Annotated in this window: 113 protein-coding genes (1 of these 113 running past the window's edge); 54 read left to right on the top strand and 59 right to left on the bottom strand. The window is 61.5% G+C overall.

Annotation, left to right across the window (positions count from 1 at the left end):
* The 4 genes from ABR989_RS08090 to ABR989_RS08075 form a co-directional block, all read left to right on the top strand.
* Positions 1 to 542: the end of a BatA domain-containing protein gene (locus ABR989_RS08090; RefSeq protein ID WP_428127404.1), read on the top strand. 1354 nt of this gene lie to the left of the window's left edge; the window shows 542 of its 1896 coding nt (coding positions 1355–1896); its start codon lies off the left edge, out of view; its stop codon occupies positions 540 to 542.
* Positions 535 to 3120 carry a VWA domain-containing protein gene (locus ABR989_RS08085; RefSeq protein WP_428127402.1) on the top strand — a complete coding sequence of 862 codons (2586 nt, stop codon included), beginning with the start codon at positions 535 to 537 and terminating at the stop codon, positions 3118 to 3120. Before ABR989_RS08090 ends, ABR989_RS08085 begins: the two co-directional genes overlap by 8 nt.
* Before the next feature lie 14 nt (positions 3121 to 3134).
* On the top strand, positions 3135 to 3662 hold the full coding sequence (locus tag ABR989_RS08080; RefSeq protein WP_428127400.1) for a pyridoxamine 5'-phosphate oxidase family protein: 528 nt from the start codon (positions 3135 to 3137) through the stop codon (positions 3660 to 3662).
* Between the two features lie 73 nt (positions 3663 to 3735).
* The gene (locus ABR989_RS08075) at positions 3736 to 4134 is read left to right on the top strand and encodes a hypothetical protein (protein ID WP_428127399.1); all 399 of its coding nucleotides are present in this window, start codon (positions 3736 to 3738) and stop codon (positions 4132 to 4134) included.
* Between the two features lie 30 nt (positions 4135 to 4164).
* Here the strand turns inward: ABR989_RS08075 and ABR989_RS08070 are convergent, their stop codons facing one another.
* The 3 genes from ABR989_RS08070 to ABR989_RS08060 form a co-directional block, all read right to left on the bottom strand.
* Positions 4165 to 5358 (bottom strand): pyridoxal phosphate-dependent aminotransferase, encoded by a 1194-nt coding sequence (locus ABR989_RS08070; RefSeq protein ID WP_428127397.1) that lies wholly within the window; start codon positions 5356 to 5358, stop codon positions 4165 to 4167.
* A 250-nt stretch (positions 5359 to 5608) separates the two neighbouring features.
* Complete coding sequence (locus ABR989_RS08065) at positions 5609 to 5797, bottom strand: helix-turn-helix domain-containing protein (protein ID WP_428127396.1); 189 nt, start codon at positions 5795 to 5797, stop codon at positions 5609 to 5611.
* A gap of 186 nt (positions 5798 to 5983) precedes the next feature.
* Complete coding sequence (locus tag ABR989_RS08060; protein WP_428127395.1) at positions 5984 to 7444, bottom strand: acetyl-CoA hydrolase/transferase family protein; 1461 nt, start codon at positions 7442 to 7444, stop codon at positions 5984 to 5986.
* Between the two features lie 128 nt (positions 7445 to 7572).
* Between ABR989_RS08060 and ABR989_RS08055 the strand changes: the two genes are divergently transcribed.
* Positions 7573 to 8172, top strand: coding sequence for a hypothetical protein (locus tag ABR989_RS08055; protein WP_428127393.1), 600 nt, complete (start codon positions 7573 to 7575; stop codon positions 8170 to 8172).
* A gap of 2 nt (positions 8173 to 8174) precedes the next feature.
* Here ABR989_RS08055 and ABR989_RS08050 read toward each other — a convergent pair whose 3' ends face one another.
* Entirely contained in the window at positions 8175 to 8522 is a 348-nt protein-coding gene (locus tag ABR989_RS08050; protein ID WP_428127392.1) for a bactofilin family protein, read from the bottom strand.
* A gap of 173 nt (positions 8523 to 8695) precedes the next feature.
* Here ABR989_RS08050 and ABR989_RS08045 point away from each other — a divergent pair, with 173 nt between their 5' ends.
* Both ABR989_RS08045 and ABR989_RS08040 read left to right on the top strand, forming a co-directional pair.
* Positions 8696 to 10636 carry an alkaline phosphatase family protein gene (locus ABR989_RS08045; RefSeq protein WP_428127390.1) on the top strand — a complete coding sequence of 647 codons (1941 nt, stop codon included), beginning with the start codon at positions 8696 to 8698 and terminating at the stop codon, positions 10634 to 10636.
* A 13-nt stretch (positions 10637 to 10649) separates the two neighbouring features.
* Positions 10650 to 11429, top strand: a complete 780-nt coding sequence (locus tag ABR989_RS08040; RefSeq protein WP_428127389.1) for an SDR family NAD(P)-dependent oxidoreductase — start codon at positions 10650 to 10652, stop codon at positions 11427 to 11429.
* Between the two features lie 96 nt (positions 11430 to 11525).
* Here the strand turns inward: ABR989_RS08040 and ABR989_RS08035 are convergent, their stop codons facing one another.
* A complete protein-coding gene (locus tag ABR989_RS08035) occupies positions 11526 to 12347 on the bottom strand; it encodes a hypothetical protein (protein WP_428127387.1) in 822 nt (273 codons plus the stop codon).
* Between the two features lie 648 nt (positions 12348 to 12995).
* On the opposite strand from ABR989_RS08035, the gene ABR989_RS08030 reads away from it, so the two are divergent.
* Positions 12996 to 13430: a cupin domain-containing protein gene (locus ABR989_RS08030; protein ID WP_428127385.1), complete on the top strand. Its 435-nt coding sequence runs from the start codon at positions 12996 to 12998 to the stop codon at positions 13428 to 13430.
* A gap of 27 nt (positions 13431 to 13457) precedes the next feature.
* On the opposite strand, the gene ABR989_RS08025 is transcribed toward ABR989_RS08030, so the two are convergent.
* Both ABR989_RS08025 and ABR989_RS08020 read right to left on the bottom strand, forming a co-directional pair.
* Positions 13458 to 14243: an SDR family NAD(P)-dependent oxidoreductase gene (locus ABR989_RS08025; RefSeq protein WP_428127383.1), complete on the bottom strand. Its 786-nt coding sequence runs from the start codon at positions 14241 to 14243 to the stop codon at positions 13458 to 13460.
* A gap of 28 nt (positions 14244 to 14271) precedes the next feature.
* On the bottom strand, positions 14272 to 15084 hold the full coding sequence (locus ABR989_RS08020) for an SDR family NAD(P)-dependent oxidoreductase (protein ID WP_428127381.1): 813 nt from the start codon (positions 15082 to 15084) through the stop codon (positions 14272 to 14274).
* 148 nt (positions 15085 to 15232) lie between these two features.
* Here ABR989_RS08020 and ABR989_RS08015 point away from each other — a divergent pair, with 148 nt between their 5' ends.
* From ABR989_RS08015 to ABR989_RS08000, 4 genes are all read left to right on the top strand, one after another.
* The gene (locus ABR989_RS08015; RefSeq protein WP_428127379.1) at positions 15233 to 15850 is read left to right on the top strand and encodes a DsbA family oxidoreductase; all 618 of its coding nucleotides are present in this window, start codon (positions 15233 to 15235) and stop codon (positions 15848 to 15850) included.
* Positions 15851 to 15926: 76 nt separating this feature from the next.
* On the top strand, positions 15927 to 16166 hold the full coding sequence (locus ABR989_RS08010) for a sulfurtransferase TusA family protein (RefSeq protein WP_428127377.1): 240 nt from the start codon (positions 15927 to 15929) through the stop codon (positions 16164 to 16166).
* Between the two features lie 51 nt (positions 16167 to 16217).
* Positions 16218 to 17060: an alpha/beta fold hydrolase gene (locus tag ABR989_RS08005; protein WP_428127375.1), complete on the top strand. Its 843-nt coding sequence runs from the start codon at positions 16218 to 16220 to the stop codon at positions 17058 to 17060.
* 10 nt (positions 17061 to 17070) lie between these two features.
* Positions 17071 to 17757 (top strand): DUF2461 domain-containing protein, encoded by a 687-nt coding sequence (locus ABR989_RS08000; RefSeq protein WP_428127373.1) that lies wholly within the window; start codon positions 17071 to 17073, stop codon positions 17755 to 17757.
* Between the two features lie 20 nt (positions 17758 to 17777).
* On the opposite strand, the gene ABR989_RS07995 is transcribed toward ABR989_RS08000, so the two are convergent.
* On the bottom strand, positions 17778 to 19040 hold the full coding sequence (locus ABR989_RS07995; protein WP_428127371.1) for a D-alanyl-D-alanine carboxypeptidase family protein: 1263 nt from the start codon (positions 19038 to 19040) through the stop codon (positions 17778 to 17780).
* A gap of 145 nt (positions 19041 to 19185) precedes the next feature.
* Here ABR989_RS07995 and ABR989_RS07990 point away from each other — a divergent pair, with 145 nt between their 5' ends.
* From ABR989_RS07990 to ABR989_RS07980, 3 genes are all read left to right on the top strand, one after another.
* Positions 19186 to 20496, top strand: coding sequence for a glycosyltransferase (locus tag ABR989_RS07990; RefSeq protein WP_428127369.1), 1311 nt, complete (start codon positions 19186 to 19188; stop codon positions 20494 to 20496).
* A gap of 21 nt (positions 20497 to 20517) precedes the next feature.
* Positions 20518 to 20955, top strand: coding sequence for a hypothetical protein (locus tag ABR989_RS07985; protein WP_428127367.1), 438 nt, complete (start codon positions 20518 to 20520; stop codon positions 20953 to 20955).
* An 86-nt stretch (positions 20956 to 21041) separates the two neighbouring features.
* Complete coding sequence (locus ABR989_RS07980) at positions 21042 to 21677, top strand: hypothetical protein (protein WP_428127365.1); 636 nt, start codon at positions 21042 to 21044, stop codon at positions 21675 to 21677.
* A 112-nt stretch (positions 21678 to 21789) separates the two neighbouring features.
* Here ABR989_RS07980 and ABR989_RS07975 read toward each other — a convergent pair whose 3' ends face one another.
* The 7 genes from ABR989_RS07975 to ruvX form a co-directional block, all read right to left on the bottom strand.
* Complete coding sequence (locus ABR989_RS07975) at positions 21790 to 24378, bottom strand: VWA domain-containing protein (protein ID WP_428127363.1); 2589 nt, start codon at positions 24376 to 24378, stop codon at positions 21790 to 21792.
* Entirely contained in the window at positions 24375 to 26186 is a 1812-nt protein-coding gene (locus ABR989_RS07970) for a vWA domain-containing protein (protein ID WP_428127361.1), read from the bottom strand. Before ABR989_RS07970 ends, ABR989_RS07975 begins: the two co-directional genes overlap by 4 nt.
* Positions 26187 to 26197: 11 nt before the next feature.
* Positions 26198 to 27097: a DUF58 domain-containing protein gene (locus ABR989_RS07965; RefSeq protein WP_428127359.1), complete on the bottom strand. Its 900-nt coding sequence runs from the start codon at positions 27095 to 27097 to the stop codon at positions 26198 to 26200.
* Positions 27098 to 27100: 3 nt separating this feature from the next.
* On the bottom strand, positions 27101 to 28120 hold the full coding sequence (locus ABR989_RS07960; RefSeq protein ID WP_428127357.1) for an AAA family ATPase: 1020 nt from the start codon (positions 28118 to 28120) through the stop codon (positions 27101 to 27103).
* A 24-nt stretch (positions 28121 to 28144) separates the two neighbouring features.
* Complete coding sequence (locus ABR989_RS07955) at positions 28145 to 29683, bottom strand: dermokine domain-containing protein (protein ID WP_428127355.1); 1539 nt, start codon at positions 29681 to 29683, stop codon at positions 28145 to 28147.
* Between the two features lie 61 nt (positions 29684 to 29744).
* Positions 29745 to 30761 (bottom strand): endolytic transglycosylase MltG, encoded by a 1017-nt coding sequence (mltG, locus tag ABR989_RS07950; protein ID WP_428127353.1) that lies wholly within the window; start codon positions 30759 to 30761, stop codon positions 29745 to 29747.
* Between the two features lie 36 nt (positions 30762 to 30797).
* Entirely contained in the window at positions 30798 to 31274 is a 477-nt protein-coding gene (gene ruvX / locus ABR989_RS07945) for a Holliday junction resolvase RuvX (RefSeq protein WP_428127351.1), read from the bottom strand.
* Positions 31275 to 31378: 104 nt separating this feature from the next.
* Here ruvX and ABR989_RS07940 point away from each other — a divergent pair, with 104 nt between their 5' ends.
* The 7 genes from ABR989_RS07940 (at position 31379) to ABR989_RS07910 (ending at position 38381) form a co-directional block, all read left to right on the top strand.
* A complete protein-coding gene (locus tag ABR989_RS07940; protein ID WP_428127349.1) occupies positions 31379 to 32518 on the top strand; it encodes a S1/P1 nuclease in 1140 nt (379 codons plus the stop codon).
* A gap of 245 nt (positions 32519 to 32763) precedes the next feature.
* A complete protein-coding gene (locus tag ABR989_RS07935; protein WP_428127347.1) occupies positions 32764 to 34218 on the top strand; it encodes a M23 family metallopeptidase in 1455 nt (484 codons plus the stop codon).
* A 96-nt stretch (positions 34219 to 34314) separates the two neighbouring features.
* On the top strand, positions 34315 to 35127 hold the full coding sequence (locus tag ABR989_RS07930; RefSeq protein WP_428127345.1) for a glycerophosphodiester phosphodiesterase family protein: 813 nt from the start codon (positions 34315 to 34317) through the stop codon (positions 35125 to 35127).
* A 79-nt stretch (positions 35128 to 35206) separates the two neighbouring features.
* Positions 35207 to 36226: a TIGR03617 family F420-dependent LLM class oxidoreductase gene (locus ABR989_RS07925; protein WP_428127343.1), complete on the top strand. Its 1020-nt coding sequence runs from the start codon at positions 35207 to 35209 to the stop codon at positions 36224 to 36226.
* A gap of 56 nt (positions 36227 to 36282) precedes the next feature.
* On the top strand, positions 36283 to 36726 hold the full coding sequence (locus ABR989_RS07920; protein WP_428127341.1) for a cupredoxin domain-containing protein: 444 nt from the start codon (positions 36283 to 36285) through the stop codon (positions 36724 to 36726).
* Positions 36727 to 36834: 108 nt separating this feature from the next.
* A complete protein-coding gene (locus ABR989_RS07915; RefSeq protein ID WP_428127339.1) occupies positions 36835 to 37659 on the top strand; it encodes a lipopolysaccharide kinase InaA family protein in 825 nt (274 codons plus the stop codon).
* Positions 37659 to 38381, top strand: coding sequence for a VIT1/CCC1 transporter family protein (locus tag ABR989_RS07910; RefSeq protein ID WP_428127337.1), 723 nt, complete (start codon positions 37659 to 37661; stop codon positions 38379 to 38381). Before ABR989_RS07915 ends, ABR989_RS07910 begins: the two co-directional genes overlap by 1 nt.
* A 26-nt stretch (positions 38382 to 38407) precedes the next feature.
* Here ABR989_RS07910 and argJ read toward each other — a convergent pair whose 3' ends face one another.
* The 14 genes from argJ to ABR989_RS07840 all read right to left on the bottom strand — a co-directional run bounded on the left by argJ (position 38408) and on the right by ABR989_RS07840 (position 50908).
* Complete coding sequence (gene argJ / locus ABR989_RS07905; RefSeq protein ID WP_428127335.1) at positions 38408 to 39604, bottom strand: bifunctional glutamate N-acetyltransferase/amino-acid acetyltransferase ArgJ; 1197 nt, start codon at positions 39602 to 39604, stop codon at positions 38408 to 38410.
* Positions 39605 to 39737: 133 nt separating this feature from the next.
* Positions 39738 to 42416, bottom strand: a complete 2679-nt coding sequence (gene secA / locus ABR989_RS07900) for a preprotein translocase subunit SecA (RefSeq protein WP_428127333.1) — start codon at positions 42414 to 42416, stop codon at positions 39738 to 39740.
* A gap of 190 nt (positions 42417 to 42606) precedes the next feature.
* The gene (murI, locus tag ABR989_RS07895; RefSeq protein WP_428127331.1) at positions 42607 to 43479 is read right to left on the bottom strand and encodes a glutamate racemase; all 873 of its coding nucleotides are present in this window, start codon (positions 43477 to 43479) and stop codon (positions 42607 to 42609) included.
* A 32-nt stretch (positions 43480 to 43511) separates the two neighbouring features.
* Entirely contained in the window at positions 43512 to 44612 is a 1101-nt protein-coding gene (locus ABR989_RS07890) for an SPL family radical SAM protein (RefSeq protein WP_428127328.1), read from the bottom strand.
* A 10-nt stretch (positions 44613 to 44622) separates the two neighbouring features.
* Positions 44623 to 45159, bottom strand: coding sequence for a hypothetical protein (locus tag ABR989_RS07885; RefSeq protein WP_428127325.1), 537 nt, complete (start codon positions 45157 to 45159; stop codon positions 44623 to 44625).
* Positions 45149 to 46063, bottom strand: coding sequence for a glycosyltransferase family 2 protein (locus ABR989_RS07880; RefSeq protein WP_428127321.1), 915 nt, complete (start codon positions 46061 to 46063; stop codon positions 45149 to 45151). The genes ABR989_RS07885 and ABR989_RS07880 overlap by 11 nt, the downstream gene beginning before the upstream one ends.
* A 43-nt stretch (positions 46064 to 46106) precedes the next feature.
* Positions 46107 to 47402 (bottom strand): ribosome biogenesis GTP-binding protein YihA/YsxC, encoded by a 1296-nt coding sequence (gene yihA / locus ABR989_RS07875; protein WP_428127318.1) that lies wholly within the window; start codon positions 47400 to 47402, stop codon positions 46107 to 46109.
* Positions 47403 to 47525: 123 nt separating this feature from the next.
* Positions 47526 to 47657 (bottom strand): DUF1156 domain-containing protein, encoded by a 132-nt coding sequence (locus tag ABR989_RS07870; RefSeq protein WP_428127492.1) that lies wholly within the window; start codon positions 47655 to 47657, stop codon positions 47526 to 47528.
* 65 nt (positions 47658 to 47722) lie between these two features.
* The gene (locus ABR989_RS07865) at positions 47723 to 48733 is read right to left on the bottom strand and encodes a hypothetical protein (protein ID WP_428127315.1); all 1011 of its coding nucleotides are present in this window, start codon (positions 48731 to 48733) and stop codon (positions 47723 to 47725) included.
* Complete coding sequence (locus ABR989_RS07860) at positions 48734 to 48871, bottom strand: hypothetical protein (RefSeq protein ID WP_428127312.1); 138 nt, start codon at positions 48869 to 48871, stop codon at positions 48734 to 48736. It lies immediately after the preceding gene.
* A gap of 153 nt (positions 48872 to 49024) precedes the next feature.
* Complete coding sequence (locus ABR989_RS07855) at positions 49025 to 49654, bottom strand: hypothetical protein (protein WP_428127310.1); 630 nt, start codon at positions 49652 to 49654, stop codon at positions 49025 to 49027.
* Positions 49655 to 49661: 7 nt separating this feature from the next.
* Positions 49662 to 49796: a hypothetical protein gene (locus tag ABR989_RS07850; RefSeq protein ID WP_428127307.1), complete on the bottom strand. Its 135-nt coding sequence runs from the start codon at positions 49794 to 49796 to the stop codon at positions 49662 to 49664.
* Between the two features lie 31 nt (positions 49797 to 49827).
* On the bottom strand, positions 49828 to 50427 hold the full coding sequence (locus ABR989_RS07845) for an SRPBCC family protein (protein ID WP_428127304.1): 600 nt from the start codon (positions 50425 to 50427) through the stop codon (positions 49828 to 49830).
* A gap of 19 nt (positions 50428 to 50446) precedes the next feature.
* Positions 50447 to 50908 (bottom strand): YbhB/YbcL family Raf kinase inhibitor-like protein, encoded by a 462-nt coding sequence (locus tag ABR989_RS07840; protein ID WP_428127301.1) that lies wholly within the window; start codon positions 50906 to 50908, stop codon positions 50447 to 50449.
* Between the two features lie 363 nt (positions 50909 to 51271).
* On the opposite strand from ABR989_RS07840, the gene ABR989_RS07835 reads away from it, so the two are divergent.
* Positions 51272 to 51496, top strand: coding sequence for a helix-turn-helix domain-containing protein (locus ABR989_RS07835; RefSeq protein ID WP_428127297.1), 225 nt, complete (start codon positions 51272 to 51274; stop codon positions 51494 to 51496).
* A 144-nt stretch (positions 51497 to 51640) separates the two neighbouring features.
* Here the strand turns inward: ABR989_RS07835 and ABR989_RS07830 are convergent, their stop codons facing one another.
* The 4 genes from ABR989_RS07830 to ABR989_RS07815 form a co-directional block, all read right to left on the bottom strand.
* On the bottom strand, positions 51641 to 52420 hold the full coding sequence (locus ABR989_RS07830) for an SDR family NAD(P)-dependent oxidoreductase (protein ID WP_428127294.1): 780 nt from the start codon (positions 52418 to 52420) through the stop codon (positions 51641 to 51643).
* Between the two features lie 33 nt (positions 52421 to 52453).
* Positions 52454 to 52843 carry a DUF1634 domain-containing protein gene (locus tag ABR989_RS07825; protein ID WP_428127291.1) on the bottom strand — a complete coding sequence of 130 codons (390 nt, stop codon included), beginning with the start codon at positions 52841 to 52843 and terminating at the stop codon, positions 52454 to 52456.
* A 3-nt stretch (positions 52844 to 52846) separates the two neighbouring features.
* Positions 52847 to 53674, bottom strand: a complete 828-nt coding sequence (locus ABR989_RS07820; RefSeq protein WP_428127288.1) for a sulfite exporter TauE/SafE family protein — start codon at positions 53672 to 53674, stop codon at positions 52847 to 52849.
* Positions 53675 to 53785: 111 nt separating this feature from the next.
* Positions 53786 to 53965, bottom strand: coding sequence for a hypothetical protein (locus ABR989_RS07815; protein WP_428127285.1), 180 nt, complete (start codon positions 53963 to 53965; stop codon positions 53786 to 53788).
* A gap of 277 nt (positions 53966 to 54242) precedes the next feature.
* Between ABR989_RS07815 and ABR989_RS07810 the strand changes: the two genes are divergently transcribed.
* The 4 genes from ABR989_RS07810 to ABR989_RS07795 are packed head-to-tail and all read left to right on the top strand — an operon-like array spanning position 54243 to position 58445.
* On the top strand, positions 54243 to 55682 hold the full coding sequence (locus tag ABR989_RS07810) for an ATP-binding protein (protein WP_428127282.1): 1440 nt from the start codon (positions 54243 to 54245) through the stop codon (positions 55680 to 55682).
* Positions 55679 to 57133: a sigma-54-dependent transcriptional regulator gene (locus tag ABR989_RS07805; protein WP_428127279.1), complete on the top strand. Its 1455-nt coding sequence runs from the start codon at positions 55679 to 55681 to the stop codon at positions 57131 to 57133. Before ABR989_RS07810 ends, ABR989_RS07805 begins: the two co-directional genes overlap by 4 nt.
* 28 nt (positions 57134 to 57161) lie before the next feature.
* Positions 57162 to 57644, top strand: coding sequence for a methyltransferase family protein (locus ABR989_RS07800; RefSeq protein WP_428127276.1), 483 nt, complete (start codon positions 57162 to 57164; stop codon positions 57642 to 57644).
* Positions 57645 to 57704: 60 nt separating this feature from the next.
* The gene (locus tag ABR989_RS07795; RefSeq protein ID WP_428127273.1) at positions 57705 to 58445 is read left to right on the top strand and encodes a PspA/IM30 family protein; all 741 of its coding nucleotides are present in this window, start codon (positions 57705 to 57707) and stop codon (positions 58443 to 58445) included.
* Between the two features lie 36 nt (positions 58446 to 58481).
* On the opposite strand, the gene ABR989_RS07790 is transcribed toward ABR989_RS07795, so the two are convergent.
* The 3 genes from ABR989_RS07790 to ABR989_RS07780 form a co-directional block, all read right to left on the bottom strand.
* On the bottom strand, positions 58482 to 59765 hold the full coding sequence (locus ABR989_RS07790; protein WP_428127271.1) for a competence/damage-inducible protein A: 1284 nt from the start codon (positions 59763 to 59765) through the stop codon (positions 58482 to 58484).
* Between the two features lie 26 nt (positions 59766 to 59791).
* The gene (locus tag ABR989_RS07785) at positions 59792 to 60283 is read right to left on the bottom strand and encodes a phosphatidylglycerophosphatase A family protein (RefSeq protein WP_428127268.1); all 492 of its coding nucleotides are present in this window, start codon (positions 60281 to 60283) and stop codon (positions 59792 to 59794) included.
* A 70-nt stretch (positions 60284 to 60353) separates the two neighbouring features.
* A complete protein-coding gene (locus tag ABR989_RS07780) occupies positions 60354 to 61172 on the bottom strand; it encodes a cytidylate kinase-like family protein (RefSeq protein WP_428127265.1) in 819 nt (272 codons plus the stop codon).
* A gap of 193 nt (positions 61173 to 61365) precedes the next feature.
* Between ABR989_RS07780 and ABR989_RS07775 the strand changes: the two genes are divergently transcribed.
* Entirely contained in the window at positions 61366 to 62220 is an 855-nt protein-coding gene (locus ABR989_RS07775; protein ID WP_428127263.1) for a 3'(2'),5'-bisphosphate nucleotidase CysQ, read from the top strand.
* Positions 62221 to 62273: 53 nt separating this feature from the next.
* Here ABR989_RS07775 and ABR989_RS07770 read toward each other — a convergent pair whose 3' ends face one another.
* The 4 genes from ABR989_RS07770 to ABR989_RS07755 all read right to left on the bottom strand — a co-directional run bounded on the left by ABR989_RS07770 (position 62274) and on the right by ABR989_RS07755 (position 66139).
* On the bottom strand, positions 62274 to 63548 hold the full coding sequence (locus ABR989_RS07770) for an MFS transporter (RefSeq protein ID WP_428127260.1): 1275 nt from the start codon (positions 63546 to 63548) through the stop codon (positions 62274 to 62276).
* A 90-nt stretch (positions 63549 to 63638) separates the two neighbouring features.
* Entirely contained in the window at positions 63639 to 64931 is a 1293-nt protein-coding gene (locus ABR989_RS07765) for an ACS family MFS transporter (RefSeq protein WP_428127258.1), read from the bottom strand.
* 145 nt (positions 64932 to 65076) lie between these two features.
* Entirely contained in the window at positions 65077 to 65505 is a 429-nt protein-coding gene (locus ABR989_RS07760; protein ID WP_428127256.1) for a helix-turn-helix domain-containing protein, read from the bottom strand.
* A 280-nt stretch (positions 65506 to 65785) separates the two neighbouring features.
* Positions 65786 to 66139, bottom strand: coding sequence for an FxLYD domain-containing protein (locus ABR989_RS07755; protein WP_428127253.1), 354 nt, complete (start codon positions 66137 to 66139; stop codon positions 65786 to 65788).
* Positions 66140 to 66557: 418 nt separating this feature from the next.
* Between ABR989_RS07755 and ABR989_RS07750 the strand changes: the two genes are divergently transcribed.
* The 4 genes from ABR989_RS07750 to ABR989_RS07735 all read left to right on the top strand — a co-directional run bounded on the left by ABR989_RS07750 (position 66558) and on the right by ABR989_RS07735 (position 71407).
* On the top strand, positions 66558 to 68060 hold the full coding sequence (locus ABR989_RS07750) for an outer membrane beta-barrel protein (protein ID WP_428127250.1): 1503 nt from the start codon (positions 66558 to 66560) through the stop codon (positions 68058 to 68060).
* Positions 68061 to 68181: 121 nt separating this feature from the next.
* The gene (locus ABR989_RS07745) at positions 68182 to 69195 is read left to right on the top strand and encodes a DUF1646 family protein (RefSeq protein WP_428127248.1); all 1014 of its coding nucleotides are present in this window, start codon (positions 68182 to 68184) and stop codon (positions 69193 to 69195) included.
* 308 nt (positions 69196 to 69503) lie between these two features.
* Positions 69504 to 70931, top strand: coding sequence for a type I glutamate--ammonia ligase (gene glnA / locus ABR989_RS07740; RefSeq protein WP_428127245.1), 1428 nt, complete (start codon positions 69504 to 69506; stop codon positions 70929 to 70931).
* A 95-nt stretch (positions 70932 to 71026) separates the two neighbouring features.
* On the top strand, positions 71027 to 71407 hold the full coding sequence (locus tag ABR989_RS07735; RefSeq protein ID WP_428127242.1) for a helix-turn-helix domain-containing protein: 381 nt from the start codon (positions 71027 to 71029) through the stop codon (positions 71405 to 71407).
* Between the two features lie 34 nt (positions 71408 to 71441).
* Here the strand turns inward: ABR989_RS07735 and ABR989_RS07730 are convergent, their stop codons facing one another.
* The 5 genes from ABR989_RS07730 to ABR989_RS07710 form a co-directional block, all read right to left on the bottom strand.
* Positions 71442 to 71963 carry a GNAT family N-acetyltransferase gene (locus ABR989_RS07730; protein ID WP_428127239.1) on the bottom strand — a complete coding sequence of 174 codons (522 nt, stop codon included), beginning with the start codon at positions 71961 to 71963 and terminating at the stop codon, positions 71442 to 71444.
* A 93-nt stretch (positions 71964 to 72056) separates the two neighbouring features.
* The gene (locus ABR989_RS07725; RefSeq protein WP_428127491.1) at positions 72057 to 72518 is read right to left on the bottom strand and encodes a GNAT family N-acetyltransferase; all 462 of its coding nucleotides are present in this window, start codon (positions 72516 to 72518) and stop codon (positions 72057 to 72059) included.
* Positions 72519 to 72693: 175 nt separating this feature from the next.
* On the bottom strand, positions 72694 to 74292 hold the full coding sequence (locus tag ABR989_RS07720; protein ID WP_428127237.1) for an alpha-amylase family glycosyl hydrolase: 1599 nt from the start codon (positions 74290 to 74292) through the stop codon (positions 72694 to 72696).
* On the bottom strand, positions 74289 to 74534 hold the full coding sequence (locus ABR989_RS07715) for a putative signal transducing protein (protein WP_428127235.1): 246 nt from the start codon (positions 74532 to 74534) through the stop codon (positions 74289 to 74291). The genes ABR989_RS07720 and ABR989_RS07715 overlap by 4 nt, the downstream gene beginning before the upstream one ends.
* A gap of 27 nt (positions 74535 to 74561) precedes the next feature.
* Positions 74562 to 75197: a DedA family protein gene (locus ABR989_RS07710; protein WP_428127234.1), complete on the bottom strand. Its 636-nt coding sequence runs from the start codon at positions 75195 to 75197 to the stop codon at positions 74562 to 74564.
* A gap of 215 nt (positions 75198 to 75412) precedes the next feature.
* On the opposite strand from ABR989_RS07710, the gene ABR989_RS07705 reads away from it, so the two are divergent.
* The 10 genes from ABR989_RS07705 (at position 75413) to ABR989_RS07660 (ending at position 83833) form a co-directional block, all read left to right on the top strand.
* A complete protein-coding gene (locus tag ABR989_RS07705) occupies positions 75413 to 76744 on the top strand; it encodes a citrate synthase (RefSeq protein WP_428127233.1) in 1332 nt (443 codons plus the stop codon).
* Positions 76745 to 77149: 405 nt separating this feature from the next.
* The gene (locus tag ABR989_RS07700; protein ID WP_428127231.1) at positions 77150 to 77383 is read left to right on the top strand and encodes a helix-turn-helix domain-containing protein; all 234 of its coding nucleotides are present in this window, start codon (positions 77150 to 77152) and stop codon (positions 77381 to 77383) included.
* 101 nt (positions 77384 to 77484) lie between these two features.
* Complete coding sequence (locus ABR989_RS07695) at positions 77485 to 78300, top strand: class I SAM-dependent methyltransferase (protein WP_428127230.1); 816 nt, start codon at positions 77485 to 77487, stop codon at positions 78298 to 78300.
* 77 nt (positions 78301 to 78377) lie between these two features.
* The gene (locus ABR989_RS07690; RefSeq protein ID WP_428127229.1) at positions 78378 to 79196 is read left to right on the top strand and encodes an alpha/beta fold hydrolase; all 819 of its coding nucleotides are present in this window, start codon (positions 78378 to 78380) and stop codon (positions 79194 to 79196) included.
* 15 nt (positions 79197 to 79211) lie between these two features.
* Positions 79212 to 80375: an acetyl-CoA acetyltransferase gene (locus ABR989_RS07685; RefSeq protein ID WP_428127226.1), complete on the top strand. Its 1164-nt coding sequence runs from the start codon at positions 79212 to 79214 to the stop codon at positions 80373 to 80375.
* A 24-nt stretch (positions 80376 to 80399) separates the two neighbouring features.
* A complete protein-coding gene (locus ABR989_RS07680; protein ID WP_428127223.1) occupies positions 80400 to 80825 on the top strand; it encodes a Zn-ribbon domain-containing OB-fold protein in 426 nt (141 codons plus the stop codon).
* 13 nt (positions 80826 to 80838) lie between these two features.
* Positions 80839 to 81522 carry a PHP-associated domain-containing protein gene (locus ABR989_RS07675; protein ID WP_428127221.1) on the top strand — a complete coding sequence of 228 codons (684 nt, stop codon included), beginning with the start codon at positions 80839 to 80841 and terminating at the stop codon, positions 81520 to 81522.
* Between the two features lie 38 nt (positions 81523 to 81560).
* The gene (locus tag ABR989_RS07670; RefSeq protein WP_428127218.1) at positions 81561 to 82007 is read left to right on the top strand and encodes an FAS1-like dehydratase domain-containing protein; all 447 of its coding nucleotides are present in this window, start codon (positions 81561 to 81563) and stop codon (positions 82005 to 82007) included.
* A 28-nt stretch (positions 82008 to 82035) separates the two neighbouring features.
* Entirely contained in the window at positions 82036 to 82455 is a 420-nt protein-coding gene (locus tag ABR989_RS07665; protein WP_428127216.1) for a MaoC/PaaZ C-terminal domain-containing protein, read from the top strand.
* Positions 82456 to 82558: 103 nt separating this feature from the next.
* Positions 82559 to 83833, top strand: a complete 1275-nt coding sequence (locus ABR989_RS07660) for an anaerobic sulfatase maturase (protein ID WP_428127214.1) — start codon at positions 82559 to 82561, stop codon at positions 83831 to 83833.
* A 31-nt stretch (positions 83834 to 83864) separates the two neighbouring features.
* Here ABR989_RS07660 and ABR989_RS07655 read toward each other — a convergent pair whose 3' ends face one another.
* The 5 genes from ABR989_RS07655 to ABR989_RS07635 form a co-directional block, all read right to left on the bottom strand.
* Positions 83865 to 85010 (bottom strand): ABC transporter permease, encoded by a 1146-nt coding sequence (locus tag ABR989_RS07655; protein WP_428127211.1) that lies wholly within the window; start codon positions 85008 to 85010, stop codon positions 83865 to 83867.
* Between the two features lie 62 nt (positions 85011 to 85072).
* Entirely contained in the window at positions 85073 to 85624 is a 552-nt protein-coding gene (locus ABR989_RS07650) for a hypothetical protein (RefSeq protein WP_428127208.1), read from the bottom strand.
* Positions 85624 to 86154 (bottom strand): hypothetical protein, encoded by a 531-nt coding sequence (locus ABR989_RS07645; RefSeq protein WP_428127206.1) that lies wholly within the window; start codon positions 86152 to 86154, stop codon positions 85624 to 85626. The genes ABR989_RS07650 and ABR989_RS07645 overlap by 1 nt, the downstream gene beginning before the upstream one ends.
* A 163-nt stretch (positions 86155 to 86317) precedes the next feature.
* Complete coding sequence (locus tag ABR989_RS07640; protein WP_428127205.1) at positions 86318 to 87529, bottom strand: CaiB/BaiF CoA transferase family protein; 1212 nt, start codon at positions 87527 to 87529, stop codon at positions 86318 to 86320.
* A gap of 137 nt (positions 87530 to 87666) precedes the next feature.
* Positions 87667 to 88113, bottom strand: coding sequence for a hypothetical protein (locus ABR989_RS07635; RefSeq protein WP_428127202.1), 447 nt, complete (start codon positions 88111 to 88113; stop codon positions 87667 to 87669).
* Between the two features lie 314 nt (positions 88114 to 88427).
* On the opposite strand from ABR989_RS07635, the gene ispG reads away from it, so the two are divergent.
* Entirely contained in the window at positions 88428 to 89579 is a 1152-nt protein-coding gene (gene ispG / locus ABR989_RS07630) for a (E)-4-hydroxy-3-methylbut-2-enyl-diphosphate synthase (RefSeq protein ID WP_428127200.1), read from the top strand.
* 38 nt (positions 89580 to 89617) lie between these two features.
* On the opposite strand, the gene ABR989_RS07625 is transcribed toward ispG, so the two are convergent.
* From ABR989_RS07625 to ABR989_RS07610, 4 genes are all read right to left on the bottom strand, one after another.
* A complete protein-coding gene (locus ABR989_RS07625; protein ID WP_428127198.1) occupies positions 89618 to 92671 on the bottom strand; it encodes a protease pro-enzyme activation domain-containing protein in 3054 nt (1017 codons plus the stop codon).
* A 192-nt stretch (positions 92672 to 92863) separates the two neighbouring features.
* A complete protein-coding gene (gene fsa / locus ABR989_RS07620; protein WP_428127197.1) occupies positions 92864 to 93514 on the bottom strand; it encodes a fructose-6-phosphate aldolase in 651 nt (216 codons plus the stop codon).
* A complete protein-coding gene (folK, locus tag ABR989_RS07615; RefSeq protein ID WP_428127194.1) occupies positions 93511 to 94065 on the bottom strand; it encodes a 2-amino-4-hydroxy-6-hydroxymethyldihydropteridine diphosphokinase in 555 nt (184 codons plus the stop codon). Before folK ends, fsa begins: the two co-directional genes overlap by 4 nt.
* 8 nt (positions 94066 to 94073) lie before the next feature.
* Complete coding sequence (locus ABR989_RS07610; protein ID WP_428127191.1) at positions 94074 to 95243, bottom strand: LL-diaminopimelate aminotransferase; 1170 nt, start codon at positions 95241 to 95243, stop codon at positions 94074 to 94076.
* Positions 95244 to 95497: 254 nt separating this feature from the next.
* On the opposite strand from ABR989_RS07610, the gene ABR989_RS07605 reads away from it, so the two are divergent.
* From ABR989_RS07605 to ABR989_RS07565, 9 genes are all read left to right on the top strand, one after another.
* Positions 95498 to 96013, top strand: coding sequence for a cytochrome c3 family protein (locus ABR989_RS07605; RefSeq protein ID WP_428127189.1), 516 nt, complete (start codon positions 95498 to 95500; stop codon positions 96011 to 96013).
* Positions 96014 to 96025: 12 nt separating this feature from the next.
* Positions 96026 to 98944 (top strand): molybdopterin-dependent oxidoreductase, encoded by a 2919-nt coding sequence (locus ABR989_RS07600; protein WP_428127186.1) that lies wholly within the window; start codon positions 96026 to 96028, stop codon positions 98942 to 98944.
* A complete protein-coding gene (gene nrfD, locus ABR989_RS07595) occupies positions 98945 to 100303 on the top strand; it encodes an NrfD/PsrC family molybdoenzyme membrane anchor subunit (RefSeq protein WP_428127183.1) in 1359 nt (452 codons plus the stop codon).
* On the top strand, positions 100300 to 100821 hold the full coding sequence (locus ABR989_RS07590) for a DUF3341 domain-containing protein (protein WP_428127182.1): 522 nt from the start codon (positions 100300 to 100302) through the stop codon (positions 100819 to 100821). The genes nrfD and ABR989_RS07590 overlap by 4 nt, the downstream gene beginning before the upstream one ends.
* Complete coding sequence (locus tag ABR989_RS07585) at positions 100818 to 102038, top strand: hypothetical protein (RefSeq protein WP_428127180.1); 1221 nt, start codon at positions 100818 to 100820, stop codon at positions 102036 to 102038. The genes ABR989_RS07590 and ABR989_RS07585 overlap by 4 nt, the downstream gene beginning before the upstream one ends.
* Positions 102039 to 102133: 95 nt before the next feature.
* On the top strand, positions 102134 to 103063 hold the full coding sequence (coxB, locus tag ABR989_RS07580) for a cytochrome c oxidase subunit II (RefSeq protein ID WP_428127179.1): 930 nt from the start codon (positions 102134 to 102136) through the stop codon (positions 103061 to 103063).
* A 10-nt stretch (positions 103064 to 103073) separates the two neighbouring features.
* On the top strand, positions 103074 to 105548 hold the full coding sequence (gene ctaD / locus ABR989_RS07575; RefSeq protein WP_428127176.1) for a cytochrome c oxidase subunit I: 2475 nt from the start codon (positions 103074 to 103076) through the stop codon (positions 105546 to 105548).
* Positions 105545 to 105874 carry a cytochrome C oxidase subunit IV family protein gene (locus ABR989_RS07570; protein ID WP_428127175.1) on the top strand — a complete coding sequence of 110 codons (330 nt, stop codon included), beginning with the start codon at positions 105545 to 105547 and terminating at the stop codon, positions 105872 to 105874. Before ctaD ends, ABR989_RS07570 begins: the two co-directional genes overlap by 4 nt.
* 23 nt (positions 105875 to 105897) lie before the next feature.
* The gene (locus ABR989_RS07565) at positions 105898 to 106716 is read left to right on the top strand and encodes a cytochrome c oxidase assembly protein (RefSeq protein ID WP_428127172.1); all 819 of its coding nucleotides are present in this window, start codon (positions 105898 to 105900) and stop codon (positions 106714 to 106716) included.
* An 8-nt stretch (positions 106717 to 106724) separates the two neighbouring features.
* Here the strand turns inward: ABR989_RS07565 and ABR989_RS07560 are convergent, their stop codons facing one another.
* A complete protein-coding gene (locus ABR989_RS07560; RefSeq protein WP_428127170.1) occupies positions 106725 to 108116 on the bottom strand; it encodes a hypothetical protein in 1392 nt (463 codons plus the stop codon).
* 175 nt (positions 108117 to 108291) lie between these two features.
* Between ABR989_RS07560 and ABR989_RS07555 the strand changes: the two genes are divergently transcribed.
* Positions 108292 to 109332 (top strand): hypothetical protein, encoded by a 1041-nt coding sequence (locus ABR989_RS07555; RefSeq protein WP_428127167.1) that lies wholly within the window; start codon positions 108292 to 108294, stop codon positions 109330 to 109332.
* Between the two features lie 6 nt (positions 109333 to 109338).
* Here ABR989_RS07555 and dapB read toward each other — a convergent pair whose 3' ends face one another.
* The 4 genes from dapB to ABR989_RS07535 all read right to left on the bottom strand — a co-directional run bounded on the left by dapB (position 109339) and on the right by ABR989_RS07535 (position 112350).
* Complete coding sequence (gene dapB, locus ABR989_RS07550; RefSeq protein ID WP_428127165.1) at positions 109339 to 110136, bottom strand: 4-hydroxy-tetrahydrodipicolinate reductase; 798 nt, start codon at positions 110134 to 110136, stop codon at positions 109339 to 109341.
* 53 nt (positions 110137 to 110189) lie between these two features.
* Positions 110190 to 110450 carry a hypothetical protein gene (locus ABR989_RS07545; protein ID WP_428127162.1) on the bottom strand — a complete coding sequence of 87 codons (261 nt, stop codon included), beginning with the start codon at positions 110448 to 110450 and terminating at the stop codon, positions 110190 to 110192.
* Positions 110451 to 110538: 88 nt separating this feature from the next.
* Positions 110539 to 111720 (bottom strand): MFS transporter, encoded by a 1182-nt coding sequence (locus ABR989_RS07540; RefSeq protein WP_428127160.1) that lies wholly within the window; start codon positions 111718 to 111720, stop codon positions 110539 to 110541.
* 6 nt (positions 111721 to 111726) lie between these two features.
* Positions 111727 to 112350 carry a DUF1054 family protein gene (locus tag ABR989_RS07535; RefSeq protein ID WP_428127158.1) on the bottom strand — a complete coding sequence of 208 codons (624 nt, stop codon included), beginning with the start codon at positions 112348 to 112350 and terminating at the stop codon, positions 111727 to 111729.
* 151 nt (positions 112351 to 112501) lie between these two features.
* Here ABR989_RS07535 and ABR989_RS07530 point away from each other — a divergent pair, with 151 nt between their 5' ends.
* Positions 112502 to 112804 carry a hypothetical protein gene (locus ABR989_RS07530; RefSeq protein WP_428127156.1) on the top strand — a complete coding sequence of 101 codons (303 nt, stop codon included), beginning with the start codon at positions 112502 to 112504 and terminating at the stop codon, positions 112802 to 112804.
* Positions 112805 to 113144: the final 340 nt, after the last annotated feature.

Raw genomic sequence — 113144 nt, 5'->3', positions numbered from 1 at the left:
TGGCCGCGATCGGGCGTGCGGCGGGCGGTCCCGTCGGCGTACTCGCATTCGACGTCCGCGATCATCTTCTGCTCGCTCCCGATCATCTCGACGCGCTGGTGCTGACGGTCGATCTGATCAAACAACTGACCGCAGCGCGCGATATTTTGATCGTGGCGACCGGGGCTGATGTGAGCGTACCCGCAACCGGAACCGCGCGCGTCACCCAGCCCGACGAGAGCGTGCGGACCGTCACGGCCGACAAATGGGGCCGCGTGCGAATCCGTCCGCTGCAGGCCGGGCGCTACATCGTCGAGTCGGGGGGAGAGACGACGCAGGTGTTCGCCAACTATTACGACGCGGCCGAGTCCGACCTCGGCGCCAAACCGCAGGCCGAAGCGAAGGCGCCGGCGGAAAAGGCCGCCGCCGCATCGAATGCGCAATCCGCCAGGGAAGTGCAGCCGCTGGTTTTCATTTTGATCGCGCTGGCGCTGCTCGCCCTGACGATTGAATCCGCGATGCTGATTGGCCACGCCGGCCGCTGGGGGATGCGCCATGTTTGATCGGCCGCATCTGCTCTGGCTGCTGGTGCTCGTGCCTGTGGCCGTGGCGCCGGGAATTCTCGCGATGCGCGGCGGGATGCGGCTGGCGGGCGCTGCGGCTGCGACGCTTCGCGCGCTGTGCGTTGTAGCTCTGGTCGCGACGCTCGCGGGGCTGCGCATTCCGGGGCGTATCGCCGCGCAAAGCGTCGCGGTGGTCGTGGCGCTGGATGAGTCGCGGTCGGTCTCGCCCGATCAGCAGGATTGGATGCGGGGCCAGGTCGAACAGTTGAAGTCCGCGATGGCTCCGGCCGACCAGCTGGGGATTGTCGCTTTTGGCCGTGACGCGCGGCTGCTTGCGCCTCTGACGGATCCCCGGCTGCTGGGGCATTTCGGCGATGGCGCCGACGGAGGGGCCACCAATATAGCCGGCGCGCTGACCGTGGCTGAAAGCCTGTTTGCGGCGGAAGCGGACAAGCGAATCGTGCTGCTGAGCGACGGCAACGAAACCGAGGATTCCGCGATGACGGAGGTTCCCGCGATGCTCGAGGACGGTGTGCGAATTTTCGCCGCCGCGCCGCCGCCGTCGGCGACCGAGAGAATTGCGGTCACCAATTTCTATTCCCCGGACACGGTCCGCGCCGATCAGCGCTTTGCATTCAGAATCGACGTTGACAGCGAATCGCAGTCTCCGGTCGCAGCCACGCTCAAGCTCTACCGCGACGGCATCGCAGTCGGCGGGGAAGCGACTGCCCTGAAGCCGGGGCTGAACCGCTTCGAGCTGCCCTATCGGCTGGAGCGCGCGGGCGCATACTTGATGAGTGCGGAAGTCTCGATTGCTGCTCCGCGGGTGGCGTTGAATCCGCGGGTCGAGGCCGCGATTTCGGTGACCGGCGCGCCGCGGATTTTGATCGTCTCGACCACGCCGCCGGAAAGCCTCGTGACCGCGCTCAAGATGCGCAACTACGCGATTGATTTCGTGTCGCCACGCAGCCTGAGCGAACACCCGGTGGACTACCTGCCCTATCAACTGGTTATCCTCGACGATGTGCCCGAGGGTTCGCTGACGGGGGCGGCGCAGCACGCGCTCAATCGCTACGTCGCCGATTACGGCGGCGGACTGGTCGCGACGGGCGACACATTGCGCGAGGAGAAACTGGCCGGCGGCGAGCTGGAAAAGGCGTTGCCGGTAAAGTTTGCACCGCAACCGCCGCCGCCGTCGCGCGAGCCGATCGCCGTTTACCTCTGCATCGATCGCTCGAACTCGATGAGTTACGACTCGCGCTATCCGGCGGTGCGCGACGGCGAGCGAATTCGCTACGCCAAGCAAGCCGCGATCGCGCTGCTGCGCCAGCTCGACGATACTGATTTCGCCGGCGTGATCGCGTTCGATTCGCAGCCGTACGTGCTCGCGCATCTGCAGCCGCTCGGCGAGGATCGCGGCGATCTCGAAAACCGCATCGACCGCCTGCAACCCGGCGGCGGCACCGACTTCAAGGAGGCGCTCGAAATCGCGGAACGCGAGATTCTGCGGAGCGCCATCCCGGTGCGCCAGGTGATTCTGCTCACCGACGGCGACACCAACCGCCAGTATCAGGACCACGACGATCTGATCGCCGAATTCGCGCGCCGGCATATTCCGGTCTCGACCATCCGCATCGGCCCCGACCTCGCCAATCTGCGCTTGCTGCAGGACTTCGCGCAGGCGACCGGCGGCGTCTTCTATCGCGTGCAGGATATCGAGAAGCTGCCGCTGCTGCTGGTCGGATTGACGCGCCAGGCGATGAACCGGCGCAAGCCGGATCGCACCACCGTCGAAGCCGGGGCGGCAACCGCGATGCTCTCCGGCATCAGCATCAAGGAGATTCCGCCGATAGATTTTTTTGCCGCGACCGAGCCCAAGGACGGCGCGCAAGTCATGCTCAAGGTCACGCGCGCCGACAAATCTGCGCCGCTGCTTGCGTCGTGGCAATATGGACTCGGTCGCACCGCGATTTTCGCCGCCGAACCCGACTCACTCGCCACACTGAGCTGGATTCGATGGAACCGCTACGCGGAATTCTGGTCGCAGCTGGCGGGTTGGACGATGCGCCAGGGCGACTCCGGGATGTTCACGATGCGCGTCCACGGCGCGCCTGACGGGTCGATCACGGTCGAGGCTGAAAGGGCCGATCCCAATCCCGTCAGTAACCTGGTGTGCCGAATCACCGGGCCGGGACGCGCCATCGACGTTGCGATGACCGAGGCCGCCGCCTCGATCTATCGGGGCGAAGTCGGGCCGCTGCCGCGCGGCAAGTACGTCGCGACGCTGATGTTCAAAGCGGGCGATTCCGAAAAAATCCTCGAGCAGCGCGAATTCGCCGCCGCCGGATCGATTCCGGCCGACAGCGCCGAGTTGCGCATCAAGCCACCCAATCTCGAACTGCTGCGCCGGCTATCAACCGCGACCCACGGCGCGTTCGAAGCTCCCGCAGCGACAATTGCCCGCCATCGCGGTCAGACCGTGGCATTTCGCCGCAGCGCGGATCCGTGGCTGATTCCCCTTGTGATCATGCTGTTCCTGGGAGAAGTGTTTGTGCGTCGCCGCTATCTCGGCGATTGACGATGGAGCGCTTCATGAAAATTTCCGCCGCCAATCTTCCTCATCTCCTGGCCGCAGCCGTTCTCCTGGCCGCCTTCGCCGCTCCCGCCGCGACCGCGACCGCTGCAACGTCACCTCGCGACGCCGGCGCGCTTGCCAAGTCCACCTACATCTACATTGCAACGGTTCGCAAAGACGGCAACCAGAGCAGAGCTGTGCCGGTCTGGTTCATTACAACCGGCGACAACCAGGTTCTGATCGAAACCTCGCCGACCAGCTGGAAGGCCAAAAGAATCAAGCGCGGCAGCCCGGCGCTCATATGGATCGGCTCGCCAACCGGGCCGGCGTTCATCGGCAAGGCGGAAATCGTCGAGGACAAGGCGCTGCAGGACGAGGTGATCGCGGGTTACCCCAAGAAATATCTGCTCGCGCGAATCGGCTATGCGCGTCCCACTCGCGCCAAGCTGGATTCAGGCCAGATAGTCGTGATTCGAATTTCGCCGACGCGGGATTTGCCCGACGGGTTTCAGTCTGCGCCCGGAACTCCGGCGCCCCATCCTTGACGAGAAGCCAAAGCCCGCTCCTCGCGTGACATAATCGCTGGCCTCACGCGCGTCGCGCAGTTATATCAGGATCGTGGCGAACGATTCCCCATCCGCGCTGATCAAGTGCGTGCTCAATTGCCGATGCCCGGTATGCCGAAACGGCGCAATTTTCCGATCGCACTTCAGGATGAATCGTGAGTGCCCGCGATGCCACGTCGTGTTCTGGAAGGATCCGGGAGAGACGTTGGGCGCGATGTATCTCGACTTCGCGGTGGCCGCCGGCTCGTTCCTTATCTGCTGGGCGATTCTCGCCTTCGCCGCACGCCTCTCTGATGCTGCCAGGATATTTTTCCTGAGCGCGATCGCCGCCGGCAGCGTGCTGCTCTGCTATCCGCTCACGCGCAGCGCGTGGACCGTGCTGGTTTATCTTTCGGGCGGAATCGAGCGCCCGCGCCTGCGCGCCATCCAGGGCGGCAAGAAAGCTTCTTGACCCGATTTCTCGGGCCTAGATCTGACGTATTCATCCGGTCTTGAATTTTGACCGCGCCGCCAGCTTCTCCTGCAGATGGCTCAGCCGCTCGGCGGCTGCCGCGATCGTCTCGTCACTTTTCGAAAACGTGAATCGAATCTTCCGATGCCCCAACTCCGGCCGATGGTAAAAGCTTGAACCGGGCACCGCGGCGACGCCGACTTCATCGAGGATGAAATCCGCCGCCGTGAAGTCGTCTTTGAATCCGAGCCCGCCAATCTCCGCCAGCATGTAATACGCGCCGTCGGGTTTGCGGCATTCCAGGCCGGCCCTCGCGAGCGCCGCGTACAATGCGCCGCGCTTGCGCTCGTACATCGCGGTCAGCTCCGCATAAAACGATTCCGGCAGCCTCAGTGCGAAGGCCCCGGCTTCCTGCAGCGGATGCGGCGCGCCCACCGTCAGAAAGTCATGCACCTTGCGAATCGCCGCGGTGATTCTTTCGCTGGCGATCGCGTACGCCAGCCGCCATCCCGTTATCGAGTAGGTCTTCGACAGCCCGCTAATCGTCACCGTCCGTTCGGCCATCCCCTGAAGGCTCGCGATCGATACGTGGCGCGCGCCGCCGTAAATGATGTGCTCGTAAATCTCATCGGTGATCGCCAGCGTGTCATGATGCCGGCATAGCGAGGCGATCGCTTCGAGCTCGGGACGGGTGAAGACCTTGCCGCTCGGATTGTGCGGAGTGTTGATCACGATTGCCTTGGTGCGCGGACCGAATGCCGCTTCGAGCTCCGCGCGATCGAGCGAAAAATCCGGATCGCGCAGCGCCACGTAGCGCGGCGTCGCACCGGCCAGGATCACGTCGGGCCCGTAGTTCTCGTAGAACGGCTCGAAGATGATCACCTCGTCGCCGGGGTTGATCACCGCCAGCATCGTCGCGATCATCGCCTCGGTCGCGCCGCAGGTCACCGTGATGTTGCGGTCGGGATCGCACGCGATGGCGTTGTAGCTGCGCACCTTGTCCGCGATTGCGCGGCGGAAATTCGGCGAGCCGTGGGTGATCGCGTACTGATTGTATTCCTCGTCGATGGCGCGCTTGGCGGCTTGCTTGATTTCGGCCGGGGCGGGGAAGTCGGGAAATCCCTGCGCCAGGTTTACCGCCCCGCACTTGAGCGCTCGCCGCGTCATCTCGCGGATTACGGATTCGGTGAACAGTCGTGTCTTGGCGGAAATGTCGGTCGGCATGACTCTGCGCGCTCACCGCGCGCGGAAATTCGATGCGCGCGGCAACTCGGCTGCTCGCAGTCTAGCCGCGTGCGCATGCGCGCGACAACTTGCCCGATTTCAATGCCTGCTTAAATTGAAAATCGACTACGAATTGCGGGTGGATCAGAGTGACTTCAGCGACAGATCGGGTCAGACGAAACTGGGGATGCTTTGAATTCAGCGAAAGCGGATTGCGGAGCTTCGAGGCCGTCTGCTAATCGGCCCCTTCCTATTCCAGCACGCTGGACCCCTGGCTCAGCCGCCATTCATCGATTACCTCAACGTTGAAGCGCCAGTCGCTTCCGATCTTGAAACCCGGCAACCGTCCTTTCTTGAGCAGGCGGTAGATCGTCGAGCGATGGACACGCAGATACTCGGCGACCTCGTTGACTGTGAGCACCTTAGTCGAGGATGGCATCGCTTCACTTCCTCTTTAATGCGCCTATCCGTTCTTAGGTTGGCAAATAGGCTACCATAAAAGTTGAACTGCGCTAGACCATCTTATTGGACTATTTCCCGACTAAGGTCAAGCCTTAGGGGATATGCCGCGCCTGATTGTGTTATTCAGCACTGAATCGGCTCTGTTTTCGTGTTTTTTAACGATCTAGCCGAACAGTCGGTTGGCGGCTTCCCTCAGCTCCGCGCGATGGTCCGGGTGAGCAATCGCGATCAATTCGGCAGCGCGCTCGCGATGGTTCTTGCCCAGCAGCCGCGCGATTCCGAATTCGGTCACTATAGTATCGGCGAAATAACGCGGCACCGTTACCAATGCGCCGGCTTCGAGTTGCGGCACGATGCGCGAAATCGCGCCGCCCACCGCGGTTGATTGCAGCAGCGTAATTGCGCGTCCGCCCGGGCATAGAAACGCACCGATATGAGATTCTGGCTGTCCTCCCGTCCCGTTCATCATCCGCGCCCCGAGCACGGTCTCCGAGTTAATCTGACCGGTCAGATCGATGCTGAGAGCATTGTTGATTGCCGTCTGCCGGTAGTTCGAGGAAACTGTCGCGAGCTTGAGCACGTATTCGGGATCGTAAAGCTCGAATGCCGGGTTGTCGTCGATTATCCGCAAATCGTCCGGATCCGAACCCGTCCACGCGATCGCCACCGCCTTGCCGCGATGTATCGTCTTGCGCCGGCCGTTGATGATCCCGGCGTCAACCAGCCGCGCTATTCCCGGCGCGACCATCTCGGTATGCAGCCCCAGGTCGTGCTTGCCGTCGAATGCGCCCAGCCGCGCCATCTGCGAACTGGGTTCTCCGACTCCGATCTGAATCGTCACGCCGTCTTCGACGAGTTCGCTCAGGTATCCCGCTACCGCCTTTAACTCTTCGGACGGTTGCGCAAGGCCGAGCAACACGCGCAAATCCGCCAGCGGCGTGCGTTGCAGATACTGAACGATCGGCCAGATACGTTCGACTCCCGCTGCCGCAATGATCGCGCGGATGCCATCGCGCTTTTCGCTGTCCATCGCAGCAAGCGCCTGCTCGATCATAGCCAGATTGGGCGGCGGCGGAGTTCCATCGACGAAATAATCGAACTCCGAGACATGCATGTAAACGTCGCCGTAAGTGCGCGTCATGCTCGCGTCAACCTCGGCGATTGCGTGACGCGCGCGCCGCGCATACATCCGCTTGTTCCACTGATGCGGCCCGAAACTGACGAATCCCTTTGCGTTGGGCGTGGTGACGTTGACGAAGGTGAAATCTATCGGCTTGTCTTCGGCCGGCCGTTCGTCGTGCGGCTTGAAGCCGGTCGAAAATAAATTGGGCAGGTAGGTGGCCGCACGGCTGTCATGCGACGGACGTCCCATGTTGCCGATGAACAGCTCGAACTCCAGCTTGAAATGCTGCGCGGCTTCTCCGCTCAGCCATCCCGGGTCGATCAGCGGCGACGACATCCTGAGATCGACCACGCCGCCGATCTGCTTGCCTCGCGCCGCCAACGCGCCCTGCATCACGGTTCCCGCCGCCAGCGGGAAATTCACCCGCATCCCCGCCTTTACCATTGCGGCCGCTTCGTCAGCCGAAATCGTGCGCGATCGGTAATACTCCTGCCAGTTCATTTGAGCGCTTCCTCTTGGATTTGGAGCCCCGGCGACCAACGAACAGGGACTTTGAACCCAAACAATGCCCCATTGACCGCGTATGCGGCAAACTTGTTCGCCCCCATCCGAGCGGTTAACTTTCGAGCATGCTCATTGCCGACGGCGAGTTGCGCTACGATATCCGCCGCGCCGGCGAGTTGCTCGCTGTCGAGGATGAAACCCTGGCCGCAGGCAGGATCCACGGCATTCGGCGTCCCGCGAGCGGATCCAACGTGTACGAAGTCGAAGCCGAACTCGACGACGCCGGGATCATCCGGCGCGTAGTCGCGAGCTACAGCCGCGGCCCCTTCACTCGCAATGCCACCTACGAATCAGCCGACAGTTTTCTGCGCGGCAACGTCGGCGCGATGGGTGGGCGCAACAACTTGACCGTCAAGCTCGGGCGCTACGGCGAAGTGGATGCCGACCTGATCATCTTTCGCGCTCTGACTATCGCCCACATTCGCGAACGAGGGCAGACGCGATGGACCGGACGGGTGGCGGCAATCGATCCGAATACACTCGTCGCTGCCACCGGCAAACAGTCATGCCGCCAGCGTGGCGACGATCCGCACGTGTGGATTTACGAGCCGCGGATGGGCGACTCCGAGGAAATTGAGATTGACGACTCGGGACTGGTGCTGCGCCGGCGCGATTCACGCGGTATCGAAACCGTCCTGGTCACGCCGCCTCTCCGCCAAGCTTAAGCTTACGCAGCGAGCTTCTTGGCCGGCATCTTGCAGTCGCCGTCGAACTGCGCGCCCTCGTTGAGCACCAGGCTCGGCGTGCTGATCGTGCACTGTGCTCGCGCCGTCGCCATCAACTCGACGCGTTCGCGCGCCGTCACTTCGCCGCTGAACGCGCCCGCGATCGTCACCTTGCCTGCGGAAATCCGTGCGCTCACCACCGCGCCGGTCGCGATTACAACTTCATCTCCGATGATCTCGCCTTCCGCTTCGCCTTCGATTTTTACCGGGCCGCGAAAGTTGAGTTTCCCCGAAGCCTTGGTGCCTTTTCCGATCCGTGATTCGAATGCCGATTCTTCGTTGAGCGCCATATACTGATTGCCTTTCCCGGTTTGGGGTCTCACTATTGCTGGAATCCGCGAGCACACGCAATCTCGCCGGCCGGATCGCGAATGTGAATGAAACGTTAAGCGGTGCGCCGTGAGTGGCTTGCACGCGTCACGCCGCGCGGCGCAATGTTCTTAACAAGGAGATTCGGCATCAAATGAATCGCAAATCCGACCAGCTGCGGGAACATGGACCTGAACGCCACGGTGGCCAGGGACTCGATCCGCATCAGTATGATTCCGGCGACGCGACCATCCTCGCGCTGCTCGCCGAGACTCCAGCGGCCGATCACGTCGATCTCGTGATGACCTGGCGCGCCGACGCGTACGAAGTGTGGTCGCGGCGCGGGATGATTCGATTCAAACGCTTCGCCGATGAACGCGGCGCGCTGTCATTCGAAGTCGTCGAGCAAATCGGCGAGAACCCGATCGCAAATCAGGATCCATTCATCGTTTCCACGATCGACGAGGAACTCGACGCCGCCGGCCGCAGCGGCAATCGCACCGACGATCCGAATCGCGCCTGGTTCGAACCCCACGTGCTCAGCCATCCCTACGCGTATGAGCGAATCGCCCAGCTCTTCGACAGTCCGCGCGCTCCCGATCTGGTCCTCAGCCCCAAGGCCTACGCCTACGGAATCCAGCCGGGGCAGCATGGCGCACTCGACGTGGTGCAATCCCGCGCGCCGCTGGTGTTCAGCGGTCCGGGCGTCCGCCGCGGTCTCTTCAAGCTGGGCGCCCGCCAGGTCGATGTCGCGCCGACGATCGCGCGCCTGATGGGACTCCCGAAAATCGCCGGCCTCGATGCGTCGGGCTCACCCGCCGAGGTTTACCTGAAGCGCCAGGACGGCACTCCGCTCGATGAAATAATCGACAACGACGCCGGGCGCCCAACCAGTGCTTATATGTTCCTGCTCGACGGCCTGTCGCATTCGGAACTGCGCCATCAGCTCGATAACAATCCTGGCGCGATTCCTAATCTCGCCGGCCTCGTCGAGCGCGGCGCGATGCTCTCGCACGGGTCGATCGTCAATTTCCCGAGCATCACGTGGCCCAGCCATTCGACGATTCTGACCGGCGCATGGTGCGGGCATCACGACGTCGTCAATCCCACTTTTCACCTGCGCGAGCATCGCGAGACTGTGCCGATTCAGGGCAACATCTTCGAGACCGAACGTTTTCTGAATCCCGGCGTCGAGACGCTCTACGAAGCCTTTAGACGCGCCGGTGGCGCCCGCCCCGGTGGGGTAGGCGCGATCACGGCGTCGATCCATGAACCGCAGGGGCGTGGCGCCGATCATGCGGTGTTCGAGCGGCGGATCGTCGGCGACAAGGCGCGCCTCAAAGCACTTACCGCCGAGATGTCGGCCGACGTAAGCCCGCGATGGGCGGCGGACAATATGTCCACGATGATTCGCGAAGAGATCGTGGACATCCGCGGCCTGGCGCAAGTGATCAACCTCTTCGACCATTGCGGCGACGATGTTCCCGTGTTCGTCGCGCACGAGTTTGTAATCACCGATGGCGCGGGCCACGACTACGGCCCCCATCACGAGGGGCTGCGCGAGGCGCTTTATCGCACCGACCAACGAATCGGCGCGGTGCTCGAGTTGTTCCGTGCGCGCGGCTTGCTCGAATCCACGCTGTTCATCGTTACGTCCGACCACGGGATGGCGGCGCAGCGCGTCGAGCTGAAGGCGAACCCGGCGCGCGAGGCGGAGCGGGCGGGAATCCAGGGCGTGTTTGCCGAGCCGATGATTTATCTGCGCGATCTGCGAGTCGAGATCGTGCGCGCGCGCGATTTGCGCAGCATTGCGGTCACCGTGCTGGACAACGACTACCTGCCCGACGGGGAGCATCCGCCGATTGCCGGTGCGCGCGTCACGCTGTATGGCCGTGGCGGCGCCGTTATAGCAGAATCGCGGACGCCTGAGAGCGGGCGGGTCGCGTTTGCGACGCCTGCGGACGCCTCCGACGCCGAGCTGACGGTGAGCGTCGAGCGCGATGGCTTCAACCGTCGCGTGATCCGGGCAGATGGCGCATCGACAGGCAAAGACATTCGGCGAGTCCTCTACGATAAGTCCTCTACGCGAATCTGAATTCATAAGAATGATGCACGATCTCGATGGCAAGATGGCGCTCGTCACCGGCGGCACGCGCGGACTTGGCCGCGCCATCTCGCTCGGGCTGGCGCGGATGGGCGCGACCGTCGCGATGAACTACCGCCGCGACGAAGCGAGCGCCGCGCAAACGCTCGACGAGGTCCGGGCGGTCGCGCCGCGCTCGATGCTCATCAAGGCCGACCTCGAGGACGAGTCGCAGGTGCGCGCGATGGTGACGCGCGCCGCCTCGGAGCTGGGCGGGCTCGACATCCTGGTTGCGAACGCGGCCGCGACCGCATTCAAGCCGCTGCTCGAAACCAAGCCGCACAATCTCGCCCGCACCTTTGCGCTGAGCGTCAACGGATTCGTCGCCGCGGTTCAGGAAGCGAGCCGGGTGATGGGCGAGGGCGGGCGCGTGCTGATGATTTCGGGAATAGACTCGATTCGCAACCTGCCCGGCCACGGCGTGCTTGGCGCCGCCAAGGCCGCGCTGGAGAGCATGGTGCGCGACTTCGCGTTCGAGCTCGGCCCGCGCGGCGTCACGGTCAACGGCCTCAACGTCGGTTACATCGACACCGACTCGGCGCGCTCTTACGTGAACTACCTGGGCTACTCGTACGAGGATTTTCAGCGCCGATGCGCCGAACGATCCGCGCTGAAGCGGCTGCCTACGCTCGACGAGATCGCCGCCGTCGCGTGCCTGATATGCCTGCCCGCGGCCAGCTATCTGACCGCGCAAACCATCATGGTCGACGGCGGCTTCACGCTGAGCTTCCCCGGCGCGCAGTAATTTCGCCAGTCTTTAGTTCCTTACGCAGCAAAACATACCCGCCCGAAGACAGGAGTCGGGCGAACTAGAACTATGTAAGTTGCGGCCTGACGCTTACTACTCTTGATGAGTCGAGCCTTGCCGCGATGGCTGGGCCATAAGGTCGCGCAGGACGTGATCGACGGCAGCAGCTGCAGAGCGGGCGGTTCCACGGTCGCAGCGCATTTTCCTGCGACGCTCTCGACCCGGATGAATCAGATTGCGGAAGTCTTTTGCTATTCTTGCCTGAGAAGCGGTCTCGTCTGTAATCCTATTCAGCTCGCGCGCCACTTCAATGTAATGAATCAGATCCCAGCTTTCGAGGTCGCTTGGTTCAGGCTGTCTGCGGGACTTCCCGGCGATACGCTTGATGGTTGCAGTGATCTCATATTGATCGTGCTGACCAATTGCCCAGAGCAAGAACGCCTCGACCAACGAGCCCGCCAAGATTGTGGCCGACTTCCACTCGCCATTGCGCAAGGAAGACTCCACGGCGCCCAGATCTAGGCGAAGAGCCCTTCTCAATTCTTCGTCCTCAATAAAGGCCAACTCATTCGTTCCTGCCACCGGGGCCTCGTCGGGGCAGCCGTTTAGCACGTGCTTAATGAAGCAGAGCGCGTTCCGATCCCCCGGTCTCGGCCATGGATGGGTAGCTTTAGTCCCACTGACGAATGTCGCCGACGCATGGCGAAGAGATTCTCGTGCGAGAATAAAGTCGGCGAACTCTCTAGGCTCAATACTCAGCAGCTCATCCGAGATCTGGTCTAGCAGTTTGACGATTCCTGCTATCGTATCCGCTCCCATGATATTCAGCAGCTCTGTCGTTACGTCGGCCTGCTTCGCCCAAGGAAAAGCTCGGTCGATTATGCTGAGTATGAGGCTTGGCACCATCCGCGACATTTCGTCATCCTCGCTGAAAGGCGGACAGACAGTGAAATCACGCGGTCACTGCTCTTGCTCGCCTGCCCACCTTATCTGCACCAGCGCAAATGGGAAAATGCTCTATCACCGAATCGTCGCACATTGTAAGCCCGCGGCTTCACGCTGAGCTTCCCCGGCGTCAAGTAATCCCACCGATTCGCGTTTTGTTCTCCTGAACCAAAAATGTTTCACGTGAAACATTCGTGTCTGGATCCTAGGAAATAACCCCTGTTTCGCAAAATGCGCCGTAATTTGGATCAACCGCGGGTCGCAAGCGCGCTGCACCCACCGTTAATCGAAAAATCCGCAGGATGCGTCTTTTTCTCCCACGGCCGAGAGCGAGAGACGCGCTGCGCGTATCTCGCGCTTTACGATGCGCCCCCGTCGCCGCTCCTGCCCGCGCCCGCCAACGGCGGGCGGCCTTAACATTGGGTGCAGGGGTCAGCCCCTGCCGCCCACCGCGCAGGTGATTCTTGCCTCATCCTCTCCACCCCGTCGCCTGCATCATTCGCGGCGATTTCAGGATCGAGATTTGCTCCGCACGCGGGCGCGATTGCGCCGGTATGCGCGTGAGGAAACAATAGCTGGTAGTGAGCCGGTTTGAACGCTAGTCGCGGAGGTCCTCAAATGGCGCCACAAATTAAAGATTCCGATCGCGCAAGACAGGCCGATCAGGCAAAGCATCACGCAAGGCATCCTGATCACGAGAACTTTTTAGCGCAGGGCGGATTCGTCGTCGTCGATATCCATGCCGAAATTGCGCGCCTCAAAAACGAGCCTGCGTGGGCCGGCGGCGATCGCCACGGCAGCTCGCTGGTCAAAGGCGACGGAATCAACGTCGCGTTGATGATGCTGAAGAAGGGCGCGAAGCTGCAGCAGCATCACACGCGGGCGCCGATCACGGTGCAGGTGATCGAAGGCCGAATCGATTTCATCGCGAACGGCAAGACGCAGCTTGTGACCCCGGGCATGGTGATCGCGCTGGATCGCGCAATCGAGCATTCGATCGAGGCGGTCGAGGAATGCGCGATCGTTCTGACCGTTGGCGGCGAGCAGATGTAGCGCGATGGCGCTAGGTATACGCGAATCTTACACGCGCGCGCGCAGGCCGCCGTCCACGGCGATCGATTCTCCCGTCACGAAGCCGGCCGCAGGCGACACCAGGTAGAGCAGGGCGCCGCCCAGTTCCTCGGGCTTCACGAGACGATGGTAGGGCAGGTACTTGAGCATCGTCTTGCTGAACTCGTCGCCCTTGTTGGCCGGACTCGATTCATCGTCGAGCCATCCAGCCTCGACCGCGTTGACGCGGATACCCTTGCGGGCCCATTCGAGCGCGAGCGCGCGCGTCAGATTCAGGACGGCCGCCTTCGCCGCGCAGTACAGCGCAGCGTTGGCGACGCCGCGTTCTGCCAGCACCGAAGTGATGTTGACGATGACGCCGCCGCCCTGTCGGAGCATCACGCGCGCGCCCTCCTGGCACGACATCCAGACGGTTTTGAGATTGTTCTCCATGATTTTGTCGAAGGCCGTGTCGTCGTTGGTTTCTGCCGGTCCGTACGCCGGCGTGTCGAGCGCGTTGACGAGGATGTGTAATCCGCCGAGCTCCTTCGCGGCGAGGTCGGCGGTGGCGGACAGGTCGGCGCGCATCGCCGCATCCTGTACGCGAATCAAGGGCTTGGTCCCGGCCGCATTCACCAGCTTGGCGACTTCCTTGAGCCGCTTGTCGGTGCCGGGTTCCTGCGATGCGAGCACGACCCTGGCGCCCGCCTCGGCTAGAGTGACGGCGGCGGCGCGGCCGACGGAATGCTCGGCGCCGACCACGAGCGCGCTTTTGCCCTGGAGCGAGAAGTCATTCGACGCGTTGGAGGAGGCCATTTTTTTTAGCTCCGTTGTTTTTCGCTTTTCACTTTTCCACTGCCATCTGGTTCGTATTCTCCGGCGACACTCCGGTCGGCGCGATTCCGCCCGCCAGTCCGCCGCCGTCGATCGCGATCAGTTCCCCGTTGATATGGTTGGACGCATCGGAGGCGAGGAACACCGCGAGCGGACCGAGTTCGCTGTCCTGGCCGACGCGGCCGATGGGAACAAACTTGCCGCCCTTGAAAAACTGCATCATCGCTTCGTTGTGCGGGAAGATGCCGGGCACGATGCAGTTGGTCTGGATGTTGAACTGCGCGTAGGTCAGCGCCATCGAGCGCGTCAACTGGATCGTGCCGCCTTTGGCGCACGCGTACATGAAGTTGTGCTTGCCGCCGCGAAGCCCGTAGCCCGACGCGATGTTGATAATCTTGCCGCGATTCTGCTTGACCATCTGCGCAATTACCGCGCGGCATCCGTAGAACTGGCTGCTCAGGTTGGTGTCGATGCCGCGGCGCCATTCGTCGTCGGTAATTTCCGGCAGTTGCTTGCCGAGCGTGTCGTCACCGCCGCCGGCGTTGTTTACCAGGATGTCGATTCTGCCGAACTGCTTGACGGTGGCGGCGGCGAGCGCGTTGACCTGCGCGGAGACGGTCACGTCGGTCGGCACGATCAGGCATTTGCGGCCGGTCTTTCTGACGGCTTCGGCGGTTTCATCGAGCTGCGACTGGGTGCGCGCCGCGGCCACGATGTCTGCGCCGGTCTCCGCCAACTTCACCGCCATCGCGCGGCCCAGACCGCGGCCGGCGCCGGTGATGATGGCGACTTTGCCGTCGAGCTTGAGAGAATCGAGAATCATTGGGTCACCTCAATATCGAGCGCGGCTCTGCTAGCTCAATAACATAGCTGCGACTTTGCGGAAAATGACCGATGGCAACGCCACGCGCGCGGCGCTTTTGACGGCGCTTGAGGGCGGGTCTTATATTGTGCGCAATGGGAGTCGTGCTATGGCGCTGAAGATCGTGATGTTCTCGGACTACATCTGTCCGTTCTGCTACGTCGGCTTCGAAACGATGCGAAGGCTGAAGCCGGAATTCGATTTCCAGCTCGAATGGCGCGGCTTTCAGATTCATCCCGACTGGCCGGCGGAAGGAATTCCCATTGACAAGGCGCTCGAAACGATCGACCCCGCGTCGCGAGTCGCGCTCTGGAAGCGGATTAGCGCGATGGCCGAGGCGGTGGGATTTTCGATGAAGCCGCCTGCCGTGCTGACCAGCTCGCGCGCCGCGCTGGCAGCCACGGAGTTTGCGCGCGAGTCGGGCCGCGACGAAGCGCTCGAAGAGCGAATCTACCGGGCGTACTTCAACGACGGCGTGAACATCGGCGACGCGGAGACCGTCGCGCGGCTGGCGGCCGAAGCTGGACTGGACTCCGGCGCGGTGGCCAACGCGATAAAATCGCCCAGGTACGAGATGAGGCTGAAGAATGATTCGCTGACGGCGCATCAGCGCGGCGTCAGCGGCGTGCCGACGTTTTTCATCGGCGAATTTCCGCTGGTGGGGGCGCAGAGCCTCGACGCGATGCGCGCGATTCTCAAACGCGCGACCGAGAGATTCGCGAGCTGACCGCGCGGCGGATTCACGGGCGCCACTTGAACGAGTCGCGTCTGGGCGGGCCGGGTGTGGTAAGAATCATGGAGGCATGGAAGCGCGCGGCAAAGCTGTCGCTGTTCGTCTCGACCTGCGAGGCGTCAAGTGTCCGCTCAACTGGGCGCGCGCGAAGGTGCGACTGGAGCAGATGGCGCGCGGCGAGGTGCTCGAACTCACGCTCGACGATCCGCGCGGCGCTCGCGACATTCCCGGCGCCGCCGAGACCGAGGGCTACGTGGTGCTCGAATCCACGGCGCGCGACGGCATCTTCCATCTACGCATCGAGAGATAGCTTGTTCGCTGGTTTGCACTGCGTGTGCCTTCGCGTTAGAAATCACGTCCAATGCGCGTAAAAATCGGCGATGTTCGCCTGTTCTTCGATGTTGAAGGCGCGAAGCTGCGTCCCGACGGCGCGACGATGCGTGAGGTGCCGACCGTCGTTCTGCTACACGGCGGTCCCGGCTTCGATCATTCGAACTTCAAACCCGACTTCTCGCGGCTGACGGAGATCGCGCAGGTCGTATATCTCGACCATCGCGGCAACGGCCGCAGCGATCGCGGCGATCCGGCGAAATGGAATCTGGCGCAATGGGGCGACGACGTGCGCTCGTTTTGCGAGGCGCTGGAGATCGAGCGCCCGATCGTGATGGGCGTATCGTTCGGCGGCATGGTTGCGATTTCGTACGCCACGCGCCATCCCGAGCATCCCGGCAAGCTGGTGCTGAGCAGCACGGCGGCGCGAAGCCGGCAGGATCGGTCGCTCGATATGTTCGAGCGGCTGGGCGGAGCGGAGGCGCGTGAAGCGGCGCGGCGATTTTTCGACAACCCCGTCGCGGAAACGATGGCCGACTATCAGAAAAAGTGTCTCCCCCTGTACAACCGGACTCCGTCGGGGCCCGAGTCAATCCTGCGCTCGGTGATGAATCTCGAGTTGATGGCCGATTTTTTCAAGAACGAATCGCACACCTTCAACTTTCTGCCCGAGCTCGGACGGATAAAATGCCCGACGCTGATTGCTGCGGGCGAACGCGATCCGATCCTGCCGGTTGCCGACTCGAAGGACATCGCCGCGGCGATGACGCCTGGTGTGGCGCGGCTCGAAGTGTTCGAGAATGCGGGCCATGGGGCGCATCGCGACCAGCCGGATCTCTTCTTCAAAGTGCTGAACGAATTCATCCTCGGGTGAAGCGCAAGCGATGGCACGGCGATACTTCACTCCGCGATTCTTCGAATTTCTCGAGGAACTGAGCCGCAACAACAATCGCGACTGGTTTGCGCAGAACCAGCCGCGCTACGAGCGCGACGTGCGCGAGCCGATGCTCGCATTCATCGCCGATTTCGGGCCGCGGCTGCGAAAGATCAGCGCGCGCTACGTCGCGGATCCGCGCCCAACCGGCGGCTCGATGATGCGCATCCATCGCAATCTGCACTTCTCGCGCGACAAGACGCCGTATCATACCAACATGGCCGCGGCGTTCAGTCATCGCGACGGAAAGCACTTCGACTCGCCGTCGTTCTACCTTTCACTCTCGCCCGCGGAGGCTTTCGCCGGCGTCGGAGTCTGGCATCCGCAAGCGGATTCAGTCGCAATGATTCGCGACGCGATTGTCGCCCGGCCCGCGAAATGGAAGAGCGCCGTCAACGATCGAAAATTCAGGGCGCGATTCGAAATGGCGGGCGACATGCTGTCCCGCCCGCCCAAGGGCTACGACGCCAACCATCCGTTGATCGAGGATCTCAAGCGCAAGGACTTTATCGGCGGGACTCAGTTCACCCGCAAGGAAGTCTGCTCCGCCGAGTTCATGGATTTGTTTTCCAGCGCGTGCGCGTCGGCGGCGCCGTTCATGAAGTTTCTCACCGAGGCGCTGGGTCTCAAGTGGTGAGCGCGCAAATCTGATCGCGCTTACAGCATGCGGCCGATCTTCTGACGCAAGCGGCCGAAAAATCCCGCCCGAGTCACGCCCGCTTTAGTTACGATCGGAATCGTCGCTTGCGGCTTGCCGTTGAGCAGAACTGTGAGATCGCCGACCGGATCGCCCGGATGAACCGGCGCTTCCAGGTACCTCAGCGCGGGCTCGAATTGGACCGTCACCTTGCTCTCTTCGCCGCGCCCGAGCGTGAACACCGCGGCGCCGCCGGGCCCTATAGCCACCGTCTCGGCGACGCCGTCGCGCACCGGTATCGCCGCGGGCATCGCCTTGTTCAAATCGGGCCGGTAGCTGACAAAAGTGCGAAACGCCCATTCAATTAATTTCTCGGTTTCGGTGCGGCGCCGCTCCGAGCTCGGCGCGCCCATCACGGCCGACAGCAGATTCATGCCGTTCGATGATGCCGACGCGACAAGGTGATAGCCCGCTTCGTCGACGTGGCCGGTCTTTATCCCGTTGACGCGCTTATCGTAGAACAGCAGCGTGTTGAAGTTGGGTTGCTTGATCTTGTCGAACGCGAATTCCCTGGCCGAGGTGTACTTGAGCGACTCCGGATGATGCTGCACGAGCGAGTGCGCAAGCGCCACCATGTCGGCCGCGGTCGTGAACTCGCCTTCGACCGGCAACCCATCGGGGTTATCGAAGTGAGTCTCCTTGAGCCCGATCTCCTTCGCTTTGTCGTTCATCATCTGCGTGAACGCGTCGGTGCTGCCGCCGAGGTATTCCGCGAGCGCCACCGCCGCGTCGTTGCCCGACGATACCATCAAGCCATACAGCAGATCGTTCACGCCGACCTTTTGTCCGACGCCGAGGAACATCCGCGACACGCTGTCATCCATCGAGAGCCGCCACGCCTTTTCGCTGATCGTGACGTCGGTGGCCCCAACGATCTTGCCCGCCTTCAGTGCGTCGAGGGTCAGGTAGAACGTCATGATCTTGGCGAGGCTGGCGGGCTGCATCTTCTGATGTTCGTTGAATGCGTACAGCACCGCGCCGGTGTCGGCGTCGATCATGATGGCGGCCTTTGCGTCGAGGGCGAACGGAGCCGGTCTGTCGCCGAGCACGTGAATTGCGGTCAACGGAACCGCGGGAGCCTCTTCTTGTGCCGCCGTGGCGTGCTTCGATGCGGTTGGATGGCGGTGAATCACCCTTGCAAAGGACGCAGTGGAACCCGCCGCCACAATAGCGATCGCCGCAAACGCAATTGCCTTCGATATTGACTTTTCCCGCACGCCCATCGCCATCCGCCTCAAAGAGATTACTCCGCGAGCATCCGGCGCGCGACGTTCGCGGGCAAGCCGGCCGGGATCGCCGAATCGCGGCCATCGGCAATTCGGCATATTCCCTTTTCTTTCGTTCGAGCATAAAGGAAACTGAGCCCGAATGGACGTTTCCGTAATTTTGCCGGTCGTGAACGAGGCCGAAAACCTGAGGACTTTGATCCCCAGGCTCACCGCGCTGCTTGACCGCGAGCGGCTCACTCACGAGATCATCGTGATCGATGGCGCGTCCAGCGATGGCACTCGTGAAACGGCGCAAGCGCTCGGCGCGAGAGTCTTTGCGGAACGCCGGCGCGGATACGCGGGCGCGATGGAGACGGGCATTGCCGAGGCTCGCGGCGACTACCTGCTTACTCTCGACGCCGACCAGTCGCACGATCCCGATTTCATCGTCAAGATGTGGCGGGCCCGAACCCGCGCTGACATCGTGGTCGCGTCCCGCTACGCGCTCGGCGGCGTCGCCTACTCCGGCTTCGTGCGCCGCGCGACGAGTTGGCTGCTGAACGCGATGCTGCGGCGGATGCTCTCGATGCCGGTGCGAGACATCTCCAGCGGATATCGCCTGTACCGGCGCGAGGTGTTCGCGAACCTCAAGCTCACGTCGACGAATTTCGAGGTGCAGGAGGAAATCCTGGTCAAAGCCTACGCCAGCGGATTCAGCGTGGTCGAAGTTCCATTCACATATTTTCCGCGCGGTGCGGGACGCTCGCACGCGAAGCTCTTCAGCTTCGGGTGGAAGATCCTGCGTTCTTCGCTGCCGCTGTGGAAAATCCGCAACTCGCTCGCGTCCGCCGACTACGACGAGCGCGCCTTCTACAGCCTGATTCCTCCGCAGCGCTACTGGTCTCGCCGCCGCCATCGCATCACCGTGTTATGGGCGCGCAGCGCGGGCCGCGTGCTCGACGCGGGATGCGGTTCCAGCCTGATCGTGCAGAGCCTCAACAACGTGATCGGCATGGACTACAAATACGCCAAGCTCCGCTTTCTGCGCCGCTACGAAATTCCGCTGGTCAACGGCTCCGCCTTCGCGCTGCCGTTCAAGGACGAATCGTTCGATTGCGTGATCAGTTCGCAGGTCATCGAACATATTCCATTCGACGAGTCGCTTTTCAGTGAGATGCGCCGGGTGCTCCGGACCGGTGGCCGGCTTATCCTCGGCACGCCCGACTATGCGACGATCGGGTGGCGGATTATCGAACCGATCTACGGGTTCCTGATGCCCGGTGGATACAAGGACGAGCACATCACGCATTACACGCTGGGCGGGCTGCGGGAAATCCTTGCCCGCCACGGAATCGAGATCGAGGAGACCGCCTACATCGCGCGCAGCGAGCTGATCCTCCGATGCCGCAAGGTTGAACTCGAAGATCGTGCGCCGAGCGATATCGCCGCGGTTGCCTCGACGGCGGCCTGAAATCCGGGAGCGAATCCTGAGATGACAGGGCGTCGCATCTTGAGACTTGCCGGGACCGGCGTGCTGGCTTTTATCGTGGCGACCGCAACTTGCACAACGTCGTGCTCGAGCAAGAAGACGCAATCGCCGGGGATGGATCTGGCAAACATGCAGTTATCGCCTGCCGCAGCAGGCAGTTGCGAGATCGATGCGGTCAAGATGTGCCAGGCCACGGGAGGGCTTGCGGCGCCGGGGCCGTCGTCGCATCCAGTGACGATACCGATGGCGAGTTCATACGGGCCGCCCAGCGCTCCCGAGTCAGTCGAATTTCAGATTCCGATGGGCCAGGTTATCAAGCTGATGTGCTATTACAATCCGCAGCACAATTCGGTCTATCGGGCCGATGCGGCCGCGCAATCCGCGCTGACCGGGAACTCCGTCGAGTACATGAAGCAGCGGGGATTCTGCATTAACAAATAACTTCCTTTCCGGACTGGGCCAGGCCGTCTAGGAGCAAAACCTCGCGGCACTTGCGCAGGAGGCAGCGGGCAGCCTTAATCTCGTACGTGCCCTCGTTTTATGACTTCGCTATCGTCTGCCAGTCGCTCAGCCAGACTCAGAGCCGGCTTCAGATGGCCGAGACGGTAGGGACACTTTTGGCCAAACTCGACATCGATGAAGCGGAAATCGCGGCACGATTCATGACCAGCCGCGGGGTCGCGCTGGGCGAGGAGAAGCGCAGCAAAATAAGCGGCCGCGCAATCTGGAAAATCGTCGCGGAGATGACGGACAGCGCAGACCAGGGCGAAGACATCTTTGCCGCCGCGGGAGACTTCGGCGAGGCCGTGGAGATGACGCTCAAGCTTCGCGCGGCCGACCCCGAACCCGCGCTTACGATTCGTGAGCTCAACGAAAAATTCGCCGCGGTCGCCGCGATCGAGGGACGCCACGCGCGCAAGCGCAAGCTCGACGCGCTGCGCGAGCTGTTCGCGCGCGCAGCGGCATTCGAAGCCAGGTACATCGCGAAGATTCTGATCGGCGAGATGCGCCACGGGATGAGCGAAGGGCTGATGCTTGAGGCAATCGCCAGGATGGGCGGGCGGCCGGTCAGCGAAGTTCGCCGGATTCACATGCGGGAGGCCGATCTCGGCCGCGTGGTGCGAATCATCCGCTCGCCCGGCGCGGTGAATCAGCGATTATGATGCTGGAGGTGGTTGGGCTCGTGCGCGCCGCATCGCGTGCAGACATTGCGCCGGGCGTTCTCGGGGATAATCAGGCGAGGCGCCATCGTGGCGCCGCACAGCGGATAGAATCTCATGCAGTGAGGCGGCGGACCAGCGCCTCGGCGATAAGCATAATCATCGCGGCGACGAGCAGGTACGGATTCATCGAGACGCGGCGCTCGAGCGTGGCGCGTTCGGTCGAGACTTCCGCCGGCGACGGATTGAGGCGCCCGCCGGTGGCGGACGCGAGTTGTTCGAGCAGACCGTAGTTGGGCTCGGGGCGCGGCAGTTCGGCGTTGACGGCCGGACTGACGGTGAACGCAAGCGGCGGGAACTTCTTGTCCTTGCCGGCCGGCGAGCGGACTTCGAAGTAGTAATTGCCGGGGGCGGGCGCGTCGATCGATCCCGACAACTCGCCCACAACTTCTTCGGTGAGTGCGGTTTCAGTCCTGGTTCCGTCGGGCCGCGTCACGAGCACGGTTACCAGGCGGGGCGCGTTGCCCGGCTCGGCGCTGTAGTCGGTGAGCTTGATATTGATCCGGCCTGCATTGTAACCGAGTGCGACGTCGATTTTGGGCTCGGCGGGCATCTCCGGCGTCATCCAGGCGAGAATGCGATCCCAAAGCGGCTGAAAAACATTCGCGCTGACCCATCTCCCGGACCATCTACCGCTCGCGTCCGTGGTCACCGCCATCGCTTTGCCCGCGCCGTACCTCCAGCTCGCAATGACAGGTTCGCGCGTGCCGCTGCGATCTACGTACATGCTCATTGTGGCGCGCGGTTTGATCTCGGTGGAGACGTAGCCCTTGAGCGGCGGCATCTGGCGCGCCGCGAGATCTTTCAAAATCGCGTCAGGGCTTTCGGTGCGCGGTGTGAATTCTTTTTCGACCATCGTGATCTCGCCGCCGTGGGCGCGAAAGTCTTCGACGAAAAGCTGGGGCAGATTGCGCGGGCTGTCGGTCTGATAGTAGGAACCGCCGCCGTACCTGGCGATCGCCTGGAGCAGGTCAACGTTGGCGTCCCGGCCGACCGCGATCGTCGAGATCGTCGTGGCGGCGTCATAGTGCATCCGCGAGACCAGGTCATAGTACATCTCGGCGGTGCCTCCCGTCTCGCCGTCGGTGAGGATGACGACGTGCTTGACCTGGGCGCCGCTGTTGCCGAGCGTGCGTTCGGCCTCGCGCAGCGCGGGAATCATGAAAGTCTGGCCATGCGCGGAGAGCCGGTTGATCATCTGATCGAAATACGGGCGGCTCTGCGCGACGGACTGCAGCGGGATGACGACGAACGGCTGCGAGTCGAATCCGATGACGGCTATCAGGTCGTTGTCCTTGAGAGTTCTGGTGACGGTCTCGGCGGCGGCTTTGGCGTAGGTGAGTTTGTCGTTGCGGCCCATCGAACCCGACTTGTCGATAATGAGTACCAGCGCGCGTTTCTTTTCCTTATGCTGCGGCGGTTTCATCGTCACCGGCATCACGTCGGCGAGCGGACTGTCCGCATAACCGCCAAGGCCGAAACTCAAATCGCCACCGACCATCGCGAGCGAACCGCCGCGACGCACATACTCCGCCATCGCGTTCTGCGCGGCCGGCGCGATACGTTCGCTCGGCACGTTGTTAATCAGGATCGCGTCGTAACCCGAGACGGCGCCGTCCCAGGTCCCGCCGGTGACGGGCACGACAGCCGGTTCGAGTCCCATCCGATTGACGACGGCGCCGAGATAGTTCGCGTCCCTGGCGCTGTCGGTAAGAATCAGAACTTTGCGGCGCGCGCCCACGCCGACCCACCCTTTGAGAGAGTCGTCCTCGAGGTACGCGTCGAGCGCGGGATTGTCGGGCTTGAAGGCGGCAGTATAAGAAGCCAGGCCGGCGTTTTCGGTGCGGACCGGGAAGTCGAAGCGCTGCGAGCCGGGCGCAAGCGTCACTTTGCGCTCATCGATTAGCGCGCCGTCACGCTCGATGGTGATTGTTCCCGTCACGGGCACGTCGTTGAAATTATCCATCGTAACGCCCAGCGCGAACGCAGCGGCTTTCTCGAGCGCGGGCGGGAGCGAGAGCGCCGTCATCGCTACGTTGGGGATAGAACGCGCACCGGGCGGCGTAAAGATGTCGAGGCGAATCTCGGCGGAGACAATCGCGCTTATCGCTCGCTCCGCGTCGCCGCGATTTTGCCATCCGTCGGTCACCATCACGGCCGGCCCGCCATGCGCGTCGGGGTCTGCGGCGATACGGTAGAGCGCGCTCTCGAGGTTGGTCGCGCCGGGCCCGCATTCGGCGCATCCGGTTCCGTTGGCGAACGCCGATTCGACGGCGCCGATCGATTGAGGGACCGCGATCGTCGCGAACATGTATGCGGGATCTCCCGCGCGCAGCCCAAGGTCGTCGCGGATCAGCTTGAGCGTCCACGCGCGCATCGCAGGCGTGATGCTGGCGCTCGCATCGACGATTGCGGGCCGCGCGGCGCCCTCGGAATGCATCACCTGCTGCGGATTTGCGAGTGCGACGACGAACAGGGTGAGCACTATCGCGCGCATCAGCGGTGCAAACACGCGGCGAATTTCGCGCGCGTTGACAAGACCCCAGAGCAGAACGATCGCGGGAATCGCGAGCAGATAGAGCGCCTCGCGATGAGCGAAGGTCAAATCGTGCGGCAAATCGTGCGGGAAGATTGTTGGAATCACGGCGCGGCGGCCTCGGCGATGCGGCGGCGCCGATAGACAATGAGGGCTTCCAGAGCGGTCAGCGCGATAATCGCGGCGAGAAAGTAATCGCTAAGCGAGGATTTTCCCATTACCGGCGCGGCTGCGGAACCCGAGTTTGCGGCTTCGACTTTGAGCGGCGGCGAGCCGGAGAGATCCGACTCGGTCAAGTCGGCAAGATTCACCGCGCGCGGCGTCTTCACGCCGCCGGGACCGACGAGTTCGTAGACTCCCTGCTCCGAAACCGCGGTGAAAAGCGTGCCGGGATGAGCTGCCACCGCGCTCCCCGACGGGAGTATCACGCGCTCGACGCCCGCCGGCGCCAGCCACGGCTGTCCGGTCCGGTAGCCGCTGCTGCTCGCACCCAGTCCGGCGAGATAGCTGATGGCGTTGAGCGTCAGCACCGACATGGGAAGGTTGCCCCGCCCGAGATACGGGAACGGATTGAAGCCGGTCGCGACAAAACGATGCGCTCCGCGCTCGCCATTCAGCAGGATCGCGCCGCCGTCGCCGCCAACTACTTCGCTCATCCATGGATGAGTCCCGAAATACTCGCCACCGCGCAGATTGAGCAGGCGGAAATTCACCGAATCGGTGAGCGTGTCGGCCGTGCGCCATCCGGCAATCCGGACCTTCGAGGTCGGCGTCACCGTCAATCCGAAAACGGGATCGCCCGGCGGCGGCATCACGAGCATCGTGTTCACGTCCGGGATTTCCCTGGGCGTGGCGTATTCAAAGATGGCGAGATCGAAGTTGCCGAGATCGCCGGGTGAGTAGGAATCGGGGCTTCGTGCAGTGACCTCGACGCCGGGAATCGAATTCAGGCCCGCGGCGTCGGCGGGAGTCGGGCTGATGAAGAGAATCGACACGTTCTTGACGGAGCCGGCCGTCGCATAGGCAACGTTGTCGAGGGCGAGTGCGTCATCGGGCGCGAGTTTCGCCTCGTAGATGCGCGCGGGCGGAAGCGCGGGGAACTCGAGCGTAGCGGTCTCACGCGCGCCGAGAGTTTCTTTGGCGTGGGCGATTTGCCTGCCGTCTCCGGTCACGACCAGTTCGAGCGTGCGGGTTTCAGGGCTGAAGTTGGCGATGGAGAGACTCGCGTGAAGGGCTTCCGCACCAAGGACTTCGCGCCGCAGCGAGAACGAGCCGATCGCGGCGTTTGCGACGGCGTCGCCCACCGCGATCGGATGAATTCGCGCGGGAACCGGCGCGGTGAGCGCGCTGGCGCCGGCAAAAATCACCTTTGCGACGCGCGCTTCCGAGGCGAGGTTGCCGAGAAAGTTCTCGAGCGTCGTTTGATCGTTGGGCGCATCGGTCGGCTTGATTCGCGACAGCGCCATGCGCGCCTCGGTCAGGGTATTGAACGGGGGCGCCACGCGGCGCGGCTGCGGCGCGGTGACGTAAACGGAGATTTCGCCACCGCCGTCTTCGGCGGACAGGGCGGCGTCGAGCTTTTCGCGCGCGACCTCGAAACGGCTCTTACCCGCGGGCGTCAGCGCCTGCATCGCCGCGGAATTGTCGATTACGACTGCGAGCGGGGTGGTTTTCTTCCAGATGAACGGACCCGCCATCGCGAGCACCGCGAGACTCAGGATGAAGACCTCGGCGAAGAACATCCAATCCAGCCGCGGCCATCCACCGAAACGCTCGCGCCGAAAACCGCGCAGCGCGCGGAACGCCAGCACGCTCGAGACCGTCACCCGCGCCGGCCGCTCCTTGGCCAGATATGCCAGCACGAGCGCCGGCACGAGGGCGAAAAATGCGAGCGCGCCTGGATAAAGGAATCCCATCGGATAACTCTTCAGTGCGCCAGGCCGAGGTCGCTCACCGCACGGACGAAGAAATTCTGGAAGTCGTGATCGGTCGTGTAGAGCGCGTAATGCAGTCCGCGCTTGAGGCAGAACGATTTTATTTCGCGCGTGAGACGCAGCATCGTCTCGCGATACTGCGCGCGTTCGCGGTCGCCGATCGAGACGCGCAGCCGCTCGCCCGATTCGGAATCGACTACCTCTACGTCGCCGTCGAGGCCCTGGCCGTTGAGCTCGCGGCCGCCAAGAATCTGCACGGCCGTCAGGTCCATCGAGGCCGCGGTGAACATCCCGAGGCCGCGCGTGACCGAGTTGAGCAGCATCAGGAAGTCGGAAACGATAAACACCTTGCCGGTGCGCCGAATCGCGAGCAGCTCGGTCGCCAGCGAAGTCGCGAAATCGAACTGCCCGCCCGGCTTGAGATCGTGAAGGCGGCGCGCGAGCTCGACGATTCGATGGCGGCCGTTGACGAACGACGGATCGACCTTTGCGCCGCTGCCGCCGAGCACGCGCAGCATCACGCGATCGCCGCTGGCCAGCGCGACGTAGGCAAGCGCGAGGGCGGTCAAGATCGCGGACTCGAACTTGCGGTCGCCGGCGGGATACGCCATCGACGCGCTCGCATCGACGAAGATGTACGTGAGCAGGTCTTCCTCTTCCTGGAAAAGCTTGATGTAGAGTTTGTCGCTGCGGCCGTAGAGTCCCCAATCGATGTAGCGGAAGTCGTCGCCGGGCGAGTAATGGCGAAAATCGTTGAACTCGAGCGAGGAGCCGCGCTTGGGCGACAGATGCATACCCCGGCCCAGCCCGGCGTATCGCTGGCGGGTTCTGATCCTGAGCTTTTCGAGCCGGGCAAGAAAACCCGGCGTAAACTCGTCCGGCAGTCCGAACATCGGCTACGTGCGCGGCTTCCTGAGCCGCTTTATCACCTGCTCGAGGATCGATTCGGAAGAAACACTTTCTGCCTCGGCCTGGAAGTTGAGCAGCAAGCGATGGCGCAGGCACGGGACGATCGCGTCGTCGATATCGTCGTAGCTCACGCTAACGCGGCCGGCGAGCAATGCGTTAACCTTGGCGCACAAAATCAGCGCCTGCGCGCCGCGCGGACTCGGCCCAAAACGCAGGTATTGGGAGACCTCGGGGATGGCGCCGGGACCGCCGGGAGTGCATCCGCCGATCACGCTGATGATGTAACGTTCGAGCGGTTCGGCCACCATCACCTCGCGAACGAGTGCTTTGAGATCCTCGATCGCCCGCGGCGCGCGCGAAGCTTCGAACAGCGGCTGAATCCGATTTTGCGTCGTGCCCGTGGTGCGGCTCAAGATTTCGCGCAATTCGTCGGGTTTGGGCGATCCCAGCACGACTTTGAAGATGAACCGGTCCATCTGCGCCTCGGGCAGCGGATAGGTTCCTTCGAGCTCGATGGGATTTTCCGTGGCGAGGACGATATACGGCGGATCGAGCACGTAGGTGGTGCCGAAGACGGTGACCTGATGCTCTTCCATCGCCTCGAGCACGGCCGATTGCGTCTTGGGCGTCGCGCGATTGATCTCGTCGCCGAGCACCATGTGCGCGAAGATCGGGCCGGGCTTGAACTGGAACTCGCGATGACCGTCGGCCTCGGTCAGCACCTGTGTGCCGATGATATCCGAGGGCATCAGGTCGGGCGTGAACTGAATTCGTTTGAAGCTGAGCCCGAGCGTTTCGCTGGCCGCCTTGACCATCAGCGTCTTGCCGAGTCCGGGCACGCCTTCGATCAAAATATGCCCGCCGCAAAACAGCGCGGTCAGCATCTTTCGTACGACCTCACGATGGCCGACGATCACGCGCGCGACTTCGCTCTCAGCGCGCGAGAAGATCTTGCGAAAATCCGCGACCCGCTGGTCGGGTGAAGCTTGTTGAGGAGCCGCTCCCATCCGTTGTCCTTCCTTATCCTGAATCTAGTGAATCATGTCGCGATAGCGTGGCGGCACCAGTTGTCGTTCGTCGGGCGGCGCGTCGTCGCTGGTCGGCGCAAGCGGGGCATTGACGTAACCCGTCGTCGCCGTGGGCCGATCGGTGTCAAGTACCGTTTTCCCGCCACTACCGGAAGAGGGCGCTCCAGGCAGCCGGAACATGACGTAGCGCGCGTCCTTGATGTCAACGGTCGCACCCTTCTTGCCGGGCTTCAGGAAGCGTTGTGCGTTAGTTGACGTGGGCATCTCGCCGAGATGCGTATCGCCGAGGTTCGAGCCCATGTCCTTGTTATTCTTAAGCTTGCCGCCGGCGGCGGGAATATTGCGATCGCCGTTGGCGCCCGGCTTCGGGATGATGCCGGGTCGGTTGGGATCGGGCTGGCTGCCGCCGCCCTGATGCTTGTCGTCGGCGGGCTGGTTGTCGGGGCCGGGATTGTTTGCGTTGGCGGTCTCGACCTGCGCTTCGGCTTTGGCGAGTTCGTTGTGGAGTTCGATGCTCGATTGGTCGCCCTTGTTCTGATCGTTCTTGTCGTTTTTTGCCGATCCTTTTCCGCCTTCGTTCTTGCCCGAATCCTTGCCGGTAGCACCTTTGCCCGAACCCGAACTCTCCCCGCCCGGGTTCTGTGCGGCGCCCGTCCCGCTCTTGCCCTCGCCGATCCCGGCGCCCGCGGAGTTGCCGTGGCCCTGGCTCTTGCCGGCGCCGTTGCCGTTCTGCGCATTGGACTTGCCGGTACCCTGATTTTTTCCGGACTGACTGTTGTTGCGCTTTTGAGCGGCCTTGTCGGCCTGCTGCATCGCTTCCTCGATGCGCTCCTTTTTCTCTTCGGGCGGCAGCTTGGAATTCTCAAGTGCGTCGGCTGCTTCGCGAATCTTGTCCGCCAGCGCGGAATCATCGGAACTGGTCGATGTTCCGGCGATCTCCTCGGCGATCGCACGCAGCTTGGCGGCCTCGGTATTCTCGGGCGTCGGCGCGCGCACCAATCCCAATGTCGCAAGCACCATCGCAAGCGCGACCACGCCCGCAAAAATCGAGGAGCGCTTGAGCGGCTCGCCGACTTCGAGTCTGAATTCCCGGCGAACATCGAGACTGGCGAACAACGCGATCGCGTGCCGCCACAGAATCGGGAACAGCGGCGTGCGCCGCGCACGGATGCTCTCCGGCGCCGACGGATCGGCCAGCGTGGCGAATGTCACGATCTCCTGATCGCAGTCCAGGCGGTCGTCGAGCTCGGCTGCCGCCGCAACAAAGTCGTTGCCGCGCCTATACGCCAGAAATGCCATGACCAATCCTGCCGCAAGGACCACGATGCCCGCGCCGATCAATGCGAGGCTGAGCATTGCGGCGCGCTCGGGCGCAAGCCGGTATCCCAGTCGCATCCAGGTTACGTTGCCAATCGGCTTGAGCAACACTCCCAGCGCGATCGCGGTGAGCGCCGGCGCAACCGCGCATAGCATCGCACGGATGGCGGCTAGCCGCGCGATCCGCGCGCTGGCGATCCCGATTGTCTCGACCGGATTGTCCACAGAATGAAATTATAGCGTACTCGACGCAGATGCGACCGTCCAATCGGCGGCCCGAAGAACCTTATTTTGCCGGTATTGCGGCTGGTTTCCCCGCCGGCGGCTTCCTTTCGATCGCGATCGCGCGCCGATGCTCGTCAAACGATTTCGAAAAGACATGAGTGCCGCCTTCGCGTGCGACAAAATAGAGAAATTCGGTCTGCGTCGGGTATAGCGCGGCCTCGATTGATTTCAGCCCGGGATTCGCGATTGGCCCCGGCGGCAAGCCGGTGAAGTCGTACGTATTGAAGGCCGACGCTGTGTGAACCGCGCTCGCGGCCGACTCTTTGGCGCCGTCGAGCGCGTACTCCGCCGTCGGGTCGGATTGCAGCGGCATCTTGAGCCGCAGCCGATTGTAGAACACGCCCGCGATCAGTGGCCGCTCGCCGGGCGCTTTCGCTTCCTTCTCGACGATCGAGGCCATCGTGACCAACCGGCGCGCATCCAGGCCGACCTCGAACATCCGCTCTTCCACGGCAGGCGTCAGGACCTGGTAGAACCGCGCGAGCATCGCGGAGAGCACGTCGTTGGTCTTCGCGTGCGGCGAAAATCTGTACGTCGCCGGGAACAGGTAGCCTTCCGCGCCGAGCGGCATCAGGCCGAGCGCGCGCACCATCGCGCCCTCGCGCGCGGCCTGCTCGAATTCGTTCTCGCAGACCAGGCCTGTCTCGGCCAACCGCTCCGCGATCTGATGGACCGTCAAGCCTTCGGGAATCGTGACTGTCACGACGATGAAATCGCCCCTGACCAGATGGCGCATCACGTCGGGAATCCGCTCGCCGCCGTTGAAAGCATAGTCGCCCGGCTTGATTTGGCGCGCGGTCTGGCTCATCTGGCCGTATAATCGGATCACAAGCGCGCTTCGAACGACGCCGGTATCCGCCAGCGCCCGCGCGATTTGGCGAAACGACTCGCCCTTTTCAATCGTGAGCTCGCGTGGCGGCGCGAATTTTTCGGTGGGACTCAGCCAGTAGTATGAGAACGCGGCGTACGCTCCGGCTACGACGATCGCGGTTACGAGGATTGATGCCGCAAGCTTCATCTGATCCGAGGATATATTTCGCGCCGTGATTTTTCATCAGCCGCTGCCGCGCGGGATTTTCTCCGGATGCGCCTGCATCCAGCCTTCGAGGATGACCACCGCCGCAAGCGCGTCGAGCCCGGCCTTGCGCGCGCCTTTCCTGGCCGGCATGTCCGCCAGACGCTCCCGGGCTTCGAAGCTCGTCAGCCGCTCGTCGAACATCTCGACGGCGACGCCGAGTACATCCGCGATGCTCGCGGCGAACTTCCGCGCGGAGAGGGCGGCCGGACCTTCGCTGCCGTCCATGTTGAGCGGAAGGCCGACGACGATCGTGCTCACGCGGCGGTCGCGCAGCATCGCGGCGATCGCCGCGACGTCCTTTTTGAGTGCGCGCCGTTCGACGATTCCCACCGGATGCGCCCCCATCGAGGCCGCGTCGGTTACGGCGACTCCGATTCGGCGCCGCCCGAGATCAAGCGCGGCAATCGTCATCCGTATCCCCGTCCATCCGCGTCCCGCCCGGTCGATATTCACGATTCATAGACGGTCTCCCGCGTCTGCGGGCTGGAGGATAACAATTTTCATGACCGCTGGTACTATAGGTGCCACAATCGAGGACCAGTCCTGAGATCCATTCGATGAAAGCTTTTTCGCAATTCTCGCGTTCAGTGGCGCTTTGCATTGCCAATCTCGTATTCGCAGTCCTGCTCTGCCCTGTATCGGCATGGGCTTGGGGACCTGACGGGCACAAAATCGTCGCAATCATTGCGGCGGATAACCTCACCCCTGCCGCCGCGAGTCAGGTGGCAGACATCCTTGGCGTGCCAGCCGACAAAAGAGCAATCGCAACAGCAATGGAGGATGCTTCGATCCTCCCCGATTCCAAGTTCCGCGATGAAGATCCTTTGACGAGGCCATGGCATTTCATCGACATTTGTCTGCAAGACCGGCGAGTGGACGTTCCTGCACGATGCCCCCGCGGAAACTGCGTGACAGGGAAAATCGACGAATATTCCAAGCGCCTGAAAGGGAGGAACTACGACCGCTGGGGCGCGGCCGGTGATCTGGCGTTCCTGATCCACTTTGTCGGCGACATCCATCAACCTCTGCACGCCGCGAACGACGAGGACCGCGGCGCCAATTGCATAACGGTCGATTCGAATGTTCGAGCAAAAGATCTTCACGCGGTCTGGGACACCACCGTCGTGCGCCGTCTCGAAGACAGCGTCGATTCCGGAAGGCCCGGCACGACGGCCCGCAGGCTGGAACAAACATACGCGGCCGAGGGAAAGACCGATTCATGGATTCCTGCCGACGATATCGCGTGGGAATCGAATCAAATTGCGCGGTCCGACATCTACGCCGCGCTGCGCATCCCAATCGAACCCTGCCAACCCACCGCCGATCTCTGCCTCAATCCTCTCGGACACGCCGTCGAACTGGACTCTTCTTATCTGGACCACGCTGACGCGGTCGCGGGCCATCAGCTTGCGAAAGCGGGATTCAGGCTGGCGAGCCTGTTGAATCAGATCTGGACACAGCCCGCTGGTCCGAACGATGTGCCGCGTGGATCGAATGCGAATTCGGCCCCGGCTCAGGTTCTTTCATCGAAGACCGTTGCCGGCCAAATCGTTTTCGTTGGTAATCGGCGAAGCAAGATTTACGCGTGGCCCGGATGCGGAAGCTACGACAGGATGGCGCGTGAGAATCGAGTCGTGTTCGCGAGCCGCGAAGCGGCCGAGCAGGAGGGCTATCGGGCGGCTCGGAATTGTCCTTGATGAATTGTCTCCTCAACCGCCCCGTCCAGTCGCGTCGCGCGCGTCATGTAGTCCCGATTCATGTGTGCCCTATGCATCGGTTTATTTGTGCCTATTGTAACCGCGTGAATAATGTCTGTCGCTGTCCTGAACGAAGTGTCAATAGAGATGACCGTAGTGTATCAGAGTGATACACCGCCAGGGGTTGCGTTGGGTAGGCGAATCACCTAGCGTCGCTGATGATGCTCGCTCGGGGGAGACACTCTTTGGGATATCCACGCGCGCTGATGGGGTTGGCCGTTGCCTTGGTTGCGACCACCGCGGCGCTGTTTCTTTTTTTCCAGGCAAATCCGCAGACGCTTGGCTCGCCGCTCGACACGCTCAGCTCCGAACTGGATGCCGGCAAGGACGGCCCTGACGTAGTCGAGCAGCCAGAATCCGTCGATCCCGCACCTGCGTCGATCATGATCAGCACGACGCTTGACCGCACCGCGCCCATCGAAAGCTACCTTCGCGAAGCCGGGATGGAACCGGGCGACGCGCATCAGTGGGCGTCGTACATCCAGCGCATCACCGCGAACCGGTATTTTCACAGCGGGCATCCGCTGACGCTATATAAGGATCCCGAGACCGGCGAGATGCGCGGCCTCAAGTACGATCTTGACGAAAAGACCACGGTCACCGCGGCGAGCCTCGGCGCCGGAGTGCTGAAGGCCGGGCTGCGGCCGATCGAGTATTTCATTCACCCGATCAAACTGACGTTCGCGGTCAAGGACAACTTCCAGCGCGCAGCCGCCGAGAACGGGATACCCAAGCCAATCGTCGACACGCTGCAGGATGCGTTCTCGGACCGCCACGATCTCAATCGCCTCGCGCCCGGTTCCGCAGTCAAGCTGATTTACAATGAAAAGATCAGCCGCGACGGCTCCTACACGCTCGCCGGCGACGTGCAGGCGGCGCAAATCCGCTTTGGAAGCCGCACGCTGACGGCGATATCGTTCTCGGACGAACACGGCCGCCCTCATCTATATGACGAAAAGGGCCACGCGCTCGGTCCGCAGTCCCTGAAGTTTCCGCTCAATTTCCAGTACATTTCCTCGGGCTTCACGTTCCATCGCTATCATCCGATCCTGCACGAGTATCGGCCTCATGTCGGCGTCGATCTGGTCGCCAAATACGGCGAGCCGGTCAAGGCCGTCGCCGATGGCACGGTTATAAGCGCGGGATGGCAGGGCGAGCTCGGCAATTGCATCCGCATCCAGCATCAGCATGAGATGGTCAGCATCTACGGTCATCTGTCGAAGATCAGCTCCGACGTGAAGCCGGGCGGCTACGTCCGTATCGGGCAGGTCATTGGAAATGTCGGTTCGACCGGGCTTTCGACCGGGCCGCATCTCCACTTCGCGATGGAAAAAGACGGCGCCTGGGTCAATCCTCTCACCGAGAAACTTGGCGAGAATCACGAGGTCTCGCCGCGGATGAAGGCGATCTTCGACGACATCAAGGACCGCTACCAGTCCGCACTGGCCGAGCTGCCCGACCTCGGCAGCCATTTCATCGCGACCGACGCGCGCAAACCCGCGATCTCGAAGTTCGCCGACATGTACCACGTGACGCTCGGTCGCAGCCCGGCAAAGACCGCGCATATCCGAGGACAGAGAATTTCAAGCAGCCAGGACGGCCCGGCGCTCGGAGCCTCGGAGTCCGACAGCGCGCTTTGATCTGAGCGTCTTACAGTTTCGCTCCATTCTTCGATCGCCATTACCAGGTCCCAGCTTCCCGGTCACAGCAGAAATCGCGACGAGGTTGCATCTGAAATGCGCGAGCATCCCAATACCGATTTCTTCAAGCCCGGATTGCCGCGCGCCTTTGGGCATCGCGGATGCGCCGGTACGCATCCTGAAAATACGCTCGAAGCATTTGCCGCCGCCGCCGCGATCGGCATTCAGTATCTCGAACTCGACATCCATATGACGCGCGACGGCGAAATCGTTGTCAGTCACGACGACTATCTGGAGCGCACTTGCGGACGCGCCGGCGTCATCCGCGAAATGACATACGCCGAGCTCGCGGCGGCCGACGCGGGCCGGATGTTTACGCTCGACGGCGCGAATTTTCCATTCAGAGACAAGGGTATCCGGGTGCCGCGCCTGGCCGAGGTGCTTGCGGCATTTCCAAAACTGCCGATAGAGGTCGAAGTCAAGCAAATCAAGCCGAGCGTGGTCGTGCCGTTGCTCGGCGTGATCGATCGCGCCGGGATGCGCAGGAGTGTGTTTGTCGCCAGCGAGCACCAGGAACCGCTCGACGAGGTCCGGATGCTGGCGCCGGAAATCCCGACCAACTTTTCGTACCTCGAATCGGGCGGATTCTTTCAGGCGATGGTGAGCCGCGACAACTATCGTCCGCCCGGCGACGCACTCCAAATACCGCGCAACTACGAATCGTGGCAGCTCGTCACGCCCGATAGTGTCGAGTTCGCCCATCGCATCGGACTCGAGGTGCACGTCTGGACAGTGAACGAGGAAGCCGAAATGGAAGAATTGCTCGACATGGGCGTGGACGGACTGATCAGCGATTACCCGCGCCGCCTGCTCGACGTGATTCGCAGACGCGCAGCCGCGCGCCGCTGAGCGCGCTCTTCCCAGTTCGCCGCATGCTTTGTTACGATTTCGCCCGCTCGTCTAAAAATTTACGCGGGAGCGAAAAATTATGAAACTCGACACCGGTCTCTCGACGCGCAACTTGCGCGATGTTCCGGCCGCCGCCCGCGCCGCCGAGGCGGCGGGATTCGATGCGATCTGGATTCCGGAGGCCGGCAACGACGGCTTTCTTCCGGCCGCGCTGATCGCGGAGCATACCAAGCGAATCAAAATGGGCACGTCGGTCGCGATTGCGTTTCCGCGCAGCCCCATGGTTACCGCCGCGACCGCTTGGGATCTGGCAGGGCTTTCCGAGGGCCGCTTCATCCTCGGCCTCGGCACGCAGGTCAAGGGCCATATCGAGCGCCGCTACAGCACGAAGTGGGAAGCGCCGGTGCCGCGCCTGCGCGAGTACATCCTGGCGCTCCGCGCGATCTTCAAGTGCTGGTCGGAGGGCGGCGCGAAACTTTCGTTCCAGGGCAAGTACTACAACTTCTCGTTGATGACGCCGTTCTTCACGCCGGCCAAACACAACTACTCGAACGTGCCGATTCACATCGCCGGCGTGAACCAACATATCATCCGGCTCGCCGGCGAACTGTGCGAGGGCCTGCATGCGCATCCCTTCAACTCGCCCAAGTATCTTCGCGAATTCGTGCTGCCGAACGTCGAGAAGGGTCTCAAGAAGGCCGGGCGCTCGCGCAAAGACTTCGAAATCCTGTCAGCGGCGTTCGTGATCGTCGGCCACAACCAGGACGAAATAAAAAAAACCCGCGAAGCCGTCCGGCAGCAGATCTCGTTCTACGCCTCGACGCGAACCTACAAGATCGTGCTCGACACGCACGGATGGGGCGACGTTGCCCAGCGATTAAACGAAAAGGCTGCCAGGGGCGAGTGGGTCTCGATGGCCAAGGAGATCACGGACGAGATGCTCGACGTGTACACGGTCGCGGGCACCTACGACGAGATCGCGGACAAGGTGATGCAGCGTTACGATGGGCTGCTCGACCGGGTTGCGTTTTACATTCCGTATCGCGCGGGCACCGACGACGCGCAATGGGCAAAACTCGCAAGGCGATTCAACGGCTGAGTCTCGCGATTCTCGTGATAGATTGTCATGACCTGCTGAACAAGGAGAAAACTTCGATGAGCAAGGCAATGTTGAAAACGATGGCCGCTATGGCGGTCGCGGCAGCATTCATGCTTCCGAGCGCGAGCCGGATCGCGGCGGCAGCCGACGCCGCCCCCTCGGCCGCAGCTGTGCCGGCACCCGCCGTGGACGAGCCCGGCACCAAGAGTTTCACGCTCGTCTCGGTCGAGATAGATGACACGAAGTTCTGGTTGCCCAGCGTGATCGCGGTTGAACAGGGCGACAAGGTAAAGCTCACGCTCAAGAATCAGGTGCCGGGCACGGGCCCGTCGAATCAGCACGGCTTTACGATTCCGGCATACAACATCGCGGAGATTGTGACACGCGGCACACCCAAGACGATCACGTTCGTCGCCGACAAGCCGGGAGTGTTTCCGTATTTTTGCCAGCTGCATCTTGCGCATATCGGCGGCTCGTTAATCGTCCTGCCCAAGAAGTAGCTTTTCGTTGCCAGGGCGCTGCCGGAGCGGCACGAGACTCGCAGACTCGCGCCTCGTCGGCGCGCCCCCGATGCCATCGGCGCGCGAAAGGGCTAGGCTTGATCGCGCATGCGCACGGTAGTCCTCTATGCGCGTTCGCCGGATTGGCGCGCGGTCGTCGAGCGCGCCGACGAATTGATGGCGTCGGCGGATTTTCGGGTGCTCAAGTCTGAAGCGCGCACGCTGGCTGGATTCCTCGACGTCCCCGGCGCCGGGCCCGCGTTCTTAAAGCGCGTCGAGGTTTCCTCATGGAGCCGCGGCGTTTACGCGCGATTTCGCGGTTCTCGCGCCGCGCGATCGCTCGCCGGCGCCGCGATGCTCCGGGCGCACGGCTTCGCGCATCCGGAGCCGCTGGCGGCCATGGATTTGTACCAGGCGGGTGCGATTCGAGCCTCTTATCTCGTCAGCCGCGCGCTCATCAACGCCGACTCTCTGAGCCGCTTCATGCTCGGCCCTGGAGAAATCAAGGGACGCAACGTGCATCGCCGCAAACAAATCTCCGATACGGTGGCCGCACAAATCCGGCGCCTCCACGAGTCCGGTCTTTACACTCGCGATCTGCAAGAGACCAACATCATGGTCGAGGAAAACGAGTCCGGCGGTTTCAAGGTGTACTTTATCGACCTCGAGGATTTCCGCCGCGCCGCCAACGTATCGTGGGATCGCCGAATTCTGAACCTGGTGCATCTCGATCGCAGCATCGGGCGATTTCTGTGCCGCGCGGCGCGGCTCGATTTTCTTTACTCCTACCTGGGCCATCGGCCGGACCGCGCGGCCGCGCGCAAGATGGTCGCCGAAGTTGGAGCGGCGCGCGAGTCAATCGATCGCCGCAAGCGCCGCGGCGTCCCAGCCACGGAGCGGGTCGTGGAGCCGCTCGCGGGAGGAACTGAGTAGTGGCTTTTTCGACCCGCATCCGCGAGTACGACCATCATACCGAGCAGGTCCACGCCGCCGGCGGAAGCTGGGTGCGCGACGTGATGCTCGGACTGAACGACGGACTGGTCGCCTCGTTCGCGGTTACCTCCGGCGTCGCGGGCGCGTTCGTCACGGGCAACGCGGCGATGATGGCGGGACTCTCGGAGATGCTCGGCGGCGCGGTAGCGATGGGGCTTGCGGCGTTCATCTCCGCGCGCTCGCAAATCGAGTTTTATCAAAGCGAGATAGAACGCGAACGCGACGAAATCCACCGATGGCCGGAACGCGAGCGCGAAGAGATCAGCACCATCTATCGAAAAAAGGGGTTCGCCGGGCCGCTGCTCGATCAGATCGTCGCGCACATCACGTCGGATCCCGAGCGATGGAGCAACGTGATGATGCGCGAGGAGCTGGGCTTCAACGAAGAATCCTTCGACAGCCCGATCCGCTCAGCGTTTGCCGTCGGGTTGTCGTATCTGTCAGGCGCGGCAGTGCCCGTCTGGGCGTACATTTTTTTCGAGCCGAGCCGGGCGCTGATCGTGTCGGCCATCTCGACCGTCGCGGCGCTGTTCGGCGCCGGCGCGCTGAAGACGATCATCACCAGCCGTTCGTGGTGGCGCAGCGGACTCGAAAGCATGTTGATTGGAATAGCAGCCGCGGGTGTGACTTATGCCGCGGGCCGCATGTTTGCCGGGCGCTGAAGCTTGCCATCGGGAATTGCCTGCGCTCAGGTCGTGTACTCCGCGTTGATTCGCACGTAATCGTAGCTCAGGTCGCAAGTCAGAATCCGGGCGCTCGATTTTCCCAACCGCAGATCGAGTCGCACGGCGAATTCGCGCTCTTTCATCGCAGTCCCCGCATCCGCCAGCGCCTCGGTCAGCAGCCGGCCGTTCGCGGCAACTTTCACTCCCCCGATCCACAGCATCAGCTTGCCGGGTTCGACGTATGCGCCGGACGATCCCGCCGCCATCAGGATTCGGCCCACGTTCGGATCGCATCCGAAGAACGCCGTCTTGACCAGCGGCGAGTTGGCGATTTGCCGGGCCGCACGCTCGGCGTCGGCAGGATTGCGAGCGCCGCGTACCTGGACGCTGACGAGCTTGGTCGCGCCCTCGCCGTCACGCACGAGTTCGCGCGCGAGCGCCGCCGAAATTTCCCCGACCGCGCGATCGAATGCCGCCTGCTCGCGTGCGCCGAATGCGCGATTTTCCGCGGCGCCGCTCGCCATAATAATCACCGTGTCGTTGGTTGACATGTCGCCGTCAACGGTGATCGCGTTGAAGCTCGCCGGCAGCGCGGACTTGAGCGATTTTTTCAGTAAAGAGGGAGCGATCACCGCGTCTGTGACCAGGTAGCCGAGCATCGTCGCCATCCTGGGCGAGATCATCCCGACACCTTTCACCGCGCCGGCGAGCGTGATGGTCGAGCCGCCGGCCTTGAAGCTGGTCGAGGCGGTCTTGACGCGCGTGTCAGTCGTCATGATCGCATGTGCGAAGTCGGCAAGCCCGTCTTCACGCAGCGATCGTACCGCATCGGCGGCGCCGCTTTTGAATTTCGCGTAGTCGTAGAGATGGCCGATCACACCGGTCGAGGATGGCGCGACGAGTTCCGGTGCGCATCCGAGAAGTCGCGCGACTTCCGCGCATGAGTCGCGCGCAAGGCGCATCCCTTCTGCGCCGGTGAAGCTGTTAGCGCATCCCGAGTTCGCGACGACTGCCTGCAAACGGCCCGACTTGACGCGATCCGCCGTCACATAGACCGGCGCGGCTTTCACACGATTGGCGGTGAACACCGCGGCTGCGGCGGCCGGGCGATCGGCGGCGATAAGGCCCAGGTCCAGCGCGCCCGCCCTGGTCTTCAGTCCCGCGCTGACGCCGGCGAATCGAAATCCGCGCACGGCGGCGGGCTCGAGTTCGACTTTCATCCGGCAAAATCCTCCGTGCGCCGAACTATACGCGGACCGAGCGCGCACGCAAGAGTGCGCGATGCGCGCGTCGCTCCGCGTGCGGTTGCGATCGCTTGCTCCAGCCGGCCTTGGTTGCGCCGGGGCCTCGATCTCACTTGCCGTGGCAGCGCTTGTACTTCTTGCCCGAGCCACACGGGCACGGATCGTTGCGGCCGACTTTTTCGGCGTCGCGCTTGACCGGCGTTGCGGCCGGCGTCTCGCTCTCGCCGCCGTGGCTCATTACGACGCGCTGCGGCTTGGGCTGCTGAATCTGCTCGACGTCCTGCTGGCGCTGCACCTGGACGGAAAAAACCTTTTCGACCACGTCCTGTTGCATCACCGCCATCAGCGCCTCGAACATCGTGAACCCTTCCTTCTGGTATTCGACCAGCGGATTCACCTGGGCGTAGCCGCGCAGCCCGATTCCTTCCTTCAGATGGTCCATCGCGAGCAGATGGTCCTTCCAGAGCGAATCGAGCGTCTGGAGCATCACGATCTTTTCGATTTGGCGCATCACCGGCTCGGTGAATTCCGCTTCGCGCTGATCGTAGAGCTGATGCACGCGCTCGGAACCGATCTCGGTCAGATCGTCGGCCGACTGAACCGGCTTGCCGCCCACTTCGGTCTGCGCGCTGAAGCCGGGGCGGAACTTGAACTGCTTGAAGAACGCGTCGTCGATCAGCTTCCAGTCCCATTGCGCCGGATCGACTTCGCTGTTCGCGTGAGCCGCGGCGATTTCCTCGATCAGCGCGTCGCACATGTCGAGCACGTCATCCTTGAGCGAGGCGCCGCTGAGCAGTTCGCGGCGGCGATGGTAAACGACCTCGCGCTGCTTGTTCATGACGTCGTCGTATTCGAGCAGATGCTTGCGGATGTCGAAGTTGTGCGATTCGACCTTCTTTTGCGCGTTTTCGATCGCGCGCGATATCCATCGATGCTCGATGGGCTCGTTGTCCTCCATCCCGATTCGGCCCATCAGGCCCTTGAGACGGTCGGCGCCGAAGATGCGGAGCAGGTCGTCCTCGAGCGACATGTAGAATCGCGACGAGCCGGGGTCGCCCTGGCGTCCCGAGCGGCCGCGGAGCTGGTTGTCGATTCGGCGCGACTCGTGGCGCTCGGTGCCGAGGATGTGCAAGCCGCCGGCCTCGAGCACTTTCTCGCGCTCGGCCTTGCACTGTTCGACGTACTTCGCGAGTGCAGCCTGGAAATTCGGATCGAGCGGGTCCTTGGTGCCGACTTCCGCCGCCGCCATGAACTCGGGATTTCCGCCGAGCACGATATCGGTGCCGCGACCGGCCATGTTGGTCGAGATCGTGACCGCGCCGAAACGGCCGGCCTGGGCGACGATTTCCGCTTCGCGCTCATGGTTTTTGGCGTTCAGCACGTAATGCTTGACGCTGGTGTTTTTGAGTTTGTCGGCGACGCGCTCGGACTTTTCGATCGAGACCGTGCCGACCAGCACCGGCTGGCCGCGTTCGTGGCAGTCGCGGATTTCCTCGATCACGGCGTCGAACTTCTCGCCTTCGGTTTTGTAAACGACGTCGTGATTGTCGATACGGATCATCGGCTGATTGGTCGGAATCACGACCACGTCAAGGTGGTAAATTTCCTTGAACTCGACCGCTTCCGTGTCGGCCGTGCCGGTCATCCCGGACAGCTTCTTGTACATTCGGAAGTAGTTTTGAAAGGTGATGGTGGCGAGGGTCTGGTTCTCCGACTCGATCTTGACGTTCTCCTTCGCCTCGACCGCCTGATGCAGCCCGTCGCTCCATCGCCGGCCCGGCATCAGCCGCCCGGTGAATTCATCGACGATGATCACCTCGCCTTCTTTGACGACGTAATCGACGTCGCGCTTGAACAACGTGTGCGCGCGAAGTCCCTGGTTGGCGTGATGCAGCAGCAGGATGTTGCGCGGGTCGTACAGGTTATCGACGCCGAGCAGTCGCTCGACTCGCGTCACGCCGTCCTCGGTCAGCGCCACGGTGCGCATCTTCTCGTCGATGGTGTAGTGCTCTTCGGGCTTGAGGCGCGGGATCACGCGATCCACCACATAATAAGTGTCGGTGGATTCCTCGGAGGCGCCGGAGATGATCAGCGGCGTGCGCGCCTCGTCGATCAGAATCGAGTCCACTTCGTCCACGATCGCGAAGTTGTGCTCGCGCTGGACGTAGTCCTCGATGTTGAACTTCATGTTGTCGCGCAGGTAGTCGAAGCCGAACTCGTTGTTCTGGCCGTAAGTGATATCGGCGCGGTAGGCGAGCTTGCGCTCCTGGTCGGTCACGCCGTGAACGACGACGCCGACCGTCAGGCCCAGGAATTTATAGATGCGCCCCATCCATTCGGAGTCGCGCCGGGCCAGGTAGTCGTTGACGGTGACGATGTGCACGCCGCGTCCCGCCAGCGCGTTGAGGACGGCGGGCAGAGTGGCGACGAGAGTCTTGCCCTCGCCGGTTTTCATTTCGGCGATTCGCCCCTGGTGCAGGATCATTCCGCCGATCAGTTGCACGTCGAAGTGGCGCTGGCCGATCGTCCGCTTGGAGCCCTCGCGCACGACGGCGAAGACTTGCGGCAGGATTTCGAGCATCGCATCGTCGCGCCGCTCGCGATCTTCGATCGCGCTGATATTCGCCTTCCATTCGGCGATTTTGCTGCGCAGTTCGTCGTCGCTCAGCGCCGAGGTCTCGGCTTCGAGCCGGTTGATCTCGTCTACGTCGGGACGCAGCCGTTTGATTTCGCGTTCGTTCTTCGAGCCGAAGATTTTCCGCGCTACGAGGGAAATAGCTGAAGCCATCTTATATGAGCGATTTTCGCGGCAAGTGTTTTTTTGAGATCAGGTTCTCGACGAGCCAGAGCGATGCGGTCTGACCGGTGGCACAGTGAAAGAGTGAAACAACTCCGCAAGTTTAGCTGGAAATCATCTTATCCCGAAATCGGGTCGGTAGGCAGGGGGTCATTCCCTGCACCAGGGTAAGGAGAGCGGACTAGCGCTCGATTCGGACGGCGGATTCGACCTGCGGGCCGAGAAATCTGCGACCGACGCGGACGAAACGATCGGGGGTCTCGGTCACGAAGAAACTCTGAATCCCTTTGCCGGTGCGCCGGGCGAGCTTGAGAATCCGCAGCCGGTCGCGCACGTCGGCCGCGGTCGCAGTCGCGGAGTCCACGATCTTCACGCGGGGCCCAAGAATTCGCGCGAACATATCGCGCAGCAGCGGGTAATGGGTGCATCCCAGCAGCAGCGTGTCGATGCCGCTCTGTTTGAGACTCTCGAGGTAGTGGGCGACGGTCAATTCCGCGACCGCATTGTCGGTCCATCCTTCCTCGGCCAGCGGCACCAGCAGCGGGCACGCGCGCGTGTAGATTTCGGAGCGCGGGCTTAGCCGCTGGATCGCGCGCGTGTAAGCGCCGGACGCGATCGTTGCTTCGGTGCCGATCACGCCTATTCTGCCGTTGCGCGAAGCCTTGACGGCGGCGCGCACGCCCGGCTCGATCACGCCGATCACGGGGATCATCGTGTCCGACGCGATTGCGTCGAGCGCGACCGCGCTGGACGTGTTGCAGGCGACCACCAGCATCTTGATTCCCTTGGCGAGCAGGAAGCCGGTGTTCTCCTTCGAGTAGCGGACGATGACTTCGTTGGATTTCGTGCCGTAGGGAAGCCGGGCAGTGTCGCCGAGGTAGATGAAATCTTCATTGGGCAGAGCCGCGGTCAGCGCTTTCAGGACGGTGAGTCCGCCGATTCCCGAATCGAACACGCCGATGGGCCGATCGATCGCCGCGCGCGAGCCGCGAAGAAGTCCGTTGGAAGGCGCGATCGAATTTGGCCGGGTTGCAGATTTTTTACGGGTCGGCATTATTTTTGAATCCGCGGGTGTGCGGCCCGTGCTCAGTCGCGCGCGAGGCGGTTGCCGATTATAGCCGGCCGTGAGGGCGCCGCGCCAAAGACGCTTTCATGGACGCTGGCCGCTTCCATGCACAGATAGGCGGGGATTTCCGCGCCCGCTTTTCGGAAGCGATCGGCAAGCGTGCGGTAGAGGTTGAGGCGCAGCGGGGTGAATGTCCGAAACCGTCCGTCAGCGGCGAGCACGTCCTCGCCGCATAGCATCGGATCGCCGGGGAAACGGCTGCGCGCGGCGCCGCGCAACCGCGGCGTCATCCGCAGACCGCCCATGCTGATGAACGAGATTTGTTTGGGCGCGATAGTGTCCAGCAACTCGTCGATCAGCAGCAGGTAATCGCGCTCGGCGCCGGGATATGCGATCAACGGATCGAGATGGAACGCCACGCGGTAGCCGGCGTCGAGGACGGCGCGCGCCGCCGCGATTCGCGCCGTGGGCGAGGCGGTGAGATGCTCCGAGCTTCGATAGACGGCGGCCGGCGACAAGGTCCACGAGACGAGCACGCGGCCGCGCGGGTCCCGGCCAAGAAGATTTTCAATTTCGTCGGTTTTGGTCTTGAGCTCGAGCGTCAGATTCTCGCGCGAGGCAAAAAAATCGATCAGGTCGCGGCTGATCGAGGTAATCGAGTCGAACGCGAGCGAATCCGCCAGCTCAGCGGTGCCGACGCGGAAGCTGCGCCCGCGAGCGTTGTCGATGAGCCGGTCGAGCTCGTCGAATGAATCGGTGAAATTCGCATATACCTGGAAGGCGGGATTGTCAGCCAGATATTCCTGCAGAAAGCAGTACGAGCAATCCATCGGGCAGTTCGATGCGAGCGTGAGCACGAGGTATCCGCAGCAGGCGAACCTGGAGGAGCCTGCGTGACACGGCATCAGGAACGGAGTCTTGCGCCGCGCGATCACCATCCGGCGTTTGCCTGCCCCGAACGGATCGCGCGCGCCGGATGCGGGCCTGGTCGCCTCGCGCGTTTCGTTGTCGGCGACATGCGTGACGGGCACATGGCGCGGGAGCGCGCGCAGGATGCGAGTCGCCAGCGCAGAGCCGGCGCATCCGTGCTCGACAAGCACGGCGTCGAGGTCAAATTTCATTTTTCACTTTTCACCTTTTACCGCCAAGCATTTCAATAATCCTTGTCAGTCCCGTGCGCGAGCGATCCAGCGCCTCGAGCAGGCGCGCCAGTTCGGCGGCGCTTCGCACCCGAAGCGAAACGGTGAGCTCATCAGAGCCAAGCTCTTTGGGCAAGACCACCGAAATTCCGCGGGGGAGCTTCAGCGCCGAGACTTCAGAGCGGATCTGCTCCTGCATTTTCTTAAGGAGGGGGTAGCGAAGCGTTCGAAGCGCTTCGAGCAGCGCGCTCGCGCGCGACGGCGCGGAGCCGGGACCGCCCGCAATGCGCCTGATTTCGGGGCGGCCGAGAACGCCGGCGGCTGTGACGTGCTCGCGCACGGCGATTTCCTCAAGCGTCTCCAGTGCGGTCATCAATTGACCGGTCCGCAGGCGGATGACGCGCGCGATATCGAGCATCGCGGCACGCGACGCCGGGTCCATCGCGAGCCATCGCGCAAGATGGCTCGGCGGCAGCCGTCGCTCGGCAGCGAGCATCCGAATCTGCGCGTCGATCTCGTCAGCATTCATGTGGAATTTCGCGAATCATGGATCGCATCGCCTTGACCGTGCATCCGATTTCAGGAGCCGCACGCGTATCCCAGCCTCGCGCCTGTTCAGCGACCGATTCGTACAGTCGCGCCTCGTCGATTCTGCCTCGTCGCCGAAGGCCGCCCGCGTAGATACGGCATTTTTCGGCCAATACTTCGACCACCGAAGTTCGCCGCGCCGGGGAAAGCCGGTCGTCCGCGAGCAATTTTGCAAGCGCGAGAATGCGGAAGCGATCGAGGGCAGGAGTCGTGGCCGAGGTTTGATCGGGATGCCCGCCGCGGCGCGTCACCAGCGGTTCGTCGAGCAGGCCGGCTTCATGGTCGATGAGAATTCGCAGCCATAGATCGTAGTCTTCGGCGGCGGTCATGAGCTCGTCGAAGCCGCCAAATGAGCGGAAAAGATCGGTGCGTATCATCACCGACGACATGGCAATCAGGCAGGTGCGGAGCGAGTCGATGAAAATATCGCCGGCGCGCTTGCGATGGCGGTGGCCGGGATTCACGCGCCGCCCGTTGCGGATCCAGATTTCGTTGGTTTGCGAGATCGCGCAGCCGGGGTTGTCGCGCATGAACGCGAGCTGGCGTTCGAGCTTGGTCGGCGACCAGAGATCGTCGGAATCGAGGAATGCGATCAGCGGCGCGCGCGCGATGGCGACGCCGCGGTTTCGCGCCGCGGCCGGACCGCGATGATCGATGCGGTCAATTTTCATTCGGATCGTTTCAGCCAGCCGCGCCAGGTGCTCGGCGGTCCCATCGGTCGAGCCGTCGTCGATGACGATCAACTCGAACGCCGGGGTCGATTGGGCGAGCACGGAATCGATCGCCTCAAGCAGCATCGCGCATCGATTGTAAGCCGGGATAATTACCGAAACTTCTGGTCTCATCCTGATGCAGCGTCCCGGACGGCAGCGCCTCGGGTCTTCAGCCTTACTGTACTTTGCCCAACAGAGCCCGCTGCGCGTATGTCCGAATATCGCTACGCAGGTTTGGATGGTCATCCAAATATTTCTGGATAATGTTCGCTCCCAGACAAGCGTCGTCAACCAGGTGGCCGAGTCCATGCAGAGCCGATTGCTGACACGCGAGGCTTGGTATTGTGATTATGCGGGCGAGCGTATTGACGGATTCCTTGTCGATTTCAGGATCGCGGACCTCCGAGTAAGTACCGTCGGGATTATCCTCACGGTGACAAGCATGGTGTATCGCAAGATCCCAGAGCATGAAGCAAATGTAATCCAGTGGCTTCGTGCCTTTGCAGACATCGTCCGAACACCTCGGCGCGAACAACTCGCGGGAAAGACCCTCAATTGATCGGATGCAACGCTTTCGAAGATTAAGATCGACTCTGCCGTCTATGAGCCAGTGGAAATGTTTAGAGCAGGATGTACTGACAATGAAATCGAGACCCTGATTGATCTGAGCGTCGCTATAACAAGACAGGTACTGCAACGGATTCTCGAAGAGTTTTGCAACGAACGCTAATGCCGGCATCGGCGGCCGGTCCAACCACCTGCCGCCTTCATCGTAGTCAGGCTCCTGCCACCACCATTCGTCCGACGTGTTTTCTGCAACCGGGTGGTCGAAAACCCATTTCAGCCATTCGTCGAAAGTCGCAGAATTCGATTCGCTATGCGGCCCGGGTTCAGCGGCATCCATCCGATCGACGGCAAGGATTCGGCGGCGCAGATCGTCGATTCCCTCGCCGGACGTCGCCGAACAGAAGATCGGCGCCACGCGCATCGAGTCGAAACGTTTGAGCGCGGCTGCGCGCTCCGAACGGCGCAGCTTGTCACACTTGGTCGCGACCGGAATTACTTCGATGCCGCGCTCCGCGGCCATCGCCGCCAGATCGAGTTCGTCGTGCTGAGGACCGCGGCGGCAATCGACGAGAATCGCGATGGCGGCGAGATTGACGCGCTCGTGGATGTATTCGTGCATCATAAAAGCGATTTTGGCCGCTTCCTCATGACCCATCTTCGCGTAGCCGAAGCCGGGCAGGTCGCATAGCGCGAGCGTGTCGCCGACCGAGAAGAAGTTGAGGCATCGCGTGCGTCCGGGGGTTTTGCTGGTCCGCGCGAGACCCTTCACTCCGGCGAGCGCGTTGAGCAGGGAACTCTTGCCCACGTTGGAGCGGCCGGCGAGCGCGACCTCGGCGCGCTTCCATCGCGGGCATCCGTCGAGAGCGAACGCGGATGCTACGAATTCTGCGTTGAAGCGGATCATGGTATGGGTCGCTTGAACATGACTAATCAGGTCCTACTCGTCGGTACCTCGGGCGACGCTGACGCACCGCGTCGTCTTTGGTCACAGATCCTCACTGTGTCCTTGAACTCTTCCGGACAGTCCTCATCGCACGGGTCGGGGAGCAGCAGCGCCAGCAGCGTTGCGCGGCGGGCGGCCTGGCGGCCGTCGCGCGCACCAGAGATGGAGCGTGCTCGGATGCCCATGCCGGACGGATTTTTCAAGTGCCGAATGCACGCTCACCAACGCAATTGGAGACCTTATCTCTGCTAGCTGTCTTGCATTCCTTGGATACCATTCATTCAGGCCGCAAGCGTGGCGAGAATCCTGTCACGAAGTCTGGTACGCAGCTCCGCTGGCGTTTCCCAGACGATGTGGTTGTACTGCCGAGTGTCGAAATGGACGTTAGCGAGATCGTCCTTTCTGCAGCACCAGATGACCGGCATGCCCAATCCCATTGCAAATCCGGCCTCGAAATAAACGCCTGGCCGCTGATTTGTCACGTCGGCTACAAGAAACCTGGCTCTTCGAATCTCGGAGACGATTCGGTCGCAAATTTTCTCGTTATGCTCGATCTTGTCTACCCGCAATGCCTGGTAGCCAGCGTCGCATATGCCCGGAGTGAGACCTTCGAGAAAGGCGTCGTCCAGTTCCGTGGCGAATGACATGGCGACGAAAGCGACACGACCGCCGCCGAGCGAAGCGATGCGTTTCCAACCCTCAACCGTGACGATGGTTTCGCGATCGTACTCTATCTCCGGATCCTGCCCGGAGATCTTTGCGTCCAAACCTGCTGGTCGTTCGATCCAACCTGCGTGAGCGAGGTATTCCAGATAATAGTCGAATTCCTCGGCCTCGATAGCATGTGGCACAGGATAATCGTAGTACGCGTTTACCCCTACGGGTTTTCCGGGGTAGTCAGTCCGTCGCGCGAGAAAGCGAAGCAGCCTATCTGCACGGTCTGGAACAGACGTATGCGCGTAGGTTTCGGCTAGCAGCTCCATCTCAGAAAGGTCGAAAGGTACTGGAAATTCAGCCCGCCTGCCGGTTTCCTGGCATTCACGGCTGTAGATAGACAGATACTTCCGTAGGAGCTCGCGGCCGCGCGGCTGATCGGAGCGTCTGACTCTCTTCTCAAGCAGAAACTGAGGTATCCGTCCTATATCCCAGTTTTCAGGAATCCGGGACGGAATTGAGAACTCCCCGCATCGCCGACAACGAACCGCCGTGCGATCGCCATCGGGATCAGATGAGCTGGCAGCGAGCGGTTGGCTCAAGTCGCAGAGCGGACATGCAATCTTCCCCGCGGTCATCTACATCTCTCCTAGGATTATTTTGGAAACGGGCGCAAATACTTCGCCTCGTTGCGCGGCGATCGCCTTCTTTCGGCGCAAGAGGTCGTTGAGATCAATCTGACCCTCCAGGACGGCCATCAGGTCAGCGCCGTCCATGCAGACAATTCGCGGCCGATTTCCCTGCCGATACCGATCGAGTGCTTCCCCGGTGTACCCATGGATCGAAATGAACAGCCCAAGTGTATTGTCCAGGTTTGACCCGACTGCGCCATCGAGATCGCGAAGCGCTTCCAGATTTGCAGGGGCCTTCTACCACTTCGCCTCAAGCAAAAAATCGGTCGACTCGTGGACGAACGCGCCGTCGATCTGTTCTCCGGCAAGGCGAAATGGCCCGCGCGGCTGCAATTCGAAAAGATCGAAGACTTGGTACAGGAGATCTTCTAATCCGTAGCCGCTCTGCTGCCGGTCGAGCGCGGCATACAAGGTTAAGAAATGCTGCTTTAGATGTTCGCGCGTCTCCGAGAACGATTGCTTTCGAGCTCTCTCGTCCTGCTCGCGACGCCGCTGTTCCTGCTTCGTACGTTCCGCTTCCAGCGACGCATCGTGCTTTTCGACCAAGACCCTCAGATGCTCCAACGAATCTTCCGCCTCTCGTTTTCGCTTCTGGCCGTCCGAGAGCCACAGAAGGTGATTGCCATCTTTGTAGTGAAGGGTTTCGGCGAGGATTCGGCGTAATGGTCCAAGCCCGTCCGGTGATCCGTTGAGGGAGTCAATGACGGGATCGATGATGTGAAACTTGTATCCGTTCCAATCTTGGGCGTTTGTCAGATTGGCTGGAACATCGCAGCGGCTAAACAATTCGCGAAGGTCTTTCTTCGTCCAGAATACATTGACGAGAGCCTTTTTGAGTGCACGCGCAACGCTGTCTGGAAAATGCATCTTCGTGTTATTTTGCGAGATCCTTCACCGACAACGCGTAATGGTCGATCTTACGGATCTCGTCCCACTCGATTTGCGCTGTATCTTTGATCGTCATCAATTTCGCGCCTTCCGCCTGCCTGCGGCAAGTCATTACGTTCATCGTACTGCTCGCGCGGAAACGGCGGGCGCCGTCAGGGTTCGTCGTCACGGGAGGGGGTCTCGTCGGCGGTCTTGATGTTGAGGGTGCGCTTCAAGGTTTCGAGCTGCGCGATGAAGATGCCGCGAATGACCTGCTTGATGACGCCGTCGGGGACGGGAAACGACTGCAGCAGATGCGTGGTTTCGTGGTAGTCGATGAACGTGCTCGCGCCTTCATCGCCGAGTTGGTACACGGCCTGAGTATCGAGCAGCGGATTGTCGACGGTGTGATAGGCGATCTTGTTCTGGTCGGGCAGGTACTCGAACTCAAGCTCGGTGGTAATCGTTTGTCCGCCCGGTCCCGCGATATCCATATCGACGGTCTTTTTATTTCCGCTCTGGGATACGACGCGCACCGCCTTGACCTGATCGTTGTGCATTTTTTCGACGTCGCGAATCGCGGTGAAGACGGTCTGCTCGGGGGCCGGGATGCGCGCGGTGAAATCGGCCTTCCAGACGTTGCCGTCATGCCCGATGTTCTCGGTGAGCAGGCCGGCCTGCCGCGCGCGATGTATTTGATAGTAACGCCATCCCACGATCGCGACGACTGCGAGAACAATCACTCCAGCCAGGATTTTGAGTACTGTCTTCATCGATGAATCCGCTTTTACCTCATCGTTCGAATGTGCCGACCAATTCCGCGGTCGCGACGACGTGACCTCTCATCGCGGACTGGACGGCGGCCGCGTCCGCCGGGTCGCCGGGAGTCAACGTCGAATCCAGCGCGAAGAGATGAAAACGATAGTGATGCATTTTCCCCGGCGGCGGACACGGTCCATTGTAGCCGATATGCTCGAAGCTGTTGATTCCATTTGTTCCGCCGCCGGCAATTTCCGCGGTTTGCGGCACGCCTGCCGGCAGCGAAGTTTCGCCAGCCGCAATATTGTACGCCACCCAATGAAAAAATGTTCCATGGGGAGCGTCGGGGTCGTCGACGATCAATGCAAATGATTTCGTTTTCGTTGATTGCGGCGCATCGCTCCATGCGAGCGCGGGGGATCGATCGGCGCCAGTACATGCGTAGTCATCGGCAATTGCGGCTCCGGGAGCGATCGCGGGGCTGGTCAGCCTCATTTGGGCTTGGGCTGGTTGGGCGTGAGCAAGGCCAAGCCAGGCGAAGATTAGCAAAATTGAAATTCGCGTACTTGGCATGCTTATGACCTCATTTCAAGGCACTCACAGGCATCGTTTAGAGCTTAGCTGAGCATTTTGTTATCGAAATCTCTGCAAGAATAGCTGACTTCACATACAATAAAGGAGAGAAACGCGAAAAGTACCAGAAGTCCCCTTAAGCACCTCTTGACCGCCAGTGATTATTTTGAGACTCTCATACAGGCTCATGGTGGGCGTAACGGGCGGATTGAATCATTCGAGATGCGAAAAAAGGCATCAAATCCAGGGAGTAGGCGACCGACGGGGACGTTACCGGGGAGTATCATGGCTAATGAAACCAAGTATAACCTGCCGCGCGTGATGACGGTCAAGGAATTGTCCGAATATCTGCGTGTGCATCCATCGACAATCTACAAGCTGCTTCGTCGCGGAGAGCTGCCGGGCTTTCGGATCGGCACCGATTGGCGTTTCAACGCCGAGGTGATCGACCGTTGGTGTCTGGAGCGAAACATGAAGGCTCCGGACGGCGGCACCTCCAGCCAGAACTGACGCGCGAGATCATCGAGTCGCGCGCGCCCGGCGGCAGCCCGGACGCGAATGCGGAGTAGTCTCCGTCGCCGCAGAGTCGCGCTTCAATCGACGCGCGCTACATTCAGCTCGCAGCGGAGGCGGTCATCGACCGCCTCTGTTTTTTTATCTCAGGGAGCCGGGGGCGCGACGCGGATCGACGATTTGGCGGCCACTCGGGCGAATTTCCAGCGCGCATCCGAACAGCGAATCGTCGCGGACGAGGCTGACGACTGCGTCGGCGATTTCCTCGGGCTGAATCATCTTCGCCGGTATCCAAGCTCTCGCCAAAAACCCAAGTTTGGTGGCCGCCTCGAGTCCCTTGTGCACCATCGGAGTATCGACGATTCCCGGGCAGACGCAGTTGACGCGGATTTTCCGTTCCGCTTCCCAGAACGCCAGGGAATGCGTGAAGTTCACAACGCCGCCCTTGGCCGCGCCATAAACCACGTCCTGGCGATGCGGATACAAGCCGGCCATCGAGGCCGTGTTGACGATGGCGCCGCCGCCGTTCGCTTGCATCAGCGGAGCCGCGAGGCCGGTGCCGAGAATGACGGCCTGCAGGTCGATCTCGATCACCAGGCGCCATCGCTCAGGCGGTGCTTCGGGAAAGCCGGGCGCGCCCACGCCGATGCCGGCGTTGTTGTGCAGGATGTCGAGGCGGCCGAACTCGGAGACCGCGGTGTCGAGCATCCGGCGAGCGTCCTCGATCCTGGTGACGTCTGCCTTCACAAAAACGGCACGGCTGCCGGCGGTCTTGATACGCTTGACGGTTTCGGCGCCGCCGGCTTCGTCGAGATCGGCGACCACGATCGCGGCGCCTTCTTTCGCCAACCGCTGTGCCGTTGCACGCCCGATCCCCGATGAGCCGCCGGTGACGACGCCGACCTTTCCCTTTATTTCCATTGCGCGATCCTCCGTCCGAATACTAATCGATCACTAACCGACATTCCCTACCAGCACACCAACGATCAACCCTGCGAGCACGTAGGCCGTAAGAGCAACATACGTGTAGTCGCGTTCCCGGATGAAGAGGACGAAGCAGAACGCGACGCGCGCGAGCGGGACCAGCGTCAGCACGAACAGCCCGATCGTCAGCACCGCATGCGGATTGCCTTGCCGGACCCCGTCAAACAACCGGCCAATCGTTTCCTTGCCGATCAGGTGACCATGCTGCGCCGCCTGGTAGCGCTCGACATAGTAGTCCGGGGCGAAGGTGTAGGTCAGGACGAGTCCGGCGCCGAGTACGAGCATCGCGACGATGAGAATCGACCGCAGCAGAATCGGCGTCCATTCCCTGAGTATCCGGTCTTCTTCGTGTTTCGGCATCGCTTAGATTCCCGATAATGCGCGCCATCCCATCTCGGCCGCGATCAGCAGAAGAATTATCACGAATACGGTCCGGAGCGACTCGACCCTGAGATGCGGCAGGACGCGGCTGCCGGCGAGCGCGCCGGCGGTGACTCCAATCGCCACCGGGGCTGCGATGGTGGTGGCAACGTCGCCACGCGCGAGGAACACGAGTGCGCCGGCGCCGGCGGTGACGCCGATCATGAAGTTGCTGGTCGCGCTCGAAACCTTGAGCGGCAGGTGCATGATGTAGTCCATCGCCGTCACCTTGAGCGCGCCCGACCCAATTCCGAGCAGGCCAGACATGAGGCCCGCGACGACCATGAGCGCGCCGCCCTGGGGTACATTCACGACTTCATAGTGGACCGTGTTGCCGCTGAGGTCGGGCACTTCGCCCGAGAGTTCCAGGCGCTCGGCGAGCGGGTCGCCCCTGGTGAGAATGTCGTCGCCGCGCCTGGTCATCGAGAAGTATGCCGACTGGAGCATCATGGCGGCGAAGAGCAATTCGAGCACCACGGTCGGCACGACGCCGGCGAGATAGGCGCCGATCACGGCGCCGGTAACCGTCGCGCATTCCAGCACCATCGCGACTTTCAGATTGGTCCATCCGTCGCGCACGAATGCGACGCTGGCTCCGGCGCTGGTCGCGACGACGGAGATCAGGCTCGCGCCGACGGCAACCTTCATCGGCATGTGCGCCAGGATGACCAGCCCCGGCACGATGAAGACTCCGCCACCGAGGCCCGAGATCGCGCCGATGAATCCGGCGCCGACTGCAAGCGCTAACAGGTAGATGAGGATTTCGAGCAAGAACGGGCTCCGAGTGCAGGCTCAGACTTGAAGTTCAAATGATTGGCTCGGGCATTTCGCGCAATCGTAGTTTGGTTCGAATAGGAAAGACAGACGCGGAACGAAGATGGACTACACGGGACGGGGATTGAGAATTTCAAACGTGCGCCGGGGACTGTTGCGCAGCCCACGCTCGATGTCGTCGGTAATCTCGCGCACGGCGCGGATCGGCTCGGCAGCGCGCCAGATGGGACTGCCGACGACGACGTAGTCGGCGCCCCCGCGGATCGCGATGCAGCGTGGAGACTGCATCGTTGCGACTGCACTCAGCCGTCACGCACGCGCGAGCGATCGTTGGAATCCGCACGAATACTCGGCTTTTGGCGCAATCGTGCGTCGGCATCGGCTTTGCAGTTAGAGGTCAGGACTGGCAGATGGCATCGATTGTGTTAGTTCTGACGACTACGATAGGTCAATTACACGGACCGGCATTTCCGGCCCCAGGTGAGACAAAATGTGGGGCATCCTTTTAGCAGCGTTAATCATTTACGCCGTCGTGCAACATCGAAAGCGGAACCGTCTGCGCTGGATGAAATACGGCGACTGGTCGAAGCACGACTGGTCGAAGCACGACTGGTCAAAGTGGTCGCACCGTGACTGGTCGAAGTGGGCGGAAGACGCGAAGGTTTCGACGACGGCGTCGGCTGAGCGCTTCGCAAACGATCTTCATTCCAAAATAAAGCGCGACTTCGATACCAAGATGGCGCGCAAGTTCGAGGCCAAGGCCGAGCGATTCGAGCGCAAGCTGCGGGCGCGATTCGATCGGCAGACGCAGAAATACGGCGGCGTCAGCCTGGATCCCGCCAATGATTTGCCGCCGCCACCGCAGTTCAAGAACGACGCCGAGCGCCAGACCTACGAGCGCGCGCACAAACGCGCCCAGGCCGAGGCGGGTTTCTTCGTGCACCTGATGTGGTACGGCATCGTCATCGGCTTCCTGTTCATCATCAATCTGCTGACGGGAGGGTTCGGCGGATATCCGTGGTTCCTGTGGCCGGCGCTTTTCTGGGGATTTGGAGTCGCGAGCCACTTTGCGGCGGTGTACGGCTGGCGATGGGTTCATCAGCGGGTTTTCGATCCCGCGATCGCACGCGAAGTTCAGCGCGAAGTTTTGCAGGAGAAGGAGCAACTGCGGACGGAGAAGCAGGCGTCGCTGGACGAGTTGACCGCGACCTTTGCCCACGAAATCCGAAATCCGATCGCGGCGGCGAAGAGCCTGGTGCAGCAGATGGGCGAGGATCCGACTTCGCACGAGAACGTGGAATACGCGAAGGTCGCGCTCGACGAGCTTGCACGTGTCGAGCGCAGCGTGTCGCATCTGCTCAAATACGCGAAAGAAGAAGACTACAAGTTTGAAAACGCAAATCTCGCGTCGGTGCTCGACGGCGCGCTGACGCAGATGCGCAGCAAGCTGGAGGCGAACTCGGTGGCGGTGTCGCGCGCATACCTGAGCGGTCCGACCGTGCGCGCCGACGCCGACAAGCTGCGGCAGGTTTTTTCCAACATCATAGACAACGCCATCGACGCGATGGAATCGACGAGCGGCGAGCGCCGGCTCGAGTTCGCGATACAGAACAATGGCGCGGGAATGGCCGCGGTCAGGATTCGCGACAACGGCTGCGGAATTGCGGACGACAAGATCGCCAAGATTTTCAATCCGTTCTACACGTCGAAGACCAATGGCACCGGGCTCGGGCTGGGCGTCGCGAAAAAAGTAATCGACGCGCATCGCGGAACGATCGAGGTGCAAAGCAAAGTGGGCCAGGGAACCGAATTCGTGCTGGCGATTCCGCTCAGCGACGCGGTGCGCGACAGCGCCGATTCATCGATCGAATCGTCCGCCGAGCCGGCGATCGAAACGGCCGTGGAACCGGCGCCGGGAAACAACGGTCGTGGCGCGGTGGACGCGCCGATCGTCCCGCCGGGATCGGGTTCGCCGTCCACCGAGAGCTCGAGGGCGCGCAATTGAAAGGCCGATTGCTGGTAGTTGACGACGAGCGCGGAATCGTCATCGCGCTCAAGGGGCTCTTCACCAAGGAGGGCTACGAAGTCGAGACCGCGGAATCGGGCGAGGAAGCGCTCGAGAAGGTCAAGGCCGGCCTGTTCCACGTGATCATCACCGATCTCAGCATGAAGGGAATGAGCGGGCTTGAATTGCTCAAGCAGGTCCGCGAACTCGATCCCGCGTGCGCCGTGCTGATGATCACCGCGTTCGGCACGCAGCGAATCGCAGTCGAAGCGATGAAGGCGGGGGCGGAGGACTACCTGCCCAAGCCGTTCGACAACGACGAGCTGCGCCTGAAAGTGCGCAAGGTGATGGAGACGCAGCTGCTCAAGCGCGCGCATAGCCAACTGCTCGAACAGGTGCGTCTGGAGACCGGAGTTTTCGAGAATATGGTCGGGAGATCGCGCACGATGATGCGCGTGTTCGAGACGATCGACAAGGTCGCGCCGACCGACGTCACGGTTTTGATACGCGGCGAATCCGGCACCGGCAAGGAGCTGGTTGCACGCGCGATCCATTTTCGAAGTCCGCGCGCGCGCAAGCCGTTTATCCCGGTCAATTGCGCGGCGTTCTCGCGCGAGCTGGTCGAGAGCGAGCTGTTCGGCCACGAAAAGGGCGCGTTTACCGGCGCCGTCGCGCGCCGCGAAGGCAAATTCGAAGCCGCCGACGGCGGCACATTGTTCCTGGACGAGATCGGCGACATGGCGCTCGAGACGCAGGCCAAATTGCTGCGCGTGCTGCAGGAGCAGCGGTTCGAGCGGATCGGCGGGAATCAACCGCTGAGCGTGGACGTGCGGATAATCGCGGCGACCAATCAGGACCTCGAAGCGATGATCGCGCAGGGAAAGTTTCGCGAGGATCTCTACTACCGCCTGAAGGTGGTGGAGATTCGGGTGCCGCCGATTCGCGAGCGGCGCGAAGACGTTCCGCTGATGGTCCAGCACTTCATCGCGGAGGCATGCCAACGTTTCTCCGCGCCCCGGAAGCAGCTTACGGCGGAGGCGATGCGCGCGTGTGTCGAGGCGCCGTGGAAAGGCAACGCGCGTTCGCTCAAGGCGGCAATCGAACAGGCGGTGATCCTGTCGTCAGGCGCCGAGATCACCGCCGAAGATCTTTTCGCCGGCTCGGAACCGGATGGCGACCACGCCAGTCTGCCCGCGCCGGGCGCGTCGAATCACACACCTGCGACCGGCGAAGGCAGCGACCCGGCGCTGACGTTTCGCGAGGCGAAAGAAAAATTCGTCGGCGATTGGGAACGCGATTTTTTCATCCGCGCGCTGCGGGCGACGGGCGGCAATATCTCGCGCGCCGCGGAACGAACCGGGATGTACCGGCAAAGCTTTCAACAAAAAATGCGCGAACTCGGGATCACACTCGCGGATATCGGGCTTGCGCCCAAGGGTGACGGGAATTGATTTCGCGCAGATACGGAGACGGTAAGCGATGAACTCCACCGAACCTGAGTCCCCTGGCACTGTGCTCTCGACGACGAAGATTTATCCTCCCCTGCTGGCGGGCGCGCTGGTGCTGGGCACGCTGGTGCTGCACTTCATCCTGCCCGAAGAGCGCACGGTGGGATGGTATCAGGTGATCGGCCTGCTGGTCGTTGCGGCCGGCGTGGGAGTGTCGTGCTTCGCGGCCGCGATTTTTCAGGCCCGCGAGACGACCAGGAATCCGTATGGCGAGCCGACCGCGTTCGTCGCGCAGGCGCCGTACAGCTGGACGCGAAACCCCATGTACCTGGGCGTCGCGACCGCGTTGTTCGGACTGGCAATCTTCTTCAGTTCGATCGCGATGCTGCTGGCGCCGGCGGTGTTCTATGCGGTGATCGATCGGATGGTAATTCCGCGCGAGGAGGAAACGCTGGAGCGCCTCTTCGGCAATGATTACGTCGCTTACAAGAATCGCGTCAGACGTTGGATCTGAAACTTTAATAACAGGCGGCTACGCGAGCGCATCACGCTCGGCGCCGAAAGGAGAACGAAAGTGCTGTCAAGATTATTCAAATTGATCGGAGGCAAGTTCAGCCGCTGGATTAAAGCGCGCGAGGCGCGCGACCCCGAGGCGGTGTACGAGTCCGCAATCTCGGATCGGGTGTGGCGCTATCACCAGCTCAAGACCGCGGCGGCCGGCGTCATCTACATGCGCAACAAGCTCGAGCGCGAGCTGCGTGAAAAGCTCGCCGAGATGGCGGAAGTCGACGAAGAAGCGGGGCAGGCCGCCGACATGAACGAGGATCAATGCGCGCTGATTCTGATTCAGCGCAAACACATCCTCGACGGCGATTGCACGCGGCTGCGCGAAGAACTCGGCGAACTGACTTCGGAAGCCGAGGACGCGAAGAAGAATTTGATCGCGTTCAAGGGCGAGATCGAGAAGCTCAAGGTCGAAAAGGTGCGAATGATCGCACGGCTGAAGAACGCGCAGGCGCGGGTACGAATCCAGCGTGCGCTCGAGGAGATTTCCTACGATGACGACGTTCGCGCGCTCGAAGAAGTGCGCGAGTCGATTCAGCGGATGCTCGCGCAGGCGGGCGTCAATCACGAAATCGCCGGCTCCGAACTCGGCGACAAGCTCGAGGCGATCCGTCAGCGCAACGCCGAGGCCAAGGCTCAGGCCGAACTGGCGGACTTGAAGCGCAAGCGCCGGCCGCCGCTGGCGCCGATGGATATTTTCACGGCCGCAGCCAACGCGGCCGCCAACGGCGACGTCAAGCACGCGAGCTGAAATGGAGATGCGCGCGCGCCATCAATACCGGGCGCGTTAGCGGCGGAACAGCGTGGAATCCGCGATCGGCAGACCCAGCGCGTAGCGCCGCAACCAGTCGAGCGCGACTTGCGAGGTGATCAGTTTCACCCAGTCGCGAGTGCCGCGGAACTGGTATCGGCGCGTGAAGCTCCGATCGTCGGCTGACAGCGCGATGCAGACCGTGCCGACCGGCTTGTCCGGTGTGCCGCCGTCGGGGCCCGCGATGCCCGAGGTCGCGACCGACACGCTCGCGCCCGTGCGTTTGCGAACGCCGGCCGCCATCTCGCGCACGCATTCTTCGCTCACGGCGCCGTGCGTTTTCAGCGTCTCCTCGGAAACGCCGAGCACGCCGGACTTCACGTCGTTGGAATAGGTGACGAGGTCACCCTTGAAGTATTGCGAGCAGCCGGGAACGTTGGTGATGCGATGTCCGATCAGCCCGCCGGTGCATGATTCGGCGACCGCCAGAGTAAATTTCTTTTCTATGAACAAGCGGCCGACGACTTCCTCCATCGAGGTATCGCCTTCGGCGTAAACGAACTGCGAGATTTTCTCGCGCACCCGCCGGGACAGCTCTTCGACCCTGCGATCGACTTCGCCGGGTTGTCCCTCGACTCTGATCTTCAATGAAATCTGCGGGAAGCTCGCGCGGAACGAGACCTTGGCCTCTTCCGGTTTGATCAATCCCGCCACCGCTTCGTCGAGCGCCGACTCGCTCATCCCGAAGGTCTGGAAGACGCGAACCGCGTAAACTTTGTCGGTGCCGCGATTCGCGGAGATCCACGGTATCAGCGTATTTTCCATCATCGGTTTCATTTCGCGGGGCACGCCGGGCAGGACGATCAGATGCGCGGTATGGCCGCCGATCGTTGCCGGCATCCGGAAGCCGGGCGCCGTGCCGAGCGGATTCTGGATGACCGCCGCACCGTCGGGAAAGAGCGCCTGCTTGAGATTGTTGTCGGGCATTGGGCGGCCAATCGCCGCAAACAAGCGCTTCATGTTTTCGACGGTGGCCTCGTCGCGCCACAATTTCACGCCCGCGACGCGCGCAACGGTTTCGGTGGTCAGGTCGTCGGCGGTCGGTCCGATGCCGCCGGTCGAGATCACGACATCGCCCATCGCGATGGCTGTGCGCCATGCCCATTCCAGACGGTCGGGAACGTCGCCGACCGTAATCACCGCGACGAGATCGATTCCAATTTCCGAGAGCTTGTCGGAAAGGTAGTTGGCGTTGGTATCGACGACCTTGCCGCTGGTGATTTCGTCGCCGGTTGAAAGAATCACAGCGCTTTGAATCATCGGGAGCTCCTCGCGGGCGCGTATGTTCAGAGCACGCGCACGATCACCTGCAGCACGATATTCGCATAAATCGCCGCCACCAAATCATCCAGCATTACGCCCGCGCCGTTGCGCATGCGGCGATCGATCAGGTTCGCCGGCCACGGTTTAATCACGTCGGCCACTCGAAACAGAATGAATCCCATGATCATATAGCCGACCGTAAGCGGATTGCCGAACATCGTGGCGACCATGCCGAGCACTTCATCGATCACGATGCGCGAATCGTCGTGCTGATCGAATATTTTCTCGGCGCGATCGGAAATCCAGCACGCGATCGCAAACGCGATCGCGAAGACCAGCAAACATAGCGGATGGGAATGCTCCCAGAGCGGGCCGAAAACCAGCCATACTACCGCCAGCCCGACCACCGAGCCTGCGGTTCCCGGCGCAATCGGAGAGTAACCGGAATAGAATCCAGTGGCGAAGAAGATGATGAGCGAGCGCATCGGCTGAAACGGATTGCGCCAAGATAGCATGGCAGGCCGCAGCGGGGTAAGTGCGATCGAGTGCGCGGGCCGCAGATGCAGGAGCATCCGCGACCAGCAGCTAGCTGTTCGTCAAGGTTACAGGGTCTTCTTCGGCGCCGACCTCGACCGATGCGACTCCTTCGATGGTTTGCGCGACTCCGATCACGAGATCGTCCCACGGCGGCACCAGTCCCGGACCGCTCACGCGCACGCATCCCGCCGAGCAATTGACTGACATCTGCGCGTCGCGAATTTTCGGATGCGCCACCAATGCCGCATTGACCAGAGCAGCGATCGCGGCGTCGCGCATCACTTTCGTTCGCTCCGGGTTGCCCTCACTGTCGATATGAGTCGCGAGCGCCGCAAGAGTTTTCGCGTGCGATCTCAGCGAAAGGCGCGCGGTGTTGATAACCAGGTCGTAAATCGCGGGGGAGTCTATATCCTGCCCGAACAGACTCTGAGTGCGCGCTTTCACTTCCGTGTCGAAGTCGCGAACGCGCTTGTCGGCCGCCACCACTGCGAGGTTCTCGTCTTTCGCCACCTGTTTGATGCGCTCGGCCACCGGAGCCATCGTACGCACCCTGATGCCGCATCCGCCTTCTGGGAGAAAATGCGCCGAACCGCGTCCTGCGAAGACGATCCGGTCTTGCGCGGCCGCTTGCAGGAAGACGGCGCGATAGTACGCGGCGAAACGGCTGCTCTCGGTCTTCCGCTCCCAGAAGTGGGGGTTGTGTACGTCAAACCATTTCACTTGCTCGGCGCTCACGTTGAAGCGCTTCGCCGTCTCGGCGATTAGTTGCTCGCCGGTCTGGAACCGATAACCGAGTTCCCGCGCCGCGAGTTCGCCGAGTTCGACGCCCCTGCTGCCTATCTGCTGACTGATCGCGATAACCGCCATCGATGCTCCCCAAGCCGGCGAGTTTCGTCTTTCGTTCTTCCCTGGTCCCCGCCGCCATCTTAGATTTATGATCGCAGATAGGGCAAACCAGTCTGCGATGGAATCGCCGCCGAGGTGACGATAGGATTTCCGCGGCTGATCGAGAGGCCGTTGCCGGTCAACTCGCGCCGCATCTCGAGGCCTGGAAGGAACGATGGAAGAATCGATGGGACTCAATCGCGGCGCGAAACGCGGCGCTGCGCCGCGAATTGGCGCGAATGCGCCCGCCAATGATTTGACGCGGGAGCTGACGCTCGCAAAGAAGGCCGCGCGCGCCGCCGGCGAGATTTTGCGCGGTCATTGGCGCCGGGGCGGTTACGAAATCGGATCGAAGGGACACGACAATCCGGTTACGGCGGCCGACCTCGAGGCCGATCGCGCAATCAAGCAGTTGCTCCGCGATCCGTTCCCCGGCTACGGATGGCTCTCGGAGGAGACGGCGGACAACGACGACCGGCTGGAATGCCGGCGCGTGTGGATCGTCGATCCGCTCGACGGCACCAAGGAGTTCATCAAGGGCATTCCCGAGTTCGCGGTCGCGATCGCGCTCGTCGAAGACGGAGTGCCGGTGCTCGGCGTGACGTACAATCCTATCAAGCGCGAGATGTACTGGGCGGCGCGCGGCGCTGGATGTCACTTGAATACGCGGCGGGTGCGGGTCACGCGTACGCGAACGCTCAAGCGCGCGACCGTGCTTGCCAGCCGCAGCGAAACCGCACGCGGTGAATGGCAGGTGTTCCGAGGGATGCTGAAAGTGAGCCCGACCGGCAGCGTCGCGTACAAGCTCGCGATGGTCGCGGCGGGCAAGGCCGATGCGACGTTCACGCGCTCGCCAAAAAGCGAGTGGGACATCGCGTCCGGCGCGGCGTTGGTCATCGAGGCCGGCGGCACGATCACCGATATCAAAGGCCGCGAGATTCGTTTCAATCAGCGGATCGTGAAGCTCGAGGGGCTGATCGCGGACAACACTGCGCTGCATGCGGCGTTGATGAAGGTCGCGCCCCCGTAAGCACGGGTAGCCAGTGTTAAGAAAAAGATCGAGATCAGTTTTTGAACACTCTGCTAGGCCTTGGGCGCCGGATGAGGCGCCGCGGAGGCGGCGGCGATTTCATAACGCGTGCGGCCCGGCCCGGTTTCCGGCAGCAGGTAAAACATCACGATCGGCAGGAATTGGAAGACCAGAAAGCCAAGCATCACGGTGCGCAGTCCGATCCGCGCCGCGAGCGCGCCGCCCAGAAAGGGCGAGATGAACGCGCCGAAGTAGCCGATCGCCCAAACGAAGCCGATTGCGGCTCCCAGCCGCGTCGGATTCATGCCGGGTAATTCCATCAGCAGGGTTGTGAGCGCGGCGAGCGATCCCGCCGCTCCGATCCCGACCAGCACCAGCGAGAGCCTGATCCACATCGGATCGCGCAGCACAATCGCACCGGCGCATCCGACCAGGTTTGTGAACGCGATCGGCCATGTGAACGGCTTGCGCAGCCCCGACATCCCGGTGCCGATTCCGCCGCCCAACGCCGCGAACAGGCCGGCGAACGGCAGCACCTGCGTCATCAGCGAGGCTCGCGAGAGCGTCATGCCGCGGTAGGTGCGGAAGAACTCGGGGAGAAACGCGGTGTAAATCTGGAACACCCACATCCCGCCGAACAGCCCGGCCGCGATCAAGAGCACGTTGCGCATCTTCGCGACTTCCATCAGTGCTGACCCGCGCTCGGCCGGCGCTTCGATCGCGCCCGGTGCGGACACGCTGGTTCCGCTGCGATGCTCGCGGCCGAAAAGCGTCCACAACAGCGCGACGCCCGCCGATCCGACGCCGTACCACAGCAGGACCATCCGCCACGACCCGACCGCCGCGAACAGCGCCGGTGTCGCGCGGAACACGGCGGTGAGTCCGACGAAGCTGAAGGCGAAGTTGATCATATTGATGTACGGCCATTCGCCTTCGCCGAACCATTGCATCGTGAGCGTTCCGGGCGGCGCGATCACGAGCCCGTAGCCGATCCCCTCCAGCACGCGGCAGGCGAGCAGCGCGGCAAAATTAGGCGCGTAGCCGCTGGCGACCTGTCCGATCGCCAGCAACCAGATTCCGATCACCAGCGCATGCAGCGCGCCGATCCGCTCGGCGACCACAGCGCCCAAAAGCGAGAAGATGCCGATGCATAGCGCGATGATCGAGATGATCAGGCCCGCATCGCCGAGCGAGATTTTGAGCCCGTTCCTTATTTCCTGGAGTATTGGTGCGGGCGCGAGCCAGGCGAGCGACTGCGCGGTCAACAGCAACAGCAGCAGGACCTCGATAATCCATCGGTAGGGCGAGAGTTTGCCCGGCTGGCTCATCGATTATTCGCGATCCTGTTCGTGCTCACGGTATAGTCCGGCTCCCGGCCACCGCGCCACCGGAAAGCCGGCGCCGCGTCGCGCGAGACTTCAGATCATCTGCTCGCCGCTGGCCCATCGCAGGTAGAAGAACATTCCGAGGCCATAGACTGCCGCGATCAGAAAAAAGACCGCGCTGAACGACCTGGTCGCCTGCACAATCAGGCCCGTTGCGGCGACGCCGATGATACCGGGGATGGTCGCGATGGTGTTCGAGATTCCCATCAGGATTCCGGCGTAGGTCGGGGCGACGTCCAGGTGATTCACCCCGAAGGCCGCGGAACTGATGCCGTTAGCCGAGGCTGCGACCGTGAGCAGCGCAATCGCCATCGCCGGCGAACCCGCTGCGGGCACTACCAGCAGCGATATCGCACCGATCGCAAATGCCGTGGTCTGCATCGACTTTCGTACCGTCCCGACGCCGAAGCCGCGCCCGATAAGGGCGTCGGCCAGCCAGCCCGAGAAAGTTATCACGAAGAATGTCGCGATCCATGGAATTATCGAATACCCGCCGACGCGTTCCAGCGGCACGCCAAAGCTGTGATGCAGATAGGTCGGCAGCCAGAGCAGCAGAATGTTAAATCCGAAGTTGCTGCAAAAATGCGCGACGACGATCGCCCATACCGCTTTCTCGCGCGCGATTGCCGCCCACGGCACCCGGATCGCGCGCGGCGCTGCCGAGCGCAACGACACGATCAGTTCGAGTTCGGCGGCGCCGATGCGCGATGACGTCTCAGGCCGGTCGGCGGCCAAGTACATCCAGGCTACGACCCACACCGCGCCGAGCGCGCCCGAAATATAGAACAGTGCGGGCCATCCGAAAGACGTAATGATCAGCGGACTTGCACTGAGCGCCGCGACTGTCCCCACGTACATCCCACTATAGTTGACGGATAACACGCGCGCGCGCTCGGACGGCAACGTCCAGCGAGCAGTCAGACTGTGAATCGATGGAAAGTTCACCCCCTCGCCCAGCCCGAGCAGCACGCGAGCCGCGAGCAACGCGGAAAATGCCGCGGCAGCGGCGAAAGGCGTAATGAAGGTTGCCAGCGACCAGATCGCGACCCCGGCCGCCAGCACGCGATGGCCGCCGAATCGATCGGCCATCCATCCACCGACGAGCTGCGTCCACAGGTATCCCCAGAACACCGCCGACAGCACGAGCCCCTGCGCGGTGGAGTTGTAGCCGAATTGGCGGGCGAGCGGGATTATCGCGACCGAGATGCTGACGCGATCGATGTAGCAAAGCGCGGTGCCGAGAAAGAATAGCGCGACGACCGTATAGCGTTGCGGCCATCGCGGAATTCCAGGCGGGGTATCGCGCGCACGTGCAGGCTCGCCCATGATGCAGTGGAGCTTAGGCTGTGCGATGCAATCTTGACCAGACCGGCGATTTTGGCGCGCGCAAGAAAAAGACGCGGGAGGCACTCCTCTCGCGTCTTTAACGAATCGGTTGCGCTTAAGGTCGAATCGGCGCTGCGGATACTTCCTATCTTCCGACTGCGTGGCGCACGGTGTTCAGGATATAGATGAAGTCGCGCGCCGAACGCACGTCGCCGAGTAACGCCACTCGCGAAAGAACCTCCATCTCGTCGCCCGCAATGTTGTGAACGCGCCGCAGTTGCTCGTTCTTCTTGAAATCATCCCAGGCCGAATCGGCCTCGGACTCGGTCTCGGGACTCAGCAGCGCCTGCGCGCGAGGATTGGCGAGAAAAAACAGTTCACGGCGACCGAGTCCGAGTACTTCCGCCAGGCGCGATACAATCTTATCGGAAGGATGGCGTTTGCCTGATTCCAGGTGGCCGACGTATGGCGTGGAGATTTTGATGCGAAGGGCTACTTCCTCTTGAGTGAGGTTGAGTTGCCGTCTGCGCTCACGAATAACCTGTCCAAAACTGCGTTCCTTGATGCGTACCATTGATCCGATTCCCCTTGTTTGTGCTGATTTGGCGCGGTCCGTGATTTGACCGCATCCTCATCAAAAAGGTGATATTCGATACTTACAGTTAGTACCATCAAAACGACTTAAAGACAAACAGACTGCCGGTGGATTTGTATGGACACCTTCAACAGCGCCATACGTTTGCAAATAGCGTCGTTCACAAACTGTTTAGACTTCGCGAACTTAGGAATATCCGTTGGAAAATGGACTTATTTTGCGAATAAGTACTATTAATGGTTTTCACGGGCGATTCTTGTCAATTTCCGTAGGGATTTCGCCCGTGATTGAGATAAATGGAAAAATCGGCGACGCCGTCGTCGGGACGCGGTGAACTCTTGAAGCGCACGGCAGCTCCGCGACGGAGGCCATCCACCGAAACGATATCCTTGCCGATCGAGTGGCCGTCGCGATCGAAATAATGGACTTCGACCTGGAGAGGGCCCGTGTCGTCGCCTGTATTGCGAACCTCGCCTTCGACCAACACCTGGCCGCCGCTTCGCACCAGGCGAGTTTCGGCCACCTTGACCGGTTCCGCGCCGACCAAGGCGAAGAACACGTAGCCCGCGAAGCATAGCGCGCCGAGCAGAACGATGATCGCGCCTTTACGCATGCGCGGCACAGGTTAGTACGCGCTCGCGCCGGTATTCGTCCGGGAAGTTCGCGCACAGCAGGAGCACCTGCCTGACGATCTCGTCCTGGGCCTCGGTCAATTCAATTTTCATGTTGCAACCCGGTTCAGACTGAAATGTTTACGCGTACTTTGCGAGCTGTGGATAAGTGATCAGCTTCGATATTCACCCTCGAGCATTGGACTGATTAACTATGCGGCAAATGCATCATATACGTGCATCACCAGCATCTACCGCCGGCCGAAACTCATCGCCGATACTGAGGATTTTCGGCATCGTTCAATTATTACTCCGGTATGAATCTTGAAACCAAGCCAACCGGTTCATCACCGTAGCCCGCTACGTGCGGGCACCGGAAGCCGCGGCTTAAGGCCGCGCATCGTAGGAGGAAGGAGAAGAGTGAACAGAAGGAAAACGACAAAGGTCGCTGCCTGGATCAACCTAATCGCCGGCGTCGCAGTGATTGGATTGCTGTGCAACACGAATGCCTGGGCGGCAGATCCATCGACCGCAGATCCAGCGACGACGACAACGACGACGCATCATCACCACAGGATGAAGATGGCCACGACGACGACCACCACCACTGTCGTCACCCCCACCCCCGAGCAGCAACGGCTCGACGCGCTGTCTGGCCAGATGAGCAATCTGCAGAAGCAGACCGACGACACAACCAGCGAGGTTAAAAAGATAGAGGCCGCGATGACCATCGCACAGCCGGCGGCTTCCGCGTCGCCGGTCACCATCGGCCAGCACGTCGGCCTGGCCGAGACCAACATCGCCGCCATCCAGAAGAATCTGTCGGACAACCTTGGCATCAGCGTCCACGCGCTGGTTGATGCGGGCTACGAGCATAACTTCAATCAGCCCAACGGCAACACGAATTACATTCGCGACTGGGACGAGGATGGATTCCAGCTCACGCAGGGCAACCTGCATATCGAGCGCGACGGGACGGTTGGATTCGTGACTGACCTCAACTTCGGGCAGGTTGCCAACTCGATTTCCGCCATTACAAACTACTCGAACACCTCGCGCGTTGGCGCCCAATGGTTCGATCCGACGCAGTACTACCTGACCTACACCGCGCCGATCGGGTCGGGCATTAGTTTTCAAGCCGGCCGCTTCGTAACGCTGCTGAGCGCCGAGGTCGTTCCGGTTTACAACAACCAGAATTACAACGAGAGTCGCGGCCTGCTGTTTACCCTGGGCGAACCAACCGCCCACACCGGCATCCGCGCCAGCTACACCTTCAACGACTACGTGTCGGCGGCGGCCGGTCTCAACAATGGCTGGGATAATCCCGCGAGCACCACAAACGGCGGTCCGAACTATGAGGGTCAGCTCACGCTCAACAACAAGGACAAGTCGCTGAGCTTTGTAGTCAACGGCATGTGGGGGCCCAATGTTCTGCCCTCGCTACCCAACCCCTTAGGTCTGCACAAATCCAATGAAAATGTGGGAACGATCGATCCGATCGCGACCTGGAAGCCGTCGTTCATACCAAATCTCACGCTTGAGACCGAGTATCTGTATGCAAGCCAGAGCGGCCCGGCAACCGCCACCCCGTTTACCGCCGGGCACAGCGCGACGTGGCAGGGACTGGCGCAGTACTTGGTTTATGACTGTACCCCTTCGCTGGAATTGGCCACGCGCGGCGAATTCTTCGACGACGAGGATGGCGCGCGTACCGGGACTACCCAGACGTTGTGGGAAATTACCCAGACGCTGAGCTACAAGATACCCCAAGTGACGGGACTCATCGCTCGCTTGGAATACCGGCATGACAATTCCGATGTGAACGTGTTCCCCAACAACAATTTCGTCAGCCCGGTGACCGGCCAGCAGCATCTGTGGCACGGCCAGGATACTTTGGCCGCCAACATCATTTACGCCTTCTGAGGGAGGAACCTGACCAGTTAGTCGCGCAACGATGCGCCGGCGGCGGGTCCGAAGAAGCGGACCCGCCGCTTCTTTATTGCACGCGATCGATGCGTGATAGTAGTTTTTTCGCGCGCAACTCATGAATCACACTTCTGCCGTCGCAATCCTTGTCCTGCTCCTGTTCGGACCGCTCGCCATCGCGAAGATCGAGCACAATATCGAGCTCTACTTCCTCGCGCTCGGCGTGCTTGCGACCATGCTTGGGAGCGGCTTCACGCGGGAGTTGATTTCAGAGGCGTTGCACGAGCCGGTCGCTATCAGCGTCGCCGTGATGGTCGCCGCTCTCCTGTTCGGATGGATGCGGCGGATGCTCGACCGGGTCTTCAACCGGCTGCGCAAGCGAGTGTCGCGACCGGTACTGACCGCCGCGACGATTTTCGCGATCGCATCTATCTCCAGCGTCATCACCGCGATCGTCGCCGCCCTGGTGCTGGTCGAGGTGATAGGCCTGCTTCATTTCGCACGCGACAAGCGGGTGCGCGTGACGGTTGCGGGATGCTTCGCCATCGGCCTGGGCGCATCGCTGACGCCGCTGGGCGAGCCGCTCTCGACGCTTGCCACGGGAGCGCTCAATCTGGGCTTCTTCGGGCTGTTCCATTTGCTGGCGCCCTGGGTATTTCCCGGCGTGTTTGTGAGTTCGATAGTCGCAGGCGGGTTTGCCCGCGGTGAATACGACGAGGCGCCCGCGGGCGCGCACGTACGCCAATCCTACAGCGCGATTTTCGTTCAAGCAGCCAAGGTGTTTGCGTTCATCGCGGGCCTGGTGCTGATCAGCAGCGCTTACGGCCCGATTGCGAATGAGTACGTCAGCAAAATGAGCAACGATCTTCTGTTCTGGGTCAATACCGTGTCCGCCGCGCTCGACAATGCGACCCTGGTCGCGCTCGAAGTCCACGGCATGGCCATTGCGCGCGCGCGCGAGGCGATTCTGGCGCTGCTGGTTTCGGGCGGGATGCTGATACCGGGCAATATCCCCAACATCGTTAGCGCGGGGGCGCTCAGAATCGAGAGCGCCGCGTGGGCGAAGATTGGAGTGCCGATGGGGCTGGTCATGCTCGGCATTTATTTTGCAATGATCAAACTGTTGGGCTGATGGGCGGAAAAATAGAGGCTCCGATGCTGGATCCTCCACCGAAACGCAAGTCATCGGGCGTGCGATGCTGCTCGAATGTGCGGCAGACGCCCGTTCGATGGGCGTTGCATTAAGGGAGTTTTCGTGACAGAAAGCGTTGTCGGTCGTAACGTTCGAATGAGTCTGGTGTGACGGCCGGTGTAATTCCTGATGCGTCTCATGCCATCGTCCGCAGGTGCGGACGGCGCGCGGTTTCTATAGATCGTTCAATCAACCAACAAGTATGGGTATGCCGCCCCCGTTAAGCGGCCAGGAGGGTTACGGGTTCGATGACGCCTAAACAAGTTCTGCAAATGATCAAGGATAAGGGCGTGGTGATGGTCGATGTGAAATTCATCGATCTGCTCGGCACGTGGCAGCATTTCACTGCCCCGATCTCCGAGTTCAAGGATGAAGCGCCCTTCGACGAGGGCCTCGGCTTCGACGGGTCGTCGATTCGCGGCTGGCAGGCGATCGACAACAGCGACATGCTGGTGATTCCCGATCCGGATACGGCGGTGATGGATCCGTTCACCAAGGATCCCACGCTGAGTATGATCGCCAACATCTCCGATCCGATCACCCGCGCCGACTACACACGCGACCCGCGTAATATCTCGCGCAAGGCCGAAGCCTATTTGAAGACCACCGGCATCGGCGACTCGGCGTACTTCGGACCCGAACCGGAGTTTTTTATCTTCGACTCGCTGCGCTACGACACCACGCAGAATTCGAGCTACTACTACATCGACTCGAACGAAGGTAACTGGAACAGCGGGCGCGAGGGCGCGGTCAAGGAAGGCGCCAACCTGGGCTTCAAGGTCAAGAACAAAGCCGGCTACTTCCCGGTCCCGCCGGTGGACACCCTGCAGGACATCCGCACCGAGATGGTGCTCGAGATGGAGCGGGTAGGTATCCGCGTCGAGAAACAGCATCACGAAGTCGCCACCGCAGGCCAGGCTGAAATCGACATGCGCTTTCAGACGCTGACCAAAATGTCCGACTGGCTGACCTGGTACAAATACATCGTCAAGAACGTCGCGGTGCGCCATGGGATGACTGCCACCTTCATGCCCAAGCCGATCTTCGGCGACAATGGCACCGGCATGCACACGCATCAGAGCATCTGGAAGGGTGACACTCCCCTGTTCGCCGGCAACGGCTACGCCGGGATGTCGGAACTTGGGATGCACTACATCGCGGGCATCCTGCATCACGCGCCGACGCTGGCGGCTTTCACCTGTCCGGGCACCAACTCGTATCGCCGGCTGGTGCCGGGCTTCGAGGCGCCGATCAACCTGGCGTACTCGTCGCGCAACCGCTCGGCCTCGGTGCGAATCCCGATGTACTCGCCGTCGCCGAAGGCCAAGCGAATCGAAGTACGCTTCCCCGACCCGACCTGCAATCCGTATCTCGCGTTCTCCGCGATGCTGATGGCGGGGCTCGACGGAATTCAGCGCCGGCTCGATCCGGGCCAGCCGCTCGACAAGGACATCTATGCACTTACGCCGGCCGAGTTGGCCGAGGTGCCGAGCATGCCCGCGTCGCTCGAGGAATCACTGGCCAACCTGAAGAAGGATCACGAGTTCCTGCTCAAGGGCGATGTCTTTACCGAGGACCTGATCGAGACCTGGATCGATTACAAGATGGCGAACGAAGTCAGCGCGATTCGCCTGCGGCCGCATCCGTACGAATTCGCGCTCTACTACGACGCGTAAGCAGGGATAGTCAATCGTCAGATCGAAGGCGGCGGGCCGATGGCCCGTCGCTTTCTTTTGGCACTGGTTCGGTTTCGATTAACCGGATTTGGGGGATGAACTATTCAGCCTGCCCCCGCCGGGATTTGGCGTGCTATGCGTACGCTATGGTCAATCGCCAGGATATCCCGTACTCGCTGGGCTCGCCTGAAATCGGGCGAGCCCCGCTTCCAGCAGAAATAATTTCTGACGGAACGAAACTACCCCTAGAGAGCATCCGTCCCAAAACCACCACGGATGGTAGTGTCCCAGTTTCACATTCGGCTTTCAGGCCTGGAGCTCCTCAGGTCGCGAAGCTATTCGATGTCCCCGAATCGTGGGTCCGAGAGCAAGCGAGACTTGGCACTCTTCCATCCATCAGATTGGGCCATTACGTCCGATTCAAAGCCGAGGAAATCCAGCGCTTCATCGCCGAGCGCGAGAAACAGGCGGCGTGAGTTTCTGGGAAATCTTAAGTCTAAAGGCATTTCGTCAATTTTCGGTCGGCGGTGTCCACTCCTCTGCCCCTAACTCGTAGTGGTTGCGACGAAGTGCCGGTTCGTACCGAAGGAATTTGAACCCGCACTTTGTAAGAACCCTGATGGAGGCTTCGTTCTCCGGCATCGCGAATGCGCCGATCCGCTTCAGCTGCAAGTCGTTGAACCCGTACTGCAGAGAGCAATGCACGAGCTCGGTAGCGAATCCTCGACCTTGATACGCCGGGTGGATGAAGTAGCTCACCTCGGGGCCCCATTCAGGCGCCTTAGGATCGATATTCAGCCCTCCCCATCCGATCACACGATCGTCCGAGCGGAGCACTATCGTCCACGGAGCAAAGCCATTTACGCGCCGGCTCTCAGCATATCGACGAAGCCAGGTCTCACATACCGCTCTGGATTCTGCGCAGAAGGTGAACCTCATGTACTCCCGGTCGCCTTGAATCTCGTATAGCGGGTCGACGTCGGAATCTCTGAATTGTCGAAGAACCAAGTGCCTGGTTTGAATTTCAGACATACGCCCCTCTTCACAGCCGACTTCTCGCCAACGCGACGACGGGTAGTGTCTCAGTTTCACATTCGGCTTTCACGCCCTGAGTGGACCTCCGGATCAGGATTCGTGCAGGTCGAGCGACATGAAGACACTGTTCGGGTCGAGCACATAGTCGGCGAACGGCGGACACTCCACGAAGCCATGGCTCCTGTAAAGCGAGCGCGCTGGCCGATAATAATCCTTTGTGCCTGTCTCGAGGCTAAGGCGGGACATGCCTCTTACCCGCGCGGTCGCAATGATGTGCCGCAGCATCGCGGTTCCCACTCCCCTTCCCCGCATGGCCTGAGCGGTATGCATCGACTTGACCTCACCATGATCGGCCGAGAGCCGCTTCAGCGCACCGAATCCCAAGAGCGTTTCATCCTCCCAGATCGTCCAAAAGCTGATGTCAGAAGATTGAAGCCCGGTGATGTCCAAAGCGTGCCCGCTCTCCGGAGGCCCGGACGGAAACGTTGTCAGGTGAATATGCAGGAGATCGACCACGCGCTGGTCGCTCAGGTCGCCTTGGATAATCCGCATCATGGAACACCTCACGCGGTTTTCCGGTCAACATAGCGCCGAGGGCGGATGAGCGCTAAGGTCCACTTCCTACCCGGAGCCGAGTCCCAAACTGAGACAGTACCAACGGATGGTAGAAATTGCCCGATCGGCGGTGATCCTATGAACGGAAGTGGCGGCGCGCAAACTGGAAAGTTCAGCCGGCTTCCACGATGACGGCTTCGTTTGGGCCCAGCCGCAGGGGAGATTTCGTGGACTCGGCCCGCCCGGCGGCAATCGTGCTCAGAATGATTTTGCCCGCGGGCAAATCGATCTCGCGTGGCTCGGCGGTGAAATTCAGCGCGACGACAATGTGCTGCGCGGGCGTATCGCGATGGAACACGAGACAATCTTCGGGCGCGCTGTCCAGGGCGCGATAGCTGCCCTCGGTCAGCGCCGGGGTTGATTTGCGGATTTGGATCAGCCGGCGATAGAGCGAGAGCATCGAGTGCGGATCGTTCAACTGGCGTGCGACGTTGACCGCCTTGAAGTCTCCGCACGGCAGCCATGTCCTCGCGTTCGCGGAGAATCCGCCGTTGCGGGCGCCGCTCCATTGCATCGGCGAGCGGCAACCGTCGCGTCCGACCGGATCGAGTTTGCGACCGGCGGGAATTTCCGCTTCGCGCATCCCGATTTCTTCGCCGTAGTAAATGAAGGGCGTGCCGCGCAAAGCCATGATCATCACCGCAGCGACGCGGGCGCGTGCGTCACCGTCGCCATCGTACGAGTAGCGCGAGATATGGCGCGGGAAATCGTGATTCGAGAGCGTCCAGGTGGGCCACGCGCCGGGTCCGAAGGTCTTTTCCGTCAGCTCGATTGCGGCCCGGAAGCGGCGCGCGTCGTAGTGCGCGAGCAGAAAGCGAAAGTTGAACGCGAGCTGAAGTTCGTCGGGCCGCAGATAGTCCGCCAGCCGTTCCTGCTCGCGCGGCCACGTCTCGCCGACCATCATCCGCTGTTCGTAACTGTCGGTGACGCGGCGCAACCCGCGAATGATTTCGTGAACCTCGGGCCGGTCCGAACTGTAGAGCGGATCCTGCGTGCCCTCCGCGTACCACGGGATGTCGGGGTCGTGCTCGGCCCGGACCGGATTGTCGCGGAGCTGGTCATCCTTGATGAGCCCCTGGATCACGTCGATGCGAAAACCGTCAGCGCCGCGATCGAGCCAGAACCGGATGACGTCGTGAATTGCCTCGACCACTTGGGGATTTCGATAATTCAGGTCGGGCTGCTCCTCGAGGAACGTGTGCAGGTACCATGACGCGGTGGCGGGGTCGTACTTCCACGCATCGCCGCCGAAGTAGCTCTGCCAGTTGCTGGGCGGACGATCCGGCAGGCCGGGAATCCAGATGTACCAGTCGCGTTTGGGATTGGCGCGCGACGCGCGCGACTCGACGAACCATGGATGCTGATTCGAGGTATGGTTGGGCACCAGATCGACGATCACGCGTATCCCGCGGCGATGCGCCTGTGCAACCAGGCGATCGAAGGCGGCGAGATCGCCGAGTTCCGGGTGGATGCCGCAATAGTCGCTGATGTCGTAGCCCCAGTCGTCGAGCGGCGACGGATTGATGGGGTTCAGCCAGATGGCGTCGATGCCGAGCGAGTTCGGCGTACCGTCATTGAGATAGTCGAGATGCGCGGTAACGCCGTCGAGATCGCCGACACCGTCTCCGTTCGAATCGGCAAACGAGCGCGGATAGATCTGGTAGAAAACGGCGCGCTGCCACCATCCAGGATTCCGGTTGTGTACGATCACTTGTCCGTGAAGCCGAGTTCGTTTAAGCGGTCGCGCGCGTCTTTGGCGGCGTCCCGATGAACCATCAGGCGGGTCGGCACCGCGGCGGTCGTACCGAGCAGCCGCGACGATCCGGCGTCAAAGACGAATGATTCGATGCCGGCTTCGTTCAGGTAGTCATGAGCCATCCGGACCGGAGTCGGATCGATGCTGGCGAATATTTCCTCGAGTTCGGAAGGGTCGGGCGGTTCTATTGCGGGCATTTGGTTCCTTTCCTGGCCGCGATGGATTCAATTGGCGGAAGTCGATGCGGACGCGATTCCCTTCACCCGATTATAGATCAGGGCGACGCCGCCCACTATCAAGAGTATCGCGATCAATGCGTCGAAGCGATGAAAATACGGCGCGAGATCCTTCCAGTGCTGCCCGAGTTTCATCCCGCCGTAGGCCAGCGCGAGACACCATATGTATGACCCGATCAGCGTGTAGATGGTGAACGGGACGAGTTTCATCCGCGATACGCCCGCGGGAAATGCGATGAAGGTGCGCACTACCGGCAGCATGCGGCTCCAGAAGACGGTGTGCGAACCCCATCGCGCGAAAAAGCGGTCGGCGGTTTCGAGTTCGTGCTGAGCGATGAGAACGTAACGGCCGTAACGCTCGATGAAAGGGCGGCCGCCCCAGGAGCCGACGAAATACGCCACGTACGAGCCGAGCAGGCATCCGACCGCCCCCGCTATCGCGACCATCTGCAAACCGAAGCGGCCGGTGACGACCAGGTAGCCCGAGAACGGCATGATGATTTCGGAGGGCAACGGGATGCATGCGCTTTCGATCGCCATCATCAGGACAACCCCGCCGTAGCCGAGCGCAGAAATCGTCGCGATGATGAAGGCGGAGAGTCCGGAGATTATTTTATCGAGCATTTTTTCGATGCACTCTTAAGCCAACGCGCAAGCGCACACAGTGGCATGGCGCGGCGGCGGTTGCGAGACGCCCGGCAGCTTAAAAGGGGCATGCGCCGGCCTTGGAGAACTAATGCTGCACACTTGTATATATCTATATTTCTTATGTATATATTTGTGTATCTTAAACGGAATATAAAGAACCAGAACGCCACAAACCAGTTGAGGCAACATCAATGGCAAACAACACGTTGACAATCACCGACAATCGGACCGGCAAGAAATACGATGTACCGATCGAGGAGGGCGGAGTGATTCGCGCGATGGATTTGCGTCAAATCAAGACCGGCGCCGATGACTTCGGCCTGATGACCTACGATCCGTCGTTCGGCAACACGGCGTCCTGCCGCAGCCGCGTCACGTACATCGACGGCGACAAGGGGATACTGCGCTATCGCGGATATCCGATCGAAGAACTCGCCGAGAAAAGCAACTACCTCGAGACTGCGTACCTGATCGTCAAGGGCGAGCTGCCGGACCAAGCGCACTACGACCGCTGGAAACACAACATCACGATTCACACGATGGTGCACGAGAATATCAAGATGTTCATGGAGGGCTTCCGCTACGATTCGCATCCGATGGGAATGTTGCTCAGTACCGTCGGCGCGCTCTCGACCTTTTATCCCGACGCCAGCGCTATACACGACCTCGAATCGCGCCGGCTGCAGACCCGCCGCCTGATCGGCAAGATCCCGACCCTGGCGGCGTTCGCCTTTCGGCATACCCGGGGACTTCCTTACGTCTATCCCGACAACGACCTCAGCTACACCGGCAATCTGCTTGCGATGCTGTTCAAAATGACCGAGCTTACATACAAACCGAACCCGGTGCTCGAGCGCGCGCTCGACGTACTCTTCATCCTGCACGCGGATCACGAGCAGAACTGCTCCACCAATGCGATGCGCGCGGTGGGAAGCTCGCAGCCTGATCCCTACGCCTGCGCGTCCGCTGCTATCTCGGCGCTTTACGGCCCCCTGCATGGCGGCGCGAACGAAGCTGCGATCCGGATGCTTATGGAAATCGGTTCAGTGTCGGCCATTCCCGCGCTGATTAAGAAGGTCAAGGAGGGCGAGCGCCGGCTGATGGGCTTTGGGCATCGAGTGTACAAAAACTACGATCCGCGCGCGAAAATCCTCAAGCATTTTGCGGAGCAGGTGTTCGAGGTGACCGGCCGCAATCCGCTGATCGATATAGCGGTAGAGCTCGAACGGATCGCGCTCCAGGACGACTATTTCATCTCGCACAAGTTGTATCCCAACGTCGATTTCTATTCGGGAATAATTTACCAGGCGATGGGCTTCCCGATGACGATGTTTCCGGTGTTGTTCGCGATCCCGCGGACTTCGGGATGGATGGCGCAATGGGCGGAGATGGTGCGCGATCCCGAACAGAAGATCGCGCGGCCGCGCCAAGTCTATATCGGCGAATCGACGCGGCACTACACGCCGATACAGTCGCGGCCCAAGCCGACGCAGCACGAAGATGCGGTTAGCGAGGCAATCTAACGTCAGGTTAGATGATTTCAAAAGCGTCGCGCGGCGGCGATGATGGTGAGCCGGTAGCGAGTGGCGCTGTTATGGCGAATGCTTTAGGGGCGGTTATGGAACCGCCCCTTTTCTTTGCACATCACGCGTTGCGCGTCGATGAAGCGTCTTTCTCTCCTGGAAAACTGGTAATCCGCAGGATTTTGAAGTGAGGCGTTGAGTTCTTTTAGCCATCTTTCGCTAACCATAACGCAATGTGACGCACCTTTACCAAGATTCTCAGCCTCTGACGGGCGCGAATGGTCAGTATTGACTTATTCGTGGCACGGTTAGAGGCTGCATTGTGGGTTTTTGTGCGGCATCAAGCGATACCTCTCGTTTAAGGGGGAATTGATAAATTTCACCGAGGGGGGGGCTTGGCTTACGATGGCATCCTCGAAAGATATTCTGACCATCTCGGAGTTGTCGGCGCATCTTCGCGTCCATCCAACTACGATTTACCGCTTGCTGCACGAAGGACGAATACCGGGCTTCCGCGTAGGCAGTGCGTGGCGATTCAGCCGCGCGGCGATCGAAATCTGGGAGCACGGGCAAGCCGATCCAATCGACGAAAAATCCGCGCCCACGCGCAAACCCAAAGGCCGCAAGGCACGAAAGTAGCGGCAAACTCTTCTCCGCGCGCCTGCTTTTCTGTCATCCTCAGCGAAATCGAGCGGCCACGCTCCGCTCGGACTGACGGAAGGAAGAAGGGACGGCGCGACATGGACTCCAGCGAAAGTGAAACCTCAGGGCATCGCAGACCTTTACCGGTAGCCGAGTACTTCGGCCGCTTAGCCGCCACTTATGGCGATGGCGAGTACTACGGGAATCGGCGCCGCGCCGTCCTCGAGACGATCGCGGGGGAAATCGCGGATGCGCGCGACGTGCTCGATGTCGGATGCGGCAATGGCGCCTATCTCGCGAAGTTTGCGGCGGCGCCCGGAAATCGCGTTCGTGGGGTGACCGGCGTCGACTTGTCGATCGACATGCTGCTGTCCGCGCGCAATCGCGTCGGCGTGAAATGCCGGCTGCTTTGCGCGGACGTGTCACGGCTGCCGTTCAAGCCGGAGTCGTTCGATTTCATTTTCGCAAGCCACGTGCTTCAGTTCGTTGCGGATCTCGACGGCGTCGTGGCGGAGTTCGCGCGATGCGTGCGGCCCGGCGGGTTGCTGGTGGCAACCGGGCAGCGGGACGAAGGTTTTCGGCAGATGCTGAGCGCGATCGTCGGTCCGGACCGATGGCGCGAATATCGCGACGTGATCTTTCAGCGTGCGGGCCGCCGCCAAGCCGACGCGGCTCCCGATGATCGCTACCAGCGGGCGTTTGCCAGGTCCGGTCTGCGCGTCGAGGAACGCGCGGCGCCATTTACAATCCAGTGGGCGGATATCGAAGAGTGGATCAGCATCAGATGGATGCCATTGATACCCGAGGGCGAGCGCCAACAGGCCGACGCGATGCTGGCGGAAGTCGCCAAGGCGGGCGCGTCGCGCAGCTTGACCCTGCGCGAACCGCTGATCCTTGGCAGGCGGGATGTCTGAGTCTGGCGCCGTTTGACAAGCGCGCGCTCAACCTAATAGCTAACCCACAAAAGCAGATGGCGGAGAGTTTCGCGCCGATGCCAACGAAATACACCGATGTGAGGGGATACGCGACCTACTACTTCTATAGCGGCGCTACGACGCTGCCCGACGTGGCGCCGGACTTTTCACGCGGCCGCAAGATTTTGTTCGTTCACGGCGCCGGCTCGAACGGTCACACCTGGCATCGCCAGATCGACGCGTTCGGCGGCCGGCACAGTCCGATCGCGCTCGATCTGCCCGGGCATGGACGCTCGGCGGGCGTCGAGGGGCTGCGCACGGTTCAGGACTATGCCGACTTCGTTGCGGCTTTTCTTGACATGTTGAAGATCAAAGCGGCGGTGATACTGGGGCATTCGATGGGCGGCGCGATTGCGATGGACCTGGCGATCCGCCACGCCGCGCGCGTCGAGGCGTTGATCCTCAGTTGCACGGCGCCGAAGTTCAACATCACGGCCGATCGAATCGAGGCATTGCGGGCAATCACGATGGGCCGGGCGCCGCAGGCCTTCAACACTGACGGCTATTCGCCCCGCACGGTGAAGGAAAACTTCGACGTGGTCCGCGAAGGCTGGATGGAACAAATCAAGACCGATCCGCGCGTGCGCTACACCGACATCGTCGCCTGCTCGCAGCTCGATTTGCGCGACGCGATCGGAAAGATCGACAAACCGGCGCTGGTGATTGCCGGCGCCGACGACCAGGGCACCACGCCGGCCGACGCGGAGTTTATCGCGGGCAAGATTCGCGGCGCGACCTGCAAGATTATCGCGGACGCCGGTCACTATATCCCGCGCGAGCGTCCCCCCGAGTACAACGCCGCGATCGAACAGTTCGTTTTTTCGTTGGCTAACTGAAGATAGGAATTCGAGATGAGTTTAAGCCGCAAAACCGCAGTGGCCGGCGTGTTCGAGCATCCCACCCGCTTCGCGCCGGACAAAAGTCTGTTTCAGATAATGGCGGAGAGCCTGCGTGGCGCGCTGGACGACGCCGGGTTGACGATCAAGGACGTAAACGGGCTGTGCACGACCGGAATGGGGATGAGCGGGATGGGAATCGTCGGCTTCTGCGATTACCTGAACCTGACGCCGAACTTTGTCGACTCGACTTCGATCGGCGGGTCGTCGTTCGTGGCGCACACCGCGCACGCGGCGGCCGCCATCCACGCCGGGCTGTGCGACGTATGCGTGGTGGTCTATGGCTCGACGGCGGCCTCGTCGCGGTTTGCGATTGGCACGGGCGGAGAACGCGGCGGCGCAGGCGATCCGTGCGACCAGTACGAGATTCCGTTCGGGCCGACGACCGTCGGGGCGTATGCGATGGTCGCGCAGCGCCATATGCATGACTACGGGACGACCTCGGCGCAGCTGGCCGAAATAGCGGTCACGACGCGGCTGCATGCGTCCATGAATCCGGCCGCGAAGTACCGAGACCCGATCACGGTGGAAGACGTACTCGCGTCGCGAATCATCTCGTCGCCGCTGCATCTGCTGGATTGTTGCATCATCAGCGACGGCGGCGGCGCGCTGGTGATCACGTCGGCGGAGCGCACGCGCGATTTGAAGAAGAAGCCGGTTTACATTCTTGGCGCGGGCGAGACGGTGCGGCACGCGGCGCGCGGGCAGCGCGATTTTCTGGAAATCGCGGCGGCGCAATCGGGCCGGCTTGCGTTCGAGCGCGCGGGCGTCGCGCACAAGGACATCGACATGGCGATGATCTACGACTCGTTCACGATCACCGTGCTGGCCACGCTGGAGAATCTCGGCTTTTGCAAGCGCGGCGAAGGCGGCGCGTTCGTGTCGGGCGGAAGGCTGCGCTTCGACGGCGAATTTCCGATCAACACCGACGGCGGGGGGTTGTCGTCGAACCATCCGGGGATGCGCGGAATCTTCCTGGTGATCGAGGCGGCCAAGCAACTGCGCGGCGAATGCGGTCCGCGGCAGGTCAAGGATTGCGAAATCGCACTCGCGCACGGCACCGGCGGCGCGCTCGGCACGCGCCATTCGGGCGCGACGCTTATCCTCAGCAATCAGTAACCTCGGGGCGGACGATAAATCATGGTGGAACAGACGCAAGCGAAAAAATACTCGAAGCCGCTCCCGCATCTCGACGAAGAGAACCGTCCGTGGTGGGAGGCGCTTCAACGGCACGAACTTTACATCCAGAAATGCGCAACTTGCGGCGACATCCGCTACTATCCGCGCGCGCTGTGCACGAATTGCATGTCGTCGCAGGTGCAATGGATAAAATGCAGCGGGCGCGGCAAGGTCTATACCTTCACCACGACGTATCAGAACCAGGCACCGGGGTTTCGCGAATCGATACCGTACATCATGGCGTACGTCGAGTTGGAAGAGGGCGTGAAAATGCTCACCAACCTTGTCGACTGCCGGCCGGAACAGGCTAAAATAGGGATGCCCGTCGAGGTCGTATTCGAGGACGTCACGCCCGCGGTGACGCTCGCGAAATTTCGCCCGGCGAGGTGAGGGCTCAATCCTGGTGAGTACAATCCTTGATCTGCACACGCATAGCGAAGCATCGGAAGACAGCCGCGCACCGGTAGAGGCGTACCTCAACTGGATCAAGCTGCGTCAGGCCGAGCGGCCGGTCGATGGAATCGTCCTGACCGAGCATCGCCAGTTCAATCGCGACGCCGACTACCGCCATCTCGAGGACAAATTCGGAACGTTGGTGCTGCGCGCGTCGGAAGTCGAGACCAACTACGGACACATGCTCGTGTTCGGGGTGAACGATGACATGGTGGCGCGCTTCGATTTTGCCGACGTGCGGCTCGACGCGCAGACCTTGATCGATGAAGTGGCGCGCATGGGCGGAATTGTCGTGCCGTGTCATCCCGGCCGCCCCAATATCGGGCTCTACGAGCACTATCAATCGAGGCCGCCGCTGGAGAACGTGGTCGCGGTCGAGGCGCTGAACGGCGGCTCGCGCAAGGGCGAGGACGAGCGCAGCGCGGAATTGATCGCGAAATACGGTTTTGCCGCGACCGGCGGTTCCGACAGCCATCTGGTGAGCCTGATAGGGCTGTGCGCGACAAAATTCAGCGCGTACATCAAGACGATCGACGACCTGGTGCGGGAATTGAAGACCGGCAATTACGAGCCGGTGGATTTCCGGCCGCGGCGCAAAACCGTGCCGCATGCGGTCGCGATGGAATCCAGGTAACGCCGCGACTGCGATAGCAAGACAGTGAGAAAATCAAGATGGCAGTGAATTACGATCCGGCGCTGATCAACAAGACCTTCGAAATCACCGAGCCGGTCGAAGTCAAGGCCGACAAGATAAAACGGTACTGCGCGGCGCTCGGCGAGACCAATCCGATATACACGGACGAGGAGGCGGCGAAAAAAGGCCCGTACGGAGGGATCGTCGCGCCGCCGTCGTTCGCGGTGACGTTCCGCAACGGGCGGCATTTCTTCGACAACGTTCCGCGCTTCGGACTGCGCGGCTTCGACGCCGGCAAGGATGTCGAGTTCGTCGCGCCGATAAGGCCAGGCGACCAGGTAACGCTCAGCTCGCACGTAAAGGAAATCTACGAGAAAACGGGACGGACGGGCACGATGGTGTTCGTCGTAATCCGCTCGACACTGAAGAACCAGAACGATCAAGTGCTGGCCCATATCGACCATCGCTTCATGAACCGCCCCTGAGCGCATCGGGATCGGGAAGTCGAATTGCGTGAATAGTTTCGAAGAGATCAATATCGGCGACACGCTCGGCCCGCTTGAGCTGTTCGTGAGCAAGGATCAGTGCCGCGCCTACGCCAGGACGATGGGCATGGGTGAAGGCGCGGGACGCTTCACCGACGATGAAGCCGCCAGGAAGGAAGGGCTGCCCGGGATGATCATCCCGGGCAACATGAGCCTCGGACTGCTCTCGAAGCTGGTGACGGACTGGATCGGCTCGAGCAATGCGTGGCTGACGCGGATGAACACGACCTATCGCGTGCCGGTGCAACCCGATCACACGGTCACGATTCACGGCTTTATCACGAACAAGAATCCCGAAGAGCGCACGACCGAGATCGACGTCTGGATGGAAAACGAGGAGTCGGAGCGCCTCGTGACAGGGACGGCGACCGTCGAGTTCAGAAAGTAGCAGACAGAATCGGCGCGCTACCGCGTCCCTGTTTGTCGCCCGACGTGCAGATTCAACTGCCTCTTTTTTGATAGCTCACGCCAGGTGGGGAGTGTATCACTGAATGGTGGCAGCTTCGCGGGAATTCCAGGTGATGGCAAAACCGGCGGGCGCGGTCTGCAACCTCGACTGTAGCTACTGCTATTACCTCGACAAGTCGGCCCTGTATCCGAACGGCGGATCGCTTCGGATGACCGATGATCTGCTGGAGCGCTACATCGTCCAGCACATCGAGGCCTGCCCTAAGGACATGATTTTCTTCGAGTGGCACGGCGGCGAGCCGACCATCCTAGGGCTCGATTATTTCCGCCGAATCGTCGAGCTCCAGCGCAAGCACCGACCTGCGGGACGGCAGATCCTCAATGGCATTCAGACCAACGGCACGCTGATCGACGACGAATGGTGCCGCTTCCTCGCCGCGGAACGCTTCCAGGTCGGCATCAGCATCGACGGACCGAAGGCGCTCCACGACCGCTATCGCGTGACCAAGGGCGGCGGTACGACCCACAAGCGGGTGATCCAGTCCATCCGGCTCTTGAAGCGCTACCGGATTCCATGCGACGTGCTGTGCGTCGTGCATCGTGGGAACGTCGGGCAGCCGACTGCGGTTTATCGCTTTTTCAAGGAGCTCGGCGTGGAGTTCCTGCAATTCCTTCCGCTGGTCGCGCGGCAAGGCGGGAGCGGGGTAAGCGCGGAGACGGCGCCGGCAGAAGCCTACGGAGAGTTCCTGTGCACGATTTTCGACGAGTGGTTCAGGCACGATATCGGCCGGATCGCCATCCAGAACTTCGATGAGGCGCTCAGACCCTTGCTCGGGGTGGAGCATGCTTTGTGCATTTTCAAGGAGACCTGCGGCGATGTCGTGGTCGTCGAGCATAACGGAGATTTCTACTCCTGCGATCATTTTGTCGATCCGGAGCACCGCATCGGGAACATTCTCGAAACACCGCTCGTGGAAATACTGGAGGACCCGGCGCAGCGCGAATTCGGACGCAAGAAGCGGGACGGACTGCCCCAATACTGCCGGGATTGCGAGGTCCTGAAGTCGTGCAATGGCGGGTGTCCAAAGGACCGGTTTGCCCGGACACCCGACGGCGAACAGGGTCTTAACTATCTTTGCCCGGGCCTGAAAAAGTTTTTCACCCATAGCCGCCCACGCCTGCGGAAGATCGCGTCGCTGATGCGGTCAGGCGTACCAGTGGAACGGCTCATGGATCATCTGCGCTCCGAGGATGGCGAAGCCTCTCCTCGAACAGGGCGGAACGACCCTTGCCCCTGTGGCAGCGGCCTGAAATACAAGAAGTGTTGCCTCGATTCTGGTAAATCGCAGCCTGATTAAGACCGTGAGGCTGAGCGGCCTCGAAGGGGCCTTACACGGCGCGGAGTTCGGTCGAAATGTCGCCGCGGGTGGCCAGAGTCGCAGGTATGAACCCGCTGGCTGCTCCGATCAGGGCGGCGATCATGAAGCTGTAGGCAACGATTCGCGGCGATAGCGTCAGGGAGAGCGCGAGCGGACCGAGCGCTCCGGAAACGTGCGGCAACAGTTCGAATCCCAGGAGCGCCAAGGCGCATCCGAGGACACCGCCGGCCATGCCGACGACCAGTCCCTCGACGAGGATTCGCGCAATGATCGAGTTGCGCGTGAATCCAATCGCGCGCATCACCGCCATCTCGTGGCGCCGTTCGCGCACCGCCATCGCAGCCGTGTTGACGGCGACCAGCGCGATCGTGAAGATCACGATCACCGCAAGAAATTTTGCGCCATTAACCAGAAGGGCAAGATTGCCGGCCATCTCGCTCTTGATCAGCGCGACTTCGGTTTCGGTGGCCGTCTCGTGCGCCGAATTGGCGAACATTTCATCGATTGCGGCGATCACCTCGGGCGCCGATTGCGAGCGGTCTATTTTCACCCAGAACAGGTTCGCGGTGCCGGGCCTGCCCAGCAGTTCTTCCATGTAGTCGCGCCTGAAAATAATTTGAGGCCCTGCGGCTTTCTCGTTCAGCACGCCCACAATTGTCAGTTGCAGATCGACCGGATACACCGTACCGCGCAGCATGATCGTGTCGCCGACTTTCCAGCCGTAAATCTTCATCAAGGTGGCTCCGACGAGGCCTGCGGTGCGCATGCTTTTGAATTCGCGTTCGGCTTCCGCGCTGACTTCCCAATCGGGAAAGATTTCGGGGATATGATCGTCGTCGGTGGCGAGGATGCCGATCTGCTCGTTCGGATCGCGGTAGGTTCCCATGAAGACGCTGTAGCCGGCCACTGCCTCCACGTGTGCAACTTTTTCGATCTGCCGGCGATACGCTTCGGGCAACATATAGTAGAAGCCCGCCTTGCTGTGACAGATCAGGCGCAGCGAGTTGGCGCGGTCGCGCAGGACCTGGTTGAGCAGTCCCGGCAGGCTGATCAGGGACGCGAAGATGAATACCGAGACGGTGATCGACAGCGTGGTAAGAATCGTGCGCCGCTTGTTGCGGGTCAGGTTTATGAGCACGAGCGACAGGTATTTCATGGCGCAACCGAGCGGTGGAGGGTCAAGTCCACAATCGAGCTTACCCTGAACGCGAAGCTTGGCTAGACCAGCAGGGAGCCGCGGAAGGGCTCGTCGCGCTGGGGAGGGAACTGGAGCAGGTTGACGGCCCATTTGCGCGCCTGGCGCAGCGCGTCCTCGGCGCGGCGGAAGATTCGCTCGCGATGCATCACGGACCATACGTACGCATCGACCGACGGCTCCTCGCCGAGCGTGATGTCGATCATCCAGTCCTCGAGCTGCGGGCCGCAAATCAGCAGGCGCACGACGCGCCCGTGATCGATTACGATGCCGCGCGCCTCGCGCGGGAGGCGAAACTCGTCCTTGACGCGCTTGATGACATTGGGCGGCGCATGCTGCTCGGTCATCGCGACGTAGGCCCAATCTCCCTGCGGAGGATTGGCCTCGCGCGCGACGCGCAGGTTGTTGTCGGTCAGGTCTTCCTTGGCGCGATCCTGATCGTAATCGCGCGCGACCTGGTAAAAGGCCATCGCGACCGGCAACTGCGGCATCTCAGTTTCGGACTTGGCCTTTTTGGGTTTCTTGAAGGTGGTTTCGACCCACCAGCGGTTTTCGACGTTGGGCTTTTGCGGCATCAGGCAACCCGGCGAGATTTGCGAGCGTCGATCCGCGCAGAGCGCCTCGATTTTCGTGCGATCGAAATACGCGGGCGGCGCTTGCGGACGCGATTTGCAGCGCGACGCGTGCTCGAGATTCCCGCCCGCATGCGCGAGCGCGATGCACTACGGCGGCCGGGGACTTTAAGCCCGGTCACCATCCGGCGCGAGAACAGGTCGGCCTTGCGCTCGGCGTCAGACCAGAACAGGAAATGACCCATCTCGTGGTAGATCATTTGAATCCACAGGCGCTCGCTGAAATAGACGCGTCCGCGTTTCCAGTTTTCGGGATGCACGAGATGGATGCGGCCGTCTTCGTAGGTGCGGCCGGCGGTCTTGCCCCAATCGATATACTCGAACCATTTGACACGCGGGCGGCGCAGTTTGAAGTATCGGCACATCGAGGAAATGGCGCGGTTGAAATGCGCGGCGCGATGGCCGCGGAAAAATTCGGCGAGGTTGCGATCGATTTCGCGGCGATGAGCGACAGGAGGAACAATCATTCGCACGAGCAGGCGACCTCCGCTGACAGGTGATAAAGATCATACGGAGGCGCGTTCATCAGAGTCAAACCTTTTCAGGAAAGTGCAGTTTTATAATGGCGTTTTGATTGCACACGAAGTTCAAAATCGCCTGTCAGTAGCGGGTTTGGTGCATCGTACAGATGGAAATCTAACCCAAGGCGCCGGAGGCTTTGAGACGCGCGATCTCGTCCCACGTCAGGCCCATTTCAAGCGCGACTTCCTCGGTATGCTGGCCCAGTTCGGGGGCCGCACGATGGGGCAGTGGGTGGGAGTCGCCAAACTCGACGGGGCTGTTCACGACGCGGCATCCGGGAATATTCGGATGGTCCACGGCGGCGAAAGCGCCGATAGCTTCGGCCTGCGGATCGTCGAGCACTTCGGCGTCGGTGCGCACAGGGGCCCAGATGAGATTGTGGCGATCGAAAATCGGCGCCCAATCGTCGCAGCTCCTCGCCGCAATCGCGCGATCTATTTCGTCTGTGAGCGCGGCGCAGTTTTGCGCGCGCGCGACTGAATCCTTGAAACGCGGGTCGTTCAGCCAATCCGGTTTGCCGAGCGCGAGGCAGAAATCCGGCCAATAGCGATCGCTCTGAATCATCACGAAGTAAATCCATCGCGCGTCGGCGCATCGATAGGAACTCCACAGCGGATTAATGCGCTGGGTGCGCGACTCGGATCGGGGAGAAAAGCCGGTCATGAGGCCGATGGTAAGATCCGACGCGTTCATCCACAGGCCCATCGAGAACAGCGAGATGTTGACCTCGCGGCCGCGGCCGCTACGCTCGCGTGCGAGCAGGGCGGCTGAGATTGCGCCCGCCAGACCCAGGCCGACGGCGTGATCGATCATCGCGGGCCGCTGCCCAGGCGGCGACTGTCCCGGCTCGGCGATCGTCGCCATCAGGCCCGAGCGCGCCCACGCGGCGGCGTAGTCGTAGGCAGGGCGATTGCGATCGGGTCCGCGATGCCCGTAGCCGTTGATCGACGCGTAGATGAGCCGCGGATTTTTTGCGGAGAGGGTCGCGTAGTCGAGTTTCATGCGCTCGATGGCGTCGAGGCGCAGGCTGGTGACGAAGACGTCGGCGTGTTCGATCAGCTTGAGCGCGAAGGCGTGGCCGTCGGGGCGGCGCAAGTCAACGGCGACCGAGCGTTTGTTGCGATTGTCGAGTTCAAACGGCGGACGGATGCGCGCGTTGGGATCGCCCATGGTGCGCGTAACGAGGCCGCGAATCGGGTCTCCGGTGGCCGGGTCTTCGAGCTTGATAACGTCGGCGCCCCAGTCGCCCATCACGGCGGTGGTGGACGGGCCTGCGACCCACATCGCAACTTCGACGACTCTGACGCCCTCAAGCGGACGGTCCATAGCATCGGTCTCCCTTGGTTCGGATGAAGTCGAATTGGTATCAGGAGTCGGCGGAAGAATGAAACCGTGCGCGGCGTTTGTTTCTTTTCTTCTCGGCCCGCGGCCTGAATCCGGCGATTGAGTCGGAGTGTTAGTTGCTAGTGGGCGGGATCGACGCGGTGCATCCTGCGCGGATTGCGCCGGCGCGGTCGATTAACCGTCAAGCGTTGGATCCGGCTCGCTTCCTTGAGCCGCAGGCGCAGCGGACCGCCGCCGCGGCCGGCGACCAGTTCGGACAGCCGCCATCGCAAGCCCCGGGCGTCCATGCCGAGCGCGTCGCATACGTTGTCAAATGACAACGGAGAAGTGACGCCCTTGGTGAAGAACCAGTTCCACGCGTCGTTAAACGAGTTGCGTTTGCGCAGGCTCTTTGAGCCGCTGAATTCCTGCACGACGTTGATCGCGTCAGCCAGCACCGCGAGCATCAGGCGCTGCTCGCTGGAGAACGATCGCGCCCCGACCATCTCGAAGAACTGGCTGCGAAGGATAACGTCGGGAAACGGACGCAGATCGGCGGCAGCGATTGTGGAGACGACGGTACTCATTGCTCAGCTTCCTCTCCTCCCCGAGCGAAGAGCTTGAATGTCCAAAAGTGGCCGCGAGAGATGGGCGAAGCCAGCAACATCTCTTATGCAACTCCTCATTCCGTCTAATATTATCGACGGAAAAAGAACTTAATGAGAACGCTGACCGATTGCAAGGGAAAAGTCATAGCGCAAATTCGTGGTCGCAAACGCGCTCGGGGCGTCGGTGAACGATGCGCTCAAAGGCGCGAAGGGCAGTTGTTATCGATACGAGCGGACGGTCTGCTATAGTTGTCAGAAGCAAGCGTGGCGCTCGCCGAAAGCAAACGGTGGAAATGGATCAGGCACGAAAAGATCGGAAGACACGGCAGATAACGATCGGCGGCGCCAAGGTCGGCGGCGATGCGCCGGTCGTGGTGCAATCGATGTGCGCGACGCGGACGATCGACGTCGATCAAACAGTCGCGCAGGCCCATCAGTTGGCGAAGGCAGGCGCGGGAATCGTCCGGATCGCGATGGACAGCGAGAAGGAAATCCCGGCGCTCAAGGAAATCCGCGCGCAGACGAAGGGAATCGTGCTGTCGGTCGATTTGCAGGAGAACTACAAGATCGCCGGCCGGGTTGCGCCGCACGTGGACAAGATTCGCTACAACCCGGGCCATTTGCACCATATGGAAAAGTCGAAGACGATCGAGCAGAAGGTGAAATCGATCGTCGATGCGGCGCGGGACAACAACCTCGCGATCCGGATCGGCGTGAACTGCGGCTCGGTCGCGCCGGCGTTTGTGGACAAGTATCCGGGCGATCAACTGGCCGCGATCGTGGAGTCGGCGGCGTACCATTGCGAGCTGATGGACGAGCTCGGCTTCACGCGCTTCGTCGTGTCGCTGAAGGATTCCGATCCCAACAAGGTGATGGACGCGAATCGGCGCTTCTCGAAGCGGCGGCCGGACGTGCCGATCCATCTTGGCGTCACGGAGGCGGGGTTGCCGCCCGACGGAATCATCAAGACCCGGATAGCGTTCGAAAAGCTGCTCGCGCAGGGTATCGGCGATACGATCCGGGTCTCGCTCACGCTGCCCAACGAGCGCAAGCACGAGGAAGTGATAGTAGGGCACAAGATTATCGAGGACGTCGCGGCGGGCAGGTTCATCTCGGTGCCCGATTTCGGTACGGGGCTCAATATCATCTCGTGCCCGTCGTGCTCGCGGGTCGAGAACATGAAGTTCGTCGAGCTGGCGCAGCAGGTCAAGGAACTCACGACTTACGCCCAGAAGTACAAGATCACGATTGCGGTGATGGGATGCCGGGTTAACGGGCCGGGCGAGACCGATGACGCCGACCTTGGGTTGTGGTGCGGTCCGACCACGGTGAATCTCAAGAAGAAAGATCGCAAGATCGGTTATTTCGGCTACGACGAAGTGCTGCCCAAGCTGCGCGCCGAGCTGGATCGGCTGATTGCCGAGCGCACGGCAGCGGCGAACTAAGCGTCGCTAACGAATAGCTCTCCCTGTCAGGGAAGTGGCTATTGGGACAGTAGGGATTTTTTCTTCTTGGCCTTTCCGGTTCCCGCCAGCGAAACGGACTGCGGCGAGCCGATCACGTTGTCATAAATTATCAGGCTTCCAGTCTGCCGCGTCGTGTCCGGCGGCGTGAAGGTCACCGATACCTTACAGCTCTTGCCGGGTGCGAGCGTTTTTTCGCATTCCGACTTGACCGCGAACACCGGCGGCCACGCGTTCCAGCTCTCGACGCTCACCGCCAGACGTATTTTCTTCTTACCCGCGTTCGTGATCGTGACCGTCTTGGGCGCGCTGGTATTTCCGACTTTCACCGTTTTCCCGAATGCCAGCGAATGGGGACTGATGGTCAGCTTCGCCGAGGTCGGAGTCGGCGTCGCAGTCGGGGTTTGAGTGGCAGTGGGAGTCGGCGTCGCGGTGGCTGTACGAGTGGCCGTGGGAGTCGCCCCCGTCGCGGTTGCCGTCGGTGTCGGCGTGGCCGTCATGGTCGCCGTCGGCGTGACGGTTGCAGTCGCCGTCTTGGTAGCCGTTGAAGTTGCGGTCGGCGTGGGCGTCGCGGTCGGGCTGGCGGTGCGAGTGGCGGTTGCAGTCGCCGTATTGGTAGCCGTTGAAGTTGCGGTGGCTGTCGCCGTTGCAGTTGTGGTCGGCGTGACGGTCGCAGTTTTGGTTGCCGTTGCCGTCGCCGTGGTGGTTGGCGTCGGGGTCGCGGTCTGAGTCGCGGTCGAGGTCGCGGTCGGCGTGACGGTCGCAGTTTTGGTCGCAGTCGCCGTTGGCGTCGGTGTCGGGGTGGGCGTCGGGCCCAGTGCGCCGAATGCCTTCACAAGATTGTACGCATTCACCGTCCCGATTCCGGTCGCAAAGTCCCAGCCGGGTTGCGTTCCGTACGCGGGCTGATACGCCGAAGTCGACGTGGACAGGACGCCATAGGTGCCTGACGGGTCGTAACAGTTATTTGTGCCCGCCGTGCATGGCACGTCCATGTCACCTTGGGTCACGTCATAAAAGATGCACGAGCCGGCCACATCGTTGCCGAGTGCCGAGTTGCAGGTCGAGCTGCCGCTTGCGCCGTATTCGGTTTGGGCCAGCGAGTAGTAGGTGGCATTCGGATTACCTTGGCTGCTGGCAGTATACTGATTCACGAGCGCCTGAATGCCGGCCATAATCGGCGCGGCGAACGAGGTTCCGCCACCGCCAGCCCACTCGCTGGGAGCGGCGGAACAGGATGCTGCGCCGTTGCTTTCCTGGCTCGGGTCGGACCAGCAGACCACGTAGTAATGGTTCCAGACTCCGTCAGCCGCGAACAGTGAGACGTCCGGAATGTCCCGCACGCCGTCGCTCGGATTGCCAAAGACCGATTGCCATGGCGGCTTCGGCCACCCTTGGCAGGTACCGCCGACGACACCTCCCGTCGATGGCGCCCCGGTCGCGCATCCGCTCGGGCCGCCGCTGCCCGCGGAGGTGTTCAGGAGGGAGTACTGCGAGGCGATCGAGCTGTTGCAGGAGCCGTTCGAGCCATAAGTGAAATCGTCACCGATACCGTAGTTGACAAAAAGGTACTCGGCGATCAGCTCACTGGCGCATGAGTCATTCCAGGGAATTTCCGGGATGTAAGATAACGCTGAGCCATAGTCGGAACTGTTCGTCGCACTCCAGTATGTGCCGGCGGGGGCGTTGGCGTAAGTATCGCCGAAATCGGTGCCCCCCACGGCTACATTATACTGCGTGGAGGCAAATGCACTGACGGTGATCCCGTATTGCGCGACATTATTTCCTTCGTTGAAATCGCTCATCGCCGCGCCACCATCTCCGGCCGCAACGAAAACCGACACGCCCCTCGACGCCGCCAACTGGTACAGGCCGTTGATGTTCGAGTTCCCCGACGCGCCCTCCAGCACCTCGGACCAGGCATAGCCGAGACTGACGACCCCAGGGACCGGGCCGCCGTTGCTCAGAATGTTTTGCAGGGCGATTAAACCTCCGAAGTTGGTGGTATTCTTGCACGAGGCCAGTTCGATGGCCGCATTAGGCGCCGCCGCGCTGGCCCATTCGGCGTCCAGGATTGGTTCGAACTCGGCGTTGGCGACGACGCCCGGATCGCTACAGGCGCCGCCAGTGCCGGGCGCCGGATGGACCTGCGTGAAAGAGCCGCTGGGGTAGGCGCTTGAGAGGCCAAAGGTCGTGCGGAACGTATCCCAATCCGTGTTGTCGGTTCCGGCCGGGTTGGTGTTGTACGCGTCAGTGGGCTCGATCACCACGATCGTCTGTCCCTGGCCCGAATAACCCGCCGCGAAAAGCGGATTCAGATTGTAGATTGTGGCCAAGTCCGCGGGTACCACCGCCCAACAATCGGTCCCTGTGATATCGCCGCAGCCGGAAAAGGTATATGCGGCGCGCGGCTTGTTCATCGGATGCGGCATGAAGTTGTTCAGCGACACGACTCCGACTACCGCCGGCGCCAGCGCGGCCGGAATCCGCGGGTCGCTCATGTTGGCGATGTGCTTCTTACGGTTCACCTCGAGATTGTGAATCTCGGTATGGAAGGCCTCGCGCACCTGGCCGGCCGTCCCGGAAAAGTCGATCACGTTGTTGGGATAGATCAGGTTGATGGTAAAGCCGTGCGATTGGAGCCATCGCGTGATCGCCGCCAGGTCCTTCTGCGCCAGGCCGTAGCGCTCTCCAAACTGCTTTGCGGTGAGCCACTGATGGAAATTCGGCGACTTGGGTTCCGTAAGTCCATCGATATATTTGTCGAGTGTCTGTTCCTGCTCGGGAGGGCGCCGCAACTGGAGCCACAGGTGCTCCATCGGAAAGCTATCCGCGACCGGGCCGCGATCGTTGGCCGCCGTCGCTTCTGGACGCGTATTGCCCGCGAGCGTGGCAAGATTGTTCTCGTCGATTTGATCCGTGACGAGAGTGCGAGCAATCGGCGCGCCGCTCGGCGCGGCGGTGGTCGCCGCCGGAAGCATCGTCACGCCGGCCAAGAGCGCCAGCGTGCTGACGAACACGATTGCCACCAATCCGGCAAGTCCCAGAACCTTGAAGGCGGAGCGACCGTTCATATCCCCCCTATGGACTGACTCACGCAAACCGGAATTTCCATATAGGGGCCCAGCCCCTGTGCATAGAGTCTACGGCCTCCCTGTGCAAGATTCCAGTTTCCAGCGGCGGCGGGAGGGCCGGTTCGATTGTTCAGCCGTGCCGCGCTTGTTGCAACCGCGTCGCGCGAATCCGACAGAAGAGGGAAACAGCAATCAGATCTTCTGATTGGTCTTGCGCCAGTCGGCGAGGAAGCGCTCGAGCCCGAGATCCGTCAGCGGATGATGGAGGGTCTGCTTGAGTACTGCGAACGGCACTGTCGCGATATCGGCGCCGACCGCGGCCGCACGCAGCAGATGGGTCGTGTTGCGCACCGACGCGACCAGCACCTCGGCCGGATAGTCGTAGTTCGACAGTATCTGCACCATATCCTCGACGATCGCGAATCCGTCCTGTCCGATGTCATCGAGCCGTCCGATGAACGGCGACAGAAACGAGGCGCCGACTTTGGCCGCCGCGAGCGCCTGGAGCGGAGTGAAGATGAGGGTGACGTTGACGCGGATGCCGCGTTTGGCGAGCGCGTGGGTCGCCTTGAGGCCCTCGACGATCATCGGGCACTTCACGACGATGTTTTTGTGGAGCTTGGCGAGCTTTTCGCCCTCCTCGATCATTGCGGACGCTTCAGTCGAGATGACTTCGGCGCTGATCGGTCCGTCGACGATTTCGCAAATCTCGCGCAGCACGTCGTGATACGGGCGCCCGGTTTTCGCCATCAAGGATGGATTGGTGGTGACTCCGTCGATGAGTCCCCAACTGGCGGCCTCGCGAATCTCGGCGACCTCTGCGGTGTCGATAAAATATTTCATCGGGTGGATGCCTCGCGTTTGGACGGTTGCGGCCTCAACAGGTCCGCTCGTGCAAGAGTAACACGAAACGGCGACTTAAGTCCCGCGAGCATCTCGGAAATGGATGCGTTGAGTTTCGGATGGATCAGCGCGGGTGCGAGCTCGCTCATGGGGGCGAGCACAAAGCGGCGCTCATGAAGGCGGGGATGGGGTACTTTGAGGATTCGGGTATCGATGGTTTCCTTGTTGAAGAACAGCAAATCAAGGTCGATGATTCGCGGCCGGTACTTGCCGCGGGATTGCTTGCGTCCCTTGACGCGCTTGCGGCCCATGATCCGCTCAAGCGCGAGCAGGCGGCGCATCAGAACTTCTGCGGGGAGCTCGGTCTCGACTTCGACGACGCCGTTTAGAAACGCGCCCTTGAGATCGCCGATCGGTTCGGTCTCGTAGATCGAGGATTGGCGCACGATCCTCGTGTCCGGGATCTCAGCGATCCGCTGAATCGCCTCGCGATAATTGGCGGCTCGATCGCCTAGATTACTGCCTATTCCGATGAAAGCCCGATGGGGCATCCTCGCCGTTAAAACCGCAGCGCTTTTAATCGGTCCACCGCCTCGGCCAACCGTTCGCTCGACACCGTAAGCGAGAAGCGAACGTACCCTTCGCCACCCTTGCCGAATCCGGAGCCGGGCGTAATTGCGACGCCGGCTTCCTTCAATACGCGCTCGGTAAATGAAACCGAGGTGTAACCACGCGGAACTTTGGTCCAGACGTAAAAGGTCGCCCGCGGCTTCTCGCATTCCAGCCCGAGCGCGCGCAGCGAGCCGACCAGCAGGTCGCGGCGTTCCCTGTAGATTGCGCAATATTCGGCGAGCCTATCGCCGTCGGCGCCTTCCAGGCCCGCGATCGCGGCTTCCTGCACCGCCTGGAAAACGCCGGAATCCATGTTGGTCTTGACCTTGCCGAGCGCGCCGATCAGCTGGGCGTTGCCGATCGCGAAGCCGACGCGCCATCCGGTCATCGAAAAGGTCTTCGACAACGAGTGGAACTCGATTGCACATTCACGCGAGCCTTGGGCCTGGAAAACGCTCGGAGCTCGATAGCCGTCGTAGGCAATTTCGGAGTAGGCGCTGTCGTGGGCGAGGATGATGCCGTGCTTGAGGCAGAATTTGACCGCATCTTCGAAAAAGGATAGGTCAACGGTTGCGGCGGTTGGATTGTTCGGATAGTTCAGCCACAGCATCCGGGCGCGGCGCGAGACCTCGGCGGGAATCGAGGCGAGATCGGGAACGAATCCGTTTTCTTTTCTGAGCGGCAGAAAATACGGCTCGCCCCCGTTGAAGACGCATCCCGAGTAGTACACCGGGTATCCGGGGTCGGGAATCAGCACGATGTCGCCGGGATCGACGACGGCGGTCGAGAAGTTTGCGATGCCTTCCTTGGAGCCAATCAGAGCGCATACCTCGCGCTGATGGTCGAAGCTGACGCCGAAACGCCGCCGGTACCAATCCGCGGAGGCCCGGCGGAATTGCGGCAAGCCTTCGTAGTCGGGATAGCGGTGATTTTTGGGATCGTCGGCGGCGCGCTTGAGAGCCTCGACGATGTGACGCGGCGTGGGCAGGTCGGGGTCGCCGATCGAGAGGCTGATAACGTCAACGCCCTTGCCTGCGACCTCCTTCTTCAGGCGGTCAAGCTCGGCAAAAAGGTAGGGCGGTAAAAGGCCCAGTCGAGAAGCAGTCTTGATTTGCACCTGTCGAAACAGCCTCAGACCACGAGAACCTAGTCGTAAGTAACATACTTTGCGGGCTGTCGAAACTACTTGTCGCAATAAATCGGCGTTCTCGCACAATGGGAATCCACAGGTACGTCCTTTATTAAACGATCCAATCCAGCGTATAAAATTAACCCTACTTGATTGGAAACGATCGTGTTGTTAGAAAGTTTAACCGTTGAGTGGTGGCGCGGCGGCGCTTTTTCGGACTATTCACAAGCCTGATCGTGAGCATGAATCGGATAGTGCTGCCGCTTGCCCTGGCGATGCTGATGCTGGGCGGGGCAGTGATCGCGCTGTCGCAGCGGCCATGGGCGCCCCGGGCAGACATAGTTCAGCCGATACCATTTAGCCATCGAGTACACGCCGGGGTGAACAAGATTCCCTGTTCGTATTGCCATGCCTATGCAAGTCGATCGTCTGAACCGGGCATTCCGGCGGTAGCCAAGTGCGTGGGATGCCACGGCAACAGGATTGCGGGAGGCGGAATCCAGCCGGTGACGCGGCCGTGGACGGACGACACGCCGGCGGCGTTCGAGATTCAGTGGAATCGCGTGTACACGCTGCCCGACTTTGTGCGCTTCACGCATCGGCCGCATATTCATGCCGGGCTGCGATGCCAGAGTTGTCACGGCCCGGTGGAAACGATGGATCGCGTGGCGCCGGCGTTTGAAATCAACATGGGTTTCTGCGTGGACTGTCACACGGAGAAAAAAGCGACGCTCGACTGTGTGGGCTGTCATCACTGAGTGAGGGAGTAGATGCGCGAGGGACCGTCGATATCCAGGCGATCATTCATCAAGCTGGCCGCGACTGCGGGTGCGGCGGCGGCGATCCCTGGCTGCGAGCCGGCGGCGAGGCAGCTGATCCCTTACGTGGTGCCCGATGAGAACGTAGTCCCCGGCGTGCCGAGTTTTTTTGCCACGACGTGTTCGGAGTGCCCGGCGGGATGCGGTGTGGTGGCGCGAATCCGGGAAGGGCGCGTCGTCAAGCTGGAGGGAAATCCGGCCGATCCGATTGGTCAGGGTTCTTTGTGCGCCCGGGGACAGGCGGCGCTGCAAGGTCTGTACAATCCCGATCGCCTTGCGCATCCGCAGGTTCGCGGCGACGACGGTGCGATCCGGACCGTTTCGTGGGACCAAGCGGACAAAATGCTGGGCGACAGGCTGGCGGCGGCGTCGAAGGGGGGCAAGGATCGCGTCGCGTTCTTCGGTTCGCCGCAGGGCCCGACCTTCAGGAAAATCGCGCTCGCGTTTGTCGGCGCTTATGGCTCGTCGCGCGCGATATTTTACGAGGCCATCAACCAGGAACCGGCGCGGGTTGCGGCGAAAACGATCTTTGGCCGGCGCGATCTGCCGTCGTATCGAATCGATCAGGCCGAAGTGCTGATTTCCTTCGGTGCGGACTTTCTCGAGACCTGGCAATCTCCGGTGGAACTCGCGCGCCAATACTCGCTGTTCCGCACACCGCATGAGCGGCGCGGCACGCTGACCATTGGCCGCGCCACTTACGTCGGCCCGCGGCTCAGCATGACGGCGTCGAAGTGCGACGACTGGATTGCGACTGCTCCGGGCGTGGAAGCCGATGTTGCGTGGAGCGTGCTCAACGTTCTCGTCAAGCAGCGCTGGGTTTCGCAGAACTCGGGCTTCGATCTCGCGGCGCTAACCAAGGCGGTCGAGAATTTCGATCCAGTCGCCACGAGCGCGCGGACCGGCGTGCCGGTGGAAACCATTACCAGGCTCGGCGAGACGTTCGGCAGGGCCGAAGGCGCGCTGGCGATCGCGGGCACGAACGATTCGTCGGCTCATCTTGCGGCGATGATCCTCAATGCGGTCACCGGCAATTTCGGCAAGACCGTAATGTTCCTCGAAGGCTCGCCGGCCGAAGAGACCAGCACGCCGGATGAAGTGGACGCGGCGGTTGACGCGATGCGCGGCGGCAAGATCGATGCGGTGTTCATCGCGGGCGCAAATCCGGTCTTCACGATGCCCGCGTCGGCGCGAGTAGCCGAGGCGATCCAGAAAGTTCCGTTCGTCGTGTGGGCGGGAGGCGTGCCGGACGAGACCGCCGCGATGGCGAGTCTTCTCCTGCCAGCGCATCATCCGCTCGAAGCATGGCGTGACACGGCGCCGCGCGCGGGAATCCGCGGACTGGGACAGCCGGTGATGCAGCCGGTGTTCGACAGCAAGCCGGTCGGCGATATCCTGCTTGCGGCAGCCGCGGGATCGTCGAGCGCGAAACTTCCGTGGGCGAGCGCTGCGGAGGCAGTCAAAGCTGAATGGCTGGCGCTGGCTCTCAAGGCAGACGGCGCGGATCCCGAAGATTTCTGGGTAAGCGTGCGGCGCGAAGGCGGATTGTTCGAGGAACAGCATCTCTCGGCGCTCAGCCTCGACACGTCTGCGTTCAAGGCGCCCGTACCGGCCGCGGCTCAGTCGGAACTTTCCGTTTACGCCTATCCACACATTTTCCTTTACGACGGCCGCGGCGCGGACAAGCCGTGGCTGCAGGAATTGCCCGAGCCGGTCACGCAGATCGTGTGGGACAGCTGGGCCGAGATCCATCCCGAGACGGCGCGCAAACTCGGCGTCGCCAAGGACGACGTCATCGAGATCAAAACGGAGCACGGCGCGATCGAGGCGCCGGTCCTGGTGGAGAGCACTGTTCGTCCGGGTGTGATCGCGGTTCCTTTGGGACAGGGGCACCGCGCGTACGGCCGTTATGCAAAAGACGTCGGCGCAAATGCGTGGGCGATATTGGCGGCGGGCGCGGCCAGTGCCGCCGCGACCGCGCGCGCGACCGGCAAGACGCGCACGCTCGTTTCACCGCTGGGCAAGAGCGACATGATGGGCCGATCGATCGTCGAGGCGATGAGTATCGAGCAGTTGGCGCGCGGCGTGGTTCCCAGGAGCGAGGCCGAAGAAGTCACCGGGCCGTACGAAATGTACCCGCCCTGGAAATATTCCCGGCACAAATGGGGCATGACGATCGACGTCAATGCGTGCACCGGATGCAGCGCGTGCGTGACCGCGTGCTACGCGGAGAACAATGTCCCGACGGTAGGCAAGGACGGGGTCGATCGGGGCCGAATCATGTCGTGGATTCGCATCGAGCGTTACTTCCCGCCGGCCGGGGAAGCGGCGCAAGCGCCGCAGCTCTACCTCGCGCCGATGCTGTGTCAGCAGTGCGATCACGCGCCGTGCGAGCCGGTCTGCCCGGTGTTTGCGTCGTATCACACCGAAGAAGGGATCAACGGCCAAGTTTACAATCGATGCGTCGGCACGCGCTATTGCGAAAACAACTGTCCGTACAAGGTGCGCCGATTCAACTGGTTCGTGCCGGAATGGCCCGCGCCGCTGAACCTGCAACTCAATCCCGACGTGACGGTGCGCGGCGCCGGCGTGATGGAGAAATGCACGTTCTGCGTGCAGCGAATCCAATTCGCCGAGCTCAACGCGCGGACTGAAGATCGCGAGCTGCGCGACGGCGAGATCGTCACGGCCTGCCAGCAGGCGTGCCCGACGCGCGCAATCACGTTTGGCGACAGCAACGAGCCCGCGAGCGCGATGATGCGCCGGCGCGAGGACAACAAGCTGCGCAACTATCGCGCGCTGGAAGAACTCAACACGCAACCAGCTATCACGTATCTACGCGATCTCTATCGCGAGAAAGGAGGGGCCTGAGTGGCAGCGGCGCCGAAGATACCGGTCGAGCCGAGTTACCGCGACATTGACCGCAGCGTGCTGCGGGTGATGGAGCCGGCCGGCCTCGCATACTGGGCGTGGATCGGATTCTGCTTCACGCTGGTGGCGATCGCGGCTGGGTTCTGGTTGCGCCAGATCTACTCGGGACTGGGCGTGACGGGACTTCGCCAGCCCGTGATGTGGGCAATCTACATTACTAACTTCGTCTTCTGGGTCGGTATCGCGCACTCGGGAACGTTGATCTCCGCGATTCTGTTCCTGTTCCGCACCAAGTGGCGCACCGCGGTTTATCGCGCTGCGGAAACGATGACGATATTTGCGGTCGCGACGGCGGGACTGTTCCCGCTGATCCATCTTGGCCGCGTCTGGTTTTTCTACTGGCTATTGCCATACCCTAATCAGCGATACTTACAACCCGACTTCCGCTCGCCGCTGGTATGGGACGCTTTTGCAGTAAGTACCTATCTGACTATTAGCGCGCTGTTCTGGACGATGGGACTGATTCCCGACGTTGCGAACGCGCGCGAGGCCGCGACCGGATGGCGCAAGAAATTCTACACGGCGCTCGCCATGGGATGGCAGGGTACGGATCGCCAATGGCGGCATTACTCAATGGCGTATTTGCTGATGGCGGGCCTGGCGACTCCGCTGGTGCTTTCGGTGCACTCGGTGGTGTCGTGGGATTTCGCGATGGCGATAAATCCGGGCTGGCACAGCACGATCTTCGCACCATACTTCGTCGCCGGGGCGATTTTTTCCGGCGTCGCGATGGTTATCACGCTGCTAATTCCGATGCGCAAGCTGCTGGGCATCGAGGACCTGCTGACGGAGTGGCATTTCGACAATCTCGCCAAGGTCGTGCTGCTGACCTCGCTGGTAGTCTCGTACGCGTACATCACGGAAGCCTTTATGACCTGGTACACAGGCGATCCGATCGAGCAGATGACATTCCACATGCGCTACTTCGGGCCGTGGGGCTGGATGTACTGGGTAATGGTCTTGTGCAACTGCGTAATACCATTGTTGCTATTTTCCCCGCGCATCCGGGTCAACATGAGGGCGCTCTGGATAATCACAATTTTCGTAAACATCGGGATGTGGTTCGAGCGTTTCGTGATTATCGCGGGTTCGCTGACGGCGAACATCGAGCCTTCGCAGTGGGCCGGCTACCGTCCGTCGATCACAGAAATCATGATCACGGTCGGCAGCTTCGCGTGGTTTGTCGGGCTGTTCTCGCTCTTCGCAAAGTTCCTGCCGATCATATCGATGACGGAACTTAAAGAAGGAATCGTCTGGCTTCGGAAGGCGCTCAAGATGGATCGAGTCAAAGCCGCATGAGCACGATAGCGATCATAAGTTCGTTTGCGGATGAGACTCAATGCGTGCAAGCGGTCGAGGAGCTCCGCGCGGCGCAGGTCGGCGATTTCAATACGTTCTCGCCAATCCCGAGCCACAAAATCGAACATGCAATAGGCAGGTCGAAGAGCCCGGTGCGATGGCTGGTGCTGGCGGGCGGAATTTCGGGCGTTCTTACCGGACTCGCGATAACGATTGGAACAACTTACGAGTGGCGTCTCAACGCGGGCGGCAGACCGCTGCTGTCGTGGCCGCCATTCATCGTGATTTGCTTCGAGTTGATGGTCCTGCTGGGCGGAATTTTCGGCTTCTTCGGGGTGCTGATGCTGTCGGGTGTGCCCACGACCACGATGGCGCCGGGGTACGACGGGCGCTTCGGCGAGGATCGATTTGGGATCGTGGTTCGATGTGACGAGGCGGAAGCGGCGCGTGTCGAGTCGATGCTGAAGGAATCGGGCGCGGAAGAAGTCGTTCGCGAAGACGAGGCGCAGCCGCGATGAGCATCAATCTTCAACGGGCGCATCGCGAGCGCGCGGCGATGAAGCCGCGAGCCGTCGAGTCGGTGGCCGGCACGACGATGAAGACGGTGGCGGGCGCCATGATCGTGCTCGGCGCGATCGCGTTCGTGCTGGCGCTGATCCGAGGCGGAGCCACGATCGCATGGGAAGCCTATCTCGTCAACCTGCTGTTCTTCCTTGGCGTCGCGCAGGGCGCGGTGGTCGCGTCCGCGTCGTTCTATCTGACGCAGGCAAAGTGGGGCGGTTCGACGCCGTATCGGCTCGGCGAGGCGTTCGCGCCATTTCTGTGGGTGGGATTTTTTCTGTTCTTTGGGCTCTACTTCGGCCGCAGCCTGATTTTCCCGTGGGTAACGCATCCGATAGCGCAGAAGGCTGCGTGGCTGAACACTCCGTTTCTTTTTGCACGTGATGGAATCGGGCTCGGCGTGATGGCTGCGGCGAGCTTCGCGTTCATTCGCGTCTCGCGTAGTGACGGCGCACGGGCGTGGACGATTGCGACCGACGAGATCGAGTTGCCGCCACACTCGATACGAGTGTTCGCTCCGCTGGTTGCGGTCCTGTTCGCGGCGGTCTATTCGCTGATCGCATTCGATTTGGTCATGTCGCTCGCGCCGGTGTGGCGCAGCACACTTTTCGGCTGGTATTTTTTCGCCGGGTGTTTCTGGAGTGGATTGACCGCGATGGCTCTTACAGCAGCCGTGCTGCGCGGTCGTTTGGGCGAGAACAACCTGTTCACGAATCCCACCGTCATGCACGACTTTGGCAAGATGGTCTTCGCGTTCTCGGTGTTCTGGATATATCTGCTGTTCGCGCAGTACATTGTGATCTGGTACGGCGATCTACCGGTCGAAACTTTCTTTATCGTTCACCGGGTACATCACATGCCGTGGTCACCGCTATCGGTGGCGTGCCTGGTTTTGATCTGGCTAATTCCATTTACGGCGCTGATGAGCGTACGGGCCAAGAAGACGCCGGTGATTCTCGGCACGGTGGCGGGACTAGGGCTGGCCGGGATGTGGCTCGAGCGTTACGTGCTGGTGGTTCCGTCGCTGTCGCTCGACGCGATCCCGTTTGGCGCCACGCAATTTCTGATATCGATCGGTTTCCTGGGCGCATTTCTCATTTCGGCAGTGCCGGGACTAAACCGCGTCGCGCAGGCGGCGACCTCGGGAGAACCGGTTGGAGATGAGGCGGAATGATCGGGCGGGGTTCAAATAGGTATTCGATCGCGACGATAGTTATGCAAATAGCTATTGCACTGGCTATTACGGGATGCTCAGCGACGGACCATCCGATGACGACCCTCTCGCCGAAGTCGGACCTGGCACAGTGGATTCAGAGTCTTTACATCGATGTAACGGTGTGGGACGCAATTATCCTGGCGATCGTGGTCTGCGCGTTTATCCTGGCGGTGTTCGTTTTCTCGTCTCGAGTAGGCGAAGCCGCGCCAGCATCGACCGCGTCGTCCGACCTGGGTCTGGAAATCGCGTGGACGCTTGGACCCACGCTGGTGTTGGTGATGATCTCGGTGCCGACGGTACGTACGATCTTTCGCTCGCAGCCGGCGGTCGCGCCAGCGGGGGCGCTGGAGATCAAAGTAGCAGCGCATCAGTGGTGGTGGGAGTTTGACTATCCAGACGGTGCGAAGACCGGCAACGAACTGCATATTCCCGCCAACCGGCCGATTCGCCTGTTACTGGCATCGGCCGACATCATACATAGCTTCTGGGTCCCGCAACTCGGCGGCAAACGCGACGTGGTGCCCGGCCAAATCAACGAGCTGACATTCGTCGCGACGGTGCCGGGAATGTATCCGGGACAATGCGCGGAGTTTTGCGGCCTGTCGCACGCGAACATGCGCTTTCGAGTGTTCGTCGATTCGCCGGATGATTTCGCGAAATGGGATAGGGCGCAGCTTGCGGGGCCGGCCGCAATTCCGGCGACCGATCTGCTGGCGTTAAACGGCGCAAACGTTTTCGCCAACAGTCCGTGCACGACCTGCCACATGATCCAGGGCATCTCGAAGGGGTATATCGGACCTGACCTGACGCATTTCGGCAGCCGCACGACGCTGGCCGCCGGGGTGCTGAAGAACACGCCGGAAAACGTCGCGAAGTGGATCGTGAATCCACAGGGAACCAAGCCGGGCGCAAACATGCCGGCGCTGCTGCTGCCGGGGCCGAAGATGAACGCCCTGGTCGCGTATCTCGAGGGTCTGAAATAGGGAGCGTCGAATGGCTGCCCAGCCGAAAACATTGCCAGCGGATCAGCCGAGCTACCTCGAAGGTGGCGGGATACTCGGATGGCTGACGACGATCGATCACAAGCGCGTAGCCGTGATGTACCTCGTCAGCGCGCTGTTTTTCATGGCGCTCGGCGGATTCGAAGCGATGGCGATTCGCGTACAGCTGTGGCGTCCCGACAATCACGCGCTGTCGGCGGCGACCTACAACGCGTTTTTCACGATGCATGGGACGACGATGATCTTCCTGGTCGTGATGCCGCTGCTGCTCGGATTTTTCGGCAACTTCCTGATCCCGCTACAGATCGGCGCACGCGACGTCGCGTTTCCGCGGCTCAATGCGGCGAGCTTCTGGCTGGCGCTGGTCGCGGGAATTTTGCTCCATCTCGGCTGGATTCGCGGCGGACTTCCCGATGCGGGATGGTTCGGTTACGCGAACCTGACCGAGCGGTATTTCACGCCGGGCCTCGCGATCGATTGGTGGGTGATCGGGCTGCTTGTGTCAGGCGCTTCGACGGTGCTCACAGGCCTGAACTTCCTGACCACGATCATCGCGATGCGCGCGCCGGGCATGACGTATATGCGTATGCCGATGTTCATGTGGTCGCTGATGGTGACGTCGATCCTGATTCTGATCGCGTTTCCGGCGCTCACGATCGGACTGATCTTTCTGCTCTTCGATCGTTTCTTCGGCACGCATTTCTACGTCGCATCGGCGGGCGCTACGCCGATTCTGTGGCAGCACCTGTTCTGGCTGTTCGGTCATCCCGAAGTCTACATCATGGCGCTGCCGGCCTTTGGGATCATCTCGGAAGTCATTCCGACGTTCTCGCGCAAGCCGCTGTTCGGCTATCCCATGATGGCGTATTCGATCTGCCTGATCGCATTCCTGTCGTACGGCGTTTGGGGGCACCATATGTTCGCGACGGGAATGGGCCCGGTCGCGGACTCGGCGTTCGCGATCACTTCGATGCTGATCGCAATCCCGACCGGGGTGAAGATCTTCAGTTGGATCGCGACTGTTTGGGGCGGCTCGCTGCGCATGACGACCGCATTCTATTTCGCGCTGGGGATGCTGATCGAGTTCACGGTCGGCGGACTCAGCGGCATCATGCACGCATCGGCGCCGATCGATCTCCAGCAGACGGACTCGTACTTCGTCGTCGCGCACTTTCACTACGTGCTGTTCGGCGGCGTGATGTTCACGATCATGTCGGCATTCTATTACTGGTGGCCGAAGATCACCGGCCGCATGCTCGACGAGCGGCTTGGCAAGTGGCACTTCTGGCTGACGGTCGTTGGATTCAACCTCACGTTCTTCCCGATGCATTTTCTCGGGATGTGGGGGATGCCGCGGCGCACCTACACGTACGGCGCCGACATGGGCTGGATGCGTCTCAACCAGCTGGAAACGATCGGCGCATTCATTCTCGGCATCGCGTTCCTGTTTTTCTACTTCAACCTTTTCAAAAGTGTCGCCAGCCGAGAGCAGGCGCCCGCTGATCCATGGGACGGACGCAGCCTCGAATGGTCCACGCCGTCGCCGCCGCCTGCGTACAATTTCGCGACGATCCCGCAAATCCGCGGCCGCGACGCGTGGTGGATTCTGAAATACGGGCACGCCGGTTCGCGCGGCGTCGCAGCCTATATGTCGGGCCAGGCGCCTTCGCAACCGCAGCCCAGCCAGCCGGCATCCGTCGAGGACATCCACATGCCGGCGCCTTCGATCTTCCCGCTGGTGTTGAGTCTTGGCGTGGGAATGATGGGTCTCGGCCTCATCATCGACTGGTATCGCATCATCCTCATCGGCGCGGCGGTCGCGGTCCTGTCGATTGTCGGGATGGGATTCGAGTACGCAGACTTTGGCGAAGAATCGCACGATCCGGAGCACGCACCGTCGTCGGGTGGAGTCGATGTACGCAAAATCGGCATGTGGTCGTTCATCGGCTCGGAGTGCGTGTTCTTCGCGAGCTTGATATCGACGTTCATCGTTTACAAATCGCGCAGCGTTAGCGGACCCGGGCCGCAAATCCTCAACATCCCATTGACCTCGTTCAGCACTTTCATTTTGCTGATGAGTTCGTTGCTGATGGTGCTGGCACTCGCGGCCACGCAGCGCGGCGACAAGCGATGGGAGCGAATCTGGCTCGGCGGCGTAATCGCATTCGGGCTGATTTTTCTTGGCGGCCAGGTTTACGAGTTCACCAGCTTCTACCACGAGGGCATGGGGCTGACGACCAACCTGTTCTCGCAGTCGTTCTTCGTGCTGGTCGGATTTCACGGCGCTCACGTCGCGATCGGAGTGCTGTGGCTGTCGGTGCTGTTGGCGGCGGCGATGACGGGCAAGCTCGGCCAGTCGCGCGCGCTATCGGTCGAGCTCGCGGGACTCTACTGGCATTTCGTCGACGTAGTGTGGATCATCATCTTTACCCTCGTTTATCTGATGCAGGCGGTGCCTGGAGCATGAGCGACATTGCAGACACCCAAGGCGGACAGATTCATCATCCCGGTGCGGCGACCTACCTGACCATCGCCGCGTTCCTGGTCGTATTGACGGCGATGGAGGTCACAGTCTTTTACGTGCATGCGCTCCATCCCGTGCTGGTGCCGCTGTTGATGGTACTGGCTGCCGCCAAGTTCGCGCTGGTCGCGATGTTCTACATGCATTTGAAGTACGATAGATGGCTGCTGACGGGAGTGTTCATCTTCCCGTTGATAATTGCGACGCTCTTGCTGGTCTCGCTGATTTTGCTGTTCGCATATCTGTCCAATCACATGGCGCCGATCGGATAGCCGCTGGGCGAGCGTCTTTGACGATGGACATCTTCGGAGAACATCCGAGCATACCGATAGGCATCGCGATCCTGATCGCGATTTACCTCGGCGCATGCCGCGCGGCCGGCCGCAAACCGACGCGGCGTCAGGCGATGTGGTTCGCGCTAGCGATGGGCGCGATTCTATTCACACAGACCGAACTCGATGAACTTGCCGATGCGCGACTGTTTTCGATGCACATGCTGCAGCATCTGATGCAGGCTTTCGTGATTCCGCCGCTAATCCTGCTGGGGACGCCGGGCTGGATGCTGGCGCCGTGGATGCTCAGCAGGCCGATCAAGCCCATCGCGCGGTTGCTCACGAATCCGGTAATCGCGTTCCTGATTTTTTCGGCGGTCTTCGTCACCGCACACTTTCCGCCGATATTCGACCGGATGTGCCGCGACGAGAATTTTCACATTTTCCTGCACTTGCTCTTCATGGCGTCCGGCATGCTGCTGTGGTGGCCGATTCTGAGTCAGATCCCCGAGCTGCCGCGGCTCTCGTACCCGGCGCAGATCCTTTATCTGTTCCTGCTGATGATCCCGATGACGGCGGTGGCCGCGCCGATCACGCTGGCGACGAGAGTGATTTATCCGTGGTACACCGAAGGCCCGAACGGATGGGGCCTCAAGGCGATCGACGACCAGGTGCTGGGCGGGCTGATCATGTGGATCGGGCAGGGCACCTATCTGATGATCGTTTTCACATTCATCTTCTTCAGGTGGTCGCAGCGCGAAGACTGCGATATTCCGGTTCCGCCCGCAGCGATGACTCCGGAGCTTCGCGTGCTGCGATCGCGTCGCGTCGCCGGCTCGTAGAGTCGCGGCTACGAAGGAAGGATGCGCAAATCGGTTCGCGCGGCGGACGGCATCGCTGCGCGATAGGCGAAGCTGAGTGTCCAAAGCGTCACCGCCGAGTAGACGACACCGCCGGCCGCGATGCATGCCGAGCCGGCGACCGCGAGATCGATCGACCCGGCGAGCAGGCCGCCGGCAACCATCGCGACCCCGAGGTTGTACGCGATGAATACGAATGGCCGCGTCCGCGGAATCGATAGTTCCGCTATCGTAACCGCCGGCCATCCAACCCCGGTCCGCGCACGTGCAACGAATCCCGGAAAGAGCTGATACGACATTCCAATGATGAAATTCGAAATCCATCCGAGCAGACCCATCACGCCGTAAGCCGACGCGATGCGGCTGCCATATTCACCGTCGGCGCCGGTGACAGTGAGCGCGAGCCCCATCGCGATCGCAATCACGAGCCAGAAGACTCCGCAAATCGCATGACGTGACGTCCAATCGAGCGGCATCCGTCGCGTGCGCACCAGCCGTCCGATGGTGAAGATGTACGCGAGCAGGGACGCTGCGATCACACTGCTCCATAGAGTCGCGCCGGCGACCCCGGTCAGCAGAGTCACTCCGAGTCCGATGATTCCAATCGTCAGCGCGTAGAGCTGCCAGATCGCGGCCGCGGGGAGTTCGATCCTCGGCAGCAAAAACGCGGGTAGCATCCGGTAGGACACGGCGCAGATGGTCAGCGTTACCCATCCGAGCGCGGCGAAATGTACGTGACTGGAAAGATTCGTCAGCACGCTGCCGCCAAGGAAATCGTAAGTCTTGTCGAGGCCGAGCGTGAGTCCAATTGCAGCCGCGAGTACCAGAAAGCACACGCCCAAAAACATCCCCGTTTCGGCAACGCCGCGTCCGACCTGCGCCCACAGACACGGGATGATCTCAGCGGCGAACATCAAAACGCTTATCACCACCACGATCGCCGCGAGCCAGAGCCCAAGCCAGATTCCAATCTCGAAATGCGCGATCATCCCCGAAACGCCGATCACGTAGAGCACGAGTTGCACTAACGCCATGCGCGGGTACGGGACCGGATGGTGCGTGAGCGCCGGGACGTAGCGATACATCACGCCCATCATTGCCGCGGTGATCCACCCGAGCGTGAACGTGTGCACCAGCGCCAGCGGCCTCATTTGATAGAAAAACGAGGCGACGTCCGCGATTACGAACGGCATCGCGGCGACGCCAACGGCGAAGAACGCAACCGCGACGGCAAAGAAATGGATCGGCGTGCGGCCGATCCGGAGCAGGTTGGGATGATTAAGATGCTCGTGATGATCACCGGCCCGCGCTGCTTTGGGAGCCGATGCCGAAGAAGAGCGCGAGGCTTCAGATTGCTCTGTTGTTTCAAGTCTGCCGGGCATGACGCGAAAACCATTTCATCTTATCCTGCAGCCGACATCGAGCTAAGTCCGTGGCCAGGGCGAAAGAGCGGCGAAAGGGATTCGCGATGCTTGCCGGTTGCAGATCTGGTGCGTTACCAGTGGAATAGACACGAGTTCATCCTGGCCTGCACGGGCCGGTCGCGTGACGAGGAAGATGGCACACTCGAGGGCGCGGATCATTGTCGATGGAGCGGTCGCGGGAATCATCGGCGCCATTGTTGTTGCCGTCTGGTTTCTAATCTTCGACCTAATTCGTGGCCACGCATTTGAAACGCCGGCTCTGCTGGCGGCGACGATTCTGCATGGGTCGCATAGTCACGAGATCAATCACGGGCTGAAGCTGCTGGCGCTGGAATACTCGCTGATCCACTTCAGCGCATTCATCGCGTTCGGCATAGCTGGAGGATTGCTGCTCGAAGCCTGCGAGACCGAGTCGTCGCTGTTTTTTTCGCTGGCGATTTTTTTCGGCGCATTCGAAGTTTTCTTCATCGCGGTAGTTCTGTTGCTGGGCCCGAACGTGATGGCGGAACTGACCTGGTGGGGCGTCATCGTCGGCAACCTGCTCGCCACGGCCGCGATGCTTTCATATTTCTTGTGGCGGCATCCTGCGCTTGCGTGGCATCTGCTCGGTGGCTGGATCGCTGTCGCGCGCGAAGGTGTGACGGCCGGACTGGTGGGTGGGATCGTCGTCGCCATCTGGTTCTTGGGCTACGACGTCGCCTCGGGCAATTTGTTTCACACGCCGGCGATTCTCGGGGCGATGGTATTTCGCAACGCGGACGTGAGCGATGGCATCCAAGCGACGTTGCCGCTGGTGCTCGGCTACTCGATTCTGCATTTCTTGGCGTTCGCCATGTTCGGACTGGCACTGGCGATTTTGCTTGCGGCTTCGGAATGGGAACCGTTCATGTTGCTCGGTGCGCTGCTGCTGCTGGCGGTGTTCGAGGTTTTCTTCGTCGGATTCGTTTCGCTGATCGATCAGTCGGCGCTCGAGGCCCTGGGATGGTGGAAAATCGTCGCGGGAAATATCCTGGCGCTGATCGCGATGGCGACATACTTCATCCGCGGCCATCGCGGACTCGGCATCAGGCTGGTTGAGCGGTGGGCGATGCTCGACCATGAAGGCGCCGAGATGGGCGATCAGCCGCCCGCGCCGCCCAAGCACGAACCCGGCAGTCATCCGACACGTCTTTGAGTTGGGTTAAATTCCGAGCACGTCGCGCATCGTGTAAAGCCCGGGCTTGCGGCTTATGAGCCAGCCGGCGGCACGAAGCGCTCCGCGCGCGAGCGAGTCGCGGCTCTGCGCGCGATGAATCAGTTCGAGGCGCTCGCCCTGCCCGCCGAAAATCACGGTATGATCGCCGACCGCGTCGCCCGCGCGTATCGCGAGCACCGCAATCTTGCCGTCGGGCCTGACGCCGGTGATTCCTTCGCGGCCGAACACCGCGTTAGAAGCGAAATCCACGCCGCGTGCCGATGCGATCGCCTTGCCAAGCGATAGCGCGGTGCCGCTTGGCGCATCGACTTTGGTGCGATGATGAATCTCGATAACTTCGGCGTCGAAGTCGGGCAGGATCGCGGCGACTTCGGCGACGATCTTGGCGAGCACGTTGACCCCGATACTCATGTTGGGTGCGATCACGGTGCGCGTCTTAACCGCCAGTTCGCGCGCACGCCTTTCCATTTCGGGCGTGAAGCCGGTCGAGCCGATTACGATCGCAGCGCCCGTTTTGGATGCGACTTCGAGATGTTCCATCGAGGCGGCGGCCGTCGTGAAATCCATCGTGACGGTATCGGGTCGCGCGAGCGACGCATAGTCGTCGGTAATTTTCACACCGAGCGGGCCTACGCCGGCGAGCTCGCCCGCGTCGGATCCGATCGCGCTGTTGCCGTGCGCTTCGAGCGCGCCGACGATTTTGTGCGCCGGATCGCGCGACGAAAGCGCGACCAGAAGGCGGCCCATCCGGCCCGCTGCTCCAGCCACGATTAGATTAGCCATCGGAATTCACTTTGCCCGCGTGACGCGGGCGGGGATACGGAAGCGGTCGCGGCTCAGGAAGCCGGAGCCTCGGCGGGCGCCGCTTCGGGCGCGGGCGCTCCTTCCGCGGGCTTGCCATGCTTGGCCTTGAAGTGTTCGTCGCACAGGCTGCTGGCGCCGTGGCGATGCTTGCGGCATTTCTCGAAGGTGCAGGTTTTGTAGCGCGCCTTTGGCATCTCACCGGCTTTCCAGAGCCGAAAATGCATCCGGCAGTAACCCTTGCCGACCGCCTCGCGCGCGCAATCTTTCGCTTTGCAGTTTCCTTTGTTCGCCATGAATCCCTTCTTGGAGGCCGCTTTCCGACTCGAGCGCGGGAATTTGCGGCTGAGCAATTCATCTACAATAGTGTTTGGCGCCGGTGCTTCATAGAGGGCTGTCTTGGTGGTGAAATTTTTCAAAATCAATCGTGCGCAGCAAAAGCGCCAGCGCCGCCATCGCGATCGTGGCCGCCAGCGCGACCTCCATACTTGCGCGCGCGCTCACATCGGCGATCGCATGGCCCATGATCCAGGGCGCGACGATCCCGCCGAGCGCGCCGCCTGCCACTACGATCGAAGTCATCCTGCCGACCTCGGCCGGGAACCGCGCCGCGCCAACCGCGATCATGTTGGGGAAGACCGGGCCGTATCCGAAGCCGATCAGGAACACCGCCGCCGCCGCAAGTCCGCCCGCCGTCGGCGCCGCGATCAAAATCACCAGCGCGGCCGCCGATAGGGCGGAGGCCAGCATCGTGAATTGCGGCAATGCGATGCGATGCCCCAATCGTCCGCCAAATGCGCGCCCGCATACCAATCCCAGCCAATACAGCGAGACACCCGACGAAGCGAGCAACGGGCCCAGCGCCCCCGCCGTGCGCAAGTAAAGAAAGAGCCACGCGCCAATCCCGATTTCGGCGCCTACGTAAAGGAACATCACTGCGCTGATCGCCCAAATCAGCGGATGCGAGAGCATCGGGATAAATCCGTCACCGGGCGCCGGCGCCGTTCGAGCTTCGATCGCCGGAGTCACGCCCAAACGAAATGCGATCGCGGCACACACCAACGCGCCGGCGCCGAACACCCGCCAGTACGGCACGCGGCTCGTGAAGGCGACGCTCACGATCAGTGGTCCGAGCAACGCTCCGACACCGAACAGCACGTGCAGGTAGTTCAGCGCAGAGGCGAGCCGCTCGCGATTGAGATCTGCGATCAGGGCATTGGCGCCGATATCGATACCGCCATTGGCGAGGCCGATCAGAAATCCGGCGTACAGCAGTCCCGCCAGTCCCGGAGCCACGGCGAGCCCTGTCAGACCCGCCATGAACAACGCCATCGCACCGACGAGGATCTTTTGCGCGCTCAGTCGTTGATTGATCTCGCCGGCGATCAGCAGCGATATGAAGTAACCGGCCGCTGAGGCGCTGACGATCAATCCAGCGCGTTCGATCGGCAGATGGGCGGTATGAGAGATCTGCGGCAGAAAGGGGCCGATCCAGCCACTATTGATGCCCACCATCAGCAGGCACGAATATGCCAGCCGGGTGATCGTTCCCTCGCGGCTCGTCATCCAACGTCACGACGCGGCGGAGCGCAGCACGCGGTAGAGCGGTTCGAGCTCGCGAAACGCGTCGAGTACTTCGGCGCGATCGACTTTCAGCGCGTCGCGCACGGGCCATCCGAAGCCGAGGTCGATGCCGCCGGTTTTTTTCGCGAGCGCATCCCCGAGTCCGTCGAAGAAGTCCGGGCCGGCCGCGCTCGAGTCCGGCAATATCCGGCAGTCCCAGTTTTTGTACTGCTGGATCTTGGCGCCGCGAAAAGATTCTTCCAATTCAGCCGACTTCGACTTGATCAGCCGCGCCATCTCGGGGCGCTTTTCGGCGTCGGATTTCACGACCGCGCGCGCGTGGATGCCCGCGCCGGAGATGCATAGCGCGAGATATCCGTAGCGCTTGTATCCCCTCGGCGACGGCCCGAATGCTGCCCATGTCTCATCCGGAGGATTCACCGTGCGCCGCATATGCTTGGCGACGTGCGCAAAGAACTCCATGTGCAGTGTTCGCGACAGTTCGGGCGCCAGTTCGATCCCCAGCCGGACCAGCCGGGGCCTGATGCGCTCGTAGATCTTCGTCATGCGAGCGTTGAAACCCTCGATCGCAAACACGTCAAAATCGCCGCGCGAAAAACCCAACGTCGCCATCAGTCCGACCTCATTTCTCGACTCGGCCGCGCTCGAGCCCCTTGTGCCTCCACGATACATGCAAATCGCTTCTGCTATTATGCAGCAGTACGCATTGAAACCGGATACTATCAGGGCTCGTACAAACCTAAGCGGGCGGAGGTCCATGAAGATGAAACGAGGAATGACGATATTATCGGCAGCGGCACTGACATTTGCGATGGCGGGTCCCGTGATGGCACAGGCTCCCGTCACTCACGGAGCAGTCACAAACGCGGACTACGCGTTTTTCGATTCGCATCCCGACCTCGCGCGGGAACTCGCGAAAGATCCGGCACTGATCGAGAATCGGCGCTGGGTGGATAATCATCCGGCGCTGCACGAGTATCTGAAGACCCATCCGAACGTGCGCCGCGAATTCAAAGCGCACCCGTACAAGTTCATGCATCGCGCGGAGGGGCTCCAAACACACTAGAAATTGGAAAAGCCCCGGTGTGGGGTTTTGGGGTTCCCGGCAGCAGTGGCGAAGGCTCTTTGGACGCCACGGAGGACGCCGTGGACTGAACACCCGGCCGCGCCCTTGAAAAGAGAGGCGACTGGGCCTAAACCCGTCAAGTAACCGTGAGGCAAAACGGAAATTCCGGCTTAGGCGGTCGCGACAGCACAGCAGACTTAGAGTTCGATGCCATCGCGACGAGCACTCTCGGAGAGCCAGCTCGCGCGCGCATTCTGGCGCTGTTCCGCGCGTCGTATCGGGAAGCCAACGAGGCGTACCTCGAGCGCTCTCTTTCCCGGCTGCGCTTCATCGCGACCGC

It is taken from the genome of Binatus soli (SeqCode) (genome assembly GCF_050015535.1).
GTDB lineage: Bacteria > Desulfobacterota > Binatia > Binatales > Binataceae > Binatus > Binatus soli.
Note: the sequence above shows the minus strand (reverse complement) of the source record. Positions and strands in the feature narration are given on the sequence as shown.

Bases quoted from the DNA above. Each gene is read 5' to 3' on its own strand.
- ABR989_RS08085 (WP_428127402.1), top strand. From the start codon at position 535: ATGTTTGATCGGCCGCATCTGCTCTGGCTGCTGGTGCTCGTGCCTGTG.
- ABR989_RS08080 (WP_428127400.1), top strand. From the start codon at position 3,135: ATGAAAATTTCCGCCGCCAATCTTCCTCATCTCCTGGCCGCAGCCGTT.
- ABR989_RS08070 (WP_428127397.1), bottom strand. From the start codon at position 5,358: ATGCCGACCGACATTTCCGCCAAGACACGACTGTTCACCGAATCCGTA.
- ABR989_RS08065 (WP_428127396.1), bottom strand. From the start codon at position 5,797: ATGCCATCCTCGACTAAGGTGCTCACAGTCAACGAGGTCGCCGAGTAT.
- ABR989_RS08060 (WP_428127395.1), bottom strand. From the start codon at position 7,444: ATGAACTGGCAGGAGTATTACCGATCGCGCACGATTTCGGCTGACGAA.
- ABR989_RS08055 (WP_428127393.1), top strand. From the start codon at position 7,573: ATGCTCATTGCCGACGGCGAGTTGCGCTACGATATCCGCCGCGCCGGC.
- ABR989_RS08050 (WP_428127392.1), bottom strand. From the start codon at position 8,522: ATGGCGCTCAACGAAGAATCGGCATTCGAATCACGGATCGGAAAAGGC.
- ABR989_RS08045 (WP_428127390.1), top strand. From the start codon at position 8,696: ATGAATCGCAAATCCGACCAGCTGCGGGAACATGGACCTGAACGCCAC.
- ABR989_RS08040 (WP_428127389.1), top strand. From the start codon at position 10,650: ATGCACGATCTCGATGGCAAGATGGCGCTCGTCACCGGCGGCACGCGC.
- ABR989_RS08035 (WP_428127387.1), bottom strand. From the start codon at position 12,347: ATGTCGCGGATGGTGCCAAGCCTCATACTCAGCATAATCGACCGAGCT.
- ABR989_RS08030 (WP_428127385.1), top strand. From the start codon at position 12,996: ATGGCGCCACAAATTAAAGATTCCGATCGCGCAAGACAGGCCGATCAG.
- ABR989_RS08025 (WP_428127383.1), bottom strand. From the start codon at position 14,243: ATGGCCTCCTCCAACGCGTCGAATGACTTCTCGCTCCAGGGCAAAAGC.
- ABR989_RS08020 (WP_428127381.1), bottom strand. From the start codon at position 15,084: ATGATTCTCGATTCTCTCAAGCTCGACGGCAAAGTCGCCATCATCACC.
- ABR989_RS08015 (WP_428127379.1), top strand. From the start codon at position 15,233: ATGGCGCTGAAGATCGTGATGTTCTCGGACTACATCTGTCCGTTCTGC.
- ABR989_RS08010 (WP_428127377.1), top strand. From the start codon at position 15,927: ATGGAAGCGCGCGGCAAAGCTGTCGCTGTTCGTCTCGACCTGCGAGGC.
- ABR989_RS08005 (WP_428127375.1), top strand. From the start codon at position 16,218: ATGCGCGTAAAAATCGGCGATGTTCGCCTGTTCTTCGATGTTGAAGGC.
- ABR989_RS08000 (WP_428127373.1), top strand. From the start codon at position 17,071: ATGGCACGGCGATACTTCACTCCGCGATTCTTCGAATTTCTCGAGGAA.
- ABR989_RS07995 (WP_428127371.1), bottom strand. From the start codon at position 19,040: ATGGGCGTGCGGGAAAAGTCAATATCGAAGGCAATTGCGTTTGCGGCG.
- ABR989_RS07990 (WP_428127369.1), top strand. From the start codon at position 19,186: ATGGACGTTTCCGTAATTTTGCCGGTCGTGAACGAGGCCGAAAACCTG.
- ABR989_RS07985 (WP_428127367.1), top strand. From the start codon at position 20,518: ATGACAGGGCGTCGCATCTTGAGACTTGCCGGGACCGGCGTGCTGGCT.
- ABR989_RS07970 (WP_428127361.1), bottom strand. From the start codon at position 26,186: ATGGGATTCCTTTATCCAGGCGCGCTCGCATTTTTCGCCCTCGTGCCG.
- ABR989_RS07965 (WP_428127359.1), bottom strand. From the start codon at position 27,097: ATGTTCGGACTGCCGGACGAGTTTACGCCGGGTTTTCTTGCCCGGCTC.
- ABR989_RS07960 (WP_428127357.1), bottom strand. From the start codon at position 28,120: ATGGGAGCGGCTCCTCAACAAGCTTCACCCGACCAGCGGGTCGCGGAT.
- mltG (WP_428127353.1), bottom strand. From the start codon at position 30,761: ATGAAGCTTGCGGCATCAATCCTCGTAACCGCGATCGTCGTAGCCGGA.
- ABR989_RS07940 (WP_428127349.1), top strand. From the start codon at position 31,379: ATGAAAGCTTTTTCGCAATTCTCGCGTTCAGTGGCGCTTTGCATTGCC.
- ABR989_RS07930 (WP_428127345.1), top strand. From the start codon at position 34,315: ATGCGCGAGCATCCCAATACCGATTTCTTCAAGCCCGGATTGCCGCGC.
- ABR989_RS07925 (WP_428127343.1), top strand. From the start codon at position 35,207: ATGAAACTCGACACCGGTCTCTCGACGCGCAACTTGCGCGATGTTCCG.
- ABR989_RS07920 (WP_428127341.1), top strand. From the start codon at position 36,283: ATGAGCAAGGCAATGTTGAAAACGATGGCCGCTATGGCGGTCGCGGCA.
- ABR989_RS07915 (WP_428127339.1), top strand. From the start codon at position 36,835: ATGCGCACGGTAGTCCTCTATGCGCGTTCGCCGGATTGGCGCGCGGTC.
- argJ (WP_428127335.1), bottom strand. From the start codon at position 39,604: ATGAAAGTCGAACTCGAGCCCGCCGCCGTGCGCGGATTTCGATTCGCC.
- secA (WP_428127333.1), bottom strand. From the start codon at position 42,416: ATGGCTTCAGCTATTTCCCTCGTAGCGCGGAAAATCTTCGGCTCGAAG.
- murI (WP_428127331.1), bottom strand. From the start codon at position 43,479: ATGCCGACCCGTAAAAAATCTGCAACCCGGCCAAATTCGATCGCGCCT.
- ABR989_RS07890 (WP_428127328.1), bottom strand. From the start codon at position 44,612: ATGAAATTTGACCTCGACGCCGTGCTTGTCGAGCACGGATGCGCCGGC.
- ABR989_RS07885 (WP_428127325.1), bottom strand. From the start codon at position 45,159: ATGAATGCTGACGAGATCGACGCGCAGATTCGGATGCTCGCTGCCGAG.
- ABR989_RS07880 (WP_428127321.1), bottom strand. From the start codon at position 46,063: ATGAGACCAGAAGTTTCGGTAATTATCCCGGCTTACAATCGATGCGCG.
- yihA (WP_428127318.1), bottom strand. From the start codon at position 47,402: ATGATCCGCTTCAACGCAGAATTCGTAGCATCCGCGTTCGCTCTCGAC.
- ABR989_RS07865 (WP_428127315.1), bottom strand. From the start codon at position 48,733: ATGACCGCGGGGAAGATTGCATGTCCGCTCTGCGACTTGAGCCAACCG.
- ABR989_RS07860 (WP_428127312.1), bottom strand. From the start codon at position 48,871: ATGGACGGCGCTGACCTGATGGCCGTCCTGGAGGGTCAGATTGATCTC.
- ABR989_RS07855 (WP_428127310.1), bottom strand. From the start codon at position 49,654: ATGCATTTTCCAGACAGCGTTGCGCGTGCACTCAAAAAGGCTCTCGTC.
- ABR989_RS07850 (WP_428127307.1), bottom strand. From the start codon at position 49,796: ATGAACGTAATGACTTGCCGCAGGCAGGCGGAAGGCGCGAAATTGATG.
- ABR989_RS07845 (WP_428127304.1), bottom strand. From the start codon at position 50,427: ATGAAGACAGTACTCAAAATCCTGGCTGGAGTGATTGTTCTCGCAGTC.
- ABR989_RS07840 (WP_428127301.1), bottom strand. From the start codon at position 50,908: ATGAGGCTGACCAGCCCCGCGATCGCTCCCGGAGCCGCAATTGCCGAT.
- ABR989_RS07835 (WP_428127297.1), top strand. From the start codon at position 51,272: ATGGCTAATGAAACCAAGTATAACCTGCCGCGCGTGATGACGGTCAAG.
- ABR989_RS07830 (WP_428127294.1), bottom strand. From the start codon at position 52,420: ATGGAAATAAAGGGAAAGGTCGGCGTCGTCACCGGCGGCTCATCGGGG.
- ABR989_RS07825 (WP_428127291.1), bottom strand. From the start codon at position 52,843: ATGCCGAAACACGAAGAAGACCGGATACTCAGGGAATGGACGCCGATT.
- ABR989_RS07815 (WP_428127285.1), bottom strand. From the start codon at position 53,965: ATGCAGTCTCCACGCTGCATCGCGATCCGCGGGGGCGCCGACTACGTC.
- ABR989_RS07810 (WP_428127282.1), top strand. From the start codon at position 54,243: ATGAAATACGGCGACTGGTCGAAGCACGACTGGTCGAAGCACGACTGG.
- ABR989_RS07800 (WP_428127276.1), top strand. From the start codon at position 57,162: ATGAACTCCACCGAACCTGAGTCCCCTGGCACTGTGCTCTCGACGACG.
- ABR989_RS07790 (WP_428127271.1), bottom strand. From the start codon at position 59,765: ATGATTCAAAGCGCTGTGATTCTTTCAACCGGCGACGAAATCACCAGC.
- ABR989_RS07785 (WP_428127268.1), bottom strand. From the start codon at position 60,283: ATGCTATCTTGGCGCAATCCGTTTCAGCCGATGCGCTCGCTCATCATC.
- ABR989_RS07780 (WP_428127265.1), bottom strand. From the start codon at position 61,172: ATGGCGGTTATCGCGATCAGTCAGCAGATAGGCAGCAGGGGCGTCGAA.
- ABR989_RS07775 (WP_428127263.1), top strand. From the start codon at position 61,366: ATGGAAGAATCGATGGGACTCAATCGCGGCGCGAAACGCGGCGCTGCG.
- ABR989_RS07770 (WP_428127260.1), bottom strand. From the start codon at position 63,548: ATGAGCCAGCCGGGCAAACTCTCGCCCTACCGATGGATTATCGAGGTC.
- ABR989_RS07765 (WP_428127258.1), bottom strand. From the start codon at position 64,931: ATGGGCGAGCCTGCACGTGCGCGCGATACCCCGCCTGGAATTCCGCGA.
- ABR989_RS07760 (WP_428127256.1), bottom strand. From the start codon at position 65,505: ATGGTACGCATCAAGGAACGCAGTTTTGGACAGGTTATTCGTGAGCGC.
- ABR989_RS07755 (WP_428127253.1), bottom strand. From the start codon at position 66,139: ATGCGTAAAGGCGCGATCATCGTTCTGCTCGGCGCGCTATGCTTCGCG.
- ABR989_RS07745 (WP_428127248.1), top strand. From the start codon at position 68,182: ATGAATCACACTTCTGCCGTCGCAATCCTTGTCCTGCTCCTGTTCGGA.
- glnA (WP_428127245.1), top strand. From the start codon at position 69,504: ATGACGCCTAAACAAGTTCTGCAAATGATCAAGGATAAGGGCGTGGTG.
- ABR989_RS07735 (WP_428127242.1), top strand. From the start codon at position 71,027: ATGAACTATTCAGCCTGCCCCCGCCGGGATTTGGCGTGCTATGCGTAC.
- ABR989_RS07730 (WP_428127239.1), bottom strand. From the start codon at position 71,963: ATGTCTGAAATTCAAACCAGGCACTTGGTTCTTCGACAATTCAGAGAT.
- ABR989_RS07725 (WP_428127491.1), bottom strand. From the start codon at position 72,518: ATGCGGATTATCCAAGGCGACCTGAGCGACCAGCGCGTGGTCGATCTC.
- ABR989_RS07715 (WP_428127235.1), bottom strand. From the start codon at position 74,534: ATGCCCGCAATAGAACCGCCCGACCCTTCCGAACTCGAGGAAATATTC.
- ABR989_RS07710 (WP_428127234.1), bottom strand. From the start codon at position 75,197: ATGCTCGATAAAATAATCTCCGGACTCTCCGCCTTCATCATCGCGACG.
- ABR989_RS07705 (WP_428127233.1), top strand. From the start codon at position 75,413: ATGGCAAACAACACGTTGACAATCACCGACAATCGGACCGGCAAGAAA.
- ABR989_RS07700 (WP_428127231.1), top strand. From the start codon at position 77,150: ATGGCATCCTCGAAAGATATTCTGACCATCTCGGAGTTGTCGGCGCAT.
- ABR989_RS07695 (WP_428127230.1), top strand. From the start codon at position 77,485: ATGGACTCCAGCGAAAGTGAAACCTCAGGGCATCGCAGACCTTTACCG.
- ABR989_RS07690 (WP_428127229.1), top strand. From the start codon at position 78,378: ATGCCAACGAAATACACCGATGTGAGGGGATACGCGACCTACTACTTC.
- ABR989_RS07685 (WP_428127226.1), top strand. From the start codon at position 79,212: ATGAGTTTAAGCCGCAAAACCGCAGTGGCCGGCGTGTTCGAGCATCCC.
- ABR989_RS07670 (WP_428127218.1), top strand. From the start codon at position 81,561: ATGGCAGTGAATTACGATCCGGCGCTGATCAACAAGACCTTCGAAATC.
- ABR989_RS07660 (WP_428127214.1), top strand. From the start codon at position 82,559: ATGGTGGCAGCTTCGCGGGAATTCCAGGTGATGGCAAAACCGGCGGGC.
- ABR989_RS07655 (WP_428127211.1), bottom strand. From the start codon at position 85,010: ATGAAATACCTGTCGCTCGTGCTCATAAACCTGACCCGCAACAAGCGG.
- ABR989_RS07650 (WP_428127208.1), bottom strand. From the start codon at position 85,624: ATGCCGCAAAAGCCCAACGTCGAAAACCGCTGGTGGGTCGAAACCACC.
- ABR989_RS07640 (WP_428127205.1), bottom strand. From the start codon at position 87,529: ATGGACCGTCCGCTTGAGGGCGTCAGAGTCGTCGAAGTTGCGATGTGG.
- ABR989_RS07635 (WP_428127202.1), bottom strand. From the start codon at position 88,113: ATGAGTACCGTCGTCTCCACAATCGCTGCCGCCGATCTGCGTCCGTTT.
- ispG (WP_428127200.1), top strand. From the start codon at position 88,428: ATGGATCAGGCACGAAAAGATCGGAAGACACGGCAGATAACGATCGGC.
- ABR989_RS07625 (WP_428127198.1), bottom strand. From the start codon at position 92,671: ATGAACGGTCGCTCCGCCTTCAAGGTTCTGGGACTTGCCGGATTGGTG.
- fsa (WP_428127197.1), bottom strand. From the start codon at position 93,514: ATGAAATATTTTATCGACACCGCAGAGGTCGCCGAGATTCGCGAGGCC.
- folK (WP_428127194.1), bottom strand. From the start codon at position 94,065: ATGCCCCATCGGGCTTTCATCGGAATAGGCAGTAATCTAGGCGATCGA.
- ABR989_RS07605 (WP_428127189.1), top strand. From the start codon at position 95,498: ATGAATCGGATAGTGCTGCCGCTTGCCCTGGCGATGCTGATGCTGGGC.
- ABR989_RS07600 (WP_428127186.1), top strand. From the start codon at position 96,026: ATGCGCGAGGGACCGTCGATATCCAGGCGATCATTCATCAAGCTGGCC.
- ABR989_RS07590 (WP_428127182.1), top strand. From the start codon at position 100,300: ATGAGCACGATAGCGATCATAAGTTCGTTTGCGGATGAGACTCAATGC.
- ABR989_RS07585 (WP_428127180.1), top strand. From the start codon at position 100,818: ATGAGCATCAATCTTCAACGGGCGCATCGCGAGCGCGCGGCGATGAAG.
- coxB (WP_428127179.1), top strand. From the start codon at position 102,134: ATGACGACCCTCTCGCCGAAGTCGGACCTGGCACAGTGGATTCAGAGT.
- ctaD (WP_428127176.1), top strand. From the start codon at position 103,074: ATGGCTGCCCAGCCGAAAACATTGCCAGCGGATCAGCCGAGCTACCTC.
- ABR989_RS07570 (WP_428127175.1), top strand. From the start codon at position 105,545: ATGAGCGACATTGCAGACACCCAAGGCGGACAGATTCATCATCCCGGT.
- ABR989_RS07565 (WP_428127172.1), top strand. From the start codon at position 105,898: ATGGACATCTTCGGAGAACATCCGAGCATACCGATAGGCATCGCGATC.
- ABR989_RS07560 (WP_428127170.1), bottom strand. From the start codon at position 108,116: ATGCCCGGCAGACTTGAAACAACAGAGCAATCTGAAGCCTCGCGCTCT.
- ABR989_RS07555 (WP_428127167.1), top strand. From the start codon at position 108,292: ATGGCACACTCGAGGGCGCGGATCATTGTCGATGGAGCGGTCGCGGGA.
- dapB (WP_428127165.1), bottom strand. From the start codon at position 110,136: ATGGCTAATCTAATCGTGGCTGGAGCAGCGGGCCGGATGGGCCGCCTT.
- ABR989_RS07545 (WP_428127162.1), bottom strand. From the start codon at position 110,450: ATGGCGAACAAAGGAAACTGCAAAGCGAAAGATTGCGCGCGCGAGGCG.
- ABR989_RS07540 (WP_428127160.1), bottom strand. From the start codon at position 111,720: ATGACGAGCCGCGAGGGAACGATCACCCGGCTGGCATATTCGTGCCTG.
- ABR989_RS07535 (WP_428127158.1), bottom strand. From the start codon at position 112,350: ATGGCGACGTTGGGTTTTTCGCGCGGCGATTTTGACGTGTTTGCGATC.
- ABR989_RS07530 (WP_428127156.1), top strand. From the start codon at position 112,502: ATGAAACGAGGAATGACGATATTATCGGCAGCGGCACTGACATTTGCG.